Annotated in this window: 106 protein-coding genes (2 of these 106 cut by a window edge); 61 read left to right on the top strand and 45 right to left on the bottom strand. The window is 41.2% G+C overall.

Annotated features, from left to right (window positions below):
• Together hisG and ABIN91_RS16170 are read right to left on the bottom strand one after the other, a co-directional pair.
• Positions 1-243, bottom strand: partial view of an ATP phosphoribosyltransferase gene (hisG, locus tag ABIN91_RS16175; protein ID WP_348052267.1) — the start only. It extends 609 nt beyond the left edge of the window; the window shows 243 of its 852 coding nt (coding positions 1-243); it begins with the start codon at positions 241-243; its stop codon lies beyond the left edge, outside the window.
• Between the two features lie 408 nt (positions 244-651).
• Positions 652-987, bottom strand: coding sequence for a MerR family transcriptional regulator (locus ABIN91_RS16170; RefSeq protein ID WP_348052266.1), 336 nt, complete (start codon positions 985-987; stop codon positions 652-654).
• Between the two features lie 165 nt (positions 988-1,152).
• On the opposite strand from ABIN91_RS16170, the gene alaS reads away from it, so the two are divergent.
• Positions 1,153-3,831 carry an alanine--tRNA ligase gene (alaS, locus tag ABIN91_RS16165; protein ID WP_348052265.1) on the top strand — a complete coding sequence of 893 codons (2,679 nt, stop codon included), beginning with the start codon at positions 1,153-1,155 and terminating at the stop codon, positions 3,829-3,831.
• 74 nt (positions 3,832-3,905) lie between these two features.
• On the opposite strand, the gene ABIN91_RS16160 is transcribed toward alaS, so the two are convergent.
• Positions 3,906-4,496 carry a hypothetical protein gene (locus ABIN91_RS16160; RefSeq protein WP_348052264.1) on the bottom strand — a complete coding sequence of 197 codons (591 nt, stop codon included), beginning with the start codon at positions 4,494-4,496 and terminating at the stop codon, positions 3,906-3,908.
• 193 nt (positions 4,497-4,689) lie between these two features.
• Here ABIN91_RS16160 and gatB point away from each other — a divergent pair, with 193 nt between their 5' ends.
• From gatB to lysA, 6 genes are all read left to right on the top strand, one after another.
• Positions 4,690-6,162, top strand: a complete 1,473-nt coding sequence (gene gatB, locus ABIN91_RS16155) for an Asp-tRNA(Asn)/Glu-tRNA(Gln) amidotransferase subunit GatB (RefSeq protein ID WP_348052263.1) — start codon at positions 4,690-4,692, stop codon at positions 6,160-6,162.
• A complete protein-coding gene (locus ABIN91_RS16150; RefSeq protein ID WP_348052262.1) occupies positions 6,159-7,274 on the top strand; it encodes a TlpA disulfide reductase family protein in 1,116 nt (371 codons plus the stop codon). The genes gatB and ABIN91_RS16150 overlap by 4 nt, the downstream gene beginning before the upstream one ends.
• Before the next feature lie 97 nt (positions 7,275-7,371).
• Positions 7,372-8,061 carry a response regulator transcription factor gene (locus tag ABIN91_RS16145; protein WP_348052261.1) on the top strand — a complete coding sequence of 230 codons (690 nt, stop codon included), beginning with the start codon at positions 7,372-7,374 and terminating at the stop codon, positions 8,059-8,061.
• Positions 8,062-8,397: 336 nt separating this feature from the next.
• Positions 8,398-9,117: an RluA family pseudouridine synthase gene (locus tag ABIN91_RS16140; RefSeq protein ID WP_348052260.1), complete on the top strand. Its 720-nt coding sequence runs from the start codon at positions 8,398-8,400 to the stop codon at positions 9,115-9,117.
• A 253-nt stretch (positions 9,118-9,370) separates the two neighbouring features.
• Positions 9,371-10,684 (top strand): aspartate kinase, encoded by a 1,314-nt coding sequence (locus ABIN91_RS16135; RefSeq protein ID WP_348052259.1) that lies wholly within the window; start codon positions 9,371-9,373, stop codon positions 10,682-10,684.
• 113 nt (positions 10,685-10,797) lie between these two features.
• Positions 10,798-11,991: a diaminopimelate decarboxylase gene (gene lysA, locus ABIN91_RS16130; RefSeq protein ID WP_348052258.1), complete on the top strand. Its 1,194-nt coding sequence runs from the start codon at positions 10,798-10,800 to the stop codon at positions 11,989-11,991.
• Between the two features lie 70 nt (positions 11,992-12,061).
• Here the strand turns inward: lysA and ABIN91_RS16125 are convergent, their stop codons facing one another.
• Entirely contained in the window at positions 12,062-12,820 is a 759-nt protein-coding gene (locus tag ABIN91_RS16125) for a hypothetical protein (RefSeq protein ID WP_348052257.1), read from the bottom strand.
• A gap of 324 nt (positions 12,821-13,144) precedes the next feature.
• Between ABIN91_RS16125 and ABIN91_RS16120 the strand changes: the two genes are divergently transcribed.
• On the top strand, positions 13,145-14,503 hold the full coding sequence (locus ABIN91_RS16120) for a GH1 family beta-glucosidase (RefSeq protein ID WP_348052256.1): 1,359 nt from the start codon (positions 13,145-13,147) through the stop codon (positions 14,501-14,503).
• Between the two features lie 121 nt (positions 14,504-14,624).
• The gene (locus ABIN91_RS16115) at positions 14,625-16,343 is read left to right on the top strand and encodes a hypothetical protein (RefSeq protein ID WP_348052255.1); all 1,719 of its coding nucleotides are present in this window, start codon (positions 14,625-14,627) and stop codon (positions 16,341-16,343) included.
• Between the two features lie 20 nt (positions 16,344-16,363).
• Here the strand turns inward: ABIN91_RS16115 and ABIN91_RS16110 are convergent, their stop codons facing one another.
• Positions 16,364-17,311: an aldo/keto reductase gene (locus tag ABIN91_RS16110; protein ID WP_348052254.1), complete on the bottom strand. Its 948-nt coding sequence runs from the start codon at positions 17,309-17,311 to the stop codon at positions 16,364-16,366.
• A 7-nt stretch (positions 17,312-17,318) separates the two neighbouring features.
• A complete protein-coding gene (locus ABIN91_RS16105; RefSeq protein ID WP_348052253.1) occupies positions 17,319-17,558 on the bottom strand; it encodes a hypothetical protein in 240 nt (79 codons plus the stop codon).
• A gap of 171 nt (positions 17,559-17,729) precedes the next feature.
• Between ABIN91_RS16105 and ABIN91_RS16100 the strand changes: the two genes are divergently transcribed.
• From ABIN91_RS16100 to msrA (ABIN91_RS16090), 3 genes are all read left to right on the top strand, one after another.
• Positions 17,730-18,677 (top strand): MBL fold metallo-hydrolase, encoded by a 948-nt coding sequence (locus ABIN91_RS16100; RefSeq protein ID WP_348052252.1) that lies wholly within the window; start codon positions 17,730-17,732, stop codon positions 18,675-18,677.
• Positions 18,678-18,685: 8 nt separating this feature from the next.
• Positions 18,686-18,925 carry a DUF3820 family protein gene (locus ABIN91_RS16095; RefSeq protein WP_348052251.1) on the top strand — a complete coding sequence of 80 codons (240 nt, stop codon included), beginning with the start codon at positions 18,686-18,688 and terminating at the stop codon, positions 18,923-18,925.
• Positions 18,926-19,025: 100 nt separating this feature from the next.
• Positions 19,026-19,676, top strand: coding sequence for a peptide-methionine (S)-S-oxide reductase MsrA (gene msrA, locus ABIN91_RS16090; protein ID WP_348052250.1), 651 nt, complete (start codon positions 19,026-19,028; stop codon positions 19,674-19,676).
• Between the two features lies 1 nt (position 19,677).
• Here the strand turns inward: msrA (ABIN91_RS16090) and ABIN91_RS16085 are convergent, their stop codons facing one another.
• A complete protein-coding gene (locus ABIN91_RS16085) occupies positions 19,678-20,289 on the bottom strand; it encodes a WbqC family protein (protein WP_348052249.1) in 612 nt (203 codons plus the stop codon).
• Between the two features lie 41 nt (positions 20,290-20,330).
• Between ABIN91_RS16085 and ABIN91_RS16080 the strand changes: the two genes are divergently transcribed.
• Positions 20,331-21,212: a lysophospholipid acyltransferase family protein gene (locus tag ABIN91_RS16080; protein WP_348052248.1), complete on the top strand. Its 882-nt coding sequence runs from the start codon at positions 20,331-20,333 to the stop codon at positions 21,210-21,212.
• Positions 21,209-22,240 (top strand): glycosyltransferase family 2 protein, encoded by a 1,032-nt coding sequence (locus ABIN91_RS16075; RefSeq protein ID WP_348052247.1) that lies wholly within the window; start codon positions 21,209-21,211, stop codon positions 22,238-22,240. The genes ABIN91_RS16080 and ABIN91_RS16075 overlap by 4 nt, the downstream gene beginning before the upstream one ends.
• Here the strand turns inward: ABIN91_RS16075 and ABIN91_RS16070 are convergent.
• Together ABIN91_RS16070 and aroQ are read right to left on the bottom strand one after the other, a co-directional pair.
• Entirely contained in the window at positions 22,209-24,731 is a 2,523-nt protein-coding gene (locus ABIN91_RS16070; RefSeq protein ID WP_348052246.1) for a mechanosensitive ion channel domain-containing protein, read from the bottom strand. The two genes, ABIN91_RS16075 and ABIN91_RS16070, sit on opposite strands and share 32 nt — an antisense overlap.
• Positions 24,732-24,739: 8 nt before the next feature.
• Positions 24,740-25,159, bottom strand: a complete 420-nt coding sequence (gene aroQ / locus ABIN91_RS16065; RefSeq protein ID WP_348052245.1) for a type II 3-dehydroquinate dehydratase — start codon at positions 25,157-25,159, stop codon at positions 24,740-24,742.
• A 33-nt stretch (positions 25,160-25,192) separates the two neighbouring features.
• Here aroQ and xerD point away from each other — a divergent pair, with 33 nt between their 5' ends.
• Positions 25,193-26,092 carry a site-specific tyrosine recombinase XerD gene (gene xerD, locus ABIN91_RS16060; protein ID WP_348052244.1) on the top strand — a complete coding sequence of 300 codons (900 nt, stop codon included), beginning with the start codon at positions 25,193-25,195 and terminating at the stop codon, positions 26,090-26,092.
• A gap of 7 nt (positions 26,093-26,099) precedes the next feature.
• Here the strand turns inward: xerD and prmC are convergent, their stop codons facing one another.
• Entirely contained in the window at positions 26,100-26,966 is an 867-nt protein-coding gene (prmC, locus tag ABIN91_RS16055; protein WP_348052243.1) for a peptide chain release factor N(5)-glutamine methyltransferase, read from the bottom strand.
• Positions 26,967-27,001: 35 nt separating this feature from the next.
• Here prmC and ribD point away from each other — a divergent pair, with 35 nt between their 5' ends.
• From ribD to ABIN91_RS16020, 7 genes are all read left to right on the top strand, one after another.
• A complete protein-coding gene (ribD, locus tag ABIN91_RS16050) occupies positions 27,002-28,039 on the top strand; it encodes a bifunctional diaminohydroxyphosphoribosylaminopyrimidine deaminase/5-amino-6-(5-phosphoribosylamino)uracil reductase RibD (RefSeq protein ID WP_348052242.1) in 1,038 nt (345 codons plus the stop codon).
• Positions 28,029-28,643: a YigZ family protein gene (locus tag ABIN91_RS16045; protein ID WP_348052241.1), complete on the top strand. Its 615-nt coding sequence runs from the start codon at positions 28,029-28,031 to the stop codon at positions 28,641-28,643. The genes ribD and ABIN91_RS16045 overlap by 11 nt, the downstream gene beginning before the upstream one ends.
• 87 nt (positions 28,644-28,730) lie before the next feature.
• The gene (gene mgtE / locus ABIN91_RS16040; RefSeq protein ID WP_348052240.1) at positions 28,731-30,080 is read left to right on the top strand and encodes a magnesium transporter; all 1,350 of its coding nucleotides are present in this window, start codon (positions 28,731-28,733) and stop codon (positions 30,078-30,080) included.
• A 150-nt stretch (positions 30,081-30,230) separates the two neighbouring features.
• The gene (locus ABIN91_RS16035; protein ID WP_348052239.1) at positions 30,231-30,578 is read left to right on the top strand and encodes an MmcQ/YjbR family DNA-binding protein; all 348 of its coding nucleotides are present in this window, start codon (positions 30,231-30,233) and stop codon (positions 30,576-30,578) included.
• Between the two features lie 37 nt (positions 30,579-30,615).
• Positions 30,616-31,470, top strand: a complete 855-nt coding sequence (fdhD, locus tag ABIN91_RS16030; RefSeq protein WP_348052238.1) for a formate dehydrogenase accessory sulfurtransferase FdhD — start codon at positions 30,616-30,618, stop codon at positions 31,468-31,470.
• Between the two features lie 10 nt (positions 31,471-31,480).
• On the top strand, positions 31,481-33,793 hold the full coding sequence (locus ABIN91_RS16025; RefSeq protein WP_348052237.1) for an FdhF/YdeP family oxidoreductase: 2,313 nt from the start codon (positions 31,481-31,483) through the stop codon (positions 33,791-33,793).
• A gap of 100 nt (positions 33,794-33,893) precedes the next feature.
• Positions 33,894-35,006: a bile acid:sodium symporter family protein gene (locus ABIN91_RS16020; RefSeq protein WP_348052236.1), complete on the top strand. Its 1,113-nt coding sequence runs from the start codon at positions 33,894-33,896 to the stop codon at positions 35,004-35,006.
• A 19-nt stretch (positions 35,007-35,025) separates the two neighbouring features.
• Here the strand turns inward: ABIN91_RS16020 and ABIN91_RS16015 are convergent, their stop codons facing one another.
• Complete coding sequence (locus ABIN91_RS16015) at positions 35,026-35,802, bottom strand: GDSL-type esterase/lipase family protein (RefSeq protein ID WP_348052235.1); 777 nt, start codon at positions 35,800-35,802, stop codon at positions 35,026-35,028.
• 170 nt (positions 35,803-35,972) lie between these two features.
• Here ABIN91_RS16015 and ABIN91_RS16010 point away from each other — a divergent pair, with 170 nt between their 5' ends.
• The 8 genes from ABIN91_RS16010 to ABIN91_RS15975 all read left to right on the top strand — a co-directional run bounded on the left by ABIN91_RS16010 (position 35,973) and on the right by ABIN91_RS15975 (position 44,180).
• A complete protein-coding gene (locus tag ABIN91_RS16010) occupies positions 35,973-37,601 on the top strand; it encodes a carboxyl transferase domain-containing protein (protein WP_348052234.1) in 1,629 nt (542 codons plus the stop codon).
• Positions 37,602-37,675: 74 nt separating this feature from the next.
• Positions 37,676-38,245 (top strand): hypothetical protein, encoded by a 570-nt coding sequence (locus ABIN91_RS16005; RefSeq protein ID WP_348052233.1) that lies wholly within the window; start codon positions 37,676-37,678, stop codon positions 38,243-38,245.
• Between the two features lie 21 nt (positions 38,246-38,266).
• Positions 38,267-38,632 carry a VOC family protein gene (locus ABIN91_RS16000; RefSeq protein WP_348052232.1) on the top strand — a complete coding sequence of 122 codons (366 nt, stop codon included), beginning with the start codon at positions 38,267-38,269 and terminating at the stop codon, positions 38,630-38,632.
• Positions 38,633-38,752: 120 nt separating this feature from the next.
• Positions 38,753-39,163 carry a DUF3592 domain-containing protein gene (locus tag ABIN91_RS15995; RefSeq protein ID WP_348052231.1) on the top strand — a complete coding sequence of 137 codons (411 nt, stop codon included), beginning with the start codon at positions 38,753-38,755 and terminating at the stop codon, positions 39,161-39,163.
• Between the two features lie 144 nt (positions 39,164-39,307).
• Complete coding sequence (gene trxB, locus ABIN91_RS15990) at positions 39,308-40,267, top strand: thioredoxin-disulfide reductase (RefSeq protein ID WP_348052230.1); 960 nt, start codon at positions 39,308-39,310, stop codon at positions 40,265-40,267.
• Positions 40,268-40,441: 174 nt separating this feature from the next.
• Entirely contained in the window at positions 40,442-42,736 is a 2,295-nt protein-coding gene (locus tag ABIN91_RS15985) for a family 20 glycosylhydrolase (protein WP_348052229.1), read from the top strand.
• A gap of 14 nt (positions 42,737-42,750) precedes the next feature.
• Complete coding sequence (locus ABIN91_RS15980) at positions 42,751-43,527, top strand: hypothetical protein (RefSeq protein WP_348052228.1); 777 nt, start codon at positions 42,751-42,753, stop codon at positions 43,525-43,527.
• Positions 43,528-43,655: 128 nt separating this feature from the next.
• Positions 43,656-44,180, top strand: a complete 525-nt coding sequence (locus ABIN91_RS15975; protein WP_348052227.1) for a MepB family protein — start codon at positions 43,656-43,658, stop codon at positions 44,178-44,180.
• A gap of 68 nt (positions 44,181-44,248) precedes the next feature.
• Here the strand turns inward: ABIN91_RS15975 and ABIN91_RS15970 are convergent, their stop codons facing one another.
• The 3 genes from ABIN91_RS15970 to ABIN91_RS15960 all read right to left on the bottom strand — a co-directional run bounded on the left by ABIN91_RS15970 (position 44,249) and on the right by ABIN91_RS15960 (position 50,413).
• Positions 44,249-45,622: a SusD/RagB family nutrient-binding outer membrane lipoprotein gene (locus tag ABIN91_RS15970; RefSeq protein ID WP_348052226.1), complete on the bottom strand. Its 1,374-nt coding sequence runs from the start codon at positions 45,620-45,622 to the stop codon at positions 44,249-44,251.
• Positions 45,623-45,641: 19 nt separating this feature from the next.
• Positions 45,642-48,737, bottom strand: coding sequence for a SusC/RagA family TonB-linked outer membrane protein (locus tag ABIN91_RS15965; protein ID WP_348052225.1), 3,096 nt, complete (start codon positions 48,735-48,737; stop codon positions 45,642-45,644).
• Between the two features lie 389 nt (positions 48,738-49,126).
• Positions 49,127-50,413, bottom strand: a complete 1,287-nt coding sequence (locus tag ABIN91_RS15960; RefSeq protein WP_348052224.1) for a citrate synthase — start codon at positions 50,411-50,413, stop codon at positions 49,127-49,129.
• A 148-nt stretch (positions 50,414-50,561) separates the two neighbouring features.
• Here ABIN91_RS15960 and ABIN91_RS15955 point away from each other — a divergent pair, with 148 nt between their 5' ends.
• The gene (locus tag ABIN91_RS15955; protein WP_348052223.1) at positions 50,562-53,822 is read left to right on the top strand and encodes a PAS domain S-box protein; all 3,261 of its coding nucleotides are present in this window, start codon (positions 50,562-50,564) and stop codon (positions 53,820-53,822) included.
• 1 nt (position 53,823) lies between these two features.
• Here ABIN91_RS15955 and corA read toward each other — a convergent pair whose 3' ends face one another.
• From corA to ABIN91_RS15925, 6 genes are all read right to left on the bottom strand, one after another.
• Positions 53,824-54,951, bottom strand: coding sequence for a magnesium/cobalt transporter CorA (gene corA / locus ABIN91_RS15950; RefSeq protein ID WP_348052222.1), 1,128 nt, complete (start codon positions 54,949-54,951; stop codon positions 53,824-53,826).
• 149 nt (positions 54,952-55,100) lie between these two features.
• Positions 55,101-55,520, bottom strand: a complete 420-nt coding sequence (locus tag ABIN91_RS15945) for a BLUF domain-containing protein (protein ID WP_348052221.1) — start codon at positions 55,518-55,520, stop codon at positions 55,101-55,103.
• Between the two features lie 226 nt (positions 55,521-55,746).
• A complete protein-coding gene (locus ABIN91_RS15940; RefSeq protein ID WP_348052220.1) occupies positions 55,747-56,520 on the bottom strand; it encodes an enoyl-CoA hydratase/isomerase family protein in 774 nt (257 codons plus the stop codon).
• Between the two features lie 3 nt (positions 56,521-56,523).
• Positions 56,524-57,165 (bottom strand): LUD domain-containing protein, encoded by a 642-nt coding sequence (locus ABIN91_RS15935; protein ID WP_348052219.1) that lies wholly within the window; start codon positions 57,163-57,165, stop codon positions 56,524-56,526.
• A 57-nt stretch (positions 57,166-57,222) separates the two neighbouring features.
• Complete coding sequence (locus ABIN91_RS15930) at positions 57,223-58,647, bottom strand: lactate utilization protein B (RefSeq protein WP_348052218.1); 1,425 nt, start codon at positions 58,645-58,647, stop codon at positions 57,223-57,225.
• 26 nt (positions 58,648-58,673) lie between these two features.
• The gene (locus ABIN91_RS15925; protein WP_348052217.1) at positions 58,674-59,420 is read right to left on the bottom strand and encodes a (Fe-S)-binding protein; all 747 of its coding nucleotides are present in this window, start codon (positions 59,418-59,420) and stop codon (positions 58,674-58,676) included.
• A 188-nt stretch (positions 59,421-59,608) separates the two neighbouring features.
• Here ABIN91_RS15925 and ABIN91_RS15920 point away from each other — a divergent pair, with 188 nt between their 5' ends.
• The gene (locus ABIN91_RS15920; RefSeq protein WP_348052216.1) at positions 59,609-60,007 is read left to right on the top strand and encodes a hypothetical protein; all 399 of its coding nucleotides are present in this window, start codon (positions 59,609-59,611) and stop codon (positions 60,005-60,007) included.
• A 435-nt stretch (positions 60,008-60,442) separates the two neighbouring features.
• Entirely contained in the window at positions 60,443-61,426 is a 984-nt protein-coding gene (locus tag ABIN91_RS15915) for a terminase small subunit (protein WP_348052215.1), read from the top strand.
• A 246-nt stretch (positions 61,427-61,672) separates the two neighbouring features.
• Here ABIN91_RS15915 and ABIN91_RS15910 read toward each other — a convergent pair whose 3' ends face one another.
• Entirely contained in the window at positions 61,673-62,599 is a 927-nt protein-coding gene (locus tag ABIN91_RS15910) for a hypothetical protein (RefSeq protein WP_348052214.1), read from the bottom strand.
• Positions 62,600-62,839: 240 nt separating this feature from the next.
• Entirely contained in the window at positions 62,840-64,624 is a 1,785-nt protein-coding gene (locus ABIN91_RS15905) for a glycoside hydrolase family 15 protein (protein WP_348052213.1), read from the bottom strand.
• Positions 64,625-64,911: 287 nt separating this feature from the next.
• On the opposite strand from ABIN91_RS15905, the gene ABIN91_RS15900 reads away from it, so the two are divergent.
• The 3 genes from ABIN91_RS15900 (at position 64,912) to ABIN91_RS15890 (ending at position 67,263) form a co-directional block, all read left to right on the top strand.
• Positions 64,912-65,547 (top strand): peroxiredoxin, encoded by a 636-nt coding sequence (locus ABIN91_RS15900; protein WP_348052212.1) that lies wholly within the window; start codon positions 64,912-64,914, stop codon positions 65,545-65,547.
• Positions 65,548-65,692: 145 nt separating this feature from the next.
• Entirely contained in the window at positions 65,693-65,890 is a 198-nt protein-coding gene (locus ABIN91_RS15895) for a cold-shock protein (RefSeq protein ID WP_348052211.1), read from the top strand.
• Between the two features lie 113 nt (positions 65,891-66,003).
• Entirely contained in the window at positions 66,004-67,263 is a 1,260-nt protein-coding gene (locus ABIN91_RS15890; protein ID WP_348052210.1) for an MFS transporter, read from the top strand.
• Between the two features lies 1 nt (position 67,264).
• Here the strand turns inward: ABIN91_RS15890 and ABIN91_RS15885 are convergent, their stop codons facing one another.
• The 5 genes from ABIN91_RS15885 to ABIN91_RS15865 are packed head-to-tail and all read right to left on the bottom strand — an operon-like array spanning position 67,265 to position 70,292.
• A complete protein-coding gene (locus ABIN91_RS15885; protein ID WP_348052209.1) occupies positions 67,265-67,447 on the bottom strand; it encodes a hypothetical protein in 183 nt (60 codons plus the stop codon).
• 11 nt (positions 67,448-67,458) lie between these two features.
• A complete protein-coding gene (locus ABIN91_RS15880; RefSeq protein WP_348052208.1) occupies positions 67,459-68,289 on the bottom strand; it encodes a hypothetical protein in 831 nt (276 codons plus the stop codon).
• A 2-nt stretch (positions 68,290-68,291) separates the two neighbouring features.
• Positions 68,292-68,669, bottom strand: a complete 378-nt coding sequence (locus ABIN91_RS15875) for a GntR family transcriptional regulator (protein WP_348052207.1) — start codon at positions 68,667-68,669, stop codon at positions 68,292-68,294.
• A 19-nt stretch (positions 68,670-68,688) separates the two neighbouring features.
• On the bottom strand, positions 68,689-69,453 hold the full coding sequence (locus tag ABIN91_RS15870) for a hypothetical protein (RefSeq protein ID WP_348052206.1): 765 nt from the start codon (positions 69,451-69,453) through the stop codon (positions 68,689-68,691).
• Positions 69,450-70,292: an ABC transporter ATP-binding protein gene (locus ABIN91_RS15865; protein WP_348052205.1), complete on the bottom strand. Its 843-nt coding sequence runs from the start codon at positions 70,290-70,292 to the stop codon at positions 69,450-69,452. The genes ABIN91_RS15870 and ABIN91_RS15865 overlap by 4 nt, the downstream gene beginning before the upstream one ends.
• A gap of 446 nt (positions 70,293-70,738) precedes the next feature.
• Here ABIN91_RS15865 and hemF point away from each other — a divergent pair, with 446 nt between their 5' ends.
• The 7 genes from hemF (at position 70,739) to ABIN91_RS15830 (ending at position 79,426) form a co-directional block, all read left to right on the top strand.
• Positions 70,739-71,647, top strand: a complete 909-nt coding sequence (gene hemF, locus ABIN91_RS15860; RefSeq protein WP_348052204.1) for an oxygen-dependent coproporphyrinogen oxidase — start codon at positions 70,739-70,741, stop codon at positions 71,645-71,647.
• Positions 71,648-71,776: 129 nt separating this feature from the next.
• Entirely contained in the window at positions 71,777-72,202 is a 426-nt protein-coding gene (locus ABIN91_RS15855; protein WP_348052203.1) for a hypothetical protein, read from the top strand.
• Between the two features lie 223 nt (positions 72,203-72,425).
• Positions 72,426-75,083, top strand: a complete 2,658-nt coding sequence (gene gyrA / locus ABIN91_RS15850; RefSeq protein ID WP_348052202.1) for a DNA gyrase subunit A — start codon at positions 72,426-72,428, stop codon at positions 75,081-75,083.
• A 9-nt stretch (positions 75,084-75,092) separates the two neighbouring features.
• The gene (locus ABIN91_RS15845) at positions 75,093-76,214 is read left to right on the top strand and encodes a tetratricopeptide repeat protein (RefSeq protein WP_348052201.1); all 1,122 of its coding nucleotides are present in this window, start codon (positions 75,093-75,095) and stop codon (positions 76,212-76,214) included.
• 13 nt (positions 76,215-76,227) lie between these two features.
• Positions 76,228-77,433: a tetratricopeptide repeat protein gene (locus ABIN91_RS15840; RefSeq protein ID WP_348052200.1), complete on the top strand. Its 1,206-nt coding sequence runs from the start codon at positions 76,228-76,230 to the stop codon at positions 77,431-77,433.
• Between the two features lie 131 nt (positions 77,434-77,564).
• Positions 77,565-78,197 carry a hypothetical protein gene (locus tag ABIN91_RS15835; protein ID WP_348052199.1) on the top strand — a complete coding sequence of 211 codons (633 nt, stop codon included), beginning with the start codon at positions 77,565-77,567 and terminating at the stop codon, positions 78,195-78,197.
• Between the two features lie 26 nt (positions 78,198-78,223).
• Entirely contained in the window at positions 78,224-79,426 is a 1,203-nt protein-coding gene (locus ABIN91_RS15830; RefSeq protein WP_348052198.1) for a DUF763 domain-containing protein, read from the top strand.
• 70 nt (positions 79,427-79,496) lie between these two features.
• On the opposite strand, the gene ABIN91_RS15825 is transcribed toward ABIN91_RS15830, so the two are convergent.
• Positions 79,497-80,003, bottom strand: a complete 507-nt coding sequence (locus ABIN91_RS15825; protein ID WP_348052197.1) for a hypothetical protein — start codon at positions 80,001-80,003, stop codon at positions 79,497-79,499.
• Between the two features lie 332 nt (positions 80,004-80,335).
• Between ABIN91_RS15825 and ABIN91_RS15820 the strand changes: the two genes are divergently transcribed.
• The 3 genes from ABIN91_RS15820 to msrB all read left to right on the top strand — a co-directional run bounded on the left by ABIN91_RS15820 (position 80,336) and on the right by msrB (position 82,010).
• Positions 80,336-80,773: an acyl-CoA thioesterase gene (locus ABIN91_RS15820; RefSeq protein ID WP_348052196.1), complete on the top strand. Its 438-nt coding sequence runs from the start codon at positions 80,336-80,338 to the stop codon at positions 80,771-80,773.
• A gap of 140 nt (positions 80,774-80,913) precedes the next feature.
• A complete protein-coding gene (msrA, locus tag ABIN91_RS15815) occupies positions 80,914-81,516 on the top strand; it encodes a peptide-methionine (S)-S-oxide reductase MsrA (RefSeq protein WP_348052195.1) in 603 nt (200 codons plus the stop codon).
• Positions 81,513-82,010 carry a peptide-methionine (R)-S-oxide reductase MsrB gene (gene msrB, locus ABIN91_RS15810; RefSeq protein ID WP_348052194.1) on the top strand — a complete coding sequence of 166 codons (498 nt, stop codon included), beginning with the start codon at positions 81,513-81,515 and terminating at the stop codon, positions 82,008-82,010. Before msrA (ABIN91_RS15815) ends, msrB begins: the two co-directional genes overlap by 4 nt.
• A 14-nt stretch (positions 82,011-82,024) precedes the next feature.
• Here msrB and ABIN91_RS15805 read toward each other — a convergent pair whose 3' ends face one another.
• The 4 genes from ABIN91_RS15805 to ABIN91_RS15790 form a co-directional block, all read right to left on the bottom strand.
• Positions 82,025-82,519 carry a hypothetical protein gene (locus tag ABIN91_RS15805; RefSeq protein ID WP_348052193.1) on the bottom strand — a complete coding sequence of 165 codons (495 nt, stop codon included), beginning with the start codon at positions 82,517-82,519 and terminating at the stop codon, positions 82,025-82,027.
• 835 nt (positions 82,520-83,354) lie between these two features.
• A complete protein-coding gene (locus ABIN91_RS15800) occupies positions 83,355-84,221 on the bottom strand; it encodes an alpha/beta hydrolase (RefSeq protein WP_348052192.1) in 867 nt (288 codons plus the stop codon).
• A 111-nt stretch (positions 84,222-84,332) separates the two neighbouring features.
• The gene (locus ABIN91_RS15795) at positions 84,333-85,094 is read right to left on the bottom strand and encodes a TIGR03915 family putative DNA repair protein (RefSeq protein WP_348052191.1); all 762 of its coding nucleotides are present in this window, start codon (positions 85,092-85,094) and stop codon (positions 84,333-84,335) included.
• Positions 85,094-86,353: a putative DNA modification/repair radical SAM protein gene (locus tag ABIN91_RS15790; protein ID WP_348052190.1), complete on the bottom strand. Its 1,260-nt coding sequence runs from the start codon at positions 86,351-86,353 to the stop codon at positions 85,094-85,096. The genes ABIN91_RS15795 and ABIN91_RS15790 overlap by 1 nt, the downstream gene beginning before the upstream one ends.
• 95 nt (positions 86,354-86,448) lie before the next feature.
• On the opposite strand from ABIN91_RS15790, the gene ABIN91_RS15785 reads away from it, so the two are divergent.
• Positions 86,449-86,862: an organic hydroperoxide resistance protein gene (locus ABIN91_RS15785; protein ID WP_348052189.1), complete on the top strand. Its 414-nt coding sequence runs from the start codon at positions 86,449-86,451 to the stop codon at positions 86,860-86,862.
• Positions 86,863-86,960: 98 nt separating this feature from the next.
• Positions 86,961-87,188 (top strand): hypothetical protein, encoded by a 228-nt coding sequence (locus ABIN91_RS15780; protein ID WP_348052188.1) that lies wholly within the window; start codon positions 86,961-86,963, stop codon positions 87,186-87,188.
• Here the strand turns inward: ABIN91_RS15780 and ABIN91_RS15775 are convergent.
• From ABIN91_RS15775 to ABIN91_RS15765, 3 genes are all read right to left on the bottom strand, one after another.
• The gene (locus ABIN91_RS15775) at positions 87,182-87,730 is read right to left on the bottom strand and encodes a 5'(3')-deoxyribonucleotidase (protein ID WP_348052187.1); all 549 of its coding nucleotides are present in this window, start codon (positions 87,728-87,730) and stop codon (positions 87,182-87,184) included. The two genes, ABIN91_RS15780 and ABIN91_RS15775, sit on opposite strands and share 7 nt — an antisense overlap.
• Positions 87,731-87,804: 74 nt before the next feature.
• Positions 87,805-88,206, bottom strand: a complete 402-nt coding sequence (locus tag ABIN91_RS15770) for a hypothetical protein (RefSeq protein WP_348052186.1) — start codon at positions 88,204-88,206, stop codon at positions 87,805-87,807.
• Positions 88,207-88,248: 42 nt separating this feature from the next.
• Positions 88,249-89,256 (bottom strand): LLM class flavin-dependent oxidoreductase, encoded by a 1,008-nt coding sequence (locus ABIN91_RS15765; RefSeq protein WP_348052185.1) that lies wholly within the window; start codon positions 89,254-89,256, stop codon positions 88,249-88,251.
• Positions 89,257-89,982: 726 nt separating this feature from the next.
• Here ABIN91_RS15765 and ABIN91_RS15760 point away from each other — a divergent pair.
• The 4 genes from ABIN91_RS15760 (at position 89,983) to ABIN91_RS15745 (ending at position 94,818) form a co-directional block, all read left to right on the top strand.
• Complete coding sequence (locus tag ABIN91_RS15760) at positions 89,983-90,585, top strand: TIGR04282 family arsenosugar biosynthesis glycosyltransferase (RefSeq protein ID WP_348052184.1); 603 nt, start codon at positions 89,983-89,985, stop codon at positions 90,583-90,585.
• 181 nt (positions 90,586-90,766) lie between these two features.
• Positions 90,767-91,858 carry a tRNA 2-thiouridine(34) synthase MnmA gene (gene mnmA / locus ABIN91_RS15755; RefSeq protein ID WP_348052342.1) on the top strand — a complete coding sequence of 364 codons (1,092 nt, stop codon included), beginning with the start codon at positions 90,767-90,769 and terminating at the stop codon, positions 91,856-91,858.
• A 107-nt stretch (positions 91,859-91,965) separates the two neighbouring features.
• Entirely contained in the window at positions 91,966-94,389 is a 2,424-nt protein-coding gene (topA, locus tag ABIN91_RS15750) for a type I DNA topoisomerase (RefSeq protein WP_348052183.1), read from the top strand.
• 24 nt (positions 94,390-94,413) lie between these two features.
• Complete coding sequence (locus tag ABIN91_RS15745) at positions 94,414-94,818, top strand: hypothetical protein (RefSeq protein WP_348052182.1); 405 nt, start codon at positions 94,414-94,416, stop codon at positions 94,816-94,818.
• Here ABIN91_RS15745 and ABIN91_RS15740 read toward each other — a convergent pair.
• Positions 94,789-94,917 (bottom strand): hypothetical protein, encoded by a 129-nt coding sequence (locus ABIN91_RS15740; RefSeq protein ID WP_348052181.1) that lies wholly within the window; start codon positions 94,915-94,917, stop codon positions 94,789-94,791. The genes ABIN91_RS15745 and ABIN91_RS15740 overlap by 30 nt on opposite strands.
• Positions 94,918-95,157: 240 nt before the next feature.
• Here ABIN91_RS15740 and ABIN91_RS15735 point away from each other — a divergent pair, with 240 nt between their 5' ends.
• Positions 95,158-95,862 carry a 3'-5' exonuclease gene (locus tag ABIN91_RS15735; RefSeq protein WP_348052180.1) on the top strand — a complete coding sequence of 235 codons (705 nt, stop codon included), beginning with the start codon at positions 95,158-95,160 and terminating at the stop codon, positions 95,860-95,862.
• 3 nt (positions 95,863-95,865) lie between these two features.
• Complete coding sequence (locus ABIN91_RS15730; RefSeq protein ID WP_348052179.1) at positions 95,866-97,596, top strand: ABC transporter ATP-binding protein; 1,731 nt, start codon at positions 95,866-95,868, stop codon at positions 97,594-97,596.
• A gap of 3 nt (positions 97,597-97,599) precedes the next feature.
• Here the strand turns inward: ABIN91_RS15730 and ABIN91_RS15725 are convergent, their stop codons facing one another.
• The 4 genes from ABIN91_RS15725 to ABIN91_RS15710 all read right to left on the bottom strand — a co-directional run bounded on the left by ABIN91_RS15725 (position 97,600) and on the right by ABIN91_RS15710 (position 100,338).
• Positions 97,600-98,316 (bottom strand): ABC transporter ATP-binding protein, encoded by a 717-nt coding sequence (locus tag ABIN91_RS15725; protein ID WP_348052178.1) that lies wholly within the window; start codon positions 98,314-98,316, stop codon positions 97,600-97,602.
• Positions 98,317-98,408: 92 nt separating this feature from the next.
• Positions 98,409-98,696 carry an Asp-tRNA(Asn)/Glu-tRNA(Gln) amidotransferase subunit GatC gene (gene gatC, locus ABIN91_RS15720; protein ID WP_348052177.1) on the bottom strand — a complete coding sequence of 96 codons (288 nt, stop codon included), beginning with the start codon at positions 98,694-98,696 and terminating at the stop codon, positions 98,409-98,411.
• 105 nt (positions 98,697-98,801) lie between these two features.
• The gene (locus tag ABIN91_RS15715) at positions 98,802-99,632 is read right to left on the bottom strand and encodes a lysophospholipid acyltransferase family protein (protein ID WP_348052176.1); all 831 of its coding nucleotides are present in this window, start codon (positions 99,630-99,632) and stop codon (positions 98,802-98,804) included.
• Positions 99,601-100,338, bottom strand: a complete 738-nt coding sequence (locus tag ABIN91_RS15710; RefSeq protein WP_348052175.1) for a lysophospholipid acyltransferase family protein — start codon at positions 100,336-100,338, stop codon at positions 99,601-99,603. Before ABIN91_RS15710 ends, ABIN91_RS15715 begins: the two co-directional genes overlap by 32 nt.
• A 38-nt stretch (positions 100,339-100,376) precedes the next feature.
• Between ABIN91_RS15710 and trpS the strand changes: the two genes are divergently transcribed.
• The 5 genes from trpS to ABIN91_RS15685 all read left to right on the top strand — a co-directional run bounded on the left by trpS (position 100,377) and on the right by ABIN91_RS15685 (position 104,741).
• Complete coding sequence (trpS, locus tag ABIN91_RS15705; protein ID WP_348052174.1) at positions 100,377-101,372, top strand: tryptophan--tRNA ligase; 996 nt, start codon at positions 100,377-100,379, stop codon at positions 101,370-101,372.
• Positions 101,373-101,530: 158 nt separating this feature from the next.
• Positions 101,531-102,145, top strand: a complete 615-nt coding sequence (locus tag ABIN91_RS15700) for a deoxynucleoside kinase (protein WP_348052173.1) — start codon at positions 101,531-101,533, stop codon at positions 102,143-102,145.
• Positions 102,146-102,153: 8 nt separating this feature from the next.
• Positions 102,154-102,864, top strand: a complete 711-nt coding sequence (locus ABIN91_RS15695; protein ID WP_348052172.1) for a hypothetical protein — start codon at positions 102,154-102,156, stop codon at positions 102,862-102,864.
• Positions 102,861-103,595 (top strand): 3-deoxy-manno-octulosonate cytidylyltransferase, encoded by a 735-nt coding sequence (gene kdsB / locus ABIN91_RS15690; protein ID WP_348052171.1) that lies wholly within the window; start codon positions 102,861-102,863, stop codon positions 103,593-103,595. Before ABIN91_RS15695 ends, kdsB begins: the two co-directional genes overlap by 4 nt.
• Positions 103,596-103,694: 99 nt before the next feature.
• Positions 103,695-104,741 (top strand): hypothetical protein, encoded by a 1,047-nt coding sequence (locus ABIN91_RS15685; RefSeq protein ID WP_348052170.1) that lies wholly within the window; start codon positions 103,695-103,697, stop codon positions 104,739-104,741.
• Between the two features lie 1,008 nt (positions 104,742-105,749).
• Here ABIN91_RS15685 and ABIN91_RS15680 read toward each other — a convergent pair.
• The 4 genes from ABIN91_RS15680 to ABIN91_RS15665 all read right to left on the bottom strand — a co-directional run bounded on the left by ABIN91_RS15680 (position 105,750) and on the right by ABIN91_RS15665 (position 111,979).
• Positions 105,750-107,939, bottom strand: coding sequence for a bifunctional alpha,alpha-trehalose-phosphate synthase (UDP-forming)/trehalose-phosphatase (locus ABIN91_RS15680; RefSeq protein WP_348052169.1), 2,190 nt, complete (start codon positions 107,937-107,939; stop codon positions 105,750-105,752).
• 133 nt (positions 107,940-108,072) lie between these two features.
• Positions 108,073-108,609, bottom strand: a complete 537-nt coding sequence (locus ABIN91_RS15675) for a DUF4142 domain-containing protein (protein WP_348052168.1) — start codon at positions 108,607-108,609, stop codon at positions 108,073-108,075.
• Positions 108,610-108,669: 60 nt separating this feature from the next.
• Positions 108,670-109,389 (bottom strand): ThuA domain-containing protein, encoded by a 720-nt coding sequence (locus tag ABIN91_RS15670; protein WP_348052167.1) that lies wholly within the window; start codon positions 109,387-109,389, stop codon positions 108,670-108,672.
• Positions 109,390-109,393: 4 nt separating this feature from the next.
• Entirely contained in the window at positions 109,394-111,979 is a 2,586-nt protein-coding gene (locus ABIN91_RS15665) for a phosphoenolpyruvate carboxylase (protein ID WP_348052166.1), read from the bottom strand.
• A gap of 366 nt (positions 111,980-112,345) precedes the next feature.
• On the opposite strand from ABIN91_RS15665, the gene ABIN91_RS15660 reads away from it, so the two are divergent.
• Both ABIN91_RS15660 and ABIN91_RS15655 read left to right on the top strand, forming a co-directional pair.
• Entirely contained in the window at positions 112,346-114,484 is a 2,139-nt protein-coding gene (locus ABIN91_RS15660) for an FUSC family membrane protein (protein ID WP_348052165.1), read from the top strand.
• A 156-nt stretch (positions 114,485-114,640) separates the two neighbouring features.
• Positions 114,641-115,273 carry a response regulator transcription factor gene (locus tag ABIN91_RS15655; RefSeq protein ID WP_348052164.1) on the top strand — a complete coding sequence of 211 codons (633 nt, stop codon included), beginning with the start codon at positions 114,641-114,643 and terminating at the stop codon, positions 115,271-115,273.
• 60 nt (positions 115,274-115,333) lie between these two features.
• Here ABIN91_RS15655 and ABIN91_RS15650 read toward each other — a convergent pair whose 3' ends face one another.
• Positions 115,334-115,343, bottom strand: the end of a protein-coding gene (locus tag ABIN91_RS15650) for a glycoside hydrolase family 88 protein (RefSeq protein WP_348052163.1). It continues 1,163 nt past the right edge of the window; 10 of the gene's 1,173 nt are visible here — the last part of the coding sequence; its start codon lies off the right edge, out of view — the gene reads right to left on this strand; its stop codon occupies positions 115,334-115,336.

The raw sequence follows: 115,343 nt of genomic DNA, 5'->3' as shown, positions 1-115,343 counted from the left end.
TACATCAACTTCGGTTTCTTCTATCATGTTTTCGCCTACTATGCCTAAGTCGGCAATGCCGTCTTGCACATATTCCGGAATATCATCATCACGCAGAAAAAGAATTTCGAGTGGGAAGTTGGATACCGGCGAAATTAAGGAGCTTTTGTAGTTTTCGAAGTTTAAGCCGCAGTTTTTTAATAACTCAACAGACTTTTCGTTAAGACGCCCCGATTTTTGGATCGCTATTTTAAGTGTTTTCACAAATTTGGTATTAAGGGTAGTAAGAGATTAAACGGATTTTTATTGCTAAAAATGAACATACAGAAATGCGGATCGTTATTTGGTACGATGATGCAGATGCAGTTGATGTATGTTAAAACCGTTCATTTACTTGAGGTAAGTTGAGGCAAAGATAGGTATATATCGTAAAAAACAAAACGTATATTAAAAAGGATGTCATTTCGATGGAGGAACGACTGAGAAATCTTCTGCGAGCGGCTTGAAGATTATGCATGTAACAGACTTTAATTGAGCAGAAGATTTCTCTCGGCGGTTAACAGAGCGTTGCTCTATTATACCTTGTTCGAAATGACAAACGGGAGGGGAGTCTTGATTCCTGCTTCTTGCCTCTTGATTCTATTGTTCCTCCTTCAGGGGGTTAGGGGGCCTCTACATCTGATCCCTTACCTCTAACAAAAACTGTTTCAAAGTCTCCAGGGAGTTGATAACTGCTTGATTATCTTTAGTTACGCCTAAGTTTTCGCGGAGGTAATCTTTGGCCCCTTGCAGGGTGTAGCCTTTTTCGTTAATCAGGTTGAAGATGATCTTTAAGTTCTCAATATCTTCGGGAGTGAAATAGCGGTTACCTTTTTTATTCTTTTTGGGTTGCAGAATATCAAATTCCTTCTCGTAAAACCGCAATAGCGATTGGTTTACTTCAAACATGGCCGATACCTCGCCCATGGTATAGTATAGCTTGCTGATGTCGCGTTCTTTGTAAGGCATGGGGCAAAGATAATTACGATTTACGAATTACGAGTTACGATTTTCAGGAAAAATGAACAGATAATCAATACATTCAACTAGCAATTCACAAATCCTCATTCGTAAATCGTAATTCGTAAATCGTAAATCATTCAAAACTCTATCTTTGCACTTCAATTTATATACATGACTGCTCAGGAAATACGCCAGGCCTTTTTAGATTTTTTTGCTTCCAAACAACATACCATTGTGCCATCGGCACCTATCGTTGTTAAAAACGACCCTACACTGATGTTCACCAACGCGGGTATGAACCAGTTTAAGGCAGTTTTTTTGGGTGAAGAGCCTGTGAAATTTCCGCGCGTGGCCGATACGCAACGCTGTTTGCGGGTATCGGGCAAGCATAACGACCTGGAAGAGGTGGGTATTGATACCTATCACCATACCATGTTCGAGATGCTGGGCAACTGGAGCTTTGGCGATTACTTTAAAAAGGAAGCCATTGCCTGGAGCTGGGAGCTGTTAACCGAAGTTTATAAATTGGATAAGGATCGTTTATACGTTACCTACTTTGAAGGTGACGAAAAAGAAGGCCTGGCCGCTGATACCGAAACATTAGAACTATGGCGCGCCTTTGTTGCCGAAGACCATATCCTCCCAGGAAACAAAAAAGATAACTTTTGGGAAATGGGCGAAACCGGCCCCTGCGGACCGTGTACCGAAATTCACTACGATGGCCGAAGCGATGCCGAACGCGCTGCAAAACCGGGTGCAGAATTTGTTAACGGTGTTGACGACAGCGTTATGGAAATTTGGAACAACGTTTTCATGCAGTTTAACCGACTGAAAGACGGCAGTCTGCAACCTTTACCAGCCAAGCACGTGGATACCGGGATGGGCTTTGAGCGTTTGGTACGCATACTACAAGGCAAAACTTCTAACTATGATACGGATGTATTTCAGCCGCTGATACAGTTTATTGCGGATAAGAGTGGGATTGCTTATGGTAAGGATGTAAAAACGGATATTGCCATGCGCGTAATGGCTGACCATATTCGTGCGATTAGTTTCGCTATAGCGGATGGGCAGTTGCCTGCAAGTAATAAAGCGGGGTATGTTATCCGTAGAATATTACGCCGGGCTGTTAGATATTCTTATCAGCAATTAAATTTTAAAGAGCCATTCTTAAATCAACTGGTACCATTGTTGGCCCAACAGTTTGAAGGTGTGTTTACTGAATTGGTTGAACAGAAGGATTTTGTGCAGAAGGTCGTTTTGGAAGAAGAAACAGCTTTTTTAAGAACCTTAGAACAGGGAATTAAAAAATTCAATGAAATAGATACCAAAGTTATTACCGGAGAACTTGCATTTGAGTTATCAGATACTTATGGTTTTCCGATTGATTTAACTGAGTTGATGGCTCGTGAGGGTGGTAAATCCGTTGATATTTCTGGCTACGAAGCGTCCCTCCAAAAGCAAAAACTACGCTCCCGTGCCGCTACCGCTGTTGATACCGGCGATTGGATAGTGTTGCGCGGTGGCGATAATACCCGTTTTGTGGGTTATGATGAGTTGATGGTGGAGCGTGTCGAGATATTAAAATACCGTAAAGTTACCGCTCAGGGTAAGGAGCAATACCATGTTGTGTTGGATACTACGCCTTTTTATGCCGAAGGTGGCGGGCAGGTTGGTGATACCGGGCAATTGGTAAGCGAGTGGTACGATGAGCAAACCGGCCCGCTGGTGTTGCAGGTTGTGGATACCCGTAAAGAAAACGGATTGATCATTCACGTTGTGGAGCCGCAGTCAACCTATGCACCTCCCGATTTTAAAGAAGTACCGGGTAAATTACCTAACCCTATGCCGAGGCGTTATTCGGCTTTTGTGGATAATGGCAAGCGTATGTTTACCAATGCAAACCACTCGGCTACGCACTTGTTAAATGCTGCTTTAAAGCAGATATTGGGCGATCATATTAGCCAGAAGGGTTCGTTTGTGAACCATGAGTATTTGAGGTTTGATTTTTCGCATTTCAGCAAAATTAGTGAGGGCGATTTAGAGGGTATTGAGCGTACCGTAAATTCCAAAATACGGGAGTGTATCCCATTAAAAGAGCAACGCAGCGTATACTACAGAGATGCTATCGAGAGTGGCGCCACGGCCGCGTTCGGTGAAAAATATGGCGATTTTGTACGTGTAATTACCTTTGATGATAAGTTTAGCAAAGAGCTTTGCGGTGGCACCCATGTTAAAAATACGGGCGAGATAGGTTTCATTAAAATCACATCCGAAAGCGCGGTTGCCGCCGGGGTAAGGCGTATTGAAGCCGTTACCAGTGTATTTGCCGAGAACTATGTAAGCGAACAGTTTAACGTTTTAAAGGATGTTAAGGAAGTGCTTAAAAATCCGGCTAACGTTAAAAAGAGCCTGGAAACATTGCTTGAAGACAACGCCCGGATGAAAAAGGAACTGGAGAAAGGTGTATTGCTCAAAGCTTCGGGATTGAAAGATGGTTTGGCTAAAAAGGCCGAATTGATAAACGGTATCAACTTCATCGCCGAAAAGGTGGAGTTGCCTAATGCCGATGCGATTAAAAACTTAGCTTATAGTATTAAAGATATTGTTGCCGACCTGTTTTTGGTTTTAGTTGCCGAGATTGACGGTAAACCAAGTATTACCGTAATGGTTGCCGATAATTTAGTTAAGGAAAAAGGATTAAACGCCGGCGCAATTATAAAGGAGTTAGCTAAAGAAGTGCAAGGCGGTGGTGGCGGGCAGCCGTTTTATGCTACCGCTGGTGGTAAGGATGTTACTGGTTTGCCTAAAGTTTTAGAGAAGGCTAAAGCGTTTATACCAGCTAATTAATCAACTTCAATCTTATTAAAACTAAAAAGAGCCGCAATTGCGGCTCTTTTTAGTTTTAATGGTGTTTAACAGAATTAATCATGACCGTGGCCATGACCATTACCTTTATCATGTTTGCCGCCGCCGTGGTTTCCATTGTCGTGGTTATCGCCGCCGTGGTTTCCATTGTCGTGTCCGTTACCATGGTCGTCACGGTGTTCGTTATCCTGGTTGTAATATTTTTTAGCCTGACCCGGAGGCATGCCATGTGGGTTGCCATGTTGTTTGTAACGCACATCGCGGCTATCGCGGATGATGGTTTGTTTGCCTTTCCAACCCTTATATTTTCCGTATTGAACCCTGTCCTGGTTGTAGTTTAAATAGGGGCGTGGCCTGTTTACTACTACTTTATAACCTGAATATAGGTCATAATTGCTGTAGCGCGAAGGCAATGATGATGCATAGATCCAGCGGCCATTGCTCAAATAAATGAATTGGCGCGATTGTACGCTGTAATAACTTTCAACATCGGGTAGGTAATAGTAGTCGGCGCGGTCATAACCGGTAGGGCCCCAGGTTGGCTGGCTGCCTATGTTAATACTTACGCTAAATTGCGCATAAGTGGTAGTTTGAACAGCTGTAAGCATAATAACGCTTAGTAGCATCGGAAGGATAAGTTTTTTCATGATTTCTAAATTCTTATTAATTAGGTAGGCTTTGTATTCTTTAAAATGTTTATATATGCATTTTAAAGCAGCCTTTAATAAGGTTAACTAACCAATATCTGTGCCGATAATGTTTTTAGTATTAGGCATAAAAACTAATAAGTTTATATTTGAGGCGAGGTTAGCCATATTTGCAGGCTGATAATTTTTGATAATGACAAATACAAGCGTTGCAAACACCGATAAGTATGAGTTGGTTGTAGGTTTAGAGGTACATGCACAACTATCTACGGCAAGCAAAATATTCAGTGCCGATTCATCCGCCTTCGGCGGTAAGCCCAATACACATATCAGCCCTATTTCTTTGGGGCATCCGGGTACTTTACCCCGGATCAACCGTAAGGTTATAGAGTATGCTGTTAAATTAGGTTTGGCTGTTGATAGCCAGATCAATCTGCACAATCATTTTTCGCGCAAAAATTACTTTTATGCTGATCTGCCGAAAGGATATCAGATCAGTCAGGATACGCAGCCAATTTGTATTGGCGGCAGTGTTGAAGTGCATTTAAAAAGTGGCGAAACCAAGAGCATCGCTATCCACCATATCCACATGGAAGAGGATGCGGGTAAAAGCATGCACGATCAGCATACTACCGAATCGTTCATTGATTTGAACAGGGCAGGAGTGCCTTTGCTGGAGATCGTATCAGAACCGGATATCCGTAGCGCCGAAGAAGCGCATCAATATTTAACGGAGATTAGGCGCTTAGTACGCTTCCTTGATATTTGCGATGGCAATATGGAAGAAGGCAGTTTACGTTGCGATGCCAATATTTCGGTGAGATTAAAAGGCGCGGAAAAACTGGGCAACCGTTGCGAAGTAAAGAATTTGAACTCGTTTAGAAACGTACAGCGTGCCATTGAACACGAGTTTGCACGCCAGGTTGAGGTTTTAGAAGCAGGCGGGCATATTGACCAAAATACTTTAAACTTTGATGCGGATACCGGCGAAACATCGGTATTGCGCTCAAAGGAAATGGCTAATGATTACCGTTACTTCCCCGATCCGGATTTGCCGCCGGTTGTTTTAACTGAAGACTATGTGCAAAAGGTGAGGGCCATGATGCCTGAATTGCCTAAGGCATTATATCATAAATACATCAATGAATTAGGCTTATCGGTTTACGATGCTTCGGTAATTACGGCGGATAAAGATGTTGCGCATTATTTTGCAGAGTTAATTAAACTAACATCTAACTATAAAGGCGCGGCTAACTGGCTGATGGGTTCGGTTAAATCGTATTTAAATGACCACAGTATCAGCATTAACGACTTTAGTTTGGAACCCGCTCGATTGGCAGGCTTAATAGCTTTGGTTGATAGCGGCAAAGTAAGCAGCTCGGTAGCGGCGCATAAAATATTCCCGGTATTGTGTAAGGATGTTACCAAAACAGCGACAAAGATTGCCGAAGAATTGAATTTGTTGATAGAAGAGGGTGGCACAGATGTATCCGGATTTATCAGGGAAACATTAGCCAAACATCCCGACAAGGTGAACGAATACCATAAAGGTAAAAAAGGCGTTTTGGGTTTGTTTATGGGCGAGATAATGAAATTATCAAAAGGTAAGATCGATCCTAAAAAAACCAATCAGTTATTAATGGAAATATTGGAATCATCAAAATGAGAGTAAAATTAGCCGTTATATTTTTTTGCGCGATAGTCTTTACAGCCTGCAAATCAAAAGATTCGTTTACATTGAGCGGCGAGGTTGAAAACCCAAACAGTATTAAAAAAGTATTTTTATTAGAGGCCGATACCACGGGCCAGCCGGTTAAAATTGATTCGGCAGCTTTGAGCGACCAGAATAAATTTTCGTTTAAGCGCGAAACTCCTTATCCAAATATGTACAAGTTACAGATTGGCGGTACAATGTTTGACCTGATAGCGCAAAACGGCGATGATATTACATTTAAAACCAACGCGCTTGATACCACTAACAGGTACGAGTTAACAGGTTCGGAAGGTTCGGAGAAGATACAGGAGTTTAACAAACTGAGCAATAAGTTTGCTAAAGTAACCGAAGATATATTGGCTGAATACAATTATAAAACCCAAAAGCTGCATCTGGAATCGGCACCGCTGTTTGAGCTTGCCACCGAGAAGTTTAAAAAGAACCAAAAGGAATACTTTGTAATGGTGACCAAATTTATGAATGATAATAAATCATCACTGGCTGGTTTTTTTGCTTCTACCGCTTTGGACCCCATAACTTGCGAACCTGATTTGATCAAATACGCCGACGAGATAAGGGGTAAGTTTAATGGTAATACGGCTGTTGAGCGGTTTGTGAAGAAGATGGATTACGCGAAGCCACTATCGGTAGGCTATAAAGCTCCCGATTTTATGCTTGTTGATGAAGTTTACAAGCCTGTTAGAGTGTCGGATTTTAAGGGTAAATACCTGATGATAGATTTCTGGGCGTCATGGTGCGCACCTTGCCGGAAGGAAAATCCGAATGTTGTTAAAATGTATGCTAAATTTAAAGATAAGGGCCTTAATATTTTAGGTGTATCTTTAGATGAAAAAAGAGAAGACTGGCAACGGGCCATAGCTGCCGACCGCTTAACCTGGAGGCAGGTATCGGAGTTTAAAAACTTTAATGGGCCCATTGTACGGATGTATCATGTAGAAGCTATACCATCGAATTTTATACTTGACCCGGAGGGAAATATTGTAGCCAAAAACATTACAGGTGTCGATCTTGAAGATTTTTTAAACAAAACGTTGGTTAAGTAAAAACGTTAAGTTAAATCTATGTGATGATTAACAATTTGTTAATACAGATTTAACCTATTGGTATGATTAAGCTTATACATTTACAAAAAAAACACCTATGAGCAATTCAAAACAAAAGATCCTGATAGTTGATGATGAGCCGGATATTTTGGAGTTGATAGAGTATAACTTAAAGAAGGAAGGTTACCAGGTTTTTACTGCCCGCAATGGTCAGGAAGCGGTTACTGAAGCCAAACGTTCACTACCAGACTTGATCATACTGGATATAATGATGCCTAAGATGGATGGCATTGAAGCCTGCCGCATTATGCGTACCATGCCCGAATTTAAAAATACCTTTATGGTTTTTTTAACCGCGCGCAGCGAAGAGTATTCCGAAATTGCAGGTTTTAACGTTGGCGCCGATGATTATATAGCCAAACCCATAAAGCCCCGTGCCCTGGTTAGCCGTATTAACGCAATATTAAGACGCAACTCGCCAACAGAAGAAGTATCAGACAATAAACTTGAAATAGGCGACTTAGTTATTGACCGTGAAGCTTACCTTGTTTTTCAGGGTGGTAATAAGGTTGTTCTTGCCAAAAAAGAATTTGAACTGTTATACCTGCTGGCCTCAAAACCGGGCAAGGTTTATACCCGCGAAGTGATCTTAAAAAACATCTGGGAAGATTCGGTAGTGGTAACTAACCGTACCATTGATGTACACATCCGCAAACTTCGCGAAAAGCTTGGCGAAACTTATGTAAGCACTGTTAAAGGTGTAGGTTATAAGTTTGAGCTGCATTAGTAGATAGTCGTATTGAGATATTAGATATGAGATTTGAAATCAAGTCTCACATTTTTTTTGCTGTTGTTTTGAGATTTTTAGGAAGGCTCACCAACTTGTCATTTCGACGATAGGAGAAATCTTCTGCGAGCGATTGACACGATTTGCATTAGCGCTGCATACTTGCGCAGAAGATTTCTCTCGTCGGCCAATAGAGCTTTGCTCTATTGAACCTCTATCGAAATGACAAATTTGAGTTATATCATTTCAGGCAGATATCGATCGATGAAATGTCATTTGTCTTGTAAGAGGAAATGGCATTTTTTTTATGGGGCTATTTTGGCGATATTTGCGGTAATGAAGATACCTAAGTTCCAGGACCTGATAATTTTTGAAAATCCTGATATTATTGTTGTAAATAAACCCCCTTTTATTGCTTCGCTTGATGAGCGTGAGGGCGGCGAGATCAATATGCTGCGTTTAGCCAAGGCTTATTCGGCAGACGCGCAAGTGTGCCACCGTTTAGATAAAGAAACATCTGGCGCGCTTATTATTGCTAAAAATCCCGAAGCTTACCGGCTGGTATCTATGCAGTTTGAAAAACGCCGGGTTAAAAAGATATACCATGCTATTATTGAAGGCACCCATGTATTTGAGGACCTGCAAATTGATCTGCCGATATTAAACGCTGGTAAAGGCAATGTAACTATTAGCAGGCAAGAAGGTAAACGTGCCGAAACTCATTTCCAGTCGTTAAAATACTTTAAGCATTATACTTTGGTACAGTGCCGCCCGGTAACGGGTAGGATGCACCAGATCCGGATACATTTGGCTACTCAGCGGGCATCTATCGCCGGCGATGAAATGTACAAAGGTAAACCTGTGTTTTTATCCGCTATTAAGCGTGGTTACCGCTTGGGTAAAGAGCAGGAAGAGTTGCCAATTATGAAACGTTTTGCTTTGCACGCCTACGAAGTGACGTTTAAGATCAACGAGACGGAGGAAGTGGCTATCCATGCGCCGTATCCGAAGGATTTTGAAACGCTGTTGAAGTTGCTGGAGAAATTTGATTCGTAGGCCGGAGTAAAAAATAAGGAGCAAACATCAAGATCGCTTTTTGAAACCACCCATATATACCCATAATTTGTAATCCTGGTTATTGGGATTATTGTGGCGATTTACAGTTAAATCTTTGGTTAGGATGTATTCAAACAACCATCTTCCGAATTTTATTTTGATGGATGTTAATTTATAGCGGTAAAATCATATTTTTGGCCGCTCGTTGGTATTGAGTAATAATCAGAATTGTATAGTTTAAACTGAATATAGAATGAAAGTTTTAAAATTTGGCGGAACATCCGTAGGTAGTCCCGAACGGATGAAAAAGCTGCTGGATATTGTAAACCCTGCCGAAAGGCAAATTGTGGTGCTTTCGGCAGTATCAGGCACTACCAATAGTTTGGTTGAAATTGGTCAGGCTTACCTTACCGGCGATAAACTGAAGGCGGTGCAACTGCTTGCCGTTTTGAAAACGAGGTACGAGAAGTTTATTGCCGAATTATTTGCCAAGCCTGAGTTTTTAGCATCGGGTAAAGAAGTGATAGATTATCATTTTGGCCTGCTGGCTAATTTAGCTAACGATCATTTTACTACGATTGAAGATAAGATAGTTTTGGCGCAAGGCGAATTGTTGAGCACTACCTTATATCATGTTTATCTACAAGAAATTGGTGTGCCATCGGTACTGTTACCCGCTCTTGATTTTATGAAGATAGACGAAGATGGAGAGCCTGTTGTAGATTACATGACGGAGCATATCCAGCCTTTGCTGGCTCAGTATCCGGATAATAAGCTGTTCATCACACAAGGTTATATTTGCCGTAACAGCTTTGGTGAGATAGATAATTTGCGCCGTGGTGGCAGCGATTACACAGCATCGTTAATAGGAGCGGCCATCCGCAGCGAAGAGGTGCAAATATGGACAGATATTGATGGGATGCATAACAATGACCCACGCATAGTTAAGGGTACCAAACCCATAGCGCAGCTATCTTTTGACGAGGCTGCCGAGTTAGCTTATTTTGGCGCGAAGATATTACACCCGCAAAGTGTTTTCCCGACGCAAAAGTATAAGATCCCCGTAAGGTTATTGAATACCATGGAACCGGGCGCGCCGGGTACTCTGATCACCAATAGCAGCGAAAAGGGTGAAATTAAATCCATCGCCGCTAAGGATGGTATTACGGCTATCAAAATACACTCGAGCCGCATGTTATTGGCTTATGGTTTTTTACGCCGTGTGTTTGAGGTGTTTGAGCGGTATAAAACGCCGATAGATATGATCACCACATCAGAAGTGGCTGTATCGGTTACTATTGATGACACCACGCATTTGGGCGATATTACCAATGAGCTAAATATATTTGGCTCGGTTGAGGTTGATGTGAACCAAAGCATAGTTTGCGTGGTTGGCGATTTTGGTGCCGAAACGCATGGTTACGCGGCCCGCGTGCTTGAATCGGTTAAACATATCCCGGTACGTATGATATCATATGGCGGCAGCAGCTACAATATCTCCATACTGGTTAAAACAGCGGATAAGATAGAGGCGTTGCGGAGCTTGCATAGCCGGTTGTTTGAGTAGTTGATGGTTCATAGATCATGGGTCATGGTCGGAAACGTCAAAATCTTATAATTACAAATTTAGAAAACTATGGTCCATGAACTATCAACCATGAACCATGAACAAAAAATAACATGTTCAATACCAATACGCTTACCCGTTTTCAAGGCTTAGAAACTCCGTTTTATTATTATGATATGGCACTGCTGGGTCAAACTTTGCAGGCTTGCGCCGATGCTTCGGCTAAGTATAACTTTCATGTGCATTATGCCATGAAGGCGAATTTTAACACGAAGGTTATTGATAAGATACAATCATACGGTTTTGGAGCGGATTGCGTGAGCGGTGGCGAAGTTAAAGCGGCTATTGAACATGGTTTTAGTAAGGATAAAGTTGTGTTTGCCGGAGTAGGTAAATCTGACAAAGAAATTAACGAGGCTTTAGACAAGGATATCTTCTGCTTTAATGTGGAATCTGTTCAGGAATTGCAGATCATTAATGATCTGGCGAAAGCCAAAGGTAAAACGGCCAGTGTAGCTATTCGTATTAACCCGAATGTTGATGCGCACACCCATCATTTTATCACTACCGGACTGGAAGAGAATAAATTTGGTGTAAATACCTGGGAGTTGCCTGCTGTTGCAGAGGCTTTAGCTAAATGTACTAACCTGCGATTTTTGGGCATACACTTCCATATTGGTTCGCAAATTACAGATATGGGGGTTTATAAAAACCTTTGCGTACGTGTTAACGAACTACAGCAATGGTTTGAAGAGCGTAACCTGCCCATCAAGGTTTTAAACTTAGGCGGTGGCTTAGGCGTTGATTACATGAACCCGGATGAAAACCCGATATGTGATTTTGAAGCCTATTTTAAGGTGTTTAACGACTTTTTGAATGTAAAGCCAGATCAGGAAGTTCATTTTGAACTGGGGCGTGCCCTGGTGGCGCAATCGGCAGCTTTAGTGAGCCGGGTGCTTTATGTAAAGAATGGTATTAAGAAGAACTTTTTGATACTGGATGCCGGTATGACCGAGCTGATACGCCCGATGCTGTATCAGGCTTATCATCAGATAGAAAATCTGAGTCAGGAATCAAGAATCAAAAATCAAGAAGTCTTGAGTCCTGAGTCTGGCATCTGGCCTCTCATTAAATACGACGTAGTGGGCCCTATCTGCGAAAGCACGGACTGTTTCCGCAAGGATGTTGACCTGCCGGAATCTTTCCGTGGCGACTTGATCGTGGTGCGTACCGCGGGCGCTTATGGCGAAGTAATGGCTTCGGGTTATAATCTTCGCGATAGGGTACAGAGTGTTTACTCGGAATAAATTGATCAGAATTTATATCCAAAGTTGAAGGTAATGGATGTTAGGTTTTGATTGCCTTTCTTCATAAGTTTTAAAATGAATAGCCTAATCTTAATGTTCCGCTGGTTAAAGGTTGCAGGTCAAATACGAAGAAATAGTTTTTAACCTGTAGTGAATAGCTTACCGCGGGATCTATCTTTTGGCGCAGGTTGTCGTTATAATCAGAGTAGTTTAACAAGTCGGGGCCAAAGTAAGTCCCCAGATAGCCGCGTAGGGCATGTTTAATGCCCGAAGGGCTTTTCCATATCACTTCGCTGGTAAGGCCTGCATTTAAAACATCATTCTTATCGTAAATACGATAGCTTGGTAATGTTTTAACTGCGTTGCGGAAATTGGCATAATCGCCGGATTCGTTGCTGTACGAAAACTCAAAGCCAATTATCCTGAAATCGACATGATCGTTCATTGCCGTATAAAAGCTTCCTGATAGTTTGGCTCCAAAGCCATAAAATGCTTTACTGTCGAAATAATAGGGATCTGTTTTGGCCATTGATGTGTTATCATATGTTCCGCCAAAAGCGTAAATGCCATAAGCTAAATTGAAATTGCTGAAGGTATGCGCCTCGTGCAGATCGATACGGCCGAGGTAAAATTCATCCTTAAAATTTACACCGTTACCTGTACTGGCACCGAGGGAGATATAGGTAGATGATTTTACCGAATCGGTTGACATAGGTTTATTCATGTATGATGCGCTATTGCGGTACATTACAGGCGCGTAATAATGATCACTACATCCCGTGAGTATAACAACAACTGCAAAAAATGCTATAGTGTATAACTTGTTCATGTTTAAAGTTTAGATTACAATGCCGAAATATATAAACAATTTGTTATAAATAATAAGGTTTTTTATAGTAGTTGCTTAACTTAATGATAATATATAATGCACAGTAGCTTAAACAATTACACGTAGCTTTATATAAACGATAAAACATAAAAGTGATGAAAGCATTTCTGAATTTATTTTTGTTTTTGGCTAAAGTTAAAGAGGCTATGTTTTTAAGAAGCATGCGCTCTTTATACATGCACTAATAGCTTTTTAAGATAGGCTAATTTCTATGGATCTTTTTTCGGAGATTTGCCGCGGCTATATGGCCAGCCTTGATAATTAATGATATCTGATATAGAAAACCAAGCGTTTAATAAACAGCTTTTTGGCGATGATTTTGAATGGGGCGTATCTACCGCTGCCCCGCAAATTGAAGGTTCTTTAGACACCGATGGTCGTGGTCGTTCTATATGGGATGTTTTTACCCAAAAAAAAGGTAAGGTTTTAAACGGCCACAAGGCCGATATCGCCTGCGATTTTTATAACCGCTACGCCGAAGATATTGCGCTCATTAAACAGCTTAATATTCCTAACTTTCGCTTTTCGATAGCCTGGCCGCGTATTATGCCTGATGGCACGGGCGAGGTTAACCCGGAAGGGATAGCTTATTACAACCGCATTATTGATGAATGTATAAGGCAAGGTGTTGAACCCTGGGTTACGCTTTACCATTGGGACATACCTCACGAATTAGAAGTTAAAGGTGGCTGGACAAACCGCGAAGTGGTAACCTGGTTTAGCAATTATGTAAAGGTTTGTGCGGATGCCTTTGGCGACCGCGTTAAACATTGGATGGTAATGAACGAACCTGCCGTATTTACCGGTGCAGGCTACTTTTTAGGGATACATGCTCCCGGGCGTACAGGCATCAAAAACTTTTTGCCTGCCGTTCACCATGCCGTTTTATGCATGGCAGCAGGAGGGAGGATATTACGCGAAACTTTGCCCAACGCGCAGATAGGCACAACATTTTCGTGTTCGCATATTGAGCCTTACTCGTTAAACGCGAGGGATGTTGCGGCTGCCAAACGTGCCGATGTTTTTTTTAACCGCTTATTTATTGAGGCGGTATCGGGCATGGGATATCCTGACGATATTAAGGTGCTTAAACGCATAAAGCAATACATGCTGCCTGGCGATGAAGCGCTTATGAAATTTGACTTCGACTTTATAGGTATCCAAAACTATACCCGCGAAATTGTGAAGGCTTCGTTTTTAATACCCTACATTGGAGCCCGACTGGTTAAAGCAGAACATCGTAAAGTGCAGTTAACCGATATGAAGTGGGAAGTTTACCCGCAGGCTATTTATAACGTAATTAAAAAGTTTGATGCTTATCCGTTTATAAAAAAGCTCATCATTACCGAGAATGGAGCCGCTTTTCCGGATCAGATAAGCGATGGTAAAGTTGATGATCCTAAACGGATAAAATACCTGCAAGATCATATCGCCCAGGTATTAAAAGCTAAAAACGAAGGCTGCAAAATTGCTGGTTATTTTGTTTGGACCCTAACAGATAACTTTGAATGGGCCGAGGGATATCACCCCCGGTTTGGATTGATCTATATTGATTTCAAAACCCAGCAGCGTACTATTAAAGGTTCGGGGTTGTGGTATAGCAAGTTTTTATCAAATATTTAACTATTTGATAAGATGGGTTATAATTAGGCCAATCTGTATGATAGCAAAATCGCGGTTTTTTTGTTTCATTGTAATATGAATGGTCTACCTGGCCATAACCAGTGTTAAACACGTTGATACAATGAAAAATATTCTGCTAATAGGCTTTGGCTTACTTCTTTTTTTGATAGCTCCGCAAACTAAAGCCCAACAAAAGTCATATTACATACTGGATATGGTTCACAACAATCCCGGCGAAGCTTTAACACAAGCTGTTTATAACGATCCTGTTTATTTAAAACAGCAAGGCTACAACGGGCAGGTTTTAAATGATTTTACTTTTGCGCATGCAGCTATAACCTTCGATGGTTTGAACCCCGCTATCTTCCCGAAAGGCTCAAAAGAACGCGCCTGGGTTATGCAGGCTGCTGATAAGGTAAGGGCGAATATAAAACGCGCGCACGCGGCCGGAGAAAAGGTTTATTACTTTACCGATATTATTGTTTTGCCTAAAAAACTGGTTGAGCTTTATCACGACGAGATTTGCGATGATAAAGGCCGCATATCTTTTGAAAGACCCAAAACTATAGAGATACACCGGATCATGTTGAAGGAACTGTTCGATACTTTTCCTGATCTGGATGGTTTGGTGATACGCACAGGTGAAACTTATTTGAATAATGTACCCTATCATACCGGTAATAATCCAATCACCAACGGTGCCGATAGCCATATCAAACTCATTAATATATTGCGCGAAGAGGTTTGCGTAAAGCGTAATAAACTGGTGTTTTATAGAACATGGTTATCCGCGGGTATGGATCAGAAACCGGACGTTTATTTGAAAGTAACTAATGCCATTGAACCTCATCCTAACTTGATTTTTTCGGTTAAACATACCCGTGGTGATTACCACCGGACAATGGATTTTAATCCTACTCTTGGTATTGGTAAACACCAGCAAATTGCAGAAGTACAATGCCAGCGCGAGTATGAGGGCAAAGGAGCTTATCCTGATTATGTGATGGATGGTGTGATAAATGGCTTCGAAGAGTTTACCACCAATACGCCGCAAACCGGGTATAAGGGATTAAAAGATATTGTGAATACTCCGCAGTTTAAGGGAGTATGGTCGTGGTCGCGGGGCGGCGGTTGGGTTGGCCCCTACATTAGCAATGAATTTTGGTGTAAGCTGAATGCGTATGTAATTAGCCATTGGGCTACCAATACCAAACAAACCGAAGAAGAGGTTTTCAACCGGTTTATGGATGAAAACGGGATTAAAGGTACAAGCCGTAAGGCTTTTAGGGAGCTATGTTTGCTATCGGCCAAGGCTGTTTTACGTGGGCATGAATCGGCAGTTTTGCCATTTAAAAATGACTGGGTATTTTGGATGCGCGACGAGTTTTTAAGCGGGACAGACGGCCGCCTCAATGTTATATTTAAGACCTTTTACGATAACGGACAATTACACAAAGCCATCGATGAAAAATACGAAGCGGTTGCCTTATGGAAAAAGATAGTTGAATTGAGCAGCGAGGTGCATCTTAGCAATAAAGATGATGAAAGTTATATTAAAGTATCATGCCAGTACGGGTTGATGCTACACCAGATCATAGCAGAAGGTTGGAATATTATGGCCTTAGGCTATACTGGCGATATGACAAGTAATTACGATAAGGTTGCGATATCTGCCTCCGTCAAAAAGTACGATGCTTTTTGGGCCGCATTTGATGAGTTGAAAAAAAATAACCCTGCATGCGCCACACTATACAAGCCTTTCACCTGGACTAATAATCCACCAACATATCACGGTGAAAAAGGAATGGGAGCATCAGTAGATCAATACAGAAAACTGTAATTACTGATACTCCCAACAAATTAATACCTACTTGCCGAATTTAGTATTCCTATAGCAGCTGCATCCAATTGTAGTTCGGCACCTTTTACCAAATCCTTTAATTGCTCAACGGTAGTTGCACTGGCTATTGGAGCAGCTATTGCCGGTTGGGCCAGTAGCCAGGCTATTGATACCTGAGCCGGATTGGCGTTGTATTGTGCGGCAACCTCATCCAATCCCTTTAGTATTTTAAGACCACGATCGTTCAGGTACTTTTTGTTGCTGGCACGTTTGCTTGTCGCCAAATCTGCTTCTGTACGGTATTTTCCCGTAAGGAAACCACTTGCCAACGCGTAAAAATTAATCACGGCGATGTTGTTTTCTAAACATACCGCTTGCAAATCGGTTTCAAAACTCTCACGATCATACAAATTGTAAAGTGGTTGCAGGGTTTGATAAGCGGCTAAGTTGTTATCTTTACTTACTTGTAGAGCCTCTTTTAAACGTGCGCCGTTATAGTTAGATGCGCCTATGGCACGTACCTTACCTTGTTTAATAAGGTCGCTAAAAGTTTCCAGGCTCTCTAAAAGCGGCGTGTCTTTATCGTCATCGTGTGATTGGTACAGATCAATATAATCGGTTTGTAAGCGTTTTAATGAATCTTCAACAGCTTTAGTAATATAGGCTTTAGATAAGCCCTTTTTACCAGGCCCCATTTCTTTTCCCACCTTAGTGGCAATTACAATGCTATCACGTTTACCACTTTGTTTAAGCCACTTACCTATAATAGTTTCAGATTGTCCGCCTTCGCCGCCATGTGCCCATCTGGAGTATACATCGGCGGTATCAATAAAGTTAATCCCCGAATCGGCAACCGCATCTAATATTTTGAATGATTGCGCTTCGTCTATCGTCCAACCAAAAACATTACCGCCAAAGCATATCGGGCTTATATAAATATTGGTAGTACCCAGTTTCTTTTTATTCATTTGCGATCTATTGTTGTTTGAGGCTTGTAATTTGCCCGGCCAATTCATCTACCCAACCCGAAAAATAAGGCTCTGATCCGGCAACGCGGATCCATTTACCGGTATAATCGCGGGCTATGGTCAAATGTAAGGAATCATCTAAAGATGTAAACTGGTATATTTCGTTAAATGACGCATGGTTGACCGGTATTACTATCCCGTCTACTTGTCCGTCGCTGCCTGTTAATGTTGTTTCAAAGCTTTCCATAATGTATCTGTTTATATATGCTTACCTAAACAGGAGGATGGGCGTTGTGTTTTAAAATACCGTAGCTTAATCTAAGAATACGAAATGTTAATTAATAATTAATAGTTTATGCATGATTAAAACACTGGGCTGTAAAACTCGTTACTAGCTATATAATTATTGTTGCCAATTATGATATTCGATAAAAAAGTAAATTACTACCAGGTTTCGCAAGGCGTTTGGGGTTTAAAAACCCTGTTTGTAAACATATATATGATAGCCAACCGCAAAGGTGTTGCCGATGGCTGGGTTTTAGTAGATGCGGGTTTGCGGGGCTACTCATCCAAGATCATCAGCATGGCCGAAAGTTTGTTTGGCGAAGGCACTAAACCGCTGGCTATTATTTTAACACATGGGCATTTTGACCATGTAAGCGGACTGGAAGAACTACTTAAGCATTGGGATGTACCGGTTTACGCGCACCCATTGGAATTGCCTTACCTTACGGGGAAATCGTCTTATCCACCGGCAGACCCTACCGTTGGTGGTGGCCTCATGTCGTGGATATCGTGGATGTTTCCATCTAAACCTATTAACCTTGGCGATAGGGTACAGGCTTTAGATACCAGCGGCGCGATAGAGGAATTGCCAGAGTGGAAAACCATCCATACGCCAGGTCATTCACCGGGGCATGTTTCTTTGTTTTTTAAGCTTAACGCGACATTGATTGCAGGCGATGCTTTTGCGACTACTAAAGCCGAGTCGGCAATATATGCGTTGTCATTCATCCCCAAATTATCAGGCCCGCCTAAGTACTTTACAACAGATTGGGCCCAGGCCGCAGAGTCTGTCAGGAAACTCTATGCGCTTGAACCGCGGACAGTTGCTACCGGCCATGGTTATGCTATGCGTGGTAAAGAATTACAAACCGAATTGAAATATCTGGCAGACAATTTTGAAGATATATCTATACCAGCGCACGGGCGTTATGTAAAGGTTCCGGCACAAGCCGATATAAATGGAACCGAATATGTGCCACCTGCAATTATGCCCGATAAAGCATCTATAGCTGCCGTGGCTTTAATATCTGTTGCTATTGGTTATTTTGCAGTTAGAGAAGTGCAGAAAAGATTGGCATAACACTATATTTGCATTACGCAATAAATACTGTATTGGATAGGGATATTCTTAAAAAGCTCATTGTTACACCTATGCCTTATGGTAAATATAAGGGTACCATGATATGCAACCTGCCGGTGCATTATTTGGAATGGATGTATTTGCAAGGCTTTCCGCCGGGTAATTTAGGTATGATGCTGCACACCATTCACGAAATCAAGATCAATGGATTAGAATATCTTTTGGCTCCTCTAAAAAGATCGCAGTAATTTCCATCACAATGTAACGATATATTAAAAAGATGAGTCTGTCTGTAAGGTTAGCAACCATAGTACGACTAATTGCGTAAATTGTATTAAATTACTCATCATGAAGAAATTAAGTTTATATCTGCTAAGCATTATTTTACTATGGGGATGTGCGCAAGGGCAACCCGAAAATCATTCGTTTGCCAAGTTGCCCGAGCCCAAAACTGGCGAGAAGGTAGCCACCTTTGCCGGAGGTTGTTTTTGGGCTATGAGCGAAGCTATGTCCGAATTAAAAGGTGTGAATAAGGTTGTGGCGGGTTATGCTGGTGGAATAGTTAAAAACCCAACATACGAGCGTGTTTGTGAAAAGAATACCGGTCATGCCGAATCGGTGCAGATCTATTATAATCCATCGGTTATTAGCTATGCTCAATTGGTAGAGGCTTTCTTTTATGCCCACGATCCTACTACTTTAAATAGACAAGGACCTGATGAGGGTGATGATTATCGCTCTGCTATTTTTTATCGTACACCAGAAGAAAAAGCTACCATTGATGCGGTAATGAAGAAAGTGGCTGCTACACATCATTACAATAACCCAATAGTTACCGAAGTTACAGCGTATAAAGCTTTATATCCTGCGGAGGTTTATCACCAGGGGTATTATAAAACCCATCCGGGAAGCGCTTACATCCAAAGCGTATCAGAGCCTAAGGTGATGAAAATGCGCCACGCGGTTCCGCAATTGCTAAAGCCGGAATTTGCTAAATAAACTATAAATAACTCAAAGCCTGCGGCCCATGGTTAAATAGCAGGTCAACAATGCTCAGGTTATTCAAAGATCCTTGCCGCTCTTCAAATAGTTGGAAATAGGGTTTTTGAATAAATTGAGATTCTTTTCTGTGATCTATATTCCTCCGGAAATCTTCTCTATCCGGATAAACAGGCAAATAATCGTTGGTATAATTAATCTCGGCTTTTATTTTAGTTAGCTTGAGTAACAGCCTTAATAACTTATCATTAAAATCGAAGAGGTATTCGTGGTGCATTTCATAAAATGGTGCAAACTCATCCTCGTAAAACTCAAAATAAGCAGAACGGCGGTAGCAATTTTGCAGACTAAGCCAGTGTAAACGCTGCCATTTAAAATCGTAACTTATCTTAACGTCCTTAATATTCGTGTGTCCATTAGCGCCTTTTATAACCGGAACGGTTAATGCTAAAACACCATCCGGAGAGTATATGTGCGTGCGATTACGGTAGGTTTGCTTTACAAAATGCTCTTCGTTCTCAATTAAAAAGTTGGTTTTGTGCTTGTTAAGTTGTACAAAGTATTCAACAGGAGGCAGATAGAACATTGGCAAAATAGCACCTTTATCGTACATATATATTTTTTATGTTTGTGGTTGGTATCGTCGCAAAAATAATGATAAAAGCAGGGCTTTCAAGTATTGTGTTTTTCTTTTTATATCTGGTTTCGTTACTGCCTTTCTGGTTCTTGTTTTTGATAGCCGATGTACTCTATGTTTTGCTTTATTATATCACGGGCTACAGGCGTAAAGTGGTTTATGAAAATCTACGGAACTCATTTCCGGAAAAAACAGAGGCCGAAATAAGGCTACTGGAGAAGCAATACTTTAAATACCTTGGTGATCTGATCGTGGAAACCATCAAAATGATCTCAATATCAGAAAAGGAGATACTGCGCAGGGTATACCTTACAAATCCGGAACTAATAGAAGAATATCACAAACAAGGCAAGAGCCTGATAGCCGCTGTTGGTCATTATTGTAACTGGGAGTGGTGCGTGTTGCGTTTTAGCCTGATACCACAATATCAAAAAATAATGGTTTACAAACCTTTACAGGATGCACCGTCTAACAAATATTACCTTAAAGTTAGGGGGCGCTTTGGTGTAACACTGGTGCAAATGCGATCAACCCTGCGCAAGCTAACTGAGTTGCGAAGAAGCCTGACCTTTACCGTATTAGCTGCCGACCAAACCCCAGTTAGGCACGAAACACAATACTACACACAGTTTTTAAACCAGCAGACCGCTGTTTTTCAGGGGATTGAAAAAATGGCTATCATGTTTAACTCGGCCATTGTATTTGGAAAAATAAAACGTGTTAAACGTGGGTTTTATGAGTATAAATTTGTACCTATGGTTGATGAGCCCAAGCAAACAGAACCCTATGAAATTACAAACCTATATCTTCACACGCTCGAAGATATGATTAAAGAAGAACCGCAATATTGGCTATGGTCGCACAGAAGGTGGAAATTTAAACCGGAGGTTAACGGATGAGTTTACCTAAAGTTGCCGTTGTTATATTGAACTGGAACGGTAAAAAGTACCTTCATGATTTTTTGCCTTCGGTAATGGCAAGCACTTACCCTAACATGGAAGTTGTTGTTGGCGACAATGCATCAACCGATGGATCTGTTGAGTTTTTGAAAGAAAACTATCCAACTATAAGTATCCTCACCAACGATCAAAACTACGGCTTTACAGGTGGTTATAACCGGATACTGAACAGGGTAGAAGCTGATTATTATGTGCTGTTAAATTCGGACATAGAAGTTGTACCGGGTTGGATAGAACCGGTTGTAAAATTAATGGAGAGTGATGATCTTATTGCCGCCGCAGCACCAAAAATTAAATCCTTCCGTCAAAAAACTCACTTTGAGCATGCCGGTGCGGCCGGTGGTTTTATCGATAAGTTTGGTTACCCGTTTTGCGAAGGGCGTATATTTTTTGATATAGAAGAGGATAAAGGGCAATACGAGGTATCAAAGGAAGTATTTTGGGGATCAGGAGCAGCATTATTTATCAAAAAGAAATATTGGGACGAATGCCTTGGTTTTGACGAACGCTTTTTTGCACACATGGAAGAGATAGATTTGTGCTGGCGCTTAAAAAACATGGGCCTAAAGGTGATGTATTGTGCAGAATCGGAAGTATACCATGTTGGTGGAGGAACGTTAGATACAGAATCTCCATTTAAAACCTACCTAAACTTTAGAAATAACCTGGTATTACTGAAAAAGAATCTGCCATTTTCGAGAGCATTGATTATCATTCCGATAAGGATGTGCTTTGACCTGATGGCTTTATTGCGCTTTATCAGCGAAAAGAAATACAAGAATGCCTGGGCTGTAAGTAAAGCACATCAAAACTTTATACGCAGGCTTTTTACCAAGAATATTACATCAGTAAAATCACGCCATCGCAACTATAATTTAAAGGGCATGTATAACCGCAGTATTGTGTTAGACTTTTTTATTCGCAAAAAAACACACTTTATTGATCTTGATCCGAAGGACTTTCTTTAACTGGCGGTATAACAGGGTTACTATCTGTTATTAAACGCGAACCTTCGGGAAAATTAACTTGTATATCGTTTTTTTGGTTGGGTATCTCAATACCTTCCTGAGCAAATTTGATGTAAATTTCACTCAGTATTTTGCTTTTTAACGATGTGTATTTGCCAATTTCTTCGGCCCAAAACTGGATCTTGAAAGTAATAGCGGTTTCACCAAAGTTGTTGAGATATACACCGGGAGCAGGTGTTTTCATAATGTCATCGTGATTGTTAACGATATCTTTCAATATGTCTTCGATCTTTTTGACATCTGAGCCGTAAGCAACCCCAATGGTGAGTTCAATTTGACGATTGTTATTAGTTAGCGTCCAGTTTACAACATGTTGAGATATCAGATCGCCATTAGGCACAATTAGTTCGGAGCCATTACCACAATCAATTTTACTGGAGCGGATACCGATCTCCGTTATTGTACCAGATTTACCACTAACCTCTATAATGTCCCCAACCTGAACAGGTTTCTCAAAAGCCAGAATTACACCCGATACAAGGTTATTTACAATATTTTGTAAACCGAAACCGATACCCACACCTAAAGCACCAATAACAATAGTTACTTTATCCATGGGAATGCCCGCCGCGCTTATGGCCACAAAAAAGCCTATTACGAATACGGTTAAACGGATAAGCAGGATAGATGAGCGTGTTTTTTTTGCTTGTAGTGTTAGTTTGGTTTGCTGCCCGGCAAAATCATAAAAGTAACTGATAAGCCGGGCTATGATCCCCGACATCCAAATCACAATCATAAAGATCAATACACTGCCAAAAGTAAATGCGGTGCTGCTGAATTTATATGGATGGGTTAAAAAGTCGTTAGCCTGATCATAAATATAATCATCAATTACAAGGTTTCTGCAAAGTGCGAATAACCAAAGTACAAAGGCGATCTTGATAGCAACATCTTTAAATTTCTTTTGTAAAACTTTAAAATCCAGATAGGATATTATTTCCTGATTCTCGGTTTTGTTACCTTCTAATTGCAAAAACAAGCTTTCCATTAAAATTTGCACAAGCAGATACATGCCCATAGCAAGGGATAAATTGAATACCGTGGTACAACCAATTATTTGCGCTATACTAAACCTGCCGGCAATATTCAGCAATATCGATATAGCATGTAAAGCAATAAATACCTTAACAATAAGCTCCATAAATGGAGGATATTCCTCTGGTTTGGCTTTTAAAAACGGTAGGAATTTAAATGAGAAATAGATAGCCGCGGCCGACGAAAGTAGTAGGACGATCCGGTTAAGATGTGTGATCTCGATAAACAGACTACTGATACCAAATATGATAACCAATACAAAAAGTACTACCCCAAATTTAAATAATGGCTTTGGCCAGTTATTTCTGATGAGTAAGCCAATACATGCTGTTGTAATAACGAGCATGAATTGAATAATTACCTGTGGAGGATGGTCGTAAAAGTATAAGCCTAATATACTGGCAACTGCCAATGTAGCTGTATAAGGCGTTTTTACGATATAGCGTGTTTGGGCGAAGATTTTAGCAGCATCTTCATCTTTTATGCGTCTTATTTTTCGCTTGCTGTTAAATATCCAGGCAAAAAATAAAATTAAGAGAAATATGAAAGCTAAATGGCTCCAATAATTTGATTTGCTTGGGAAGAAGTATTTGACAAGCCTTGAATTAAGATTGTATGTTTTAGCAACTGCAGTATCTATCGGGTTTTTTTGTGGGTGCATATCCCAAATAAAACCGTACTCATTATCGATTGATTTAACTGTAAATTGGCTTATTTTGATATCCACCTTATCGTCCAAATCAATCATTAAGATTGATAATGATGAAATACTGTTTTGCAGATAACCTATTCTGATAATTGACTTTTTGACACAACTATCCAATTTTCTCCATTTAGCCTGAAGATCTTGAACTTGAAGAACGTATTTTCTTTGTACGAAAGGGTCTTCGGGAGCATAACTTATAATGGTATCTTGCTGAAAGCTGGTAACGTCGGCATTAAGGGTATCAAGCTGATCACTGTATTTGGATAGTTTTTTTGCCCATGATTTTGTTTGATCTGTAACCCGGTCAACCATATTCCTGATCGTAACCAGGTAGACAAGTGTAGTTGAATTATCAATCGTTTTTTTCATTATCCCCATGCGTTTTTCCAATGATGGAAGGCGCTGGCTGATCTCAAGTGTATCGAAACCTTTAGATAAGTCGGAATTGTTTTGAATGTATTGGCTTGTGTAATCTTCTATCTTACCGAGTAAATTATCTAAATCGGCATCGCCGGTGCGATGGAAAGAGCGTATTAGCGATTTGCGCTGTAATAACTCACGGCGTATAGAATCCCGTCGCGAGCGGGCGGGTGCTCTTTTATTTTTATCCTGCGCGCTACTATCATGTATGGCTGTAATTAACAGCAGGGTAAGTAGTCCAAATGATAGTAGCTTAAATAGGTTGCGCATGTATGTGTTTATTCAGATATTAAGTTTTCGATGCCTAAACGGTATGAATCCATCCCGAAACCGGCAATCACACCTTTACAGTTTTTAGCCAGCATGGAGTGGTGCCTAAATTCTTCCCGTTTGTATACGTTAGAAATATGAACCTCAATTACCGGTACGTTTATAGCTGCAATGGCATCGCCAATGGCAACGGATGTATGGGTGTAAGCACCGGCGTTCATCACTATGCCGTGGTAGCTAAACCCAACTTCGTGTAATTTGTTTATAATTTCGCCTTCTACATTACTTTGATAGTATTCAATCTCCAAATCAGGATAGCGTTGGCGTAATTCGGCAAGGTAAGTTTCAAAATCAGAACTGCCATAAATAGATTTCTCGCGGACACCTAATAGGTTTAAATTCGGTCCGTTGATAATTTGTATCTTCATCAGTTCAAATATATACAATTAAACAAAAAACAAGTGGATTGGCAGAAAGCAAAAAAAGGCTTTAGTTCGTACCTGAGATTGGAAAAATCCCTGTCGGCTAATTCCGTTGGCGCTTATCTGGGCGATTTAGATAAACTGATACAATTTGCAGATAGCAAGCCGGTTAAACTACAGCCTGAAACTGTTGTATTGAAAGATTTGCGTGAGTTTATCATGTGGATTAACGAACTGGGTATGATACCAACATCACAGGCGCGCATCATATCGGGCATCAAAGCTTTTTATAAATACCTGCTGATGGATAATCAATTGAACTACGATCCATCCGAATTGCTTGAAGCGCCCAAACTAAAACGCAAGCTTCCCGACACATTAAGCATAGTTGATATTGATAAACTGATAGACGCCATTGATCTATCCAAACCCGAAGGTATGCGCAATAAAACTATGATAGAAGTATTATATAGTTGCGGGTTGAGGGTAAGCGAATTGATTAACCTACGCATATCAAACCTATACCTTGATATTGAATTCATCAAGGTTTTAGGCAAGGGAGATAAAGAACGCTTAGTACCTATAGGCTCACAAGGTATCAAGTTTTTGAAGCTGTGGCTACACGATGTACGGGTACATATCCCGGTGCAAAGCGGGGAGGAAGATATGGTTTTTTTGAACCGGCGTGGTAAAAGATTGAGTCGGGTTTATGTATTTATGATGATTAAGGAACTTGCTGAAGTTATTGGCTTGAAAAAGAGCATCAGCCCGCATACGTTCAGACACTCCTTCGCTACGCACTTAATTGAAGGTGGTGCTGATTTAAGAGCAGTGCAGGAAATGCTGGGCCATGAGAGTATTACCACAACTGAAATTTATACGCATTTGGATAGGGAGTATTTGAAGACGGTTATTATAGATCACCATCCGAGGAGTTGATTTTGTTTTAGGTAGTTAATTCAGCAGCCACCATTCTGTCCGTACCTCGCATGTCCTGCCTCAACTGGATGTTTTTAAAACCCTTATCCTGTAATAGCTTAACTGTTTCCTTACCCAGGTTTTCGTTGATCTCGAAAAAAAGAAGGCCATTCTCTTTTAAATTTTGCAGGGCAAAGTTGGCTATGGCGTTATAAAATATCAGTGGGTTGTGGTCGGTTACAAACAGTGCTAAATGTGGTTCATAACTTAGTACATTAGTATGCATTTGGCTTTTCTCGCTATCTGTAATATAAGGCGGATTGCTTACTATGATTGAATAATGTGTATTGCGTATAACCATACCGCTTTGTTTCAAAATGTCGACTTTAATAAAATTAACTTCAACATCATTTAACTGAGCATTTTGTTTAGCCACAGTTAGGGCCCGCGCAGAAATATCAATCGCCGAAACCTTAGCCGATGGAAGGTATGTTTTTAACGTTATTGGGATACAACCGCTGCCTGTTCCTATATCCAATATGGTTTCCAGTTCATGGCGTTGTTTTGCGATGCTTATTATCCACTCCACTAATTCCTCCGTTTCTGGGCGAGGGATCAAAACAGACGGTGTTACTTTAAAGGGTAATCCGTAAAATTCGGTTTCGCCTAAGATATATTGGATTGGCTTACCTGTTTGCAGCGCTTTAATAATTTTAGCCAGCTTTTGCGATTGTGCCTTGGTTAATTCGTTGGATGCATAGGCTCGTAACTGTGCTTTGGATAGCATAAGTACCTCGCTTATGGTAAGGTATTTAATGGCATTTATTTCAGGCTTGTCGTAAATCGACTTGAGCGCATCATCAAATTTGATCAAAGCATCCTGAACAGTTTTCATTCTGCAAAGAAACATAAAAGCATACCTTTGCAAAAATGCTTGATCATAATAAATACATGCGGCGCTGTTTGGAGCTGGCTCAACTGGGAATGGGTTTTGTTAGCCCGAACCCAATGGTTGGGGCTGTTATTGTTCATAACGATCGCATTATAGGCGAGGGCTATCACCAAAAATACGGTCAGGCGCATGCCGAAGTAAATGCGGTAAATAATGTGCAGGATAAAGGTTTACTATCCCAATCAACTATTTATGTATCGTTGGAGCCTTGCGCGCATTATGGTAAAACACCACCCTGTGCCGATCTGATCATCAAACACCAAATACCCAATGTTATAATTGGTTGCCGTGATCCTTTCGACGAGGTTAACGGGAAAGGTATTGAAAAACTAAAAGCCGCCGGTATAAACGTTACTGTTGGTGTTTTAGAGGCAGAATGCCTTGAACTTAACAAACGTTTTTTTACCCGCATACAAAAGCATCGCCCATACATCATATTAAAATGGGCACAAACTGAGGATGGTTTTTTCGCTCCCGCCGATAATAGCCAGTTTTGGATAACAGGTGAAGAATCGCGTAAGCTGGTTCATCAATGGAGGGGTGAGGAGGATGCTATTTTGGTTGGAAAAAACACCGCATTAATTGATGATCCTCAATTAAATGTACGTTACGGACAAGGTAAAGCGCCAAAACGCATAGTAATAGATCGCAGACTGGAATTACCCAAACATTTGCACCTGTTCGATCAATCGGTAGAAACCTTTGTGATCAACGAAGTGAAAACCGAATTTGATGGTAAAACAAAATATATCTCGCTCGAAGATTTTAATTACTACGTACCCCAATACATACTTTACCAGCTTTACTTGCAGGACATCCAATCGGTAATAATAGAAGGTGGCGCCAGTACTTTGGCTCATTTTATTAAGGATGGTTTATGGGATGAGGCTCGTGTATTTACCGGATCTGTTACTTTGAAAAAAGGCATACAATCACCTGTAATACAAGGGGAAGTAGTATCGGTTAATGCTGTTGGTAAGGATACTTTACGTATAATAAAACCATATGTTATTTGAGGATACTTATTTAACCATAACCGAACCCGGCGAAAGTATCTTTCGCGATCGTGGAAGCAAATTTATGGGTTTTGTGTACCCAATAAAATCGGATAGCGATATTAAAGCCATTGTTGCCCAATTGAAAAGTGAACATCCTAAAGCTAATCACCATTGCTGGGCTTTGCGTATTAGCCCGGATAGATCTGTATTTCGTGTGAATGATGATGGTGAGCCATCAGGTACGGCGGGCAGGCCAATTTTGAATACTTTACTATCACATAACCTCACCAATATTGCCGTAGTAGTAGTGCGTTATTTTGGGGGTACACTGCTTGGCGTTCCCGGATTGATCAACGCTTATAAAGTTGCTACCGAAGAAGCTTTAAAGTCGGTTAAAATCATTGAGAAAACTGTAAATGATGTTTACCAGATATCGTTTAACTATTTGCAAATGAATGATGTTATGAAAGTGATCAAAAGTGAAAATCTAAACCTTATTGAACAGCGATTTGATACCGATTGCCTGGTTAAAATAGAAGTGCGCAAAAGCCAGGTTGAAAAAGTGATGGGCCTTTTGCATCATATTACCGGGGTTAAAATTAAATGGGTATCAACGTTGTAAAACTAAGTCCTTAATTCAAAGCACCTTTCGTTTTTGCCCGTCGCTTTGTTCGGCGTTTTGGGCATATTTTTGTATTTTTAAAGCGGTATGCAATCCTTTGAAATTAATAAAGAAGATCTGCTGCGCATTAAAACCGCGCTTGAGGGGACGGATGAAGAACTGAAAACGGTTCTGGAGGATTACCACGCCTCAGAAATTGCCATCATTTTTGAAAAGCTTGATCAGGAAGCCCGTGAACGCATTATTAACGTTTTGCCTGTTGAGGAAGCTTCTGACGTTATTTCGGAGATGGATGAAGAACATCACCCCGAAGATATCCTTTTTAATCTCGATCCCGAAAAACGCTCTGAGATAATTGAAGACTTAGATTATGATGATGCTACCGACTTAATATCCCAGTTAGAGGAGCACGAGCAGCATGAAATATTGAAAGATATCGATCATGAAGATGCTACAGAAATACGTTCACTTTTAAGCTACGCCGAAGATACCGCGGGTGGTTTGATGAATACCGACGTTATCCAGGTGAACCTACGCTTGGATAAAAAGGATGCCCTGGATGAGATCATCCGCCAATCAGAAGAAATGGAGGATTTTTATACCATTTACGTGGTAGACGACCGTGAAATTCTGCAAGGTATTATCTCCGTTAAGGATATCATCAAAGCCAAGGCCGATGCCAAAGTTGCCGATCTGGTTAAAACAGAATACGTTTACGTTAAGGCGGATTTAGATCAGGAAGATGTAGCCAAGTTGATATCACAATATAACCTGGCCAGCATCCCCGTTGTTGATGATAACATGCGCCTGTTGGGCAGAATTACGGTTGATGATATCATCGACGTAATGGAGGAAGAGAATACCGAGGACATCTTGAAGATATCCGGGGTATCCGAAGATGAGGAGTTGAGCGGTAGCTGGCAGGACGCGATCAAAAGCCGTTTGCCCTGGTTAATTATAAATTTAGGCACCGCGTTTTTGGCGGCATCTATTATTCGTGGTTTTGATTCTACTGTAGCCAAGTTGTCGATCATATCAGCTTACATGACTATTATTGCCGGTATGGGTGGTAATGCCGCTACGCAAGCTTTGGCTGTAACTGTTCGGCGTATATCATTGAACGATCTGAACGATAAGCAAGCCTATAATACGGTTTTAAAAGAGTTTTTGGTTGGAATGGTGAATGGTGCCAGTAATGGTATAATCGTGTTCTGTGTGGCTTTATTTTACGATGCTAACCCAATGCTGGGGCTTGTACTCTTTTTAGCAATGACAGGCAACCTGATGATAGCTGGTTTAACCGGAGCATCTATACCATTGATATTGAAAAGGGTAGGGATTGATCCTGCCGTAGCCTCATCTATCATTATTACTACATTTACAGATTGTTTTGGCTTTTTATTGCCGCTTTGGCTGGCCACAAAGTTGTTATTGTAGGGTGATTTATAAATATAAAACCTTGTCATTTCCTTTAGATTAGCTTCAACTATAATAACAACCAATGATGTTTTGTTGAAGCTAATCTAAAGGAAATGACATTTTTTTGTTGTCACATTTTGTTTAATTTCAATCACCAAAAATTAAACAATGAACATAGAAGACATCGAAACCATTTGCGACAGCTTCCCCGCTGTAACTAAGGATATTAAATGGGAAGAGCATCTTTGTTTTAACGTGGGTGGTAAAATGTTTTTGATCACCGCTCCGGATGCTTATCCGCCAACTGCATCATTCAAAGTAAACCCCGAAGAATTTGAGGAACTGGCCTCGCGCGATGGTTTTAAACCTGCCCCGCATTTAGCAAGATACAAGTGGATTTACATTAGCGATATTAGTTTGTTTACTAAAAAAGAGTGGGAGCACTACGCCAGGCAATCTTATAATATGGTAGTCGAAAAGTTACCCAATAAGCTCAAAGCTACTTTAGGTTTGTAATTCCAGAACAAAGCACCGCAATAATTGTACTTAAACTATGGCTTCAGCATCAAGTTTGCAATTACCCATTATCAAGGTTAAATCCGCTTTAAGCGTAGCTACACACGATGTGCTCGCCATTGAAGAGCCATTAGAGATCCGTTTAGAACATGGCCCAGTAGATGAACGCAAAGTGCAGAATATCTCGGTCACCATGCGCACACCGGGTAACGATGCCGAGCTGGCTTTAGGCTTTTTATTTACCGAAGGCATCATCACTAATGTGAAAGCTATTGCCAATATAGATCATTGTTTTATCGCTTGCGCGGAGAATAAAGAGAATGTGATACAGGTGAGTTTGCATCCCGATAGTGTACCCTGTCTGAAAAACACGGAGCGTAATTTTTATACCACATCAAGCTGCGGCGTGTGTGGCAAAGGTTCTATTAATGCTATACGTACCGTGGGTCAATTTAATGATAATCAATTAGATGATAGCTTTATCTATTCGGATATCTTATATAGTTTACCTGATATTTTGCGAAAGCATCAAGATGTTTTTACCGATACCGGCGGGTTACATGCTTCAGCATTATTTAGCAATACAGGCGAAATGTTATTGGTACGCGAAGATGTAGGCCGACACAATGCTTTGGACAAACTAATAGGCGCTGCTATTAATAAGGGTATGGTGCCTTTGAGTAATTCCGTGTTAATGTTGAGCGGCCGGGCAAGCTTTGAGTTGGTTCAAAAAGCGGCTATGGCGGGCATCAATATCATAGCTGCCGTTGGTGCGCCATCAACCCTGGCAGTACAACTGGCCCAGGAGTTTAACATCACCCTGGTTGGTTTTTTGCGCGATGAGCGTTTTAACATTTATACCGCGCCACACCGCATATTATTTACCCAATAGTTGAGCTATCATGAGCGAAGAAATAAAACAGCCGGCAGCCGAAAACCCGGAAAAATTAAGCAGGTTAAAAGTATCTGAACCTAAAACCTGGGCGGCGGGTATCCCTGCTGTAGCCGCTGCCATGAAAGATGTTTTGTCAGAAACCGGCCCTGTACGGGGGATGCATGCCCTGTTCCATATGAATAAAAAGGACGGGTTTGACTGCTCAAGCTGTGCCTGGCCCGATCCGGATGACGACCGTTCACCATTTGCGGAATATTGCGAGAACGGCGCCAAAGCATTAGCCGAAGAAGCAACTACCAAAAAGCTAACCGCCGAATTTTTTGCTCAAAACTCTGTGGCCGATCTATCGGCATTGAATGATATGGAAATAGGCAAAAAAGGCCGCATAGCCCAGCCTGTTTATCTGCCGAAAGGAGCAACACATTACCAGCCCATTAGCTGGGATGAGGCTTTTAAAAAGATAGGTGATGCTTTAAATGCGTTACAATCGCCCAACGAGGCTACATTTTATACTTCGGGGCGTACGGGTAACGAGGCATCGTTTGTTTACCAGCTTTTTACTAAAGAATATGGTACCAATAATATGCCCGATTGCTCAAACATGTGCCACGAATCAACCGGGACGGGTTTATCAGAATCTATAGGGATTGGCAAGGGCACCGTAACGCTGAATGATTTTTACGATACGGATGTTATTATTATTATGGGTCAAAACCCAGGCACTAATCATCCGCGTATGTTAACCGCTCTGCAAAAGGCTAAAGAAAAGGGCAGCAAAATAATAGCGGTAAACCCTTTGCGCGAAGCTGGTTTAATGGGGTTTAAAAACCCGCAAACGGTAACGGGCGTATTGGGTTTTACAACACAATTGGCCGATTTGTACTTGCAGGTTAAAATAAACGGCGATATGGCGCTTATTAAGGCTATAGAATTGCTGTTGCTTGAAGCCGAGAACAGTGAGCCGGGTACCGTATTCGATCAGCAATTTATAAAAGATAAAACTACCGGGTATACCGGGTTTGTAGATCATTTATCACAATATAAACTAAATGATTTAGCCGCGGCTGCCGGAGTGCCGGCAGAACAGATCCGTGAGGCAGCAGATATGCTCAAACACAAAAGCAAGATCATTATTTGCTGGGCCATGGGCGTTACCCAACAGAAAAACGGAGTTGATACCATTAAAGAAATAACCAACCTCATCCTGTTAAAGGGCAGCATAGGGAAGGCGGGGGCAGGCTTGTGCCCTGTACGCGGGCACAGCAATGTGCAAGGCAACCGCACCATGCTCATTTTTGATAAGCCTAACGAAAAACAACTGAATAAAATAAAAGAGGTATACGGCTTTGAGCCCCCGCGCCGGCATGGGTATGATGTGGTTGAAAGTATAAAAGCTATGCATGCCGGTAAAATAAAAGTATTTGTATCAATGGGCGGTAACTTCCTTTCGGCTACGCCGGATACCAATTTTACTGCTGATGCGATGCGCAAGTTGAAATTATCGGTACATATCTCAACCAAATTAAACCGCGGCCATTTAGTTAACGGCGAAGAAAGTATCATACTGCCTTGTTTGGCGCGCAGCGATAAAGACATGATAAACGGGAAAGAACAATTTGTGAGCTGCGAAAACTCGATGGGAGTGGTGCAAATGTCGAAAGGGGTGTTGCAGCCAATATCTGATGATCTGTTAAGCGAGGTAGCTATAGTTTGCCGTATGGCGAAGGCAACGCTTGCCGAACGATCGGTGGTTGATTGGGATAAGTTTGCTGCCGGTTATGATACGATACGTGATGATATTGAAAAGGTGGTACCGGGTTTTAATAGTTATAATGACAGGGTACGGTTGCCCGGAGGTTTTTATATTCCCAATGCACCGCGCGAAGGTAAATTTGAATTGCCCGATGGCTCAAAGTTTGCCAAATTTAATGTAGCCGAATTACCCGAGCACAAACTGGCCGACGATGAATACATGATGGCCAGTATCCGCAGTCATGATCAGTTCAATACCACTATTTATGGCATGGAAGATCGTTACCGGGGCATCCACAACGAGCGCCGCGTAATTTTTATGAATGCGAAAGACATCGCGAAAGCGGGATTAAAAGCCGGTGATAAGGTTGATCTGTTTAATTATACCGATGATATAGAGCGCGCCGCCCGTTTGTTCATTATAGTGCCCTATGATATCCCGGAGCGCTGCACGGCTACCTATTACCCCGAAACTAATGTGCTGGTGCCTATTAACAGTGTAGCTTTGAAAAGTAATACCCCAACATCAAAATTGGTTATTATTAAGATCAAACGACACGGAATTTAAATACAAATTCACCACCTTGTCATTGATGATAGCTTTATTTATTGGGCTGTTAAAATACGGCAGAAAACCTTATTTTGCAGCATCAATCTAATTACCTGTCATGACTAAATCCAGCCCAATTAAAACCTGGCATTTTATACCTGTTATTTTTTTACTTGCTTATATTGTTGTTAGCCAAATACAGTTGCCGCAGATGGAAGGGTGGTTACTGATGCTTTCTTTTGCTTCATTGGCTATTATATTCAGGCAATATGCTAAGCTGAAAGGCTTTAGTTTTCCGGTAATAATATTCGCGGTGGTTAGTTTGGCCATGTACTATCCGCAATATTTTGTGAGTGTAAATGGGTTCAAACTATCTAAGTTGATCATCCCGCTGCTACAGATCATCATGTTTGGAATGGGTAGCGAGCTGAGTTTGAAAGAACTGGCTATGGTATTTAAAACGCCCAAAGCTATTTTAGTTGGGGTAGTTTGCCATTATACGGTTATGCCCTTAATTGGCTTTGCTTTGGTGAGTGTATTTGATTTCCCGAAAGAAATTGCTGCCGGAATTGTTTTGGTAGGATGCTGCCCAAGTGGGTTGGCATCAAATGTTATGTCGTACTTAGCGAGGGCTAACCTGGCATTATCTATCGCGGTTACAACCGTTTCTACTTTATTGGCACCGTTGTTTACACCTTTGCTTATGCGTTTGCTGGCGGGGCGTTTGGTTGAGGTTCATTTTTGGGATATGGCCTGGGATACTACCAAGGTTGTTATATTCCCTATAATGGCCGGCTTGTTGTTCCATTTTATAGCACGTGGTAAAGTGAAATGGCTGGATAAAATTATGCCCCTAATATCTATGATAGGGATTGCCGTGATTTTGATAGTAATAACCGCCGCCGGGCGCGATAGCTTGTTAAAAGTTGGTATGCTACTGGTAGTTGCCATATTTATCCATAATACATTAGGCTTTACTTTAGGCTATTGGTTTAGCCGGTGGATGGGTTTTAAGGAAAGGGATTGCCGTACCATTTCGTTGGAGGTGGGGATGCAAAATTCGGGGCTGGCGGCCGGGTTGGCTTTATTTATGGGAGGCATGTCGACCATAGGATTAGCCGCCGCTTTATTCGGTCCTATTATGAATGTAAATGGTTCATCATTAGCTACATGGTGGCACAGCCGGATACCTTCGGAAGAAAGGGAAGAATCAGGAGTCAAGATGCAATAACCAATGTGGATAGTTATCATTACTTTAAAGCCTTCGCGATAGCTTTTCCCCAAAGTTCACCCAATGATGCCGAACCTTTTTGATTAGGATGCAGATAGAACACGCCGCTTGGGCCTTTTTCGGTATTCATATCCGTTAAATAGTGTTTTTTAAAGTATTTAAATCCTTTTTTATCGCCCAAAAATACTTGCCCGGGGTGTATGGTTTTATATTCGTTAACCAGTAGTTTTAACTGCGGCCTATAGCTTTGTAAGCGTTCGCGCCCTTCAACCAAATAGGTTGATCTGTTATGTGTACTATCGCTGTACCATATGGGGTTATGGTATATCACTTTACAATCCGGGTAACGTTTAAATAAACTATCGGTAAGGGTTTTTAAATTGTCGTGATATTGCTCTGGCGATACGGGTGAGCCGTTAGGGCCTTTAATGGCGCTATCATTGGTACCCAGCATAATACTGAAAAGCAACGTGGCCGATTTTTCGTTATAAAACGTGTTGGCAGCCTCAATAACTTTAGGGTATGCCTTTTTTGATGACGGTAAAAAATCAACGGTAGTAAAACCGCTGCGGCCCTGGTTACTAAACTGAACGTTTTTGAATATGTTTTTTTTAAGTAAATAAGCTGTGCTTTGCGCGGCAGGGCCATAAGTTTGAGCATCTTTAACCTGGCCGGCTTGAGTAATGCTATCGCCAATATAAATTATGTTGTAGTACCCGTCGGTTGTTTGCAGGCGGAAGGAGCAAAGAGTAATAAACAATACTAAACAAACAACAGAAATGGTTTTGCGAAGCATAATAATAGGTTGGTTAAATTGCGGCTATACAATTTTAACAATAATTATTTTTAATTGAGGCGAAAGCGGGGATAAAATAATGGTTAGAGTCAAAAGTATAGGTGAGTGATAGGCGCTATTGCATCCCAAAAAATTTACGCAATTTTATACCCTATCTACATAACCAATTTATGAACCTGGAATTTAACAAGAACGAAGACATTAATAAACAATTGGTTTACGATTTAAAAACCAGACTAAAGAAAATATACCTTGGCGGAGGTGAAAAAGCCGCGGCAAAACAAAAAGGGAAAGGTAAAATGCTGGCCCGCGAGCGAATTACTTATTTGATAGATAAAGATAAACCCTGGCTTGAAGTTGGCGCTTTTACGGCCGACGGCATGTATGCCGAGCATGGCGGCTGCCCAAGTGGCGGCGTAGTGTGTGGTATTGGGTATATAAGCGGCAGGCAATGTGTTATAGTAGCTAACGATGCTACGGTTAAAGCGGGAGCCTGGTTCCCGATAACGGCTAAGAAGAATTTGCGGGCGCAGGAAATAGCGATGGAGAACCGTTTGCCTATTATTTACCTGGTTGATTCGGCTGGGGTATATTTGCCTTTACAGGATGAGATATTTCCCGATAAGGAACATTTTGGAAGGATATTCCGCAACAATGCCTGGATGAGCAGTAACGGTATTATCCAGATTGCGGCTATTATGGGTAGTTGCGTAGCCGGTGGCGCTTATTTACCTATTATGAGCGACGAGGCCATGATAGTTGATGGTACGGGTTCGGTATTCCTTGCGGGATCATACCTGGTTAAATCGGCCATTGGCGAAGATATTGATAACGAAACTTTGGGTGGCGCTACTACACATTGCGAAATATCCGGCGTTACGGATTATAAGCACCCGAATGATGCCGCTTGTTTAGATTCTATCCGCAACATTATGAGTAAAACGGGGCATAACCCGGTTGCGGGTTTTGATCGCGTTAAGCCATCGCAGCCAAAATTTAATGAGCAGGATATTTACGGTATCTTTCCCGAAAATAGGGATAAGCCTTACGATATGAAGGAAATTATCAAACGCCTGGTTGATGATTCGGACTTTGAGGAATATAAGGCGCTTTACGGCAAATCTGTAATTTGTGGTTTAGCCCGTGTTGATGGTTGGGCGGTTGGCATAGTAGCTAACCAGCGCACGGTATTGAAAAGTAAAAAAGGAGAGATGCAGTTTGGCGGTGTGATCTATTCCGATTCGGCAGATAAGGCTACGCGATTTATTATGAATTGTAATCAAAAAAAGATCCCGCTGGTGTTTTTACAGGATGTTACCGGCTTTATGGTGGGCAGCCGCAGCGAGCAGGGGGGCATTATTAAAGATGGCGCTAAAATGGTGAACGCGGTAGCCAATTCGGTTGTACCAAAAATAACTATAGTTGTTGGAAACTCTTACGGTGCAGGTAACTATGCCATGTGCGGCAAAGCTTACGACCCGCGACTGATATACGCATGGCCATCGGCAAAAATAGCGGTGATGGGCGGCGCGCAGGCGGCTAAAGTATTGGTACAAATGCAGGCCGCCAGCATGAAAGCGAAAGGAGAGGTGGTTACCGAAGCGCAGGAAAACGAGCTTTTAAAAACCACTACCGATAGATATGATTCACAAACCACACCATACTATGCCGCGGCCCGGCTTTGGGTTGATGGAGTGATAGACCCACTGGAAACCCGAAAAGTGATATCGATGGGGATTGAGGCGGCTAACCATGCGCCAATTGAGCGGGCGTTTAATGTTGGGGTGATACAGACTTAGAGGTATTTACGATTTTTGATTTACGAGTTACGATTTTAATTAGGATTTAGAATGTGTGATTTTGGGTTTAGTTTATGAGAAAAGGATTGTTGATTTTATTGTTTTCCGTTGGTTTGAGTAATGCTTTTGGACAAAAGATACTTAAGGTAGAAAAGGCTACGGACTATTCAACTCATGTTATTGGCGACACTTTTGAGGGTGTTGTATTTTCGAATAAATACACCCCATTCCCGTCAATTTATGATGCTGATGGCCAGGTAATTACTAAAACACGTTTAATAAGCCTTTCGTTAGAAGAAGTTTGCTTAGCCGAGAATTTGGTTATAGTTAATCTTAATAACATTCTTAAAGCGCAGCCTAATTTTTCCCACGATATAATGTACATCAAGCATAACTTAAAAAAGTATGTGCGCCAGTATTTCGGCTATTCCAATAAAAAGAATCAAAGGATAGTGATCATTAGTTATTTATGGCGTGATAAGGATTTAACTGACGGATTAACAGTTGGAAATAAATTATTGATAGCACCTACCTGGAGAAAAGAGAGGGTTCTGGTAAATGACGGAGGGAACCACTATTGGGAAATGCATATCAATGTTGATACCAAAAAACACGTTATGTTTGGAGTAAATGGTGTTGGGTAAATTTAAAACCTACAAATTAACATGATTAATTATATCCGCATAGATCACGTTCATGTAACTGTTCCTCCGGGAGAGGAGCATAAGGCCCAACAGTTTTACGCCAATGTTTTGGGATTTGAAAACATGAGCCGGGCTAAAGAATTGAGCGACTCCAGCGGTTACTGGTTTAAAGTTGCTGATATTGAATTTCATATTGATACAAAGGGTAATGTTGCAAAAGGCAGGCAGCACTTTGCTTTAGAGATTAGCAACCTGAAAGAAGCCCGCTCACACCTGGAAGCCAATGATGTGACCATTATGGAGCAAACCCTAATTTTAGGCAGGCAACGTTTTATGTTTGAGGACCCGTGGGGGAACAGGATAGAGTTTTTGGAATTTGATAAGTGATTTTGAAATTTGGATGTTGGATTTCGGATTTGAAATTGAAGAATATAAAGCGGAATAGTTAACTTCGGAATCAATAAATCTAATTAAGGGCAATCCGAAATCAATTCCGAAATCATAATCATGGAATCTATAGAAGTTGTAATCGTGTTATTTATTATAGGTTTGGCAGCCTTGCTTTTTGGTATGGTGAGAAGCAGCGAGAAAAGGCGTTTGTTGAATGAAGGCATCAGGGTGAATGGTGTTATTCTGCAACTCATTAATGATGGTAATAGCACCAGTCCAACGTATTTCCCGGTAGTGAAGTTCAAAACTGAGCAGCATGATTGGGTTACTGAGAGATACAAGATCGGTGGCAACAAATACCTCTACAAAGAGGGCGATGCCGTGAGGGTGATTTATGATCCTTTGAATCCCGGTCGTTTTTTGTTGGATGATACCCGGTCAAAGGCGCTAAGTCCGGTTTTGATTTATGGAGGAGTGGCTTTGATATTAGTATCGATAGGGTTGTTGGTTTTGGGATTAAGAGGATAAATATCCATGTAAAATGTATCAGGTAAGATGGAAGATGTTGAAAACACAATCTTTCGCGCCGTTAAACAATGGCAATATACTGACCATCGCCTATTGGCTCAATGCATCAAAAAATATACATTTGTGCTATAATTTTAGAATATAATGTCTGAGGAACAAGAACACGTTAAATGCTTGATCATAGGTTCGGGTCCGGCTGGTTATACTGCCGCTATTTATGCCGCCCGTGCCGATTTAAAACCCGTTTTATATACAGGTATGCTTGCCGGTGGCCAGTTAACCCAAACTACCGATGTGGATAATTTCCCAGGCTATCCAAAGGGGATTATGGGCCCCGAAATGATGGAGGATTTTAGAATACAGGCAGAGCGATTTGGTACTGATATACGTTTTGGATATGTAAGCTCTGTTGATTTTTCGAGCATGCCGCACAAGGTTGTGGTTGATGAATCGAAAACAATTTTAGCCGATACGGTTATTATTTCAACAGGTGCATCTGCAAAATGGCTGGGTTTGGATTCTGAGCATAAATATAATGGCTTTGGTGTTTCGGCATGTGCTGTTTGTGATGGATTCTTTTTCCGCGGACAAGATGTTGCTATCGTAGGAGCAGGGGATACCGCTGCCGAGGAAGCTACTTATTTAGCCAAACTTTGCCGTAAGGTGTATATGCTGGTACGCAGGGACGAGTTCCGCGCATCAAAAGCGATGGTTCACCGTGTGCAGCACACCCCTAATATCGAGATCGTTTATAACACCGAAACCAAAGAAATTGTTGGCAATGGCCAAAACGTTACCGGTGTTCGTGTTTGGAACAACCAGACCAATGAAGAAAAGGTATTGGATGTAACCGGCTTTTTTGTAGCTATTGGCCATACACCAAATACCGGTATATTTAAAGGACAAATTAATATGGACGAAACCGGCTATATCATTACCCATCCGGATTCAACCCAAACTAATATTGAAGGTGTATTTGCCTGCGGCGATGCCCAGGATCATATTTTCCGCCAGGCTATTACAGCAGCCGGAACCGGTTGTATGGCCGCCCTTGAAGCGGAGCGCTATTTAGCCGGTAAAGAGCATGTGATTACTGTAGAGTGATTTGAGTAGCAAAGATGTAAGGATTAAAGAGCAAGGACTAAAAATCTTGCTCTTTTTATTTTATGGGTTTAGGTTAACTAAACTGCGATTTGGGCATAATTAAGGCCTTTTACATCTTTCATCCTTTTTCTTTAGGCAAAATCTGCTATCTTCACGTTTTGCTTAATTTGCTATATGGTTAAATATTTTTTAGTACTGTTGTTAGCATCCGGCGTTACAATGGCGAACGCGCAGGATAATAATCCCAACTTAAATATCATCCCGGCACCGATGTTGGTTAAAAAAACGGCGGGGACATTCTCATTAAGTATGGAAACGGTTATCCAGGCCGATACCCCTTCTAACAAAACCAGCGCTTTACTGGCATCATACATCACTACCAATTGGGGTTACCACAAAATAAGCGTTACTAATAATTCGATCACCAATAATGTGGTAAAGTTAACTTCGGTTGGTGCCGATGCTTTGCCTACAGATGGCTATCACATTAGTGTTACCCCAACGGCCGTTACCATTACGGGTAAAGGAGCTGGGCTTTTTTATGGGATACAAACCTTAATGCAAATTATGCCTACCGAAAAGGCCGGCACAGCAAAAATACCTTGTGTGGAGATTGATGATTATCCGCGCTTTGGGTACCGTGGGTTGCACCTGGATGTGGCAAGGCATTTTTTCCCGGTCAATTTTGTTAAACGATACATTGACCTGATGGCTACTTATAAACTCAATACCTTTCACTGGCACTTAACTGATGACCAGGGTTGGAGAATTGAGATCAAAAAATACCCTAAACTAACCGAAGTTGGCAGTAAACGCGCCCGTACCATGATTGGTAATTATCATGATTTTTATCCAAATCAATATGATAATACGCCTTATGGCGGATATTACACACAGGAAGAGATCAAAGATGTTGTTAAATACGCCGCCGAGCGTTTCATTACCATAGTACCCGAAATTGATATACCCGGCCACTCGGAAGCCGCTGTTACGGCCTATCCGGAATTAAGCTGCGATCCGAAAAACCCAAACCTTAAGGTTGCAGAAACCTGGGGTGGTTTCCCTAATATTTTATGTCCGACTGATTACACGTTTAATTTTATGCAGGATGTGTTGACCGAGGTAATGGCTTTGTTCCCAAGTAAATATATTCATATTGGTGGTGATGAGGTTGATAAGGGTGCATGGCGTAAATCGGCCTTTTGCCAAAAGCTGATCAAAAAATTAAAGCTGAAGAACGAGGAAGGCTTGCAAAGTTATTTTATCCAACGCATTGAAAAATTTGTAAACAGCAAGGGCCGCAACATAATTGGCTGGGACGAAATACTGCAAGGTGGTTTAGCACCTAACGCCACCGTAATGAGCTGGACGGGTGAATCTGGTGGTATAACGGCAGCGCAGCAACATCACAACGTAGTTATGACACCGGGTGGCTTTGTTTACTTTGACCATGCACAAGGTAACAGCTACATGGAGCCTTTAAGCATTGGTGGTTATTTGCCATTAGCTAAGGTTTACAATTACAACCCAACTCCGGCGGTTTTAACTGCCGACGAGCAAAAGTATATTATGGGGGTGCAGGCCAACATATGGACAGAATATATTGCCACCGAAGAGAAGGTTGAATACATGCTGCTTCCGCGATTGCTGGCTTTGTCGGAAATTGGATGGACCCCGGTTGCCAATAAGAACTATGCTGATTTTGCCGGGGTGCGTGTACCGGTTCATTTAGGGAAATTAGATGCCGAAGGTTTTAATTACCGCGTTGCATCAACAGTTGGTGTTTCGGATACGATAATGACGGGGAATACCTTCAGGTTTGAATTAAAGAGCCCTGTAGCCGGTGCCAAAATCTATTATACCATTGATGGTTATACACCACGCGAAACTGACCTGGAATATAAATTGCCACTGAATATTTTAGTGCCCGATAGCTCAAGCCGTGTGCTGCAAACTATTGTGATCACCCCATCGGGCAAACGGAGCGCGGTTACACATACGGTGATGAACAATTTTCCACCATCGCCAGCCGTTAATTACACAGGTACAGCGGCAGGCTTGAAGTTTAAGGTTTACCCAGGCAGGTTTAGCGGTACCGACCAGATTGATGGCGCTAACTATGTAGATAGCGGTATAACCAAAAACTTTGGTACGGCTGCTTTCCGCAAAAATAACCGCGCGTTTGGGGTTATTTATGACGGATATATTAAAGTAGATGATGATGGTAAATATGTTTTCTCGACAGCATCGGCAGATGGATCTACTTTGTTGATAGATGACAACGTTGTGGTTGATAATGATGGTAAACATAGCTTATTTGAACATGCAGGTGATATTTTGCTGCAAAAAGGCTATCATAAAATAACGGTTAAATACTTTTATGTGGGTGCGGCAAATACGCTACGTGTTTATATGACGGCACCCGGAAAACCAAAAGCAGAGTTGTCGCCTGATGTTGTCTTTAACTAATTAAGGTTTAAATTATGTTCCGCAGATACTCTTATGTAGCTCTTATAGTTTGTTGTTTAGCCATTGCCGCTTGTACACAAAATGAAAAACAAAGTGCACCTGTGGCTAATAGCCTGGGAAAGGCTGAATTGATGGCACCTTTCCGTTATCATAAAATGATAGAAAGTTCGCCGGGTAAATATTTTGATGTGTTTGGATGGGGCAGGGGGAAAGACTCATCGGGAGCATACATGATACTGCATTCCGATTCTACGGGTAAACAATACAGCAATACGAGCGGCGATCTGGAAGGCTCGATTATCGATATCTTTAATACCGATATGAATATGGATGGTAACCCCGAAATATTGATAGAGGCCAAAGCGAAGGATACCACAAATCATATCAACATTTACGCCTATGAGTTTCGAGGAGCAAAATCAAATAAGTTAAACTTTCCGAAACTTACTGATAAAACCAAAAAAACTTATCGTGGTGATGATAAGATTTACATTAAAGATGGTAGCCTGATCCGCGAGTTTCCAACGTATGATGGGAGCGGTAAGGACGCCAAACCAACCGGGCAAAAAAAGATATTACAATATGCCTTGCGCGATGGTGAATTTAGTGTGAAGGATATTAGTCCGGAGGATACTACATCGGTTAAAAAGGCTGCTGTAAAAAACATTGATAAAAAAGCAGAAGTTAAAGCTGATAAGCCTAATTCATCTAAAAAGAAATCGACTAAAACTAAGAAGAAGCATAAAGAAGAAACTCATTCTAAAAAGAAAAAGCATAGACACAGAAACTAACTACGATTAGATTCTCTTAATCTGTAAAATCTGGCAATAGCTACTTATGCCTTCATTTAGCTGGTACAGCCACAGCCAGCGAACTTTTTACGCTATTTGTTTAAAAAGAGTAAAATCAATAATTATAAATGATTTTAAGAAAACTTGACCACGATTTAAGGAGGAGTGATTTGGCCGAAGCCAAAGAATTGGTTTATGATGTGTTGGGCTATGACTGTGCTGACCTGTTAATGGAAACAGAGAGTGTGGAGTATGGCGCGTGTATATTTAAGCTCAATGGCTTATCGGTAAAATTTAGGGTAGCTAAAATAACGCCAACTAAAACCGGGCAATTTGTTACGATATGGAAGCGGGAGCAAGGTGGACCAATTAAGCCGTTTGACGAATCAGACGAGATAGACCTGATCATTATCAGCACCCGCAAAGAGAACTATTTTGGACAATTTATATTTCCGAAAGCGGTATTGCTGAGGCATGGTATTATTTCAAATAAGCATGTTGGTGGTAAACGGGGGATAAGGGTATATCCGCCATGGGATGTGACTACAAGCGCGCAGGCGAAAAAAACTCAGCAATGGCAGTTGAAATATTTTTTAGAAATACCTTTTGATAAACCATTAAATGAGGGTATAGTGAGAAAACTTTTGGGATAATTATTTAACCTTAACAAAAAGAGTCCAGAGATATTATCTCCGGACTCTTTCACTCTTTTAGTTATTGATTACTGTGTAGCCCACCATACCGGTATACCCAACGCAACATATTTAGCATTCGGATTGGTATCTGATTCTATTTGTGGAGTTGGAAGCCTTTGCGGGATGTAAGGTGTTATAGCACCTGCAGAAGCTGGCCTGACAGTTAATACAGGTATGCCTGTACGCCTGGTATCGTTATAAGATTCGATCTGGCCAAACATAGCCTTCCATTTCTCAGTCATAATATTTGTTAAGGTAGCGGTAGGTTTAGTGTAGGTAGCAATTGACGAACCATCATTAGTACCTTTAGTAACATAAGCAACTGAACCCTTTATACCTGCATTTAGGTCGGCTGAAGGGTCTTGAACACCTCCAATTCTAAGCTTTGCCTCTGCGGCCAAAAAATTGGCTTCGTATGATGTAACCAATGGATATGGTTGGTCAACATCAAAATAAGTTCCAATTACTGATGCATCCGGATTAACCACTTCTTGTGTAATATCGGCACCTGTATAGGCGTTGCTTGCGTCAACAGCAAAGTAATAAGGTAAACGCGGATCATTCTTGGCTTTCAAAGCATCAACAAAAAATTTATTGGCAACCATGTTACCCGCACGCTGATTTTGATAAGCACCCCATTGGTTTTGGGCATTGCTTACACCGGGGTGCGGGTTTACCAAATTATCACCGGGGCTGGTTATACCTTTAGCTAAATAGGTTAACACATTGTTTGCAGATTGTGGGTCTTTGATGCTTACACGGTTAGCATACCTTGCTTTTAATGTCCAGGCAGCCTTAGTCCATTTAGCCGGATCGCCAGAATAATATAAGTCATCATCTCCCGGAATATTAATATTGGCTGATGGTGGTTTTGCCAAATTAGCGATTCCATTATCTAATAAAGTCTGGATAGATGCAATAACCTGTTGTTGCGAGTCATAAGGAGCAACAAAAACGCCATTTTGGCCTCCAAATGCCTGTGAGTATGGAACATCGCCCCATAAATCAGTAGCTACACCTAAATTGATTGCCATGATAATTTGAGCTATACCGGTATAATATGGATTATTTGTGGAGTATTTATCTATCATGATCTTGGCGTTCTGCATGGTATTGGCATATAGGCCTACCCAATGGTTATTATAATCGCTGATTTGCAAGTTATAATTTTGCAGGGTTTGATACTGACCGGTTGCACCTGCCATTTGCTCACTCAATATTGAAGCAACGCGTGCCAGGTCCCCTTCGGTGTTTTGAATAGTATTAACTTCAAGTGAGGTTAATAAAACCTGTGGAGTTATAGTTAAGGGTGAATTTGGGCTCGTATATAAAACGTCGCCCTTTTTACAAGCGGTTACTAAAAGCAACGCCAGTAAGAGAATATATTTTTTACTTTTCATTTTAATAATGTTTAAAGAATTACAAACCAATTTTAAGTGATACCGATTCTGATTTGGTACCCGGGTTATTATAGTAATCATAACCGATGGCGTTTGCTGTTGAACCAGTTAAGCCGGTTTCCGGATCTACACCTTTGTATGGGGTTGATAAGAATATGTTTCTTAAGGCTACACCAACTTCAACATACTGCATCCACTTGATGCTTTTGTTGGTAGTAAACCTGTAAGCCAGATTTACAGAACGTAACCTGATCCATGAACCCGATTGCATTGCTAACTCATTGGTTTGGCCACCACCACCTAAGTAATTGGTAATGTATGATGTTCCGCTTATTGCCTTGGTATTTGGCTGACCTGCATTAGGCCCGCTGGCAACAACGCCCGGTATCACATAAGTTTGATTTCTTGCTTCTGATTCGGCCGACTTTCCTCTGAAGTTTAAGTTCTGCCAGGTTCCGTTCCATAGTGTACCGCCTTTTCTGAAATCCCAAAGGAAAGAAAGTGATAAACCTTTAAAATGGAATTCGTTGGTTACGTTACCAATCCAATCCGGGTTAGGATTACCCAACTGGCTTTGAGTTGTTGCTATAACAGGTAAGCCGGTATTAGGATCGATCATTACATTATTGTTAGCATCACGCTCGAATGCGTAACCATACAAAGCGCCAAACGGTTTTCCAACAATAGCGTATGATTGTGGCTCAGAGAAGAAGTTACCCACAGCAAACTGCTCAACTCCTGGTGCAAGCTTTTGCACAACGTTTGTGTTTTTAGACCAATTAAGGATAATATCCCATGAAAAATTCTTTGTTTTAACTGGTGTTCCGTTCAAACTAACTTCAATACCTTTGTTTCTGATCTGGGCAATATTATGGAAATAATACTGGAAACCTGAACTTGGGGATACAGGTTGAGGAATTAACAGATCATGCGATGTTTGCTGATAAAGAGTAAGATCCAAGCCAATACGGCTCTCTAAAAATTTCATTTCTAAACCGGCCTCTAAACCTTCATTTCTTTCTGGCTTTAAATCTGCTGCCGGTATTTGGGCACCTATAGCATAACCATTATGGCCTACACCACTGGCATCAGGATAAGGGAAACTTAAACCATTAGTATAACCGTCACCAATTGTTGGAACTGTATAATAGCCTTTGTTTTGATAAGGTAATGGGCCAATACCTACGTTTGAATACGCGAATCTCACTTTACCGTAGGTTATTACTTTTTGCTCTTTTAAAAGGCTTGAAAACACGTAAGCTATATCCGCCTTAGGATAAAAGAAAGGTTTTGAATCCTGGCCAAAAGTAGATGATGATTCTTCTCTACCCGTTAAGGTTAAAAACAGCTGGCTTTTGTAGTCTAACGTCACATCAGCAAAAGCAGCTTTACTGTTTTGATAAGATGACGAGTTACTTACGTAAAGCTCAGATGCTCCTCCAAAGTTGTAGAAACCAGGGATAGCTAAACCTCTCCCACGCTCAAATGAACTCCCGGTTTGCGTATAGTTTATATTAGCACCTATTAAACCGCTTAAGGTGAACGCATTATTTGCGCCGAATGATTTATTGAATTTTAATAATAAATCTGAATACAGATTACGGAAGTCGACATTAGTTCTGTTAACCTGGCCGGTACCATCAGACGCATCGTTACCTCTTGATGATATCGCATAATCTTTTTCATTAGTGGTGTGGTAGTTATCAATACCAACTTTTAATGATAAAGTAAATATTTTACTCAATTTTGCATCAGCATAAGCATTGCCAACTGTACGGTTAGTTTCTTCTGTAAATGGATTGTATTGTGCTGAGAAGAAAGGGTTATCGTACGAACCAAAATAGCTGTGTTGTGTACCATCCGGATTAATGTAGTTCCGTCCGTCAAACTCTACGGGCATCCTCAGCAAAGCAAGCATTACACCCGATAGATCTGAACCACCAGATGGTGATTGGCTGTTTGAATTGGTAAAGTTAACTGTTCCGCCAACGGTGATTGCGCTGCTAAGCTTGCTATCGGCAGTTAACCTCATATTATACCGGTTATAATTTGAGTAAGGGATAATACCATTTATATTAGCCGACCCAACAGACATACGGAAAGTAGTTTTATCACCACCGCCTGTAATAGATACGTTATTGGTATAGGTAGTTCCGGTTTTAAAAAAATTATCAATGTTATTAAATGTAGGGGTACCTGCCGCTATTAAATCCTTACCAAAACTATTGGCTGTACCACTTGAAAACGTACCACCAGATCCCTGCCCATAACGGTATTGCAATTTGGGTAATTTGCTTACTTCATCAAACTGCACATCACTGCTAAAAGTGACACCAAGCCCCTGGCCTGATTTGCCCCTTTTTGTGGTATAAATAATAGCACCGTTACCTGCATTTTGGCCGTATAAAGCTGCTGCTGATGGGCCCTTAAGTATAGTAACCGACTCGATATCGTCAGGATTAATGTCTAAAGCCCTGTTTGAAAGCTGAGGACCAGCCAACCTGTTATCGTAAGGATTATCTCCCGCGTTGATATAATTTACATTGTTATCAATAGGCACACCGTCCACTACGATTAATGGCTGGTTATCACGGTTAAAAGTTGCAGGTCCACGCAGTATTACTTTTGCAGATGCACCTGGCGTACCGCTGGAAGATACAACCTGAACGCCACTTGCTTTTGCAGCCAAACCTTCAATAATATTGGCCTCACCTGATTTTACAAGATCATCGCCTTTTACCGTGGATACTGAATAACCAATTGATTTTTCACTTTTCCTGATACCTAAGGCCGTTACTACAACTTCGCCCAACTGTTTACTGTCAATAGTTAATACCGCATCAACAGTGTTTGATTGGCCAACCGGTATTTCAAGTTTGCCGTACCCGAGAAATGAGAAGACGAGAATACTACCAGATTCTGGTACACTAATGGAATATTTACCATCTGCCCCGGTTGCGGTACCCTGGGTTGCACCTTTTAATTTAACGCCAACACCGGGAATGGGGCCACCATCCTCCTTGGCTGTAACCGTACCGGTTATGGTGCGGTTTTGTGCAAATATCTGTGTTGAGTACAACAGAAAGCACAAACTTGCTAATAGAAGTTTTTTCATTTTGTAGATAAATTAGATCAGTTAATAGTTAATTTATCATAAAAATAAGATTAAGCCATTGATACTTTCATTAAAACGGAATTAAAATCCGGATATCATAAAAAAACTAACTAATTAGTATGTGTTCTGTTTTAGTACTATTTATTACCCATTACCATTTAAAACAAACATACATGCATTGAATTATAGTGGAAATTAGAGCAATGGATATATTACTACGCTCCTTCTTTTGTGCTAATTATACATGGTTACCGGAACAGTTGTTTGGAGCGAGGTTTCGGTTATTGGGATCCATTGTATTGGTGGCCCTCCAAATAGCGAGGGTGGGAAGTACTACTTTACAAAAAAGCCTCCGATTTTATCGGAGGCTTCATATTTCTAATTAAGAATTATCTGTTTTTGATGTCCTCGTAATCGCGGGTGGTAGCGCCTACATAAATTTGGCGTGGGCGACCGATAGGCTCTTTGTTTTCTTTTAACTCTTTCCATTGCGCTATCCATCCCGGTAAACGGCCCAAAGCGAATAACACGGTGAACATTTCGGTAGGGAAGCCCAGGGCACGGTAAATAATACCCGAGTAAAAATCAACGTTTGGATATAGTTTGCGTTCAACAAAGTATGGATCTTTTAAAGCTACTTCTTCTAAGCGTTTAGCAATTTCCAGTACTTCGTCGTCGATACCTAATTTTTCTAAAATATCATCGCATGCTTTTTTGATGATCTTGGCGCGCGGGTCGAAGTTTTTGTATACACGGTGACCAAAGCCCATTAAACGGAAAGGGTCATTTTTATCTTTTGCTTTCGCTATCCATTTATCAGTATCGCCGCCATCGTTTTTGATCTGCTCAAGCATTTCAATAACGGCTTGGTTGGCGCCACCATGCAGCGGGCCCCATAGGGCAGATATACCCGCGGTGATTGATGAATATAAATTAGAATCGGATGAGCCTACGATACGTACGGTAGAGGTGGAGCAATTTTGTTCGTGATCGGCATGTAGAATTAACAACACGTTCATGGCTTCAACTACAACCGGGTCAATGGTAACCTCTTCGGTACGCTGGCCAAAGGTCATATACATAAAGTTGGTTACATAATCAAACCTATTTTGAGGGTATATAACTGGATGGCCTAATGATTTTTTATAGATCCATGATACAATGGTGGTCATTTTAGCCATCAGTTTAATGATGGTCAGATCGATCTCCTCCTTAGTTTGAACCGTATTTAATGATTCGGGATAGAAGGCAGATAGCGAGCTAATTAAGCCTGTTAACTGGCCCATTGGATGAGATCTTGATGGGTAACCATCAAAAAACTTTTTCATATCCTCGTGGATGAGGGTATGGTGGTTGATCTTGGCCTGGAAATCTTTGATCTGATCGGCAGTTGGTAACTCACCGTATATCAGTAAATAAGCAACTTCTAAAAACGAAGATTTTTTGGCCAGTTGTTCAATAGGATAACCACGATATTTTAAGATACCTGCTTCGCCATCAAGAAATGTGATAGCGCTTTTGGTGGCACCGGTGTTTTTGTAGCCGATATCTAAGGTAACATATCCCGTAAGATCGCGAAGCTTTGAAATATCAATTGCTTTTTCGTCTTCGGTACCCTCAATAACAGGGAAGTCATAAGTTTTATCTCCGATTTTTAGTTGTATTATTTCTGACATGGAAAATTGGTTGTTATTGGCAAATGTAAATAAATCTGCGTACTTTTATTAATTAGAATTGCTTGGAAATGTAAATTTTTAGTTTCCCTTTACTAACGAACAAGTATAACTAATATTTGCCAAATATATCCCCGAATAAAGCATGTTTTTGAGTTTACAACGAGTATTGAAGGCTGCTAACGATAAAGACTATTACCGTTTGTTTTTTGTTATCATCTGCCTGTTAAATATTGTATTCCACTTTTTATACCTTACGTATGCCTCGCTGTCTTTTGACCCGCTATCTTTAAGATTATTTAGCAGCCTTTGTTTTTTAGTAACGTTCGCGCTATCGTTTTTTGAATGGGGTAATGTTTTTAAAGTGACACTTTATTTTACAGCAATAATTTTTTTAACCATCAACAATTGCTATTTGCTGGGGAGTAACAACTATATCAGTGAGTACTTTTTGGGTTCGCTGATAGGTTTATTGCTGATAAGCTTTGTATGTACCAGGCTTACTGAACTGGTAGCCTTAGTGGGTTTAAATATTGTCGCTTTTGTTGTTGCCCTGTATTTTATCAAAACCCCGGTTGAAGATATACCGGTAATGCTGGTAGCTGTGATCGTGTTTTCGGCACTAACTGTAGTGATATTTTTGTTGAGGCGCTCTTTTATTGTAAAATATCTTAACATTAAAGGCGATGTTATAGAGCAAAAAGATATCCTGGTAAAAACTAACAAAACATTAGATCATAATATTTCGAAACTACAAGGCTTAACCGCGGGCAATACCAATTTGGTTATTGAGTTTAATGCCGATAAAACTATAGTTAATGTATGGTACCCGCTTGATGACGCAATATCTGCCAGGGTAGAGGCCTTAAAAGGCAGAACAATTAACGATCTGCCGGTTTCGGGTTTGTTAAATATGCTTAAAACAGCGATAAAAACCCTCAAACCAGCCGAATTTGAGTTTCAATCGTTATTTGGTAATGATGTTTGGTATAAAGGTATTGTTGCGCCGGTTTTTACCGACGAGCTGCGCTTTACCGGTGGAGCCACGTTTACTGCGATTGATATTACCGATACCAAACGTATAGCCAATGCCTTAAAAGAAAGTGAGCTTGTATTATTTAACGAGCAGATAGTAGCTAAAATGGGCAGCTGGTGGACGGATGCTAGCGGACGGGATATTGTATGGTCGAATAATTTATTCAGTATATTGGAAGTTTCGGAGATATCGCCTGAACGTTCAAAATTAAGCTATTATATCAGCCTAATACACCCTGAAGATAAAGAGAGCGCCCAGCACTACTTTACAAGTTTGGCCGATAATCCTTTAATAGAGTTTGAGCACCGATTAATTACCCCTAAAGGCAACCTTAAGTATTTTAAGGTGGTTAGCGGTTATCCCGTTAAGGATGAAAACGGGAAGATGATGAAGGTGGCGGGTATTGTGCAGGATGTTACTGAAAGCAGACTGGCAAGTAAAACCATCAAGAAAAATCAATCGGAATTGGTTGAGGTGCAGGCTATAGCTAAAATTGGCGGCTGGAAATGGGATGTGCTGCTCAACAACCTGATATGGAGCGAAGAGATATACAATATTTACGAGCTGGATAAAGATGTAGTTAGGCACGAAGATCATTTTAAACTACTGTTATCATTTGTTCACCCGGATGACAGGCCAATGGTTGCCAGTATTTTTAAAGATCATTTAAAAATTAAACAGCCTTTTATAGAGTACCGGATTATAACAGCTGGTGGTAAAGTAAAATACCTCAGTTTAATTGTAGGTAAAGCGCTTAAAAACGATGGTAGTATTAAAAGTATTATAGGTACGTTACAAGACCTGACAGACCGTAAAAAGATTGAGTTTGATTATGAACGGGCTGAAAATAAATACAAAAACGTACTCGAAACCATAAACCTGGCAGCAGTAACGCTTAATAAGGCTGGGGAGATAGTTTTTTGCAACAAGCATTTGGCTGATATTGTTGGGTATGATAAGGCCGACCTTTTTGGAATGAACTGGATAGACCTGTTTGTTATAGATAAGCAGAAAGAGCAGTTTAGGGCATGGTTAGAGAGCAATAGTTTTTACGCCCAACATACCAGCCCAATTAATTGTAAGAACGGTAAACAGCGTGTTATTAGTTGGAAAAATACGGTTACGCTTGATGAGTTTGGCCAGATTGTAGAAACCACAAGCATTGGCGAGGATATTACTGATATTAAAAAGGCCCGCGAGGCCTTGATCATAGCGAAAGAGAGCGCCGAAAAATCGTCGAGGTTTAAATCGGAGTTCTTATCTATTATGAGCCATGAGATACGTACGCCTATGAACGCGGTTATTGGTAATACCAATTTGTTATTGCAGGATAACCCGGCGCCACGGCAGTTGGAGTATTTGCATAACCTGCGTTTTTCGAGCAATAATTTGTTGGAACTGATCAACGATATTCTGGATTACAACAAAATAGAGGCGGGTAAACTGGAATTGTATAAAACACCATTCAACATTAATAAAATGGTGCAGAATATTTTGCAATCGTTTAAAGCTAAAACCGATGATACGGGTTCAACCCTGGTTTTGAAGATAGATAGCAAGATACCTCATAACTTAATTGGCGATCAGTTGCGTTTGGGGCAGGTATTGAATAACCTGTTGAGTAACGCGGTTAAGTTTACTCAAAATGGTACGGTATCATTAATATTAGATGTTGTTGAAGATAAATCGGACAAATTAACCATCAGGTTTGCTATAGCTGATACTGGTATTGGTATAGCGCAAGAGAATATTGATAAGATATTTGATCCGTTTACGCAGGAATACCACTCAACGCAAAGTGATTATGGCGGTACGGGTTTAGGGTTGGCTATAACCAAACGTTTAGTAGAATTACATAATAGCAGCATTAACCTAAGCAGCGTAGTAGGGAAGGGAACTGAGTTTAGTTTCTCTATTCTGTTTGAAAAGGCGGAGGTTGATGAACCCGAAGAGTTGGTACCATCGCCGGTCAAGTTGTTGGAAACGCATGTAAAAGGCATGAATATTTTGCTGGTTGATGATAATAAGATGAACTTGCTGATAGCCAATAAGTTTTTGAAAAACTGGCAAGCCAACGTAACGCAAGCCGTTAACGGGCAACTTGCCGTTGAGCAGGCTATGCTGCATAATTTTGATGTTATTATTATGGACCTGCAAATGCCGGTGATGGACGGTTTTGAGGCAGCGGCCAAAATAAAGCAAACCCAGCCAGACTTGCCTATCATCGCGCTTAGCGCTGATGCAATGCCAGAAACACGGATGAAGGCGGCACAGCATGGTATGGACGATTATTTAACCAAGCCCTTTGTACCCGAAGTTTTGTTTGAAAAAATTGTTAAATATTACAAACCCCGGGTACCGGTAGATAAATGGTAATTTAAAGTTTACTAAACCAGCCCTTTTTCCAAAAGAATAATACCTGGGCAACTGTAATTACACACATTGCTATTAAACAATAGGTATAGCCGTGCGGGCTGTATAGTTCGGGCATGTTATCGGGCAGTACTTTGTTGGTGATAGGATCTTGCCGGGCAAAGTTCATACCGAATACACCTACGATGAAGGTGATAGGCATAAAGATAACCGATATCAGCGTAAGCACCTTCATGATCTCGTTCATGCGGTTACTGATGAGGGAAAGGTACACATCGATGATGCTGGAGGTGATCTCCTGGTAGCTTTCTATCATATCGATGATCTGAATACAATGGTCGTAGGCATCGCGTAAAAATACTTTTACTTCGCTGCTTATCAGTGTGATATCTTCGCGTAGCATCTCGTTTACTTTATCACGCTCGGGCCAGATGGCACGACGCAGCAGTATCATGGTGCGCTTTATTTTTTGCGAATCGTACATGATGGAGCGATCGGGATTATCATAGAGGCGGTCTTCTATATCGTCCAGTTTATCGCCAAGGTTGTTTAACATGCTGAAGTACATATCAAATATGGTATCCATCATGGCGTAGCACAGGTAGGCCGGTCCGGCTGTGCGTATCAACCCTTTACCACTCATTAAACGCTTTATTATCATGGCAAAGGTATCGCTGTAATCTTCCTGAAAGCTGATGATCAGGTTGTCTTTTACGAAGAATGATACCTGGCAATTGCTTATCTCGTTATCCTGATAGGTAATTAACCGGCTCGTTGCGAAAAAATATGTATCGTAATCGTCAAACTTGGGGCGTTGGCGGGTATTTACAATATCCTCGAGCACCAGTTTATTAACTCCGAAATGCTCGCCAATGGTTTCTATCAGGCGCTTATCGCCGAGGCCGTTCACCTGTAACCAATGCATATGTTTTTTGCAATGATCAAGCTGATGAAGTATCGGTGCAAAATCGTCGCCATTGCTTTGCTGAACTTCATCCTGATTGTAGGAGAAAAGCCGGAGAACGGGTTTCATGGCATCATCAGCAATATGGATCATGCCGGGGCTTTCACCTACGTTACCATATTTTTTAGACGATACTTTTATTTTGAGCTTATTGATCTTTTTTGCCATAGTTTACCCTTATCCTTAACAGATAAATTTTCTAAATATAGAAAACCCTTGCTGGTATAACCAAAAGGTACAGCAAAAGATTGATTAAGATGGGATTAAAATTTATTGATTTGGATAGGAGTTAGGGTTATATACGCTAACTCCTAAAATTAAAAGACGAAGTTATTTGTTGTTGCAAAAGACTTTAAAAGATAAACCGCCGGATGGTTTGAATTATAACGGTAAAGGAAATCAGTTTTTGCCGGATCAACATAACCGGGCCGTTGTGATAAGTATTTTGAGGACGCTTTAAAACCCATAGACCAATCGGTAAAATTACGTTCGGCAATTGGGCCCGATTTCATTTTGATGATATTATGGTGGCGCGGATCGTCTTTGATTTTTTCGAAAGTGGCGCTTACCTGTTCTTCTTCGCCCTCTAACACCTGGAAAAATGTGCCTCTATTGTATAACAGAACCCCCGTTATACCGGCATTACTATTGTGAATGAGGCTTTGCTCGAGCATTTCTTCCAGATCATGATCGCTTAAAAGCCTTAATGATGTACTGATATAGATGAGATAATTCATGGGAACACTGAATTAAGTTAGCCTTTAAATTAGAATTTAAGTGGGTTATACGGCGATTGATTTGAATAGGTTACGTTTTGTAAGTGGGGATTTTGTAGGAGGTTAGGTGTAGAAGGGTAGTCCCTCCGGGACATAAATTTTTGGAGCGGAGATTATTTTTCTACAAATATGTAGCCCCTCTGGGGCATGCTTGTGCCCCAGCTATAGATAGCCGTTTGACTAAAGACTATTTTTTAGGTTTTATCTTACTGATAGCATCCTGGGCAAAAGGGGATAAAACCAGTTCGCCGCTGATGGCGGCGCGTTCGGTTAGGAGGGTGTCCCAGTTATCGGTGCCTTGCCAAAGTGTTTTTTTGAGGGCTGATAGGGCTTCGGGGTTCCAGCTTATTATTTTTTGAGCGAGGGTGTTGATGGCAGTGTCCATTTCGGCAGCATCATCAAATACATCGGCATATAAACCTTTTCCCTTTGCCCATTGCGCGGTGTAAAAGTCGGTTGCGTTTATTGTGACGTGCGAGAACGCACTCAAGCCAATTTTGCGGGTTACGGCCGGTTCTATCACGAAGGGGCCAATGCCTATGGTTAATTCGCTTAGTTTGATGGCGGCGTTTGCGGTGGCAAAGCAATGATCGGTAGCGGCGGCAATTCCTACGCCGCCCCCAATGGCTTTACCATGAATGCGGCCTATAATTATTTTTGATGATGTACGGCAGGCATTAATGACCTTGGCAAAGCCGGAAAAAAAATCGAGGCCTTGTTGTTTGGTTGTAATTTGTAATAGTTCGTCAAAACTGGCGCCAGCGCAAAATGCTTGCTCGCCGTCACTTTTTAGGATGATGACTTTGGTTAATGGATTGTTGCCCGCGTTTTGGATGCTTTGGGCCAGTTGCAGCAATAAAGCACCGGGCAGAGAGTTTTGCGCAGGATGAAAAAAGGAGATAGTGGTTATTCCGCTTTGTTCGGTTATCGCGTTTACGTAGCCCTGTGTGTTTGCTTCCATTGTTTATCCTAATAAAAAAACCGTCATGCTGCGGGGGCCGTGGGCACCTACTACTAAGGATTGCTCAATATCGGCAGTTTTTGACGGGCCGGCTATAAAGGTACCAAAACCTGTTTTAGCAGAACCTATACGCTGGTAAGCTTCGTGCATGGTAGGGACGATGTTTTCGGCATCTATCACTACTGCTAAATGCTGGCAGATGAAGGGCAGTACTCGCTGGCCCATCAGATCTTCGGTAACCCAAACTGAGCCGTTTTCGGCTACACCGAAGTGCGCGCGGATGACGCTTAGTTCAATATCTTCCAATGTATGCGGGTCAATTGGTTCGCCCTGGTTTAGTTCGGCTATGTCGCTTAATTCGGTTAGCGTACTTACTACACGTTTATCGGCATTAAAATGCTGGGGAATTAATGCTTTGATCTCGTCAAAACTTTTAACCTTTAGTACTTTACCGCCTATGGTAGTTAGTGTGGTGATGTATTTTTCTTGTGCACCTTCGGTATCGCCTTTTAGAAAGGCAATATCGGGGAGTTGTTGCAGTTCTGGCTGGTTTTGCAGTACCGCGGCTAATATCGCTTCACGAGCCCCCCCCGCCCCCTGAAGGGGGAGTTTTTGATTAGCGTGATCTTGAATATCTTGTTTCATTGTGTGTTTTTAACAATTGTAATTGTATATTTTGAGCTATAATTCCCCGTTGAGGGGTTAGGGGGCTTTTCTGTTCTTCTTATACCATTCGCCAAACGATTCTTCGGGTGGTTTTGGCATGTCGCGCTGTTTGTACCAGGGGTTTAGGCTGTTATTTAGCGCGAAGGGTGCAAATTTCATAACCAATCGGGCTCCTTTACCTGCAATATGATAGGCCGTAGGGGAGGCTAAAGTGGTTGCCATAACCTGCATGCTTATTTTTTTTGCGGTTGGCGCGTAGCCATTTTGTACGATAACCTGGCGCCATTTATATAACTGATCGTGAATATCAATTTTTACCGGGCATACGTTTGAGCATGAACCGCAGAGGGTTGATGCGAACGGCAAGTCGGCATACTTTTTCATATCCAGATTAGGCGCGAGGATAGCGCCTATTGGGCCTGATATGGCGTTGTGGTAGCTGTGACCACCGCTGCGGCGATAAACCGGGCAGGTGTTCATACAGGCTCCGCAACGGATACATTTTAATGAGTTGCGAAACTCTTCGCGGCCTAATTGAACAGTACGGCCATTATCTACAATGATGATGTGCATCTCTTGACCATCGCGGGGTTTGCTGAAATGGCTTGAGTAAGTTGTGATAGGCTGGCCTGTGGCGCTGCGGGTTAGCAACCGTAAAAATACGCCTAAATGCTTCCTTTCGGGGATGAGTTTTTCGATACCCATGCTGGCGATGTGGATATCGCTCAGGTGCGCGCCCATATCGGCGTTTCCTTCGTTGGTACATACCACAAATTCGCCAGTTTCAGCTACAGCGAAATTTACTCCCGTTAAGGCTACCTTGCGGGTCAGGAATGTCTCACGTAAGTGATGGCGGGCAGTTTCTGTTAAAAATTGCGGATCGGAATTACCAGCCGGGGTGCCTAAATACTGGTGGAACAGTTCGCCAATTTCTTCTTTCTTTTTATGGATGCAGGGTAATACGATGTGGCTTGGCGGTTCTTTTGCCAGTTGTACAATGCGCTCACCTAAGTCGGAGTCAATCACATCTATACCATTTTCGGCAAGGTACTCATTAAGGTGAAGCTCTTCGGTTAGCATGGATTTACTTTTTACCATGCGGGTAACGTTGTGCTTTTTAATAAGGGAGTGTACTATGGCGTTATGTTCGGCGCCATCGGCAGCCCAATGTACTACAATACCGTTGGCCAGGGCGTTGGCTTCAAACTGCTGTAAATAGACGTGCATGTTTGATAGCACGTTGTGCTTGATCTGAGATGCCGCTTCGCGCAATGCTTCCCATTCGGGGATCTTGTGTACAGATATATCCCGCTTGGCGCGGATCCACCAGAGGGTTTCATCGTGCCAGTTAACGCGGTCTTCGTCTTTATTAAATATCTCGGCTAACGTAGCATGGTCAGCCCCCCCCGCCCCCTGAAGGGGGAGCTTTTTATCGGTATGGGTAGTTATATTTTGACTCATATTAATTTAAGTTTTTGTTCCCCCCTTTAGGGGGTTAGGGGGCTTCCGTTCAATATTTCTGCAATGTGCAGTACTTTTACTTTGCTGCCTTGTCTGTTTAAAATACCTTCCATGTGCATCAGGCAGCTCATATCTACACCGGTGATGTATTCGGCGCCGTGGTTGAGGTGATCGGCAACGCGGTCTTTTCCCATTTTTACAGATACGGCTTCTTCGGCAACGCAGAAGGTTCCGCCAAAGCCGCAGCATTCGTCGGTGCGGTTTAGGTCTATTATCTCAATACCTTCAACCATGTTTAGCAGGCTTCCGGGTTTTGAGTAATAGGGGGCAACCAGTTCCGTCATTTGCGAAAGGTGCAAACCGCGCTGGCCGTGGCAGCTTTGGTGAACGCCAACCTTGTGCGGGAATTTAGCCGGGAGCGAGGTTACCTTTAAAATATCCGTCAAAAAAGAAGTTAGTTCGTAAATCCGGTTACTTACGTGCGCTGCCTTTTCGGGTTGGTTATCATCGTGAATGTGATCTTTAATGTGGAGCACACAACTGCCTGATGGGGCCACGATGTAATCGAATTCGGCAAAGTTTTTAATGAATAGCTCGTTACAGCCTCCGGTTAAATGTTCAAAGCCTGAATTGGCCATTGGCTGGCCGCAGCAGGTTTGATTTTTAGGATACACCACATTACAGCCTAATTTTTCGAGCAATTGCAGGGTAGCTATGGCGGCACCGGGATAAAATTGATCTACGTAGCAAGGAATGAACAGTCCTACTGTCATAAATAATTATAGTTTTTAGTTGCCCGAAGATTGGGTAACGGTAAATATTGATGAGGCAAAAATAAGCTTTAAATGGTAAAAAATAAGGTTTTATGTAAAAAGTATCTGCATGACACTTATGATGGAATTTTTTTGTATTGCATTGGCAGGTTATGAAACAATTTTGGCAAATTTTGTATTTACAGGGTATGACTTTAGGTACTCAAGTGGTATGGTTGTTTCTGTTGGCTCTCCCGATAGCCTGCATAGCGTGGACGGTTACCCACGAAGAAGTGTTTAAAGAGCCGCGTGAATACTGCGTACAGCGGAGCAAAACAGGTAAAACCTTAATGCAGCGTAAATTTTTTTACCTGTTTACCTGCGAGTATTGTTTTAGCCATTATGTTACCGCTTTAATGCTCATTATTACCAATTACACTTTGCTGTTTACCGACTGGCGAGGGTATATTATTGCAGGCTTCGCTTTGGTTTTTGTGGCTAATATTTACATGAGTTTGTTTGCTTTGATAAGGATAGACCTGAAAAAGGTGAGGATTGAAGCGGATATTGAGGAATGTAAAAAGGATGAGTTGCTGAACGGGAAATAAGTTCAGGTAATTTTTCATGTTTGGTTATTAGGGTAATTTTGGTTATTAAGTTGTTTATAATCAGATATTTACTTATATTTGTATGTGCGATTATAGTAGATGGTGTTTGATGATACTTATTGCTTTGGCTTGAATCATCGTCTGTTTATGGCCGCAGGGGCCTAGTTACTTTTTGTGGCGACAAAAAGTAACCAAAAAGGCTGTCAGCAGAGAGGCTTCTTTGCCCTTCAAAGCGTTCAGAACCAGGGATATCCAGCCCTACTGCCGCACAAGGCCACCATTGTTCTGCCCACTTTCGCCCGAAGCTGCCTGCTGACGGGTTCCAAATAAAATTCCGGATACCGGTGGAATTGGAGTTGGGCTTGTGAGATGCCTTTTTCCCTATGCGCTGTGCGCTTGGCTCTCAACTTAAAAAAAAATCTTAAAAACCAATATATGGAAACAGTAAACCAACCTATTATTTTAACGCCTAAACAACAACTTTTTTGTGATGAGTATTTAACCGACATGAACGCTACGCGCGCGGCTTTGCGGGCGGGCTATAGCACTACCACAGCGCTGAACGGAGCGCTGACGCGGTTGCCGAAGATAAAAATGTACCTGGATGCACGGTGTAATGAACGCTCGGAAAAATTACATATTGACCAGGATATGTTATTGCGCGAACTGGCGGCTATCGCTTTTGGTAATATGGGCAATTATTATGGTGACGACGGGCAACCTAAGCCTATATACCTACTCAACGAGGATGAGAAGGCGGCCCTGTGGCAAATTAAAACGGATGACGCGGGTACCTTGAGCCTGAAGATGTATAGCAAGCTTGGCGCGATTGAGAAGATTGCCCGCCTGATGCGTTTTTATTTACCACAGACTGAGGAGCCGAAGCCGGTTTATGTTTATTTGGATAAGGCTGCATTGGACGCGGATGATAAATTTGAGGATACAAGTTTTGATAGTATTGATTTGGAGAAGGCCGCCGCCGATGTAAAGAAGAAAGCCGAGGACGAATACCAATATATAGATAAACAGGGAAAGCCGCTATTTGAAAACCCATTGCCTTATGGCCCGATGGCGGATGTTTACCGTTTTGATATACACGACCTACCGCATGATGTGATAACCAAGCTGAATGTTTATGAGAGCCTGCAAAAGCCTGTTGCCGAACATGCCGCGGCACATGGCGGCGCAGATGTTTTTGAGCCTATGGATGTGCGCACACAACTGAGCAACTGGCTTTCGCTGGAATTATGGCAACTTGGTTTTTGTAGCGATGGTGATAGCGATGAAACGATTAAATGCATGTTTGAAACTTTGCGCAGATGTACCCGGATAAGAAACGAGGATGGTACTCTGGTTAAGAATATGCGCTATGGGGAGATGCCGGAAAGGTATAAGAAGTTACTTGTTGAATACCGATAAGAAGAATCCAGACTTTGAAATACCGATAAATACCGACAAAATTGTTATTGTGGTTATTGGTGGTTAATGTATTCGGAAGTGTGGACGCTTGTGACTGTTTGTGTTCAGGCGCGGGCGCCTGAACGGGCGGGAGGGGTAGTTCTTTGACTTATTGTGAGATTGTGAAAAACGTATATTTCTTTTACTGTAGTCGAAGACTACAAGCATATTAGTCCGAAGTCAGAGACTTCGGACAGCAAGGGGGGGCTATGCGCTCATATTGAACGCACTTGGAGGAATTAAATTACCGCCGATAATTTCGAAGCCCAACGCTTTTATAGTATTCACCAAAATACCAATATTAGTTATTTTGCCTCTAATGTCAAATTGAAAGTCTCCGTTCGCAAAGACGACATACCCTTCAGTTTTTAATTGGGTTTGATTCAAAATTTTTCGTACATTTTCAATTGCGACATTAGGGTCTTCCCCAACACCAATATGTCTTAATTTTAAACTTCTTAATGGGAATTCACTATCTTGATATAAATTTATAAAACTCTTTGTCTGTGAATTGGGCCTTAAAGAGTTATTAATATTGGCAATAGCACTTTCCATTTGATCAAATCTTTTGATCAAATATTGATTCATTGTAAAATCTTCTGACTTTGCATCCTTCTTTAATATTGATATTTCTTGGGATACTTGATAGATTGGATTATCTATTGTTTCAAGTTTTAGTACAGCTTCAATGGATTCAAAAAGCTTTTCCCTCGCCACTAAAGAACCTGCGAGTGAATCATTGTAAAATATAGTTCGTTGATCAACGATATCAAAGGGAAGTTTTGTACCAACTTCTGCCATGGTAATTACCGGTAACCTAACTGCATGTCTTACCGCAAGCTCATACATAACATTTGGATTTAATCCTGTGAGATTTACAATGACTAACTCATTTGAAATAATATTTTCTAAAACCTGCTTATTTATTGAACCTGCGTCAGCTATTTTATAAGCTGGTAATGGAAAAAAATTGAATTTTTCAAGTTCTGGACGCATTACAGTATCTATCAAACCACGGGCTTTAATATTAATTTCTGAATTTAATTCACCGATTGGGGTAATTATAAAACATGGTTTTAAACTTATTGGTTCCTTAACTTCATCAACATCTTGATTATCGCTTTTCTTACTCATGTATAAATGTATATTATTTTTATTGATTATCATTAATAACTATAAAATACAATAGTTTGGTGATTTATTTGTCGGGATTATAATATATTTCTAAAAGAACCAGTATTGCAATCCTCGAAAATCTAACAATATTACAGTAATAAAAGTCCCAACGCTACTACAGGGTTCCACTTGTGGTGCATTTGTTAGGTCTATAAATCAAATTATTCAAAAACCCTCCCTTTAAGGGGTGGAGGCACTCTACAAAAATATCGGCCTATCCAACTTCATCGCAATGCGATACGCCGCGTTCATCAAGCCTACGTGGCTATAAGCCTGCGGGAAATTGCCCCATTGGCTGCCGTCTTTTTCGTCAACATCCTCGCTAAAGAGCAATAAATGGTTGCTGAATTGGAGGAGGCTTTCAAATTCGCGGATGGCATCGTTGGTGCGGCCTACGGCGGCCAGGGCCTCTACGTACCAAAAGGCGCAGATGAGGAAGGTGGTTTTGGGTTTGCCAAAATCGTCGGCATATTTGTAGCGGTAAAAGAGGCCGTTGCTGGCTTTGAGTTCTTTTTCGAGGGCAATCAGGTGGTCTTTAGCGCGCTGACTGGCTGGGTCGATATAGTTCATCAATATCAGTTGCAGCGTGCTGGCATCCAGGTTAGGGCTTCCGGCGCTGTTGGTATACACTTTGCGGATAGGGTCGTAACAGCTTTCAATATGCGCGGCGGCACGTTCTTTTAGGGATACGGCTTGTGCTTCGAGTTCGGTATTGCCGATGGTTTTGGCCATCTTTTCGGCAGCGGATGCACCTGCCCACTGGAACAGGTTGCTATAGGCATGAATGTTGGCCATGTTGCGGAACTCCCAGATACCGGCGTCCTTTTCGTCGATGGTGCGCTCAATTTTACTGAGCAGGTAACTAACCCAACGGGCGCTATCCTTACGTTCGCTAAATACAAAGCGATGGTCGGTATAGAGTGGGAGCACGGAGATCATCACCTGTCCGTAAATATCATTTTGGATATGCTCACTTGCCTGGTTACCAATACGTACGGGCTTGTTACCTAAATAGCCATCAAGGTCTTCAAGGATAAATTCTTCGATGTTTTTTTGTCCGGTGATGCTATACAGTGGCTGGTACCTGAAATCTTCCGCGAAGGAAATATCGGTAACATAGGCGAAGTATTTCTCCATCTCTTCAAAGTGACCAATGTGGTTAAGCGCGGTAATTACGTAATAGGTATCGCGCAGCCAGCAATAGCGGTAATCCCAGTTGCGGGTTGAGCCCGGCGATTCGGGCAAACTGGTGGTACTTGCCGCAATAATAGCCCCGGTATCTTCAAACTGGTGGATCTTGAGGGCCAAAGCGGCACGGATGACGTAAGGCTGGTAAAAGGTGGCGATGTTGGAGTGCTTGATCCAGATGCGCCAGTAAGCAATGGTTTCGCGCAAAAAGCGGGTACAGGTGCTAATGAGAGGCGCTTCGAGCGGTTCGCCATAGGTCATGGCCAGGTATTTGGTTTCGTTCAGCACAAAATGCTGCTCATCAAATACATAGCTTACGGGGATATTGGTGGTGAGGCGAATCTTTTCTTCGCCGCCCAAAAACTGGATATGGTTGCTGCCCCGGTTAACGGTAAGTTTGGTTTTGCCGTAATCGGATACGGGTTCGCACTTCACCCTAATACGTGGCGAGCCTTCTATCGGCTCGATCTGGCGGATCAGCATTAATGGTTTATAATACCTGTCGTGCTCACGGAAACGGGGGGCATAATCGGTAACCTTGTAACTGGTGCCGTCGGCGCAGCTAATTTCGGTGATCAATACGTTGGTATTTTCGAGGTAATATTGGTGCGATGTGAAATCGCCTTCGGGCAAAATAGAAAACTCGCCGCCTTTGTTTTTATCCAGCAAACCGCCAAAAATAAAGGTGCTATCAAACCTGGGCCAGCAAAGCCACTCGATGTTGGTGTTTTTGTTTACGTGCGCTATAAACGCGCAATTGCCTATGATGCCGGTTTGATAGGTATGTTTTGCCATGATGTTTGAACAACGGTTTTAATAGAATGTTTGGGAGGAGAATGAAGAATAGAGACTCAGGAATCAAGATTTCCTTCTTTGTCATTGCGAGGTACGAAGCAATCGCACGTAGGCAGAGTACATATGCAAGTTCGCCCTGTACAGTTCGCGATTGCTTCGTACCTCGCAATGACAGAGTGGTGTTTTCTTACAATATTATTAGAAATAACCCTTTGCAATAATAACAATTGCTGTTACATTTGCTATTAATCTATCAAATTAGTCGACATTATTTAAATAACAATATCATGAGTTTAAGATTAGGCGATACCGCACCAAATTTTACCGCGCAAACCTCACAAGGTGAGATCAATTTTTACGATTATTTAGGCGATAGCTGGGGCGTACTGTTTTCGCACCCAGGCGATTATACGCCAGTTTGCACTACCGAACTGGGCCGTACAGCAGCTTTGAAAGACGAATTTGCCAAGCGCAATGTTAAGGTTTTGGCACTTAGCGTGGATTCGGTAGAATCGCACGATGGCTGGATCAAAGATATTAACGAAACACAGGGCGTGGAGGTGAACTTCCCGATCATTGCCGACCCGGACCGTAAGGTATCCGAGGCTTATGATATGATCCACCCGAACGCGTCTATCAACGCTACTGTGCGTTCGCTGTTCATCATCGCTCCGGATAAAACGGTTAAATTGATCATCACATACCCGGCATCAACCGGAAGGAACTTTGTTGAGATATTACGGGTGATCGATTCATTACAATTAACCGCCAACTACAGCGTAGCCACACCTGCCGATTGGAAAGAAGGGGAGGACGTAGTAGTTGTTCCATCGATCAAAACTGAAGACATAGCGGCCAAGTTTCCAAAGGGCTTTACCATAGTAAAACCATACCTGCGAACTACCCCTCAGCCAAATAAATAATTTTTATTGCATTTTATTGTTAAATTTATATCTTTGAATATAGAGGCTTAAAGTACTGATACCCTTTCTGATAATAAAAGCTTTTTCAGTTTGGTAAGAATAATTAAGTCCGGATAAATTTTTTAATACTATACTATTATTTATTATGGCAACTGGAAAAGTAAAATGGTTTAACACTCAAAAAGGTTATGGTTTTATCGTTACCGAAGATGGTAAGGATCTGTTTGTACACTTTAAGGATGTACAAGGTGGAGTAAATGCAATTAAGGATAACGACACCGTAGAATACGAGGTTGAAGAGGGCCGCAAAGGTCAGCAAGCCGTTAACGTTAAAAAGGTATAAATAATAAAAACCATAAAATGCAGAACCTCCGGATATCAAAATCCCGGAGGTTTTTTTTACGCCTTGTTATTTAGGTTTGTTTGGTTATTTTAGCCTCACCTTTAAACCATACTATGCAAAACAACGATACTTCCAAAAACGTCATCTTCCTGGTAATAGTAGCCGCGTTGGGCTATTTTGTTGATATTTATGATCTGGTGCTCTTCTCGGTAGTGCGCATCAAAAGCTTTCATGATATTGGCGTTAGCGCTGATGATATGCTGGCTAAAGGGCAGTTTGTGATCAACATGCAGATGTTTGGCTTGCTGTTAGGCGGCATTTTCTGGGGTATCATTGGCGATAAATACGGCCGTATCAAGGTGCTGTTTGGTTCGATACTGCTGTACTCCATAGCGAACTTCGCCAATGGCTTTGCTCACGATGTTAACACTTACGCCATCATCCGTTTAATTGCCGGTATAGGCCTTGCGGGAGAATTAGGCGCCGGCATAACCCTGGTAAGCGAATCAATGAGTAAAGAGAACCGCGGATACGGAACAATGATAGTAGCAGGGGTGGGCCTGTTTGGTGCTGTTGCTGCCGCTACCATAGCTAAAAACTTTACCTGGCAAACATCTTATTTTGTAGGCGGTGGCTTGGGTATATTACTCCTGCTTTTACGTATGGGCACTTTTGAATCGGGCATGTTTAAAGAGGTTGAGAAGAGTACCGTATCAAAAGGCAACATGCTTATGCTCTTTAACAACCCCAAACGCTTTTGGAAGTACCTATGCTGTATTTTGATAGGCATGCCGCTTTGGTATGTGGTAGGTATACTGGTAACGCTATCCCCAGAGTTTGGTAAGGCGCTTGGCGCTAAAGAACCCTTAAGCGCGGGTACGGGCATTATGTACACCTATATCGGTATTGCCATTGGCGATATATTTGCAGGTTTACTGGCTCAGGTTACAAAATCGCGCAAGCTTACTATGCTTGTTTTTCTGTTGATATCTGTTGTAAGTATGGTGCTTTATTTAAGCGCTAAGGGCATTACATCAAACCAATTTGTATGGTTATGTTTGTTTATGGGTATTTCGGTAGGCTATTGGGCTACGTTTGTAACCATCGCTTCCGAGCAATTTGGTACCAATATCCGGTCAACCGTTACTACTACAGTGCCTAACTTTGTACGTGGCGCGCTTATCCCTATCACTTTATTATTCAACGTATTTGTAGCGTACTTTAAAGCTAAAGAACCATCGGGAACACTGCAATCAACCTCCCTGATCAACGCCGGTTACGTGATGATGGTTTTACTTACGTTGATAGCCATCTTCGCGCTAAGCCAGCTTAAAGAGAGCTTTGGTAAGGATCTGGATTACGTTGAAGAATAACTCACCAATTCACCTCAAAGATATCTTTCCGGATAACTGTCATGTTATCCGGTTTTAAAATGCTGATACCGGGTGTAAAACCTATCCCCAATGTGCGGATGTAGTTTAAATACACCATACTGAAATGAAAGGCGCAACCCAATACCATTACCACAATCAGGCTACCTAAAAATAATCTTTTCATGGTTGTGATCATTATTTGATAAACGACTTGAGCGAAATGCCCGATATGCTAACCCTTGCGCTATCAGATATTTGGTAGGTTAGCTTAGGGAAGAACACATTGCTCAGTACCAATTGCGAACCAGCGTTAATTTTAAGCTCTGCACTTTTAATATGATTACCCTGGCCTATGTTTACACTTGTAAATGCGCCGGCAGTTAGTTTCAAATCCCCAATAACACTATTTTGAAATAGTAATTTACCATTACCATTTTGAACAATCAATAAGCTATCCAATTTGAAACCCGAAATGTCAAGTTGCGGCAAATCATAGTAAAACGAATCTTGCACACGGTTATAATTGTTTACAAAGGTCTTATCATTCATAAAAAGGGGGGCAATAGCAGCGCCATGGTTTCCTGCTGCTTTATCATTAATTAAAAAGGTATTGCTGGTTGTTATTGCCGATAAACGGGGGCATATAATGGTTACCCTGTTATAATTACTTCTGTACATGCTAACTGGTACTATAACACCGGTTGCCTTATTGGTATCCGTTTTTATAGCTTCTTTCAAATTAACATTGATGATAAGCTTATCACCACTTTGCAAAATTTGAAGACTATCCTTGTTGAATTTAGAATTGTAAACCTTATAATCGCCTTGTTTAAACTCCACCTCAACCAATCCCGAACCATTGATCTCTACTTTGGTAAAGCCTTTTAAACCCATATCCTTATAATTATGGTAAGGCTTTTTATACTTGCCTTTTACAAATTCAGCTTTTAAGGCATTGTTGTATATACCTATCGCGATAATTAAAATTACGATGGCACCTGCTAATAATTTTGTACTCGTTTTCATGTTTATTCCGATTTGAAATTGTCTTTTTTAAACTGCTCATACCTGGCCTGCAAGTCTTCGAGCGTGATATCCAGTAAAAATATATTCCTGAAAAACTCAGGTAAATCCTGTTGTAAAAAGCGCTCTTTACGGTAAATCTTTACTTTTTTAATGCCATCTACGGCTACAAAAAAGCCTATTCCGCGTTTATTGTATATCACTTCCTGGGTTTGTAAAAATTCGTAGGTGCGCATTACGGTATTGGGGTTAACTTCCAACTCAACAGCAAGGTCACGTACCGATGGTATCTTTTCGTCGGGTAACCAAAGCCCCCTTAATATCTTTTCGCTCACAAAAGCTGCTATTTGCAGGTATATGGCTTCGTTATTTCTAAATTCCATTTGCTAAATCTCCCTCAACTTAAACTTGTTTTTCTTTCAATCTAAAATAAGCCGCCACCCAAATAATAACCGATAGCAATACGGTCAGTGCTAATATCCAACCCAAATAGTTATAAGACAGGTCAACATTATAATAGCTATGGTCGCTATCTCTAAAAGAAGCCCCAAAAAACGGAGGGTTACCTGCTATAGGTTTGTTTACCATCCATCCTAAAACCTTGTCATTTACTAACCAAATAGCGCCTCCAATTAAAAACAAAGCGAACGCGGTTTTAATAAAATGCATTTTTTTGAATGCTATCGCGCCATATATTACAATAGCATGCAGTATGGTGTATACAAAAAAGATGTAATATACCGGTGTTTCTTTCGAAAATATATCTATCAATTCGGTACCTTTTGGCCATTCACGTAAGTGTAAAACCGCCAGCATCATACCGTAATAAATTGCGGTGTACAGTACGATGAATATTACAAACGAGTACACCCAGCCCACCAAAAATTTCTCTAAGGTTGATGCCGGTAAAGTAAGCGTAGCTATCGTTTTTCGTTTATCTCCAAGATTAATGAATATGTTGCTTGTAAATACAGTACCCGCCGCTATCAGGAAGATCATGAAAGGTTCTATCTGGTGTGGTTGATACGAATGATAATTGGAGATCAAAATTGTTACCGAGAGTATGGCGAAAAATACAAAAAGCGACATCGCGTAATTCCTGATGTTCTCTACCGTATGCTTGATAAATAACATACCAAAACGTTTTAAATTAAATGTCTGGTTCATATGGTTTTTGTATTTAAAAGGTTGATCAATGGTTGGTTATTGCTGATTACGGCATTAAATAAAAGCTCCATATCAACTTTGCTGTATAATTCGTTTGTGTTGGCTATAATAGCGTTTTTGCCACGCATGCTTTCCTCCTGGTATAAAACAGGCTGATTATCATCGGCTTCAAGCGTAGTGAAATATAATTTTTCGGATATCACATCCAAAAGCTGATTCACTACAATCTCCCTGTCGTGCAAAACAACCAATGTATCTATCAAACTATCCAGGTCACGCACCTGGTGAGTTGATATGATGATACAGCGCTCTTCGGTTAATACAGATGCGATTATTTTACGGAATTGTACTTTTGATGGGATATCCAAACCATTGGTAGGTTCATCCATCACCAGCAAACTTGTATTGGTAGCCAATCCAAAAGCGATCATCACCTTTTTTTGCTGACCAAATGATAACTTATCCAGCACCGATTCGCGCGGCACATCAAACTCACTCAGGTAAGCGTAAAACTGCTCTTCGCTAAAGTTTGGATAAAAACTCCCCGTATTTTTTACAAACCTGGCCGCTGTTACAGATGGCACATATATTTCCTCCGGAATGAAATACATATCCTCTAACAAAGCCACTGATCTATCGGCGCTGATATTGCCGTTTACAATACAATGCCCGCTCTGCGGGTAGGCCAGGCCCGTTAGGTTATGCAGCAATGTTGATTTACCCGCACCGTTTTTACCCAGCAAGCCATAGATATGGCCTTGCGATAAATTAAGGTTCAGGTTTTTAAACAGCAAAGGCTTTTTTGAGTATCCAAAATTTAGATCCTTGATCTGTATCATTTTCGATTTGATTTAGTGTATTAGTTAAATAGTACACTACAAAAGTATGTAAGAAATTTACATTTGCAAATTATTTCGTAATATTTTTCGGGGGTAGGGTAGCAGCGGATAGGCAAATAGGTTATTTAGCCTCATAAACAAAGTTTTATGTGCCTTAAATTTCCTTCACATCAATAACCACAATAACAATTTTGTCGGTATTTGTCGGTGTTTTTAGTTTGTGATTTGCCTTGCTATCTAATAACCATGTTAACCGGGATAACTATTTTGTCGGTATTGTCAATACCTTGGTTTCTCATCCTTTTTGGGACGTACTGTTAACAATTTTGGTTCCCTGTCTGCCGACAGTCAGGTTGATTATTAACGCTTGGTTTCTTTTCTTTGAGCTATACAAAAATACGTAATTTAGGCCCAATTAACTAAATATTTCACAACTTTGCGTCCGTATGATAACCAAAGAACAAGTAGCTGCCGAATACCAAAAAATTCAGGACGAGATCTGTGCCGGATTAGAGCAATTAGATGGTGAAGCCATTTTTATTGAAGAACAATGGCAGCGCGAAGGCGGTGGCGGTGGCCGTACAAGGGTTATACAAAACGGCAACATCCTCGAAAAAGGAGGCGTTAACTTTTCGGCTGTAGATGGCTTATTGCCCGATACTTTGAAGAACGCGCTAAAGGTTGATCAAAGCGACTTTTTCGCTACTGGAGTATCTATCGTGATCCACCCAAATCATCCTTTGGTGCCCATCATCCACATGAATATCCGCTTCTTCGAAATGCCATCCGTAAACGGGAAACCACCGGTACGTTGGTTTGGGGGTGGGATAGACCTAACACCGCATTATGTAATTGATGATGATGCCCGTTTTTTCCACAGCCAGTTAAAAGCGACTTGCGATAAATACAGCCCCGATTTTTACCCCCGATTTAAAAAATGGGCCGATGATTACTTCTTCATCAAACACCGCGAAGAAACCCGCGGCATAGGCGGCATATTTTACGACCGCATAACCGCTACCGACGATCATTCCTGGGATGATGTTTTCGAGTTCTCCAAAGCAGTAGGCCGTACCTTCTTGCCAACTTACACCGAACTGGTTAAGCGCAACCGCAACAAAGAATACACCGAAGCACAACAGGAATGGCAATACCAACGCCGCAGCCGCTACGCCGAATTTAATTTAGTTTACGATGCCGGTACTAAATTTGGCTTAGAAACTAATGGCCGCATCGAATCGATATTAATGAGCTTGCCACCACAGGCACGGTGGATATATAACTATCAGCCCGAGCCCGGATCGGAAGAAGAAAAAACTTTGAGTTTATTGAAAAAAGGCGTTAATTGGGTGTAGTTCTTTACTCCATGTCATTGCGAGGTACGAAGCAACCGCACGGAGGCAGAGTTGCCATGAAAGTCTGCTCTGTAAATTCGCGATTGCTTCATACCTCGCAATTGATATAGCCTATTAAAATGTTACCAAATGAATAAGATATTACTTACGCTATTTTTTACGGCATCTTTCTCAAATGCCTTCATACCACAACAGCATCAAACCAAATCCTTAAAAGGCACATGGCAATTCAACGGCGGCATATACAATGGCAAACCCGATGGCGCACCTAAAGATTATAAAATGCAGCGTGTTTACACCGACAAAAATTTTGCCGCCTTTGTCAGCCAAAAAGGTTATAAAACCGAAAAATACGAAGCCGGTAATTACGTTCTGAAAGGGGATACCTGTTTCGAAACCCAAACCTACAGCAGCCGTTCGTCACAAAGCACCGGGAAGGTCATCAAATACATCTACAAAATACAAAAAAACCAACTCATATTATCGGGCACATTACCCAGCGGAATGGTGGTGGAAGAGCATTGGTTAAGAATTTTAACATCCACTAAAAAGTAAACGCTATATTTACCTCCAAGCAAGTAATTGCAAAGCAGGTATTTGCACCTCCCATTTGTATTTAAAAATAACGCGATTTTAATTGTGGATAATTTCAGCCCTTTTTATCCCGTATTTTTATCCACAGCGTACCCCCATACCACATAATTTCTTAACTTCGCACGTCGCTTTAAAAAGTACCTAAATTTAAATTTAACAAGCGACATTTGTTTAAAATATAAAAATGGCTGAAGACATAGAAAACGGCGACGCAGGCTCGTCGGATAAAATTATCTCTATTAATATTGAAGAAGAAATGCGGTCGGCATACATCGATTATTCGATGTCTGTTATCGTATCAAGAGCCTTACCCGATGTACGCGATGGTTTAAAACCAGTTCATAGGCGTGTACTTTACGGCATGTTAAATCTGGGCTTAAATTCCAACAAACCCTATAAAAAATCCGCCCGTATTGTAGGAGAGGTGCTGGGTAAATATCACCCCCACGGCGATTCATCCGTTTACGGCACTATGGTGCGCATGGCGCAGGAGTGGAGTTTGCGGTATCCTCTGGTTGACGGGCAAGGTAACTACGGCTCAATAGATGGTGATAACCCTGCTGCTATGCGTTATACTGAGGCCAGATTGCTGAAAATTGCAGAAGAGATGTTGGCTGATATCAACAAAGATACCATCGACTATCAGCTCAATTTTGACGATACAGAACAAGAGCCAACCGTATTGCCTGCCAAGTTCCCTAACCTGTTGGTTAACGGAGCATCGGGTATTGCAGTGGGGATGGCTACCAACATGGCCCCACACAACTTAACCGAGGTTATTAACGCCACAACAGCATACATCGAGGATCGTAATATCGAGATCACCGACCTGATGAAGTTTGTAAAAGGTCCCGATTTTCCTACAGGTGGTATCATCTACGGTTTCGAAGGCGCCCGCGAAGCATCAGAAACCGGCCGTGGCCGTATCGTTTTGCGTGCCCGTGCCGAGATCGAATTATACAATGGCGATCGTGAACGTATCATCGTTACCGAGATCCCATACCAGATCAACAAATCCATCATGATCGAGCGTACTGCCGAACTGGTGAACGAAAAGAAACTGGAAGGTATCTCCGCTATCCGCGATGAATCAAACCGCGAAGGTATCCGTGTGGTTTACGAGGTTAAACGCGATGCAAACGCTTCTATCGTATTAAATAACCTATTCAAATACACATCGTTACAAACATCATTTAGTGTAAACAACATTGCGCTGGTACATGGCCGCCCAATGATGTTGAACCTGAAAGATCTGATCCATCACTTTGTTGAGCACCGCCACGAGGTTATCGTTCGCCGTACCAAGTTTGAATTAGCCGAGGCCGAAAAACGTGCGCATATCTTACAAGGTTTATTGATCGCCTTAGATCATCTGGACGAAGTGATCCAGTTGATCCGCAGTTCAAACACTCCTGATGAAGCTCGCGATAGTTTGATGACCCGCTTTGAACTGAGCGAGATCCAGGCACGCGCTATTCTGGATATGACGCTTCGCCGTTTAACCGGCTTGGAGCGCGATAAGATCAAAGCTGAGTACGAAGAGTTAATGAAATTGATCGAACATTTGAAATCAATTTTGGCCGACGAAGGTTTGCGTATGCAGATCATCAAAGATGAATTGTTAGAGATCAAAGAAAAATATGGCGACGAACGCCGTACTCAAATAGTTCACTCATCAGCAGAAATGCAGACTGAAGACTTTATTGAGGACGAGAACGTAGTAATTACCATATCGCACGAAGGTTACATTAAACGTACACCTTTAACCGAATACCGCACACAAGCCCGCGGTGGTAAAGGCGCCATAGGCTCTAACAGCCGCGATGCCGACTTTATCGAGCACTTGCTCATCGCGTCAAACCACAACTACATGTTGTTCTTTACCGAGAGCGGCCAATGTTTCTGGTTACGTGTGTTTGAGATCCCCGAAGGTACCCGTACCTCAAAAGGACGCGCGATACAGAACATCATCAACATCCCGAAAGAGGAAAACATTAAGGCATTTATTAAATTAACCAGCCTGAAGGATAAAGATTATTTAGAGAATAACTTTATCATTATGTGTACCCGCAAAGGTGTGATCAAAAAGACTTCGTTAGAAGCTTACTCACGTCCGCGTGCTAATGGTATCAACGCCATTAACATTAACGATGGCGATATGTTATTATCGGCAAGCTTAACAACCGGCAGCAGCGAAATTGTAATGGCGCTTAAATCGGGTAGGGCTATCCGCTTTAACGAAAAAACCGTTCGCCCGATGGGCCGTACCGCAACAGGTGTTCGTGGTATAACATTAGCTCACGATAAAGACGAAGTTGTTGGTATGATCGCTATCGATAACGCCGAAACAACTGTATTAGTAGTATCAGAAAAAGGTTACGGTAAACGTACCGATATTGAAGACTACCGCGTTACCAACCGTGGGGGTAAAGGTGTTAAAACCATTAATGTTACCGAAAAAACAGGGCAATTAGTTGCGATAAAAGGCGTTACAGATGAGCACGATCTGATGATCATCAACCGTTCGGGTATCATTATCCGTATTTCAATGCAAACGCTGCGCACAATGGGCCGCGCTACGCAAGGGGTGAGGTTGATCACTTTGAAAGATACTGATAGCATTGCTTCGGTAGCTCAAATTGAACGTGAGGAAGACGTTGAAGAAGAAGCGCCATTGTTGGATGAAGACGGTAACCCAATAGTTCCACCGGTTGCAGTAGTTGATGCTACCGTTGCTCCGCTTGAAACTTTAGAAGAAGGCGAAGAGCCGGAAACTGAAGAAGAAGAGGAAGAAGCTGAGGATGACGATGCTGCCGAAACTGACGACGAAACAGAAGAATAAGCTCAAACTATGGCTGTCCGTAAAAAAATAGTTTTACTGATAACGTGTATTTGTTTTACATCCTTTATTGCCAAAGCACAAAGCGAGGTGATGAAGGATGTAATTAACAACATGGCGCTGTTCCATAAAAAGAACGATCTGAAATACCTGGGCGATGCCAAAAGATCGGTAGATGCCACCATTAAAACCCATTCCGATTCATCCGATATGGGCAAGTTGGTTTATAAAGCCATGGTGTACTCCACCGTTTTATATACCGATTCATTAAACAAACTCAACTTTCCGGATACCATGCTTATGCAAACCACCCGCTTGGTTAACCGTTTGCAGGTTTTACACAAAATATACCGCTACAACCTCGAAATGAATTATAGCAAAGGTTGTTTAGCTAATGTATATCAGCGCAAAGCATTTGGTTTTTATTCTATAAATAATTATAGGCAAGCTATTTACAATTTCAATATTGCTAAAAAGTATGTTCCCGCGGCTAAACAGATCAACGTTTATCTGGCCGATATTTATTATAAGTTGGGTAATTATAAAACGGCCGTAGTTTACTTTGATACTGTTTTGATGAGCAAGAATCCACGTTTGGAGCACGTGCAAACAGCCGCTAATATTTACAAAACACTTGGCGATACCACACGCTCGTTAGAGATCATCCAAAAAGGATTAGAAAGCTACCCCGAAGATAAATACCTGCTTTTTGAAGAAGCCAATATTTACAATAACCGTAAAAATTATGCTTTGTTAAAACCTATATTGAATAATTTGGTTGAAATATCATCAAACGATGCCAATGTGCTGTTTATGGCAGCAAATTGCTTTGATCATTTAAACGAATTAGATAGGGCAGAGGTATTTTACCAAAAAGTAATTGACATTAATAATACCGATTACGATCCAATTTTCAACCTGGGACTGCTATATTTAAAAAAAGCCTCAAAGGTTAAAAAGCAGGATGAATACCTGGCTAATATAAACCAATCGCAAACCTGGTTAGAGCGGGCCCAAGAAATGGCACCCAACAACGAAGTGTGTTTAAAAGCATTACAAATGCTATATTTGCAATCGGGCAACCAAAACCAATTGAATAGAGTAAACAATAAACTAAAACAGTTAACCAATTAATACAATTTATACCATGAAGAATAAGTTTCTGATAGCAGGACTATTGTCCATTGTTTCGGTAAGCACGGTTTTCGCTCAAAAAGGGGAGGTAACCAACGCGCAAGACCTATATAACAAATACCAGGGAATATACAGGCAAAAACAATTTGCAAAAATGGCGCAAACCAATATTACTGAAGCCAAAGCTTCAATTGATAAAGCTGCTGCAAATGATAAAACAATGAATTTGCCGTTAACGCAAACACTTAAGGGAGCTATTTACTCGTCATTAGCTTTAGCCGATACAGTAACCAGTACATCAACACCTTTATTTATAACTGCGGATGAAGCTTTGAAAAAAGCTAAAGAATTAGATACGAAAGGCGAGAATAAAAAGCTAATTGAAGATTCATACAGAAACCTTGCCCAATACAAATACAATAAGGGTGTTAAAGATTACCACGCGGCTAACTACAACGGCGCTTACGAATCGTTCAACTATTACAGAACCGTTTTGCCTGACGATACCAATGCTATATTTTTGACCGGTTTGTCTGCCTTAAACGCGAAAAAATACGATGAGGCTATCAGCCAATATAAAAACCTGGTTAATAACACCAAGTATTCAAACAATATGAATATATCTGGTGATATAGTAACCTTATACTTACTTAAAAAAGATACAGTTGGTGCCATACAAGCTGTATCAGAAGCCGTTACCAAATATCCAGGCAATGCTAACTTAACTAATCGCGAAATTCAGCTTTATTTACAAACCGGCAAGATAAAAGAAGTTAGCGATAAGTTAGATAAAGCGATAGTTAACGATCCTAAAAACAAAGGTTTATATTATTACTCAGGCTACATCGCTTTGCAGCAAAAAGCTTACGATAAAGCTTTAGTTCAATTTAACAAAGCTTTAGCTATTGATCCGGATTACTACGAAGCTAATTTTAACATTGGCTTATGCTATTTAAACCCGGGTATTGATCTGTTTAATAAAGCCAATACCTTGCCTACAAACAAAGCTAACCCCAAAGCCACTCAGATACAATACGATGCCTTATCTAAACAAGCCGTAGGTATGTTTGACCAGGCTAAACCATATTTAGAAAAAGCCATCGCTTTGGATCCAAAATCCGAAGATGCATTACTTGCATTAAAGAAAGTTTATTTAGGTAAAAAAGACAACGTAAACGCTAACTTAATTCAAAAGAAGTTAGACGCTTTAAGGAAGTAAAAGTAGGAGCCCGGTTAATATCGGGCTTTTATTTAACACTTTTACTTAACATAATATTAATTATAAGAATTAAAGATTAGCCGATAATATGGCATTTATTAATATATTGGCTCTGTAAACATCATGGTTTAATGAAAAATAGCGCGCAACTTTTTAACCTAATATTCATAACTTCTATTCTTCAACTATTGAGTTTATCTGTACAAGCTCAAATATTTGGTGAAAAATGGGAACATGGAACTTACTACACACCAGAAGGAAAAATCTCAACCGGGTTGATCGCTAAATCGCCGAGAGCTAAAGCGCCTGATAAAAGCGAAGATTACATTCTATTCAAAACGGATTCTGTCTCAGAAAAACAATGGATTCCATCATCATCATTAAAATCATTTACTGTAATAAATGCCAATTCAAAAATAGATTCATTTACAGTATCAAAAGCAACAGTTTTATCAAGGCCAGGATTTATTAAGGTTTTACTTGATACTCATACAAAAATCTATTCTGCATTTATCGGACGGGTTTATGACACTCCAACAATGACACCCAACGGATTATTACCTGGCACTTCGGGGCCAGCCTTAGAATATCTTTTTGGCACCTCACCCAACAGTCTGTTTGAATTTGGACGTGAGACATTTATTGATGTAATGTGCATTGCAATGGCAGATAAGCCCGTAGTTATAAAGGCTATAAAGAAAAAGCAATTTAAGTTTAATGAATTAAATGCACTTATCGAATATTATAAAAACGCTCCGAAGTAAGGATATATTTACTAATTTTGTTAGTAATGAAACGTTCCGGAAGTGCTGATCTGCCTTTACACTATGGTTATGTGCCCATTTGGCTTGCCGAGCGTATGGCCAAACTTGGTCTGGCCATTGTTGAAGCCATCATCACCGAATACGGCAACCAGGAAGTATTACGCCGCCTGAGCGATCCGTTTTGGTTTCAAAGCCTGGGTGCTGTTATGGGTATGGACTGGCATTCGTCGGGTATCACAACGTCGGTAATGGGTGCTTTAAAACGGGCCATTAATCCGCACTCCAAAGAATTAGGAATTTATATCTGCGGCGGCAAAGGCAAACACTCCAAACAAACCCCTGCTGAATTATTGAGCATTGCCAACCGCACCGGTTTAGATGGCAACTATTTGGTGCGATGCAGTAAACTAAGCGCCAAGGTTGATAATACCGCCATTCAAGATGGTTTTCAACTCTATTTACATAGTTTTATTTTGAACGATAAAGGCGAGTGGGCCGTAGTGCAGCAAGGCATGAGCGATAGCAGCAGTACCGCGCGCCGGTACCATTGGCACTCCCCTGCTATCACCTCGTTTGTAGAAGAGCCGCATACATCCATACATGGGCAAAATCGCGGGCTTATTTTAAACATGGTTGATAAACAGGCCGCTCCTTCCCGCTCCGGCGTGATGGAAATTGCGCAAGAACATCCGGACAGAATGCTGGCCGAGATCAAAAAACTGGTGATGCCATCGCACCATGATGTTAGGGCAAATAATGTTGATTTAAAACGCTTGGGTTCGGTATTGTGGCTGGCGCACGAGAAAAGGCCCTCAGATTTTGCAGAACTACTTTTGTTAGAAGGCTTAGGCCCCAGAACGTTACAATCACTCGCTTTGGTCAGCGAGGTGATCTACGGCACACCATCCCGGTTTACCGACCCGGCGAGGTTTTCATTCGCGCATGGCGGTAAGGATGGGCACCCCTTCCCTGTCCCTATTAAAACCTACGACGAAACCATCGCTACTTTACAGAAAGCGGTATACAAAGCAAAATTAGGCCAATCGGATAAACAGGAAGCCATAAAGTGTTTATCAAAGATCGCGCAAAACGCGGAAAAGGATTTTATCCCCAATTCAAACTTCGATGATCTGATAGCAAAAGAACGCAATGAATCGTGGAAGTATGGCGGTCGAACTGTTTTTGGGAAGGCTAAACCACCGGCTATCCAACAACTCAAATTATTCTAAACGAAAAAAAACCGTCCTGATATCACATCAGAGACGGTTTTCTAATCTTAAAGCTATTTGTAATAAGGGATTATTTAATTTGTTTAAAGAAGTAAACATCAGAGTTGGTAGTTACCCTTACCAAAATTTCTTCTTTTTCATTTTTCAAATCAACAAAGTAAACTTTGCTATCATCTGCATATGATGAAGCGTAAGTGTTTAAAGCGCTTGAGCTGGTTGCTTTTGGTTGCAACTCAATAACTTCGCCTACTTTGTAGCCTGCGTATTGTGAAGCAATTTCTTTTTGAGCAGCAGCAGGAACAGTTTTAAATGCTACAGCATGTGTAACACCCAGGTACTCGCCGGTTAAGGTGTAAAAAGCAGTTAATTTTTTTCCTTCTAAAACAAACTCAGCTTTCTGGCAGTTTCCATCAACTTTCCAGCTAATGTCTGTAGCATCTTTAAAATCATACGAAAACTGATTTAATACAGTGTATGATATGGCTTCAGCATTCGTGTTGTCTTTTTTTGCACCATCAGCAAAAACACTGAATGATAAACTTGAGAATAATATGGCAGTTATAAATATCTTTTTCATGATCATTAATTTTAATTGTTAAAATTTAAATTACACAACAAAAGTACGTTCCTGTTAACAATAATTCAAATAAATTTTCACTTTTGTGATAATTTGATAATAAATACGGATTTATTTTGCAATTGTTAATTTTCACGGTGATACTTAGTGTGATTTTAACAATATCAAAATGGTTTTATTGTTATCGTTAAAGTAAATTGAATAAATTATTGATAAAATTATAACGAAAGGTATTTTTTATTGTCGATTTTATCGTTTTAAAATACCGATTGGTATAAAATTGTTTGGTTTTAATAAAAACCCCTTATCCGTTTGTTTGTTATCTTTGCACTATGCCTGATACTACCATATATAAAACCTTTGAAACCGAGTTGCGCGTACGCCCCGATGATATTGATATGTTTAAACACGTACATAACAGTAAGTATTTTGATTATGTATTAGCCGCCCGGTATGATCAGATGGATCAATGCTATGGTATGAGCATGGAGAAGTTTATGGAACGCGGTTATGGCTGGGTTGTTAAAGCCGTGCATATGAATTACAAAAGGGCATTAACCCTGGGCGATCATTTTAAAGTACGTACCAGTATTGATACCATCGACGATCGTGGCTGCCGTGTTAAATATACAATTGTAAATAAAGCTAATGATAAGCTATGTTGCGATGGCTGGTTTGATTTTGTAATGATTGATTTGGAAACCGGCAAAAGTGTTAAAATACCCGATGATATTTTACAACTCTACAACATGCTTGTTGAAGAGGTTTAACACTGAATGTTTTATCATCTTCTGTCATTAGCCGATCATTATCCTTTTATTCACAGCTAAAATCTCGTTAAGCTAATACGATATAATAGTTTTTATGTTTAATGTAATAAACCTTTATATCCTGTACAGTCTAATATCCTATGAAGAGAATATTCTTATCTATTATCTTACTCGCTACCGCGTTAACAACATTTGCATCAAAGCGTAACCGTACAGACACCGCCACTTTTGCTACAGGTTGCTTTTGGTGTACCGAAGCCAAGTTTCAACAATTAAAGGGGGTTAAAAACGTAACGTCGGGTTTTACCGGTGGCCATGTGGCTAACCCATCGTACAAATTGGTTTGCACCGGCACTACCGGCCACGCCGAAGCTTGCAATATAGTTTACGACCCTTCGGTTATTACTTACGATGAATTGCTGGAAGCTTTTTTTGTAGCTCATGATCCTACCCAGCTAAACAAACAGGGTAATGATGTGGGTACGCAATACCGATCGGCCATATTTTACCATAACACATCGCAAAAGCAAAAGGCCGATTACTATATTAAAAAGTTAAATACCGAAAAGGCCTACAAAAGCGATATTGTAACGCAGGTTACACCTTACACCGTATTTTATAAGGCCGAAGATTATCACCAAAATTATTTTAGCCAAAACTCTGGCCAGCCCTATTGTAAATATGTGATACAACCCGAGTTGGATAAATTTAAAAAGGTATTTAAAGATAAATTAAAGAAATGAAGCAGATAACCCCTATAATAGCTTTAATGTTGTTGGGTTCGTGGGCCTGGGCGCAACCCGCAAAACCTGCAAATAACCCCTATTACTCTAACACCGATACCAAACATTTAACGGTTAGCAATACCGAATGGAAAAAGATATTGCCATTTGCATTATACGCTACCGCACGCGAACAAGCTACCGAACGTGCCTTTACAGGCAAGTTTTGGAACAGCAATGCTAAAGGAACCTACTATTGCGCGGTATGCGGCAATAAGCTATTCCGCTCAGATGCGAAGTTCGAAAGTAGTTGTGGCTGGCCAAGCTTTTTTGAGCCGGTGCGCAAAAATAGTGTGATCTATAAAGAAGACCATTCTGTTGGAATGGACCGCACCGAAGTAACTTGCGCCAGATGTGATTCGCACTTAGGGCATATTTTTGATGATGGCCCTGCCCCTACCTACAAACGCTTTTGTATGAATTCAGTTTCCCTGGATTTTGTGCCCGACCATTGATTAAATCATGGTTATTATTTAAAGTATATGGAGAACAATTCGGCTCCATTGTTTGCGGCTTCCTTATCCTGATCCGGGCTACCACCCGAAAAAACAGCTATAATATAACCTGAGCCTACCTTTCTAATCAACCCGCCTTTATAACCATACTCCCCCTTTAATGGAGGCCTGATACCGCTCCCGCTATCCTGATAAGTGTCTGCCATCTCTGCGGCCTTGGTGCTTGCAACCCCTAACAGATTGGAAGAACCCTTTTTCATTAAACCAACTACCTTCATTTTTGATACCCATGATCTGGTAGAATCACCCGGAATAAATACAACTATGGCCACACCCTTTATAGAAAGTTTTAGCGCGCCTTGCTCAATAGCAGCTAAGGCATCGTCTGCATGTTTTAAAAATATTTTCTCGCCATTAATATTTACAATTTTTTGCCCATGTTTTGATGTGAACGAGAAGAGTAAAATACACAGCAATAAACCAGGTAAAGCAAACCAATAATTTTTCATGTCCTGTAAATAAGTGAGTAACAAATAAAATCACATTATAAATGAATTTATTGGGCTTGGTTAGCCAATAAGTAAATGTAATTATCCAGACAAAGCAAATTTGCGATACTATAAGTATCCGAAAGTATCCGAGTTACTATTTTGAGGCCATCAATCAGAATGATATAAATATAGACGCTACGGGTAACAGCTACAAACCCCAAACCCTATAAAAAGCGAAAACGGAAGGTTATTCTTTCGAATTACGCTCCCGTTTCCAAACTTCCTGTTCTGCCGTAGCTTTCCAGCAAGCATCAAGTTTTGTGTATCTCTAACCCGATCCGTCTCCTCATCACTTTTGCAAGCTTTGTTTCCTCCACGATCCTTATACTCCATTATTGCTTCGCCCCTTAAGGTTCCACATCTTTGTTGTATTGCCTTGTCGACAACCGTTTCCTGTTATTTTTAAATCTTTCGATCTATCTATTTTTTTCAGTTCGGTTTGAGTTCCTTTTTTTGACCTTTGGTTTGTCCTAAAACTCCCCGGTTTCAATTTCAGTTCTTTTTGTCAGGCTGTTAAAGTACGTCGTTCTTGATGATTCTAATATAGGCAGTATCACAATAACTATCAACAAAAAACGATGGGATTTACTGACAAGTTATCAACTTTAATTGCTTAGTTATAAACATGTTAAAATGGTCAATATATAGCAAAAGATAAGGTTTTTACCATAAATGGCTGGGCTTATCAACACTTACAATTATCAACAAACCCAAGCGATTCATATCCAAATAGATACCTTCAAAATTCTTAATTTAAATAAAACGGATATTATTTTGAAAAGAAGCCGAATAGTTACTTATTCAAAACACCAGCAACAACGGCCTCCAGATCATCAATCAACTCCGGCGAACGTAATATTTTATCATGCCCAACACCTTCGTAGTTTTTGTTTTTGATGGATGTATTAATATCCAAAAAATCTTTCATGTAAGCATAAGGCGATATCTGATCAGCTACATCATAAGCCAGCCAATGGTTGAGATCGGCACCAAAATCATACTTGTCGAATAAATTGAACGATGATGCCGTATCCTTAAACTTGGCTTCAAACTCGGTTAAAAAATCAGCCTGCTTTTGTTTCGAAACACCAAACAGGCTCATCGTAGCTTCAAAATTCTCCTTCAGGCGGATAAGCGGTGTTAAGCTCACCAATAAGGCCGGCGTAATTTGCAGCTCAGTAAAAGCGATAACATTAGCCATGGCTCCCAATGAATGCCCTATCACCACATCCGGGTTACCATAGTTAGCCACAATAGCCTTAACCGATTGGATATACAGCAATAAATTAGACAAGCCTCCTTCCGAACTTCCATTCCCCGGCGCATCAAAACCTATGATCTGTACATTGTCAAGTAACCTCAGACGGGTAATAATATCTGTAAAGTCTGCCGCTTTTGATCCCCAGCCATGGGTTATCAAAATTTTACGCTTACCACTCCCCCATACAAAACCATTGAAAAGTAACTCGGTACCGGTAAAAAACTCGTCCATCACGGGCAAGGTAAATTTCACAGTCTCATCCAGTAATTGCTCCTGCTGTAACCTTACGGGGATCCTGGGCGAATAGCAGATCAATTGCCAAAGCAACTCATTAAACCCTTCGGCTTGCTCAATCCCAGGCTCTTGAAACCGCGTTATAATCTGTTTGTAGTTTTTCATTGATGAAATTTAAACCGTCCATTCAAAGCTATCAATACATTTCCGATACATCGGTCAATACCTTGTAATCATTCCTTTACTAACCCAACCCGCTACTCACTTATTCACCACTCACAATTTCTCCGTCAGGTTTTTCCAGTAACGTTTAGGCACATGCCGCAAGTGTAATTTATTATTCTTCCGCGACCCTATGTTCACACTCTTAAAATACTCCTTCCAAAGCACCTGGTAAATACCTTCGTCACTTTCATATTTTGATACAATGCTTTTACCCACGCCCTCTTCCGAAAAATCAAGCGTAATGTACTCCACCTGATGCAGGTCATAATATAAACCAAAAGCTCGCCTGGTATCATAAATGATCCATTTCTGATCGGCATACCGTTTTCTAAAATGCTTCAATATCAGCGGCAATACATTAAAATCCGGGTCAACGGTGGCATAAAAGGTTTCATCTTTTAGTTTTTTAAAACGGATAAAAGCCTCCATCCTGTGCTTTTCCCTCCGCACCATCCGCACAATTTCAGATATGCGCAACACGTACCGGTTACCATAATCATCTTCTATATTTTTATCATTATCAAACACATAGCGCATGTACCCAACAATAGGATTGTCCTCCTCCAATATTTCGGCCAAATGCGCAGCATACAACCGTTGCACTCCTGCCGATGCTATCTTTCGTGTTAAGCCTTGCAGTACCCGCCTTGCCCGGTTGTCGTCTGTAATAATGGTTAGTTCATCGGTAAACATGGCGCCGCTGTAAGTGCCATTAGGCAGCAACTTTACATGTTTCAGCTTGCGGGCGTATATTTCAAACACGGCGGTTAATATGCCTTCAAAAGAGCCATCGTAAAATAAGGTGGTTATCATTAAAACAAGCTTAATTGCGATGGCTTATTCTTCAAATACTTACTCTGCGATTCGGCCAGTATAAATTGCTTAATATTCGTCCCGGTTAGGTCGCGCCGTTCAAAGGCATTGCTGTTACAGGTAATAAAATACCGCGCACGGTTTATGGCAACCCCTATCTGTTTCAAATTCTCCCAGTTGAGCTTACTAAACAGCCTGGCCTTCACAATTTTTTGTGCCGATAGTACCCCGATACCCGGAATCCGTAAGATCACCTGCAGATCAGCCTTATTAATATCCACCGGGAAAAGCTGCATATTACGAATGGCCCAGCTCAACTTTGGGTCAATATCCAGGTCCAGATGTGGAACGCTATCATTTACTATCTCGTTCACCTTAAACCCGTAAAAACGCATCAGCCAATCGGCCTGGTACAAACGGTTCTCGCGCACCATCGGCACAGCCGTATTTAGCCCCGGTAAACGCTTATCATTGCTAATGGGTACATAACCCGAGTAATAAACCCGCTTCATGTTAAAACTCTTGTAAAAGTGATTAGCGGTAAATAAAATATGATGATCATTCTCCGGAGTAGCACCAATAACCATTTGCGTACTCTGCCCGGCCGGGGCAAACATGGGTGCCTTTTTAAATAGCTTTTTTTCTTCTGTATGCAGAATGAGTTGGTTTTTTAAATAGCCCATCGGTTTGATCATGTCCTGCCGGTTCTTGTCAGGAGCCAATAGCTTTAAGCCTTCTTCGGTTGGCATTTCTAAATTCACGCTTAACCTATCGGCATACAAGCCAGCCTCCTGCATCAGTTCATCACTCGCACCGGGGATAGATTTTAAATGGATATATCCATTAAAGTTATGCTCGGTACGCAGCTTTTTGGCTACACGCACCAATCGCTCCATTGTAAAATCGGCATCCTTAAAAATACCGGAACTTAAAAACAAACCCTCAATATAATTACGACGGTAAAAATTGATGGTCAGGTCCACCACTTCCTGCACGGTAAAAGCGGCGCGTTTAATATCATTGCTTTTACGCGATACACAATAAGCACAATCAAAAATACAATGGTTGGTAAGCAGTATCTTAAGCAGTGAAACGCAACGCCCATCTTCGGTATAGGTATGACAGATCCCGTTACTGGCATTCCCCAAACCGTTATTCTCATTCTTCCGCTTGCTACCGCTCGACGCGCACGAAACATCGTATTTAGCCGCGTCGGCCAATATTTGCAACTTCTCCTGTATCCTGTCCCAATCCATCATAAATCAAAATTACTAAAAATATTAGCAATATATTAATTGATGAGATAAAACTTTTCGACAATTTTTTCCTTTATCAGATAAGAAACAATCATAAAATGGAAAAGCTATATACCGCTGTAGTAACAGCAAAAGGAGGCCGAGATGGCCATATCAAATCATCCGACGGCGTTATCGATCTCGATCTTAAAGCACCCAAAGCCATGGGCGGCGAAGATGGCTATGCCAATCCCGAGCTCTTATTCGCCGGTGCATGGGGAGCTTGCTACTTAGGCGCCTTAGGCTCTGTAGGCAAACGCGACGGCGTTGATGTAAGCCAGGCCACAGTTGATGTACACATCGGCTTTAACCAGGAAAGCGCAACATCCTACGCCCTATCTGCCGAGCTGCACGTACATGTACCTGGCATTGAAGTAGAGAAAGCTCAAAAATTGGCCGATGCCGCGCACAAAGGTTGCCCATACTCAAAAGCTACGAGGGGCAATATTGATGTGAAGATTATTGCGGAGTAAAATATAAAATAGGCTCGCTAATGGTGAGCCTATTTACAAACTTATTATTAAATTACATCTGTATTTAAACCCAATAAACCATTTTTTGTTAAACACATATGCAGCCCTACAAATCCACTGTTAATTCTGGCGTATTGGCTTACGATGTAGGTGACGACCGTATCAAGATTAAGTTTTTGGATGGTACAATTTACCTGTACACCTATCAAAGCGCCGGAGAAGAAAATGTTGAGCAAATGAAAACCCTGGCACAAAACGGTAGAGGTTTAACAACCTTCATCAATCAGTTCGTGCGCGATCAATATGCTATTAAAGTAAATCAGTAATTTTCCAGTTCACTCTCTAATAGAGCCACGGCCTCGGGCCAGCTATTTACGCGGTTGTATTGCGTATGGTTAAGGTTATGCATGGCGCTAAACATAATAGCCTTGCCCCTGCACGAATCCAGGTTACGCGGGTGATCGTCAATCAGATAATCGGTATGGATCAAACCCTTGTGCCCGCAAAATATAATATTTTTCCAGCTGATGAACGGAAAATGCTCTTGCAACCACTCATACTTCTCATATAAAGATAGCGGGAACTCCATAGCTGCCGATACAATGTAAACATCAAACTTCAGCATTAATCGCTGCAAAGCCTCAATTGCTCCAGGCATCACAGGTACAGTACGAAAAAAGCCAGCCGTAAATATATGCCGGTAAACAGCATCCTTATCCGGAAAAGCATCTCCTTCCGGGATACCGCGCATGGCTTCCCGATCAATACGAACACCAAATTCACGTTCGTACCAAATTATCATCTGTTCCTCAATATTGGCAATCACATTGTCCATATCAATGGCAACGGTTTTTCGTAGGTTACTCATTTATATAATATTATATAAGGGTCAGGATTAAGAATCCCTGCCTTCTTTCTTGATTCCTGCTTCTACCCCTTGTATTATTCTTTTTTAGCGGTCACCCGGATAGCATCATCTTCCTTGGTTTCAAAAACGATCTGTTTATCCGTTAACTCTTTTATCCAGAACGGAAAAGTACGGGTTTTACCATCAGCCATTTGCTCGGTATAGCTAATGTTACCATCAACCACCTTATAAGTGCCATGCGAAAGCACCTTGCCGCCCCACATCATCATCAAGATACCGTTTTCGGATAATCGGATATATGGAGCCTTTTCCTTCAATTCTTCTGCCGAAACAGTATCAGGCGGGTTTGGTGAGTACGGGTTTTCTACTTTAACATAGTTCCATTTGCCAGCCAGCATTTTGGCATCTACCTGGTGTTTGCACGATAGGAATCCTAAACTAACAACAAGAGCGAGGATAATAAAAGCCTTATTCATACAGCGAAACTACATAAACAGACTAACTATCTAAAAACAATATCAGTTCGCCATTCCAAACACCTCCGCCAGCAACTCAAATGACCGCACCTTATCTTCCGGAGCATAAGTAATAGCCGCGGCCATAATTTCATCGGCATCACAATCGGTAGCCAGATCAATAATTTGTTGTTTAACCTGTGCTGGTGTACCGGCAATTAAGCGGTTACTATTGGCCTGCATACGCAGTCTATCGCTATCGGTGTATGGGTAATCCTTTATTTCCTCATAAGGCGGCATACCATTACGCAGCTCTCCTTTTTCCATCTGTAGAAAAACATGCAACATAGCATGTTTCAACTCAGCAGCTTTTTCTTCGGTATCGGCACACAAAACCCATATCGCGATAAGCACCTCTGGCTCGGGGAATATTTCTGATGGTACAAACCTTGTTCTGTAAACCTCAATAGCCTGCTTTACCCCCACGGCAGATATAAACTGAGCAAAGGCTAAGCCCAAACCCATATCTGCAGCCAAAAACGCGCTGCTACCGCTTGATGTAAGCATCCATATCGGCGGTTCATCAAAAACTACGGGTATGGCTCTTACAATGCCATATTGGGTTTGTACGTTATCGTTAAAGTACATTTGCAGCTCGTTAACCTGCTGCGTGTAGTCCTCTTCTTTAAAATGATTGGCCGGATTAAGTAACGATGCCGTGATCCTGTCGCCTCCCGGCGCGCGGCCAATGCCCAGGTCGATACGGCCTGGTGCTAAGGTTTCCAACAGTCTGAAATTCTCGGCCACTTTTAACGAGCTATGGTTAGGCAGCATAATACCACCCGAGCCTAAGCGGATATCTTTGGTAACAGCCGCCAAATGCGCTATCAAAACCTCGGGCGCCGAACCGGCAATACTGGCTAGGTTATGATGCTCAGATACCCAAAAGCGATGGTATCCCCATTGTTCGGCTTTTTGCACCAGGCTAATGGTATGTTTTATAGCATTAATGGCGGTATCGCCTTTGCTTATAGTTGATTGATCGAGTATGCTTAATTTGATGTTCTTCATTGCAGGTGTTTCTATTATAACCTCCGGGGCTATATACCTGCAAATTGATATAATTCTACAAAGTTTTTGGTAATGCCAACATCATAAAATAACCCGTGGAAGGTTTTGTGACACAATGGCTATAAAATAAAAAGGGTAGCTATCTGGTTAAATAGCCACCCGGTACTTTAGGTTTACAATTACGTTTTAGGTTTGTAATTGATTAGATCAGATAATTTACAATAGCAGCCATTCCGATAAGGGCAATGATCACGCCTTGTAATTTTTGTTCGAATGTTAAACTGTGTGTTAGATCTTTCATTTTTATTAAGGGATTACTCAAATTTATGTGATTTAACGCCTTTCACAATGCCTAAAATCACTTTTATTAATATTTGATTAACAAGTGCTTTACATTAAATGCTGACTAATATTTTAGAATTTAAAGTAGCAACTTCGTAACAAAACAGCACTTTCTTTATTATTCAGAATCATCAAAAAACATGGTTTAAACGGTTTAAAGTGAGATTATCCTGTTGATTTCTGCTTAAAATTCCTAGTGTATATCAAACACTTATAAAATCTATTCTAATAAATCGTCATTACCAAAACTATTTACTGGTATCTAAATAAAAATTAATTACGATTGATATACTATCCTACTCTCAAAAAATTCATGAAAACATTACATAAAAAGGTATTTATGAACCTTTTAAAGCTTATATTTAGCATATTAGATAATAACCCATGCGAAAAAGCGCCATTATCATCTTCATCAAAAATCCCCACCTGGGTCATGTTAAAAAACGGCTCGCAAAATCAGTGGGTGATGATAAAGCGCTCGAGGTTTATAAACAAATGCTGGAGCATGCCCAACTCATCACAAAAACATTAAGTACCGATAAGTTTTTATACTATGATAAAGCGATTGATAAAAACGATGACTGGCCAAACGACATCTATATTAAGAAAAAACAATCGGGAACAGATATGCCAGGCCGCATCACCAATGCTTTTAAGGATTTATTTAATTTAGGATACGAACACGTAGTTATTATAGGCAGCGATTGCCTTGAACTGGACGAACGCATCATCAGGTTAGCCTTTCGCCAGCTTGATCATTTTGATACCGTGTTAGGGCCTACAAAAGATGGTGGTTTTTACCTTTTGGGCATGAATAGTTTGTATACCGAAATATTCAAATTAAGCGGCTGGGGAACCGCCGGTTTAACTCCCGGAACAGTAAAAACTATCCAAACACTAAACAAAACCTGCTTCATGTTATCCGAATTAGCTGGCATAATTACTGTTGATGACTTGAGCAAAAAGGTGAATATTTTATTTAAGTAACAAGTGTAAGTAGCTGTTATATAAATTATATTTCTTTTAAAGAAAATTCGAATGCGCCGCTATTTGCCTACCATAAACCATAAACTATACCCATAAACCATCTCAAAATACTCTTTACCTTATCCTGACTAAGCTATACCCTATCTATTTAATTTAATGCCTATTTTTGCAGCCAGATATAATGAGCAAGCACGGTAGAATATTGGTAGCCATGAGTGGCGGGGTTGACAGTTCGGTGGCGGCAGTGATGTTGCACGAGCAAGGTTATGAGGTTATTGGCCTCACCATGAAAACATGGGATTATGCTTCATCGGGTACCAACACAAAAGAAACCGGTTGCTGTAGTCTTGATAGCATTAACGATGCCCGCGCTTTAGCCGTTGGTTATGGGTTTCCGCATTATATATTAGATATCCGCAGCGAGTTTGGCGATTTTGTGATCGATAACTTTGTTGACGAATATTTAGCCGGCCGCACCCCTAACCCCTGCGTACTTTGCAATACCCACATTAAATGGGATGCCTTATTAAAACGTGCCGATAAACTGGATTGCGAATTTATAGCCACCGGCCACTATGCCAACATCCGCCAGCAAGAAGATAATGGCCGTTATGTGATATCAAAGGGCTTAGATCAGAATAAAGATCAATCATATGTACTGTGGGGAGTATCACAGCAAAACCTTGGGCGTACCAAATTCCCCTTAGGTAGCTTTGCTAAGGCCGATATCCGCCAGATGGCAAAAGATATGGGCCAGCTTGAATTAGCCAACAAAAGCGAAAGCTACGAAATATGCTTTGTACCCGATAATGATTACAGAGCCTTTTTGCGCCATAAAGTTGGCGATCTTGAAGAAAGAGTAGCCGGCGGTAACTATATGTTAACTGATGGCACCATAGTAGGCAAACACCAGGGCTATCCGTTTTATACCATTGGCCAACGCAAAGGTTTGGGTATAGCATTGGGGCAACCCATGTTTGTAACGCAGATCCTCCCCGAAAGTAATACCGTTGTTTTGGGTACTGCCGACGAACTGGAACGCAAAGAAGCCTGGGTACGCAACCTCAACTTAGTTAAATACGGAAGTATTACCGAACCACTTGAAGCTATTACTAAAATACGCTATAAAGATGCCGGTATGTTAAGCAATATCGTACAGGTTGGGGAGCACATGAAGGTTGATTTTCACCATTCAGTATCAGGTATTGCCCCCGGTCAATCTGCTGTTTTTTACGAAGGTGACGACCTTTTAGGCGGTGGATTTTTGATCTGATCTGCACCACATTTGGTGTAAAATAACACTGTTTTTATTAAATCTTACCAAAACTAAAGTTTGTGTTTCACATACTTTATGCTTTATTTGCATCAAAATACTATTAAATGGCTAAAAATTTACTCATTGTAGAATCTCCGGCGAAAGCCAAAACCATTGAAGGATACCTGGGCAAAGACTTCACCGTTAAGTCGAGCTACGGCCATATTCGCGACCTGGTTAAATCGGAAGATGCCATTGATATTAAAAATAATTTCGAACAGAAGTACGAAGTACCAGCAGATAAAAAGCAGATAGTAAGCGAGTTAAAGAAATTAGCTAAAGAAGCCGAAATGGTTTGGCTGGCATCGGATGAGGACCGTGAGGGAGAAGCCATATCATGGCACTTATTTGATACTTTAGGCTTAAAAGAAGCCACAACAAAACGCATTGTTTTTCACGAGATCACTAAATCGGCCATAACCAAAGCCATTGATAACCCTCGTAAAATAGATTATAATTTAGTAAACGCCCAACAGGCACGCCGTGTATTGGATAGATTGGTAGGTTTCGAACTCTCCCCTGTTTTATGGAAAAAGGTTAAACCATCATTATCAGCCGGTCGTGTACAATCGGTAGCCGTACGGTTAATTGTTGATCGCGAACGCGAGATCAATAAATTTAAAACCGAAGCCGCTTTCCGCATCGTTGCCATCTTTGGTAAAGGACGTGAATCGTTTAAAGCAGAATTACCGGAGCGTTTTACAAAACAGGAAGATGCCGAAAAATTTTTAACCGACTGCATTAACGCTGCGTTCAACGTTAAAAGTTTAGAAACACGCCCAACAAAACGTGGCCCTGCTGCCCCTTTCACAACATCAACCTTACAACAGGAAGCCAGCCGTAAACTGGGCTTTTCGGTATCACGTACCATGTCGGTAGCGCAAAAGCTGTACGAATATGGAAAGATAACCTATATGCGTACCGATTCGGTTAACTTATCCGATACTGCCTTAAACGCTGCCGAAAAACAGATCACATCTGCCTACGGCGATAAATATCACCAGTTACGTAAATTCAAAACCAAATCGGCAGGCGCACAGGAAGCTCACGAGGCCATTCGTCCTACCTTTTTTGAAAACCATACTACCGATGGTGATCCATCGGAGCGTCGTTTATACGAATTGATTTGGAAACGTGCCATAGCATCACAAATGAGTGAAGCACAGTTTGAGAAAACCGTTGCAAAGATCAGCATATCAACCCGTAGCGAAGATTTAGTTGCTAACGGCGAAGTGATGAAATTTGACGGTTTCCTAAAGGTATATTTGGAATCATCAGACGACGAAGAAGAAGAAATATCAGAAGATGGCGACAACGCTATCCTGCCACCATTAACTAAAGGGCAAAGTTTAGCTTTGCGCGAAATGACCGCTACCGAACGTTTCTCTCGTGCTGCTGCAAGATACACCGAGGCCAGCCTGGTTAAAAAACTGGAAGAATTAGGTATCGGTCGTCCGTCTACCTACGCTCCTACTATTTCAACGGTACAAAACCGTGGTTATGTGTTGAAGGAAGACCGTGATGGGAAACCCCGTAATTTCCGTGTGTTGACTTTAGCCGATGGCAACATTAATAAAGAAGAAAAAACCGAAAATACTGGTGTTGAACGTTCAAAACTATTCCCTACTGATATCGGTGCTGTAGTTAACGACTTTTTAGTTCAACACTTTAACGGCATTGTCGATTTTAATTTCACCGCCAAGGTTGAAAAACAATTTGATGAAATAGCCCAGGGTTTAACCGAGTGGACGGATATGATCCGCTCGTTCTACACCCCTTTCCACGAAGAGGTTGAAGAAACTACCAAAAATGCCGATAGGGCAAATGGTGGCCGTGATTTAGGTATCGATGAAAAATCGGGTAAAATGGTTTCTGTACGTATTGGCCGCTACGGTCCGTTCGTTCAGATCGGCGAAAGCGAAAGCAAAGAAAAAGTTGAAGGTCAGGAAAAACCAGTATATGCCAGTCTGCGTGCAGGCCAAATGATGGAAACCATTACGATGGAAGAAGCCATGGAACTTTTCAAACTGCCTAAAAAAGTAGGCTTTTTTGAAGACAAGGACATGACGGTTGCCATTGGTAAGTTTGGCCCTTACATACGCCATAACAGCGCGTTTTACTCTTTACCTAAAGGAATTGACCCGTTAGATGTACTGGAAGAGCAAGCCATAGAGATCATCAAAGAAAAACGCCAGAAAGATGCTGAAAGGCTCATCAAAGTATTTGATGAAAACCCTGAAGTAAAAATACTAAATGGCCGTTGGGGCCCGTATATTGAGTTTGAAAAGCTCAACGTAAAGATCCCTAAAGACCGCGAGCCACTTAGTTTAACTTTTGAAGAAGTTAAAGCCTTAGCTGAAATAGCCGAAAAGGAACCAAAGAAATTTGGCAAGTTTGGCAAAAAAGCCGCGCCCAAAGCAGCACCGGCTAAAAAGCCTGCCGCTAAAAAAGCTCCGGCTAAAGCCAAAGCTAAAACTGTTAAAAAATAAATACACCGCTTTTTTTATTCTTGTATGAAAAAAGATCTGCCCGATAATGATGTTAAAGATATAGCCATTGCTGTAGCGCTTGAGCGTGAGAGCATTGAAAGTAAAATTTGGTACGTGTACCTCATTAACCTCAAAAAAGTGGCTATTGAGAATGTGCTGATCACATCAAAAGGATATGGAGAGAAGAATGGGGAAAAGGTAAAAACTTCGGTTTTAAGGCATATGATACCTATTGTTGAGGCGAATGGTTTTAAATTGATAGAACCTATTGACGAAGAAACCTTTGGATTAAACAACGAGTATTGGCTGAGTTATTACATTGACGGCAATATTTACGACAAGAAATTCATCTTCCTTCCCGAAAGTATCGTCGACTCAAATTTTATCAAACTACCGGTTTTAAACAAACCAGGTGTTATGATCCTGTAAAAGGTCTTCATCAGTTAAACCTTCGTGGCGTAAAACCAGGCTACGTGGATGAACCAACGCAGTGATGAAGTTTTTCAACTTTGGAACTAAGTATCTCATGGCGGCTGGTATTAATTATTTGATATACATCAAATTATAGTCCACATTTTCGCCAGCGTTAATAAAAATGACTAACTGGTCATGGTTTTACATTACAATTACGATCCTTGTATTTTGCAATCGTTTTAATTATCAAAACAGATAAGCACCGGGAATAGTTTACTGTATAAATTACTTGGATGTGTATTTAAATACAGTCAGCGTATTTTAAAAAGCGCATAAATTGTGCTAATTTTAGCTATGATTGAACAGCTTGATCTGCAAAACATATTGGTGCTTGATATTGAGACGGTACCGCAACATCCGAACTTTGACGAGGTCTCTCCTGCCCTGCAAAAACTGTGGGCGGCCAAAACCCAATATCAGCGTAAAGACGAAACTCCCGAAGAATTTTACGAACGGGCAGGCATCTGGGCCGAGTTTGGTAAGATCATTTGTATATCTGTTGGGATATTCACCAAAGAACAGCCTATTGGTCTAAGAATCAAATCATTTGCCGGGCATGACGAGAAAGAATTGCTGATACAATTTAAGGCCTTGCTTAAAAAGCAACCTGCCAATATGGTAATGTGCGCGCATAACGGGAAAGAATTTGATTTTCCGTACCTATGCCGCCGGATGCTGGTTAATGGGATACAGTTACCATCGCAACTGGAAATATCGGGCAAAAAGCCCTGGGAGGTAAACCATTTGGATACGATGGAACTGTGGAAGTTTGGCGATTATAAAAGCTATACATCATTAAGCTTACTCACCGAGATATTCAATATACCAACACCAAAGGATGATATTGATGGCAGCCAGGTTGGTCATGTTTACTGGAACGAGAATGATTTATCAAGAATATGTGTTTATTGCCAAAAGGATGTAGTGGCTACGGCCCAGCTCCTCAGGCGGTTTAGGGGGGAAGAGTTAATTGCGGATGAGAACATCACCATTGTATAATTTATGTTAGAGGTAAAAGATCTGATCGTTCAGTTTAAAACAAAGGATGGTATTTTTAATGCTGTTAAAGAAATATCTTTTAAAATTGACAAGGGCGAGGTGCTTGGGATAGTTGGCGAATCTGGTTCAGGTAAATCTGTTACTTCCCTGGCTATCATGAGGTTACTAGAACCATCGGTTACTATTATTCAAGGTAAGATATTGCTTGATGATGTGAATTTGCTTGACCTTAAAGAGAAGCAAATGCGCGCCATCCGGGGTAATCGGATAGGCATGATATTCCAGGAACCAATGACATCGCTGAATCCGGTTTTAGATTGCGGCTCGCAGGTTGCCGAAGCCATCAGGCTCCATAAAGGTTTAAGTAAACGGGAAGCCCGGATGCGTACCATCGAGTTATTTAACGAGGTGCAACTCCCCCGCCCCGAAGAAATTTACAGATCATACCCTCACGAAATATCAGGCGGACAAAAGCAACGGGTAATGATAGCCATGGCGCTATCATGTGATCCGGAAATATTGATAGCTGATGAACCAACCACCGCGCTTGATGTAACGGTGCAAAAAACGATAATTGAATTGCTGCTTCGTTTAAAAACAGAGCGCAACATGAGCCTGATATTTATCTCGCATGATTTAGGTGTGATAAGCGAAGTTGCTGATCAGGTGATGGTAATGTACAAAGGTGAGGTTGTTGAACGCGCCAGCATTACTACGATATTTAACAACCCCAAACATCCATATACCAAGGGTTTATTGGCTTGTAGGCCATCAACAGCGCATCATTTAAAATACCTGCCTACCGTATCCGACTTTTTGAAGTTTGACGAAGAAGGCGAAATGATCAAAACCAAACAAAATATACAGGATATCCAGCAGCAAAACGCCTACAGCATCAGCGAGATGCAACAACGTAAAACCGAACTGTATTCGCAGGAACCCTTTTTACGGGTAGAGAACCTTTGCAAATGGTATCCGGTAAGCAGCGGCTTTTTAAAAATATCAAAAAACTATGTAAAAGCGGTTGACGATGTGAGTTTTGAAGTTTATAAAGGCGAAACACTCGGACTGGTTGGAGAATCGGGCTGCGGTAAAAGCACTTTAGGGCGTAGTATATTACGACTAATAGAACCGACATCGGGCCGGGTATTATTAAACAATGTTGACCTGCAGGAATTAAGCAGCGAGCAAATGCGACAGATGCGCCGCGATATCCAGATCATTTTTCAGGATCCTTACTCCTCTTTAAACCCACGCTTAACGGTTGGTGAATCTATTATGGAGCCATTGCGCGTTCATCATCTGTATGACAACAATACCCAGCGTAAAGAACGGGTAATGGAATTATTGCGCCGTGTAAATTTAAATACCGAACACTTTAACCGTTATCCGCACGAGTTTTCGGGCGGGCAAAGGCAGCGTATTGTTATTGCACGGGCTTTGGCTTTGCAGCCGCAGTTTATTATTTGCGACGAATCAGTTTCGGCGCTGGATGTTTCTGTGCAGGCGCAGGTATTGAATTTGTTAAGGGAATTACAGCAAGAGTTTAACCTCACCTATATCTTCATCTCGCACGATCTATCGGTAGTAAAACACATTGCCGACCGGATAATGGTGATGAATAAAGGCATTATTGAAGAGGTTGGCGACTCCGAGCAGGTATATTATAATCCTACCAAAGACTACACCAAGAAGCTTATTGCTTCAATACCTGGAATGCCTAAAGTGATGTAAGCTTTACAGCGACATTTGGGTTGCTGTATGAATATCCGTGTTCTGGTAATCCTTCTCAACCAATCCGTCGCGCATACGCACTATTCTGTGGGCGTGTAAGGCAATATCTTCTTCGTGGGTAACCAATATAATGGTATTACCTTTTGAGTGGATCTCTTCCAGTAAAGCCATGATCTCGATAGATGTTTTGGTATCTAAGTTACCGGTTGGCTCATCGGCTAATATAATTGATGGGTTATTGATCAAAGCACGGGCTACGGCCACACGCTGGCGTTGTCCGCCCGATAGCTCGTTGGGTTTGTGATCCATACGGTTACCTAAGCCTACATTCTCCAATGCTTTTTTGGCGCGTTCTTCGCGGGTTGCTTTGCTTATGCCGGCATAGATGAGCGGTAAGCCAACATTATCTAAAGCGGTATTGCGGGGTAATAAGTTAAAAGTTTGAAAAACGAAGCCAATTTCTTTATTACGCACTTCGGCCAATTCATTATCCGTCATGCGGCTAACATCGGTACCATTCAATACGTAATCGCCTTTTGATGGGGTATCCAGGCAACCCAAAATATTCATCAAAGTTGATTTTCCAGAACCTGAAGGACCCATCAGCGCCACAAATTCGCCTTTGTTAATGGTTAACGTAACTGATTTTAAAGCATGGATAACTTCGGTTCCGATAACATATTTGCGGCCAATATCTTTGAGCGTTATTAATGGTTGCATCCGTTTTTATTTGTTTGACTAAGATAGGATACCAAATGTTACAGCTAACATGCAAGTTTATTATTTAGTTCCCCCTTTAGGGGGTTAGGGCGCTACCCTATCACCTTAGCTACCCTGAAATAATCAGCATTCTTTTCTGGCGCGTTTTCTAAAGCTTCTTCGTGAGTAATTTCCTGTAAAACAACGTCTTCACGGATGCTGTTGGTAATCTCAGTCATGTAAACTAAGGGTTCAACACCTGTTGTGTTTACCTCGTTTAGCTTGGCCATAAAATCCAATACTTTGTTCATATCGGCAGCCATATCTGCTTTTTCGCTGTCTTTAATGTCCAGGCGGGCAAGGTGAGCTATTTTGTCGACGATTTCGTTATCTATTGTCATGGTATGTCAAAGATAAAAAATTAATGCGATTTGGGGAGAGCGTTAATGCATGCCCGTTTTAGATTTGACAACTTTTAAAAAGTTGTCAAATCTTTGTGCAGAGATTTATGATATAGAAACAGACTTATTCCTATTTACTTCGTTAAACTTATCGTTAATGGTATTGTAAACCATATCTTTCAGCATGTCAGCATCATCAACGGCAAGGTTTGCTGTTTCAATAGGTTTGTGTACAAAAATATCGCAGATACCGGGACGGCTGCCCAGCTTGAAACCGCTATCCCATTGAATGTGCCAGGTGTTCAAGGAAGTTACAGGCAGTATCGGTATTTTTAATTCGATAGCCAGACGGAAAGGGCCATTTTTAAATTCGTGTAATACCGGGGGATAATCATCCCCTATTTTACCTTCCGGGAAGATGATCAGGGTTACGCCATTCCTCAAATTTTCTTCAGCTTTTTTAAAAGCTTTGAATGCTGATATCTTACTGTCCCGGTTAACGGGGATATCAACCGTTTTAGCGAAGATGCTGAAGAAAGGATTATTGGCCAGTTCGGCTTTGCTGATAAAGTTGTAATTGTTTTTAACAGTGATACACATAGATAGTATATCCAGATTTGAGGTATGGTTTGGGCAAACGATATAAGTACGGCCCCAATCGATAGCCTCCTCATGCTTAATGTTGAAGAAGATACCCGATGCAGTTGCACTAAAGTAACTGCAAATACGGCGTAGCTTGTTGAGTATGGCGTATCGTGATGGTTTTCGGGAATAAAAATAGAGCAAAGGGTACATGATACCCAAAGCTACAGCAGCTGTAAAAATATAGTAAAAGTTATGTAGCCGACGTAAAAAAACGATCATATCCTCAACATAAGTAAAAGCGCTTCCACGGATTTGCAATCTACCATACTTCACTTCTAAATTTCTGATCAATGGTGTTGAACACCTGATCTTTAAGCATATCGGCATCATCAATGCTTAAATGCGTGGTTTCGATGGGTTGGTGAACGTACACATGGGCTATACCCGGTCTACCACCGGTTTCGAGGCCGGTATCCCAAATGAGTTTCCAGTTATCCATACAGGTAACGGGCAATATGGGCAGTTTGAGTTCGATAGCGAGGCGGAATGGGCCATTTTTAAACTCGTTTAATTGGGGTGGGTAATCCTCCGGAATTTTTCCTTCCGGGAAGATCACTAGCGAGCGGCCATCCTTTAAGTTTTCGGCTCCTTTTTTAAATGCTTTAAAGGATGACATTTTACTTTCCCGGTTAACGGGGATATCTACACTTTTAAAAAATATAGCCAGGGCCCAGTTTTTTAAAAAAGCATCTTTACCAATATAATGGAAGTTATTTTTGAGCGCACGGTTAATTGCTGTAACATCCAAACTTGAGCTGTGGTTGGGGCAAATGATGTAGGTGCGGCTCCAATCAATAGGTTGCTCATACTTTACCCGGTAAAAAATTCCGGATATTGTTGAACTGCAAAAGCTACAATAACGCCTTAACTGATTCATTACAGCATAACGTGAGGGTTTGCGCGAATAAAAATAGAGAAGTGGATAGAACAGTGCAACGAAAAAGCCAACGCTGTAACGGTAAAAACGGGCGTGGATTTTTTTCAATATCAATTTCATGGTCCTCAAAAATAGAAAAAATACTTACTTTCGCCCAAATGGAAACTGTTGTTAGCGGTATACGTTCTACCGGAAAATTACACTTAGGAAATTACTACGGAGCAATTCAAAACTTCGTAAAAATGCAGAACGAGTTTAACTGCTATTTTTTTATTGCCGATCTGCACTCTTTAACCACGCACCCCACTCCTGCCGATCTTCACGGAAACGTAAAACAAGTATTGGTAGAGTACCTGGCTACAGGTATTGACCCCGAAAAGGCAACCATCTACGTACAATCTGACGTGCCCGAAATTGCCGAACTCTACTTATATATGAACATGAACGCCTATATGGGCGAGCTGGAACGCAGCACATCGTTTAAAGATAAGGTTCGCGCTAATCCGGATAATGTGAATGCCGGTTTGTTAACCTACCCTGTTTTAATGGCGGCAGACATATTGATCCACAAAGCAACCAAAGTACCTGTAGGTAAAGATCAGGAACAACACCTTGAAATGGCCCGTACTTTTGGTAACCGTTTTAACCGCTTGTATGATAATGAATATTTCCCCGAACCTTACGCATTTAACTACAGCCACAATTTGGTGAAGATACCGGGTTTAGATGGCAAAGGTAAAATGGGAAAATCTGAAGGCGAGGCCAACGCGGTTTATTTATCAGATTCGCCGGAAGTTATCCGCAAAAAAGTAATGCGTGCTGTTACTGATGCTGGGCCAATGGTTGAGAATCAGGAAAAGCCGTCGGAAATACAAAACCTGTTCGATTTGATGAAGGTAGTATCATCCGCAGATGTGATAGCTCATTTTGAGGATACTTATAATAAAATGCAAATCCGATACGGCGATTTGAAAAAGCAATTGGCCGAGGATATGATCATCGCTACAGCGCCAATGCGTGAGAAAATTGACGCTATTGCTGCGGATTCGGACTATTTGAGAAAGGTTGCTAAGATGGGTGAAGAAAAAGCCCGTGAAAGTGCGCAGAAGACGATTAGAGAAGTAAGAGAGATTATAGGGTTCAAAAGATTCTAGAGCCCCCTAACCCCTAAAGGGGGAATAATTAAATCGCATTTTTAATATTTGTTATTGATGGCGATTTAATTAATTTGCACTATCATTAATAGGAATACTATCATTTAAACTAAACCCCTTGCTCCCCCTTTAGAGGGCTGGGGGGCTAACTTTATCACATGCATATAGCCATTGTTGGAAACATAGGAGCCGGAAAAACTACGCTTACAGAATTATTAGCCAAAAACTACGGCTGGGACCCTTTGTACGAGGCTGTTGATAATAACCCTTACCTGGAAGATTTTTACAGCGACATGAAAAGATGGAGCTTTAACTTACAGATCTATTTTTTGAATAGCCGTTTCCAGCAGATCATCGAAATACAAAAGAGCGAACGGCAGATCATTCAGGATAGGACGATTTATGAGGATGCCTTTATTTTTGCGGAAAACCTGCACGATATGGGTTTGATGACAACCCGCGATTTTGATAACTACCGCGCTATATTTGATAATATTACCGATTTTATTAAACCACCCGATTTGCTGGTGTATTTAAAAGCATCGGTACCAACACTAGTGAGTAATATACAACGCCGTGGCCGTGAGTACGAGAGCGGCATCCGGTTGGATTACCTATCCAAACTGAACGAAAAATACGAGAAGTGGATAGATGGTTATAAACTGGGTAAGCTTTTGATACTGGATAAGGATAACCTTGATTTTACTAATAACCCGGAAGATTTGGGTACCATTATACAATTAATTGAAAGAGAGATAAACGGCTTGTTTTAATTAGATAGATGAAATCCCGTTTCCTTGCCTTTATCGCCATAGCTTTTATTTTATCGGGTTGTACCAAGAACCTGGACCTGAGCTATTTTAGTATGGATATGCCCGCCGGTTGGGATTATCAGCCGGGTAACGGAACGGATTCTTTTGTGGGTACCATCACCACATCATCTGGTACTATTAGTTTTGAGTATAGCACTAAGGGTTATGCGAGCAGCCTGATATCTACAGAGCAACAATACCTGTCGGATCAGAAAAACTGGGCAACATCGCTTTGTTATTTTTGTGAGCCGGGCGTTAACTATGTTCCCACACAGGATGTTGATACCGAAAAAAAACGTTTGGCATCCAAAGACACCGCCGTAGTAAAGGTTGAACCTACTATTGAGTACACTAAAAGTATATATAAGCCAGAAGGTATATGGAGAAAATATTATCCCGGAGCCGATTACCTGGCAGAACTGAGATATAAAGACAGTACTATATTTGTCCCGATTAGGATACCGCAATCTATAAAAAAACATAACCTGCATATTGATACTACGGCCCAGTTCATCGTGAAAACGGTTTCGCCTAAAGTTGGGGAAACTGGTACTACCGGTGTTTATTATAAGAGCCGCAGCACCGCGCTTAACTTTAACATAAAGGGCGAAGAACTATCCGCTGAAGATCAGGAGAAAGCTTTAAAGGCTTTCAAAACTATTAAGTTAAGGGAAGAATGAAAATATTAGGCATAATACCGGCACGTTACGCATCTACCCGTTTTCCGGGTAAACCTTTGGTTGATATTGCCGGTAAAAGCATGATACAGCGGGTTTATGAGCAGGCTAAAAAATGCGCAACCTTAACCGAAGTGATTGTGGCCACCGACGATGAGCGCATTTTTAACCATGTGCAACAATTTGGCGGCGTAGCCGTAATGACTGCCGATACCCACCAAAGCGGCACCGACCGTTGCGCCGAAGTTGCCCAACAGCATCCCGAATACCAGGTTATTATTAACATACAAGGCGACGAGCCATTTATTGAGCCAGAGCAGATTGATAAAGTAGCAAGCTGCTTTACCGAAGATGGTACCCAACTGGCAACCCTTGTCAAAAAAATACAAACTACCGAAGAGCTTTATAATTTCAGTTCGCCAAAGGTTATTTTAAATAAAAACTCTGAGGCTATTTATTTTTCACGCTCGCCCCTGCCTCATGTTCGCGGGCATGAGCCGCAGCAATGGCTTTACCACTATACTTACTACAAACATATTGGCATTTACGGCTACCGCAGCGATATTTTGCAGCAGGTGACTTTGCTGCCCGTATCATCGCTTGAAAAAGCCGAAAGTTTGGAGCAACTCCGCTGGATTGAGAACGGCTATCGCATTAAAGTTGCAGAAACTGAGTTGGAAACTTACGCCATTGATACGCCTGAGGATCTGAAGAAGTTGCTGAAGAGTTTGTAATAAATAGCCATCAAGGCTTGCTTAAATCTCAATATCTAACTAATAATCGAATCACAAATGCACCCAAAATCCATAATAACTCTGCTTCTTTTTTTGGGAATGAGTTTATTCACCCAGTGCTTATTTGCTCAGCAAGATTACTTTATTGTTAAAGGGAAAGACACTGTTTATTGCCTTTTTAAGGAAAAGAATAACTTTAGCGGCCCTAACAAGATGAGGTATACGTTAGAAAATTCGGAACAAACCCGAACAATCCGCCTGGATAGTATTTCCGAATATCGTGAAAAGTCGATCACCTATGTAAAACGCCTTTTACCTAAAGAAACCGATTCCACTTTTGTACAATGGATATACCGGGGTAAAATAAATTTCTATCGGCAGGTTGTTGTATCTTATGGCGGATCGGCCCCAGGTATGTACGGCGGTGTCGGAGTTACCGGGGTAGGAGTTACAAGGTCTGAAAGGTTAATTCCTTACGCAGCTAAGGGCAACGCACCGTTAACGTATATTAGCACGGGCGACATATTTGGAACGCCAAAAGCAAAAAAACAACAGCTTTATGATTTGCTTGCCGATTATCCGGAATTGCTCGACAAGTTTAAAGCCAATGACGATTATACTACAACCGATGCTGTTAAAGCAGCGATACTTAGGTATAATGATTTTTTTAGTTCGGCCAGGGGTTACTACGTCAATCAAAAAGGAGACACCGTAAACTGTAAAATAGTTGATAAAATAGCGGCATCAGCCAGCCCCGACAGCTTGGCTTACAAAACTCCAGGTGCCACGAAATTTAAACCACTTGCGTTGGATAGCATTAAAGAATATACTTTTTTGGGGACGGTGTTTACCAGACATGCGGTGCCGGGCACACCAAATGGATTATTTATGAGTTGTGAAGAAAAAGGCAATCTAAATTTGTATCAACACATAAACGCGAACGACAAAAAAAGCTGGTATTTATCAAAAGGCAACGGCCCCTTAACATTGATAAAAGGCAGTGGTCCGAAAAAACAGCAAGTCAAAGCCTTCTCTGAATTGATTGCCGACTACCCGGAACTGCTGACGCAATTTAGTAATTCGGACTATGATGAAACGATCATCCGCCGGACAATCATCACTTATAATAAAATGAAAAAGGGTTAGTAGTAACGATTATTCATAATTTTCGCACATTGCAGGAAATAATTAAGAGTTAAGATGCGGAAAGTTAAGACCTTGTAACATCGGTAAATACCAATAAAATTATTACTGAGGTTATTGAAAGCATTAAACAGAACACAAAGATTGAGCATGTAAAAGAAAAACCTTATATAAACGAAAACGGAAGTCCGTTTCTTTCGATCTGATCTTCCGTTTTCACCTTTTGTATAACCGTAGTCATTCAATAGGCACCAAGCTTTTCTGTACCGACCATGATCCGTTCCGTTCGTCTGCTCTCACAAGCTTCTGATCTCCTCCGCGATCTTTTACTTTTCAGTTTTGCTTTCTTCCTTGCGGTTTCTGCCAACTGTGTAACACCTTTTTTAACCTTTCCTCATTCCGTTAAAAACATCTCTCGATATTTTCGCGTCTCCTGATTCTTGCCGGACTCTCCCTTGATCTTTAGTTTTTCTCCGAAGATTTAAACCCGATTCAATTTCTGAATTTCCAAGGCTGCCATTTACTTCTTTCTTGTTGATTCTAATATAGGGTACTTTTCCAGATCAGGCAACAAAAAAATGATGCATTTTATAAACATACTTATAAACCGTAAACCCATAGTTATAAACACTTTGAGAGGTTTTAATTAGTCCGAAATTTCATATAGTTAACTATTTTAAGTAAGCTTTTTTTAAGGATATTAACATTCTGTTTATTAACCATTTATATCCTTCACGGGATACGCAAAAGATAATATTCTTCCCGTTTTGCCCTACACCACGAAAAATTTGTGTTAAATGCAGATGAATTTGCTGTTAATTAAGACCATTGCCTATGAACAGGCATCTGTATCAAAAAGCATAAGGCCTGTGCGATTCCCTACCAACGAGAGTGTGTAGGGAGGGGTTTATACAGTATACATGGCAAATATACAACCTGCCACCGCACACAAGCAATTGTCCCCCAAAAGTCCAATAAAGCAAACCTGTTGATCGATAGGCTATTACTCCTTTAAACCCTTTGCTCCAACTGTGTAAGCGTTCTTAATAACCGGCGCACTTCAAACGGGTTGCGCAGGTAATATTTAGCCGCCGAATTATTGCTCCCTATTTTAATTGTGATTGATTCTGGAGGTAAGGCCCGAAAGATATCCTCGTCGGTATGATCGTCACCTAAAGCCATTACAAAATCGTAATCTTGATTTTCTAACAAGGTAAGGGCCGCCCTCCCCTTGTTGATCTCCATATTTTTCACCTCGATAACTTTATCTCCTGGTAAAATTTGAAGGCCTTTATCGGATACAAGATATTTAAGATTGCTCATCAACTCGTTCGAGCGTAATTCGCCCAGGCCGTCTTCCACCTTGCGGAAATGCCATACCAGCGAGTATGTTTTTTCTTCGATGAACGAGCCTGGCGTACGATCAACATAGCTTTCAAGTACCTGCATCACGTCGGGTTTCCAGTGATCGGTTAAACCTGGGATACGATGCCATTTTTGGCCGTTAAATTTAGTCCAGGCACCATGCTCGGCAACCAGTTCGGTATTGGTATCGCAAAACCAGTCGTTCAGGTTTTCGTGTTTACGGCCGCTGATGATAACGACGTGATTTGCCGGATCGGAGGTTAAGTTTTCCAGCAGATCGTACAAATCTTTGTCGGGAATAGCCTGATCTGCCGTAGGTTTAAAGTTAACCAACGTGCCGTCGTAATCTAAAAATATGATGCGCTTGCTGGCGTTGGCAAATTGTTCTTTAATATCCTGCTCGGTTTTGTAGCTTACATGCTTGGTACGTAGCGATTGCTGCATCTCTTTAACTTCGCCCAGCTTTATCATAAACAGCTTAACCCAATGCGTAACATTAAACTTAGCTACAATGCTGCGCATGTGAATCATGCGGCGCTTTTTTTCGGTGGCATCCATTGTTAAAGCCGTTACCATTGCATTGCAAACCTCAACCGTATTGGTAGGGTTCACAATAATGGCTTCGATCAGTTCTTTGGATGCGCCTGCCATTTCGCTCAGTATCAAAACGCCATCGTTTTTGGTACGACTGGCCACGTACTCTTTACTCACCAAATTCATACCATCGCGCATAGGCGTAACCAGGCAAACATCCGTTATGTGGTAAAGTGCCGAAAGGGTTTCTATCGGGAAGGAACGGTAATAATAATGGATAGGATTCCAATCCATAGTACGGTGCATGCCGTTAATATTACCCACACGCTTATCTATCTGATCGCGCAGCTCTTTGTACTGCGGCACAGTATCCCGCGAAGGGACAACGATCATGTAAAGTGAAACCTTCTCTTTGTATTCGGGATGTTCTTTGAGTAGCATTTCAAAGGCATGCAGGCGTTGTAATATCCCTTTACTGTAATCAAGCCTATCCACCGAAAGGATGATCTGTACGCCTTTAAAGTTATGTTTAAGGAGTTTGATCTGCTCCAGTACTTCGGTCTCTTTGGTTAACGAAGCATATTTCTCGTTATCAATACCCATCGGGAAAGATTCTACAACGATAGACCGATCACCATTATTAATAATATTAGATGATGAATGCACCGGAAGTAGCCTTGTTGCCGCGCTTAAAAAATGCCGGGCATCATCAAAAGTATGGAAACCTAACAAATCGGCACCAAGCATACCCTCCAGCAGTTCGGTACGCCAGGGTATCAGGCGGAACATTTCGTAAGATGGGAACGGGATATGCAGAAAAAAACCAATAGATATATCAGGAAGTGCGGTACGTATCAAATTTGGCAATAAAAGCAATTGATAATCATGAACCCAAATGGTATCGTCGGGTTCGGCAACGCTTAGTACTACATCGCGGAATTTTTTGTTTACTTGCTGGTAGTATTCCCAATTACTTTGCTTGTAATTGGCATAAGTGGAAGCGTAATAATGGAATACCGGCCATAGTACATCATTTGAAAAGCCCTCATAATATTCGTTGATCTCTTCTTGCGAAAGGTAAACAGGCACCAGGCTCAAATCACGTAATTGATCGGTAATGCCTTGCTGTTCGGCCTCGGCAACATCAACACCGGGCCAGCCTATCCAAACGTTGTCACCTTGTTTGTAAATGGAGCCTAAGCCGGTTGCCAGGCCGCCTTCGCTTGGCTCAAGTTTGTAGTCGCCCTCTTGTCCGGTGATCTTTACAGGTAGTCGGTTTGATATGATGATGGTCTTACTCATAAAATCAGTAAAGTTTATGAATAAAGGAAACTAGACCTATTTTGTTTGTAAAAAGGCTGTTATTGAGGATTTGATAACAAAAAAGGGATACGAAAAATTCGCATCCCTTTCAATATCAAATATTTTAATTTAACTATTTTAAAGATGCTTTGATCTTTTCAGCTTCTTCTAAATGTGCTTTTACCTTAACCAATACCTTACGGGCAAACTCACGGATATCCGGGTAAGTGCTATCAGCATTTTCGTGGTAAAGTTCTTCAGCAACTTCGTGGTCTTTAACCATCAGCTCCATGTAAGCTTTATCAAACTCAGCACCTGTTTTTTTAGCCAGGCTATCTAAAACAGTGCGGTGTTCATTGTTAACCGTACCTTTCAGTAATACATATTTATGATCAGCAATAGTATCTAATTCAACACCTGCTTCCGAGTGATCTTTGATCATCATGGCAGCAAATTCGGTAACTTCTTTATTGGTGGAGTTTTTCTCGGCAATTTTTGAAGCTGCAATTTCGGTTAAACCGCCTTCGTGAGCTTCTTTTATAAATGCTAAACCATTGGCGTTAACGTTGGTACGCACATTGTAAGCCTTTTCTCTTTTCGGACTGCAAGATTGTAACGATGCAGCAGCAAACGCGGCCAGCATAATAAAACTAAGTGATTTGATTTTCATCAGGCTATAATTTGTTTTTGTTATATGGGGCAAAACTAATAAATTTTACAGAAAAATTGATCACTTTTTTCGGCCTAAAGCATATTTTATTCCACCTAAAAGGTGCTGAGTAAAAAGGGTATCAGTAGTAAAATCTTCTTTGGTATGGCCAAGCGCGGTATAAAATGCTTTGCCACCTTCAAAGTTATGATACCAGGCTATCGGGTGGTTACCGTTCATCTCGCCACCGGTGTAGCTTTTCTCATCAACACTTATCAGTACTTTGATATCCGGGTTTACATCCTTAAAGTTATACCACTCATCAGTATGGGGCCAGTTGGCCGGCAGCATTTTGGTTGAGATATTAGTTTGATCATTAATTACTAAGTTGGCTTGCTGTATTTTAGGATGCTTTATAAAAAACGCGCCAACCAGTTTGCCATACCATTCCCATTCAAACAAACAATCGGTAGCGGCGTGGATACCCACAAAACCACCACCTTTATGAATGTAGTTTTGAAACGCCGATTTTTGCTCATCGGTAAAAAAGCTACCGGTAGGGCTTAAAAAGATCACCGCTTTATAGGGCTTCAAATCAGCATCGGTAAACTTTGCCGGGTTGGTTGTAGTATCCACATCAAAGTTATTTTCGGCACCCAGTTTTTGTATCGCGAGAATACCATCCGCAATACTGGCATGATGATAACCCTTGGTTAACGAAAAGATCAACACTCTATCCTTAATGGCGGGTTTAAACGCCATCAGGCAAATAACTATCAATACTATACCAATCTTTTTCATCGCGTTAAGCTAAATTACGGCCGGCGTTAACTATACCATATACCGTGCGCACAATCAGTTTATTGTAAACAGAATAAAATTTATCGTCGGCAGGTAAGGTGTTCAATTGTTGCAAAGCGAAGTGCTGCAAAATAACCAGCGGCAAAACGATCTTCTCGCGGATAGCGATAGATTTACGTTCAACCGGATACTCCTGCATTAACACTTCCGAATCTGTTAAGGTGAGCAATAGTTCGCTGGTTAAGTCAAACTCGTCTTTCAGCATCTTCCAGAAAGCACCGAAAGTTTTATCCTCAGCAAGGTAAGCCGTAATACGGAAATCAGATTTCGACATCGACATCATACAGTTGTCTATCATCGTTTTGAAAAAGCCTGAGCTTTTATAAAGTCCTTTTAAACTATTCCAGTGGCCCTCGTCCTGCATTTGTTTCAATGCGGTGCCTACGCCATAAAAGCCGGGAATATTTTGTTTTAACTGGCTCCATGAGGTTACAAAGCTAATGGCACGCAAGTCTTCCAGTTTTAATTCGCTGCCAGCGTTACGTTTGGTTGGGCGGCTGCTAATGTTGATGTTAGATAACAACTTAAGCGGGCTCATCTTCTCCAGGTACTTCAAAAACAAAGGATGCTCACGCAGATCCATGAATTTTTTATAGCTGCTTTCGGCCATGCTCGATATCAGTTCCTTATGCTTATCATCAACCAGATCATTACTATTAGGATGCATGGCCGATACAATACCCGCGTTCACTAACTGCTCCATATTAAACACCGCGGTATCCTGCGAGCCATAAAGTGAACTCACAGTTTGCCCCTGAATAGTTAACTGAATATGATCGTTAGCTATTTCTTTACCCATTGACGAGTAAAAACGGTGTGTTTTACCACCACCACGAGCCGGGGGGCCTCCTCTCCCATCAAAAAACGCCAGTTCAATGCCATATTTCAAAGCCATGGCGGTAAGCTCAACCTTACCTTTATATATAGACCAGTTGGCCATTAAATAACCACCATCTTTAGTGCTATCGCTAAAGCCCAGCATAATGGTTTGCTTGTTATTGCGGCGTTTTAAATGTTCTTTATAATAAGGATGGGTATATAGTTTCTCCATCACATCGGCGGCGTTAGCTAAATCGTGAACGGTTTCAAAGAGTGGCATAAAATCAACACTCAACTGCTCTTTTTTCCACCCCGACCATAAAAACAGGTTCATCAATTGTAAAATGTCCGATGCTTGCTGGCAGTTACTGATGATGAATCGCTGGCAAGCCTTCTCGCCACCCGATTGTTGAATATCTTTCATCAACCTAATGGTTTGCAAAGTATCTTTTACCAGGGCATCAGCATCATCAAGTGGGCTATAATTGATCTCGGTAAACTGAATAGCTTTTAGCTTATCATCCTCCTCCAGATCAAAATACTTGCTGCTGGCAGCGCTTTTAAGCGAACTGTTATCGGTACAATATTGATATACATTACGCAACACACGGCTATCCTGCCTGATATCCAGCGTAGCAAAGTAGCAGCCAAATAGCTTAACCTTGCGTATCATGCTATCAACCAAGCCAACAAACAGCGAGTAATGGTCTTTTTCCAAAACATCTTTAACTGTACCTAAATGAGTTAATATTTCATCCTTTTGGTTTGTTGGTTTAGGGTTAGCATTATAGGCATTTTGGTATAATATGTTTTCGAGCGCACCCATAGCCTGGTTAACACCACGGAAGGTGATGCGTTTTTTCATCTCCTTAAACTCGCGGTAGTAGCAACGAAAAATGGAGCGGCGCAAGTGCCCTACAACCTCTTCGGTACTTTTTGAGGATACGTTAGGGTTACCATCCCTATCGCCACCGGGCCAAAAACCAAGCTCAATAACTTCATGATCGCCTTTGCCATCAAATTGTTCGTCAACTTTAGCCTGTATTAATGCTGCCGAGTTGTAAAATATGTTTTCAAGGAACCAGGCCAGGCTAACTGCCTCATCAACAGGAGTTGGCGAAGTTTTATTAAAGAAAGGCGTTTTACCTAATTGTTGTAATAGTAAGTTAACCGAGTTAATATCATCGTGCTTTAATGCCTCGCTCAAATCAGTCATGATACCTAACACCGGTCCCGGGTAAAATTGAGTTGGGTGAGCGGTAAGCACCAATCTCAACGAAAACTTATTCAGTTTTTCGCCGATGGTTTTACGCATCTCATCGCGGCTTTGGGCTTGTTGTAGCAAACCTTGTAAAGTACCCCCGCCTTCATCGGTATGGCCAAGTTTGTTAAAAGCGGCATCCTCTATCGAATCAAACAATACAACTTGCCTTTCTATATATTGAATAAACCGAAACAAGCGGTTTAAACGTTCCTCACGGTCAATATCCGGTACATACTTTTCGAAAAAACTCCGGATAATGTCAAGCGGAGCCATTTGTTCTGCCGCGCCATGCTCGCAATGTGAACTAAAAAATGGCAATAAAATCCCTGTATCCTTAACCTGGTAAAATGGCAGCGTTAAAAACAAGCTATTGTATAGCTCAAAACGGGTAACAACTTCCTGGTTAAAAGCTGTTTCTTTTTGACTGAGTTTTAAAACCGAGGTCATAGATGTGTAGTGTTTGTTTTGATTGTTGATGTTATTTCTTAGTTAGGTTATCGGGTTATTTCTATCAAGTTAACAGGCTATTTTGGCCTTAATAACTCAATAATTAACAATTCGATAACTAAATATTAAGTGTGTGATTAGTACACCTGGAATTCCGGAGGCTGAAAATAGGCAAATTAGCTGAATAAACCCTACTTAATTGTAAATAATCCAGTAAATAGGTATAGTTTGTATTATATCGGTAATATTTATGGAAGAATTGAGCTAAGTGTATATCATCAATCCCCGTAAAATCTGATCAAACCAACTCACTATTCACAACGTTCTACTCACCAAAATATCTATATTCGCACAAGGTATTTAAGCATGAACCGCCAAACCCGAGAGATACAGAGTTTCTTCTACAGCCAGTACTTTTCTGATGGCTTACGTATCACGCTTGGCGTTTTATTGCCATCGTTAGTGCTTGCCCAGTTTGATCAGCTCGAAACAGGACTAACGCTCTCCCTTGGCGCACTTTGCGTAAGTGGTGCAGATAACCCAGGCCCGGTAATGCACAAACGCAATGGCATGGCCATTTGCAGCGCCCTCATGTTTATAGTAGCTATCGCGACTGGTTTTGCCAGGCTTAATGTATTTACCATGGGTGTCGAGATCGTGATCTTCGCCTTCTTCTTCTCCATGTTCACCGTATATGGTAACCGGGCCGCATCTGTTGGTACATCCTGCCTCCTCATTATGATATTGATGATGGAAAAGGCGCTGCAACCATCCGAAATATTAGAGTATAGTGCAACCATATTAGCAGGTAGCATTTGGTACACCTTATTAAGCATCACTTTTTTCAGCATCCGGCCATATCGTGCTGCCCAGCAAGCTTTAGGCGAAAACATGCTTGATGTAGCCAAATTCCTGCGTATTAAAGCGGATTTTTATAAACCGGATATCAACATCGAAGAAAATTATCATAAGGTTGTATCCCAGCAAATACACGTAAGCCACAACCAGGATGCGGTGCGTGAGTTGCTCTTTAAAAGTCGGCTGGTAGTTAAAGAGTCAACCAATGCCAGCCGCATCTTAGTACTCACTTTCGTGGATCTGGTAGATCTTTTCGAGCAGATCATGGCAACCCATTATGATTATTTCGCCATCCATCAAAAATTCGAAAAAACCGGGATTCTTAATGATATTTCGATCACGATATCTCACATTGCTGATGAATTGGATAACCTGGGCTACTCTATACAGGCAAATTCAAGGTACAGGCATATTATTGACCTGAACCCTGAATTAGAAAAACTAAAAGTTAAAATTGACGCGCTCGCCACTCAAGATAAGAGCATCAGTAATCTGGTACTCAAAAAGATCCTCATCAACCTTCGCGATCTTAGTCAAAACATCAGCAATATTTCAAACTATTACAATTCCAAATCGGCAGAGGTGTTGAAAGAACGTGCTCAGGTTGAGTACTCCAAATTTATCACACATCAGGAATACGATCCGCGTTTATTCTTTGATAACCTTACACTTAGCTCATCTATCTTCAAGCATTCCTTAAGGGTGGCTTTGGTTTGTTTATTGGGTTTCATCACAGCCAAAACCATTAGCCATGGGCACCATAGTTATTGGATATTACTAACCATTATTGTGATATTGAAGCCTGGCTTCAGCCTGACTAAACAACGTAATTATCAACGTTTATTAGGTACCATAGCAGGTGGAGCTTTAGGTATTTTGATACTTTACTTCATCAGGGATAACACGGCGCAATTGATTATTCTTATGGCTTTTATGATAGCAGCATACAGCTTTCAACGACTAAACTATATTGTTAGCGTAATATTCATGACACCCTATGTACTCATCCTGTTTAAGTTTCTGGGTGTTGACCATGTGGTGCAAGAGCGTATTGCCGATACTTTAATTGGTGGAGGTATCGCTTTTATAGCCAGCTACATCATCTTCCCCACATGGGAATTTGACTTGATCAAAAGTACCCTAACTGATGTATTAAGATCAAACATTGATTACCTGATGAAGTTTGCCGAATCGCTATCGGGCAAAAACGTAAACACTACCGATTACAAATTGGCCCGTAAAGATGTTTACGTGTATTCTGCCAACCTATCCGCAGCTTTTGAACGGATGACATCCGAACCCAAGCGTAAACAGGTACATATTAAAGAGGTGCACAAGTTTGTAGTTCTAAACCATATCTTAACCTCATACATTGCTAACATAGCATCAACTATGTTAAGCAAGCCACAAACGGTTCAACCCGAAAACTTAAAACTGGTTAAACGGTCTATTACCATTTTGCATGATACAGCTAATAAAATTGCCCCGATGCAAACTGAGTTACCTAAAATAACTATCCCGGTAACGGATGCCCTGGCAGAAAAACCAGAGCCTACACTTGATGCTCACCTGCTTAAAGAACAATTGGAATTTATAACTAAAGTAAGCACCGATATCGCCAAAATAACTGATACTATTGTAGAATAAAATCAAAAAGGCTTTTACGGCAACAAAACGGATTTACAGATCATAAAGAAAAATAATTGAGTAATCACTATCTAAAATTATTTTACGACTTTAGCGCATACCCATCCAATTAATTAAAACTTTTTATAAAAGACATCACTAAATAAAAAGTAAGCAATGAAACAAATTGGTCTTATCGAAGATAATAGCATCATCAGAGACGTTTATACCAACTACTTTAAGGCAACAAAATCATTTGACGTAGTATTTGCCGTAGCTGATGTTACAGATGCACTGGCTCTCAAAAAAAGCGCCCCTTTTATTATTTTGTTAGATGTTAACTTACCATCAGGCTCTGGTATTGATGGGATAAAAGCATTAAGCAAACATTTTCCTGGTAGTAAAATTGTTATCCTCTCAAGCATGGTTGATAACAAGCTAACCAAACAGGCTATGGAAAATGGCGCTGTCGGATACTTATTGAAATCAAGCAGTATCGCTTACATCTGCGAGGCCTTATTACAGATGGCTGAGGGCGGTTTACCTTTTTCACCGGCAACAGTTGCACACCTGATTCAAACAAAAAGCCATAACCAGGATGATTTAAGTGGCCTGACCAAACGAGAGTGGGAACTCATTAAATTATTAAGTGATGGCTATTCAAATAAAGTAGCAGCTGACAAACTTAATGTCACCTATTTTACCATTAATCAGCACCTCAAAAACATTTACAAAAAGCTGAACATTAATTCTAAATCTGAGTTAATATCATGGTTTTTGGGTAAAAACATTCAGCATTCTGTAGCCTGATGATAATCATTATTCACTGTAGTAAGCTATGGAACAGCCCCGTTCAAGGCCAGGGAAACTTTACTTCTTA

It is taken from the genome of Mucilaginibacter sp. (genome assembly GCF_039921305.1).
Lineage (GTDB): Bacteria > Bacteroidota > Bacteroidia > Sphingobacteriales > Sphingobacteriaceae > Mucilaginibacter.
The sequence above is the reverse complement of the archived record's forward strand: the minus strand, read 5'-3'. Positions and strand labels throughout refer to the sequence as shown.

Coding starts and splice junctions, on each gene's coding strand:
- ABIN91_RS16020 (WP_348052236.1), top strand. CDS start 33,894: ATGACTAAATCCAGCCCAATTAAAACCTGGCATTTTATACCTGTTATT.
- ABIN91_RS15885 (WP_348052209.1), bottom strand. CDS start 67,447: ATGAAAAGATTATTTTTAGGTAGCCTGATTGTGGTAATGGTATTGGGT.
- ABIN91_RS15930 (WP_348052218.1), bottom strand. CDS start 58,647: ATGAGTCAAAATATAACTACCCATACCGATAAAAAGCTCCCCCTTCAG.
- ABIN91_RS15805 (WP_348052193.1), bottom strand. CDS start 82,519: ATGAAAAATTATTGGTTTGCTTTACCTGGTTTATTGCTGTGTATTTTA.
- ABIN91_RS15735 (WP_348052180.1), top strand. CDS start 95,158: ATGATTGAACAGCTTGATCTGCAAAACATATTGGTGCTTGATATTGAG.
- ABIN91_RS15760 (WP_348052184.1), top strand. CDS start 89,983: ATGCGAAAAAGCGCCATTATCATCTTCATCAAAAATCCCCACCTGGGT.
- ABIN91_RS15910 (WP_348052214.1), bottom strand. CDS start 62,599: ATGAGTAAGAAAAGCGATAATCAAGATGTTGATGAAGTTAAGGAACCA.
- ABIN91_RS15670 (WP_348052167.1), bottom strand. CDS start 109,389: ATGAAAAAGATTGGTATAGTATTGATAGTTATTTGCCTGATGGCGTTT.
- ABIN91_RS15795 (WP_348052191.1), bottom strand. CDS start 85,094: ATGATAACCACCTTATTTTACGATGGCTCTTTTGAAGGCATATTAACC.
- ABIN91_RS16070 (WP_348052246.1), bottom strand. CDS start 24,731: ATGCGCAACCTATTTAAGCTACTATCATTTGGACTACTTACCCTGCTG.
- ABIN91_RS15655 (WP_348052164.1), top strand. CDS start 114,641: ATGAAACAAATTGGTCTTATCGAAGATAATAGCATCATCAGAGACGTT.
- ABIN91_RS15895 (WP_348052211.1), top strand. CDS start 65,693: ATGGCAACTGGAAAAGTAAAATGGTTTAACACTCAAAAAGGTTATGGT.
- ABIN91_RS15785 (WP_348052189.1), top strand. CDS start 86,449: ATGGAAAAGCTATATACCGCTGTAGTAACAGCAAAAGGAGGCCGAGAT.
- ABIN91_RS16005 (WP_348052233.1), top strand. CDS start 37,676: ATGAGAAAAGGATTGTTGATTTTATTGTTTTCCGTTGGTTTGAGTAAT.
- msrB (WP_348052194.1), top strand. CDS start 81,513: ATGAAGCAGATAACCCCTATAATAGCTTTAATGTTGTTGGGTTCGTGG.
- ABIN91_RS15685 (WP_348052170.1), top strand. CDS start 103,695: ATGAGTTTATTCACCCAGTGCTTATTTGCTCAGCAAGATTACTTTATT.
- ABIN91_RS16170 (WP_348052266.1), bottom strand. CDS start 987: ATGCCTTACAAAGAACGCGACATCAGCAAGCTATACTATACCATGGGC.
- aroQ (WP_348052245.1), bottom strand. CDS start 25,159: ATGAAGATACAAATTATCAACGGACCGAATTTAAACCTATTAGGTGTC.
- ABIN91_RS15915 (WP_348052215.1), top strand. CDS start 60,443: ATGGAAACAGTAAACCAACCTATTATTTTAACGCCTAAACAACAACTT.
- ABIN91_RS15875 (WP_348052207.1), bottom strand. CDS start 68,669: ATGGAATTTAGAAATAACGAAGCCATATACCTGCAAATAGCAGCTTTT.
- ABIN91_RS16110 (WP_348052254.1), bottom strand. CDS start 17,311: ATGAATAAAAAGAAACTGGGTACTACCAATATTTATATAAGCCCGATA.
- ABIN91_RS15680 (WP_348052169.1), bottom strand. CDS start 107,939: ATGAGTAAGACCATCATCATATCAAACCGACTACCTGTAAAGATCACC.
- ABIN91_RS15730 (WP_348052179.1), top strand. CDS start 95,866: ATGTTAGAGGTAAAAGATCTGATCGTTCAGTTTAAAACAAAGGATGGT.
- gatC (WP_348052177.1), bottom strand. CDS start 98,696: ATGACAATAGATAACGAAATCGTCGACAAAATAGCTCACCTTGCCCGC.
- ribD (WP_348052242.1), top strand. CDS start 27,002: ATGCTTGATCATAATAAATACATGCGGCGCTGTTTGGAGCTGGCTCAA.
- ABIN91_RS16160 (WP_348052264.1), bottom strand. CDS start 4,496: ATGAAAAAACTTATCCTTCCGATGCTACTAAGCGTTATTATGCTTACA.
- ABIN91_RS15960 (WP_348052224.1), bottom strand. CDS start 50,413: ATGTCAGAAATAATACAACTAAAAATCGGAGATAAAACTTATGACTTC.
- msrA (WP_348052195.1), top strand. CDS start 80,914: ATGAAGAGAATATTCTTATCTATTATCTTACTCGCTACCGCGTTAACA.
- trxB (WP_348052230.1), top strand. CDS start 39,308: ATGTCTGAGGAACAAGAACACGTTAAATGCTTGATCATAGGTTCGGGT.
- ABIN91_RS16125 (WP_348052257.1), bottom strand. CDS start 12,820: ATGAACAAGTTATACACTATAGCATTTTTTGCAGTTGTTGTTATACTC.
- ABIN91_RS15865 (WP_348052205.1), bottom strand. CDS start 70,292: ATGATACAGATCAAGGATCTAAATTTTGGATACTCAAAAAAGCCTTTG.
- ABIN91_RS15665 (WP_348052166.1), bottom strand. CDS start 111,979: ATGACCTCGGTTTTAAAACTCAGTCAAAAAGAAACAGCTTTTAACCAG.
- ABIN91_RS15920 (WP_348052216.1), top strand. CDS start 59,609: ATGACTTTAGGTACTCAAGTGGTATGGTTGTTTCTGTTGGCTCTCCCG.
- ABIN91_RS15845 (WP_348052201.1), top strand. CDS start 75,093: ATGGCTGTCCGTAAAAAAATAGTTTTACTGATAACGTGTATTTGTTTT.
- ABIN91_RS15710 (WP_348052175.1), bottom strand. CDS start 100,338: ATGAAATTGATATTGAAAAAAATCCACGCCCGTTTTTACCGTTACAGC.
- ABIN91_RS15835 (WP_348052199.1), top strand. CDS start 77,565: ATGAAAAATAGCGCGCAACTTTTTAACCTAATATTCATAACTTCTATT.
- ABIN91_RS16045 (WP_348052241.1), top strand. CDS start 28,029: ATGTTATTTGAGGATACTTATTTAACCATAACCGAACCCGGCGAAAGT.
- prmC (WP_348052243.1), bottom strand. CDS start 26,966: ATGAAAACTGTTCAGGATGCTTTGATCAAATTTGATGATGCGCTCAAG.
- ABIN91_RS15925 (WP_348052217.1), bottom strand. CDS start 59,420: ATGACAGTAGGACTGTTCATTCCTTGCTACGTAGATCAATTTTATCCC.
- ABIN91_RS16010 (WP_348052234.1), top strand. CDS start 35,973: ATGAACCTGGAATTTAACAAGAACGAAGACATTAATAAACAATTGGTT.
- fdhD (WP_348052238.1), top strand. CDS start 30,616: ATGGCTTCAGCATCAAGTTTGCAATTACCCATTATCAAGGTTAAATCC.
- trpS (WP_348052174.1), top strand. CDS start 100,377: ATGGAAACTGTTGTTAGCGGTATACGTTCTACCGGAAAATTACACTTA.
- ABIN91_RS15945 (WP_348052221.1), bottom strand. CDS start 55,520: ATGAATTATCTCATCTATATCAGTACATCATTAAGGCTTTTAAGCGAT.
- ABIN91_RS16105 (WP_348052253.1), bottom strand. CDS start 17,558: ATGGAAAGCTTTGAAACAACATTAACAGGCAGCGACGGACAAGTAGAC.
- ABIN91_RS15995 (WP_348052231.1), top strand. CDS start 38,753: ATGGAATCTATAGAAGTTGTAATCGTGTTATTTATTATAGGTTTGGCA.
- ABIN91_RS16100 (WP_348052252.1), top strand. CDS start 17,730: ATGATATTCGATAAAAAAGTAAATTACTACCAGGTTTCGCAAGGCGTT.
- ABIN91_RS16035 (WP_348052239.1), top strand. CDS start 30,231: ATGAACATAGAAGACATCGAAACCATTTGCGACAGCTTCCCCGCTGTA.
- ABIN91_RS15770 (WP_348052186.1), bottom strand. CDS start 88,206: ATGAATAAGGCTTTTATTATCCTCGCTCTTGTTGTTAGTTTAGGATTC.
- ABIN91_RS16135 (WP_348052259.1), top strand. CDS start 9,371: ATGAAAGTTTTAAAATTTGGCGGAACATCCGTAGGTAGTCCCGAACGG.
- ABIN91_RS15745 (WP_348052182.1), top strand. CDS start 94,414: ATGAAAAAAGATCTGCCCGATAATGATGTTAAAGATATAGCCATTGCT.
- ABIN91_RS15800 (WP_348052192.1), bottom strand. CDS start 84,221: ATGAAAAACTACAAACAGATTATAACGCGGTTTCAAGAGCCTGGGATT.
- ABIN91_RS15890 (WP_348052210.1), top strand. CDS start 66,004: ATGCAAAACAACGATACTTCCAAAAACGTCATCTTCCTGGTAATAGTA.
- ABIN91_RS15880 (WP_348052208.1), bottom strand. CDS start 68,289: ATGAAAACGAGTACAAAATTATTAGCAGGTGCCATCGTAATTTTAATT.
- ABIN91_RS15855 (WP_348052203.1), top strand. CDS start 71,777: ATGAATAAGATATTACTTACGCTATTTTTTACGGCATCTTTCTCAAAT.
- ABIN91_RS16150 (WP_348052262.1), top strand. CDS start 6,159: ATGAGAGTAAAATTAGCCGTTATATTTTTTTGCGCGATAGTCTTTACA.
- ABIN91_RS16015 (WP_348052235.1), bottom strand. CDS start 35,802: ATGCTTCGCAAAACCATTTCTGTTGTTTGTTTAGTATTGTTTATTACT.
- ABIN91_RS15905 (WP_348052213.1), bottom strand. CDS start 64,624: ATGGCAAAACATACCTATCAAACCGGCATCATAGGCAATTGCGCGTTT.
- gyrA (WP_348052202.1), top strand. CDS start 72,426: ATGGCTGAAGACATAGAAAACGGCGACGCAGGCTCGTCGGATAAAATT.
- ABIN91_RS16080 (WP_348052248.1), top strand. CDS start 20,331: ATGATAAAAGCAGGGCTTTCAAGTATTGTGTTTTTCTTTTTATATCTG.
- kdsB (WP_348052171.1), top strand. CDS start 102,861: ATGAAAATATTAGGCATAATACCGGCACGTTACGCATCTACCCGTTTT.
- ABIN91_RS15765 (WP_348052185.1), bottom strand. CDS start 89,256: ATGAAGAACATCAAATTAAGCATACTCGATCAATCAACTATAAGCAAA.
- mgtE (WP_348052240.1), top strand. CDS start 28,731: ATGCAATCCTTTGAAATTAATAAAGAAGATCTGCTGCGCATTAAAACC.
- ABIN91_RS16085 (WP_348052249.1), bottom strand. CDS start 20,289: ATGTACGATAAAGGTGCTATTTTGCCAATGTTCTATCTGCCTCCTGTT.
- ABIN91_RS16120 (WP_348052256.1), top strand. CDS start 13,145: ATGATATCTGATATAGAAAACCAAGCGTTTAATAAACAGCTTTTTGGC.
- ABIN91_RS15965 (WP_348052225.1), bottom strand. CDS start 48,737: ATGAAAAAACTTCTATTAGCAAGTTTGTGCTTTCTGTTGTACTCAACA.
- ABIN91_RS15675 (WP_348052168.1), bottom strand. CDS start 108,609: ATGAAAATCAAATCACTTAGTTTTATTATGCTGGCCGCGTTTGCTGCT.
- corA (WP_348052222.1), bottom strand. CDS start 54,951: ATGGCAAAAAAGATCAATAAGCTCAAAATAAAAGTATCGTCTAAAAAA.
- ABIN91_RS15780 (WP_348052188.1), top strand. CDS start 86,961: ATGCAGCCCTACAAATCCACTGTTAATTCTGGCGTATTGGCTTACGAT.
- ABIN91_RS15840 (WP_348052200.1), top strand. CDS start 76,228: ATGAAGAATAAGTTTCTGATAGCAGGACTATTGTCCATTGTTTCGGTA.
- ABIN91_RS15790 (WP_348052190.1), bottom strand. CDS start 86,353: ATGATGGATTGGGACAGGATACAGGAGAAGTTGCAAATATTGGCCGAC.
- alaS (WP_348052265.1), top strand. CDS start 1,153: ATGACTGCTCAGGAAATACGCCAGGCCTTTTTAGATTTTTTTGCTTCC.
- ABIN91_RS15970 (WP_348052226.1), bottom strand. CDS start 45,622: ATGAAAAGTAAAAAATATATTCTCTTACTGGCGTTGCTTTTAGTAACC.
- ABIN91_RS15700 (WP_348052173.1), top strand. CDS start 101,531: ATGCATATAGCCATTGTTGGAAACATAGGAGCCGGAAAAACTACGCTT.
- ABIN91_RS15980 (WP_348052228.1), top strand. CDS start 42,751: ATGTTCCGCAGATACTCTTATGTAGCTCTTATAGTTTGTTGTTTAGCC.
- ABIN91_RS16115 (WP_348052255.1), top strand. CDS start 14,625: ATGAAAAATATTCTGCTAATAGGCTTTGGCTTACTTCTTTTTTTGATA.
- ABIN91_RS15830 (WP_348052198.1), top strand. CDS start 78,224: ATGAAACGTTCCGGAAGTGCTGATCTGCCTTTACACTATGGTTATGTG.
- ABIN91_RS15870 (WP_348052206.1), bottom strand. CDS start 69,453: ATGAACCAGACATTTAATTTAAAACGTTTTGGTATGTTATTTATCAAG.
- ABIN91_RS15985 (WP_348052229.1), top strand. CDS start 40,442: ATGGTTAAATATTTTTTAGTACTGTTGTTAGCATCCGGCGTTACAATG.
- ABIN91_RS15935 (WP_348052219.1), bottom strand. CDS start 57,165: ATGAAACAAGATATTCAAGATCACGCTAATCAAAAACTCCCCCTTCAG.
- gatB (WP_348052263.1), top strand. CDS start 4,690: ATGACAAATACAAGCGTTGCAAACACCGATAAGTATGAGTTGGTTGTA.
- ABIN91_RS15825 (WP_348052197.1), bottom strand. CDS start 80,003: ATGAAAAAGATATTTATAACTGCCATATTATTCTCAAGTTTATCATTC.
- lysA (WP_348052258.1), top strand. CDS start 10,798: ATGTTCAATACCAATACGCTTACCCGTTTTCAAGGCTTAGAAACTCCG.
- mnmA (WP_348052342.1), top strand. CDS start 90,767: ATGAGCAAGCACGGTAGAATATTGGTAGCCATGAGTGGCGGGGTTGAC.
- ABIN91_RS15725 (WP_348052178.1), bottom strand. CDS start 98,316: ATGCAACCATTAATAACGCTCAAAGATATTGGCCGCAAATATGTTATC.
- ABIN91_RS15740 (WP_348052181.1), bottom strand. CDS start 94,917: ATGAGATACTTAGTTCCAAAGTTGAAAAACTTCATCACTGCGTTGGTT.
- ABIN91_RS15660 (WP_348052165.1), top strand. CDS start 112,346: ATGAACCGCCAAACCCGAGAGATACAGAGTTTCTTCTACAGCCAGTAC.
- msrA (WP_348052250.1), top strand. CDS start 19,026: ATGAAGAAATTAAGTTTATATCTGCTAAGCATTATTTTACTATGGGGA.
- hemF (WP_348052204.1), top strand. CDS start 70,739: ATGATAACCAAAGAACAAGTAGCTGCCGAATACCAAAAAATTCAGGAC.
- ABIN91_RS16140 (WP_348052260.1), top strand. CDS start 8,398: ATGAAGATACCTAAGTTCCAGGACCTGATAATTTTTGAAAATCCTGAT.
- ABIN91_RS15975 (WP_348052227.1), top strand. CDS start 43,656: ATGATTTTAAGAAAACTTGACCACGATTTAAGGAGGAGTGATTTGGCC.
- ABIN91_RS16000 (WP_348052232.1), top strand. CDS start 38,267: ATGATTAATTATATCCGCATAGATCACGTTCATGTAACTGTTCCTCCG.
- ABIN91_RS15775 (WP_348052187.1), bottom strand. CDS start 87,730: ATGAGTAACCTACGAAAAACCGTTGCCATTGATATGGACAATGTGATT.
- ABIN91_RS15695 (WP_348052172.1), top strand. CDS start 102,154: ATGAAATCCCGTTTCCTTGCCTTTATCGCCATAGCTTTTATTTTATCG.
- ABIN91_RS16145 (WP_348052261.1), top strand. CDS start 7,372: ATGAGCAATTCAAAACAAAAGATCCTGATAGTTGATGATGAGCCGGAT.
- ABIN91_RS16025 (WP_348052237.1), top strand. CDS start 31,481: ATGAGCGAAGAAATAAAACAGCCGGCAGCCGAAAACCCGGAAAAATTA.
- ABIN91_RS16075 (WP_348052247.1), top strand. CDS start 21,209: ATGAGTTTACCTAAAGTTGCCGTTGTTATATTGAACTGGAACGGTAAA.
- ABIN91_RS15900 (WP_348052212.1), top strand. CDS start 64,912: ATGAGTTTAAGATTAGGCGATACCGCACCAAATTTTACCGCGCAAACC.
- topA (WP_348052183.1), top strand. CDS start 91,966: ATGGCTAAAAATTTACTCATTGTAGAATCTCCGGCGAAAGCCAAAACC.
- ABIN91_RS15820 (WP_348052196.1), top strand. CDS start 80,336: ATGCCTGATACTACCATATATAAAACCTTTGAAACCGAGTTGCGCGTA.
- ABIN91_RS15940 (WP_348052220.1), bottom strand. CDS start 56,520: ATGGAAGCAAACACACAGGGCTACGTAAACGCGATAACCGAACAAAGC.